This is a genomic window from Vibrio sp. HA2012 (assembly GCF_002812955.1).
Taxonomy (GTDB): Bacteria; Pseudomonadota; Gammaproteobacteria; order Enterobacterales; family Vibrionaceae; genus Vibrio.
Window position 1 is genome coordinate 690,635 of record NZ_PFXK01000001.1, and the last position, 115,343, is coordinate 805,977.

Annotated in this window: 99 protein-coding genes and 2 tRNA genes (1 of these 101 cut by a window edge); 38 read left to right on the forward strand and 63 right to left on the reverse strand. The window is 45.2% G+C overall.

Translation table 11 applies throughout. The features are described from left to right. The 7 genes from CSW98_RS03100 to hinT form a co-directional block, all read right to left on the reverse strand. On the reverse strand, positions 1-747 hold the 5' portion of the coding sequence (locus tag CSW98_RS03100) for an NAD(P)/FAD-dependent oxidoreductase (RefSeq protein WP_100798972.1). Its footprint begins 540 nt before the window's first position; only the first 747 of its 1,287 coding nucleotides appear in the window; it begins with the start codon at positions 745-747; its stop codon lies off the left edge, out of view. A 292-nt stretch (positions 748-1,039) separates the two neighbouring features. Continuing rightward, positions 1,040-1,582 (reverse strand): alpha/beta hydrolase YcfP, encoded by a 543-nt coding sequence (gene ycfP, locus CSW98_RS03105; protein ID WP_100798973.1) that lies wholly within the window; start codon positions 1,580-1,582, stop codon positions 1,040-1,042. A gap of 74 nt (positions 1,583-1,656) precedes the next feature. Then, positions 1,657-2,508 (reverse strand): phosphotransferase, encoded by an 852-nt coding sequence (locus CSW98_RS03110; RefSeq protein WP_100799154.1) that lies wholly within the window; start codon positions 2,506-2,508, stop codon positions 1,657-1,659. A 19-nt stretch (positions 2,509-2,527) separates the two neighbouring features. Then, complete coding sequence (gene lpoB, locus CSW98_RS03115) at positions 2,528-3,118, reverse strand: penicillin-binding protein activator LpoB (RefSeq protein WP_100798974.1); 591 nt, start codon at positions 3,116-3,118, stop codon at positions 2,528-2,530. Between the two features lie 15 nt (positions 3,119-3,133). After that, complete coding sequence (locus CSW98_RS03120; RefSeq protein WP_100798975.1) at positions 3,134-3,538, reverse strand: YcfL family putative periplasmic lipoprotein; 405 nt, start codon at positions 3,536-3,538, stop codon at positions 3,134-3,136. Beyond that, a complete protein-coding gene (locus CSW98_RS03125; protein WP_100798976.1) occupies positions 3,539-4,948 on the reverse strand; it encodes a COG3014 family protein in 1,410 nt (469 codons plus the stop codon). A gap of 6 nt (positions 4,949-4,954) precedes the next feature. Beyond that, positions 4,955-5,305 carry a purine nucleoside phosphoramidase gene (hinT, locus tag CSW98_RS03130; protein ID WP_100798977.1) on the reverse strand — a complete coding sequence of 117 codons (351 nt, stop codon included), beginning with the start codon at positions 5,303-5,305 and terminating at the stop codon, positions 4,955-4,957. Between the two features lie 246 nt (positions 5,306-5,551). Between hinT and CSW98_RS03135 the strand changes: the two genes are divergently transcribed. Both CSW98_RS03135 and udp read left to right on the forward strand, forming a co-directional pair. Then, the gene (locus tag CSW98_RS03135; protein WP_100798978.1) at positions 5,552-6,724 is read left to right on the forward strand and encodes a DUF1887 family protein; all 1,173 of its coding nucleotides are present in this window, start codon (positions 5,552-5,554) and stop codon (positions 6,722-6,724) included. Positions 6,725-6,875: 151 nt separating this feature from the next. After that, a complete protein-coding gene (gene udp, locus CSW98_RS03140) occupies positions 6,876-7,634 on the forward strand; it encodes a uridine phosphorylase (protein WP_100798979.1) in 759 nt (252 codons plus the stop codon). 77 nt (positions 7,635-7,711) lie between these two features. Here udp and CSW98_RS03145 read toward each other — a convergent pair whose 3' ends face one another. The 5 genes from CSW98_RS03145 to CSW98_RS03165 form a co-directional block, all read right to left on the reverse strand. Next, complete coding sequence (locus CSW98_RS03145; protein ID WP_100798980.1) at positions 7,712-8,185, reverse strand: response regulator; 474 nt, start codon at positions 8,183-8,185, stop codon at positions 7,712-7,714. Between the two features lie 147 nt (positions 8,186-8,332). Beyond that, positions 8,333-9,751 (reverse strand): SLC13 family permease, encoded by a 1,419-nt coding sequence (locus CSW98_RS03150; protein WP_100798981.1) that lies wholly within the window; start codon positions 9,749-9,751, stop codon positions 8,333-8,335. Positions 9,752-10,026: 275 nt separating this feature from the next. Next, on the reverse strand, positions 10,027-10,443 hold the full coding sequence (locus CSW98_RS03155) for a CBS domain-containing protein (RefSeq protein WP_100798982.1): 417 nt from the start codon (positions 10,441-10,443) through the stop codon (positions 10,027-10,029). A gap of 131 nt (positions 10,444-10,574) precedes the next feature. Next, entirely contained in the window at positions 10,575-10,820 is a 246-nt protein-coding gene (locus CSW98_RS03160) for an HP1242/YdcH family protein (RefSeq protein ID WP_157810318.1), read from the reverse strand. A gap of 464 nt (positions 10,821-11,284) precedes the next feature. After that, positions 11,285-12,313, reverse strand: a complete 1,029-nt coding sequence (locus tag CSW98_RS03165) for an acyltransferase (protein ID WP_100798984.1) — start codon at positions 12,311-12,313, stop codon at positions 11,285-11,287. A 324-nt stretch (positions 12,314-12,637) separates the two neighbouring features. Between CSW98_RS03165 and CSW98_RS03170 the strand changes: the two genes are divergently transcribed. Beyond that, positions 12,638-15,238, forward strand: coding sequence for a glycoside hydrolase family 3 protein (locus tag CSW98_RS03170; RefSeq protein ID WP_100798985.1), 2,601 nt, complete (start codon positions 12,638-12,640; stop codon positions 15,236-15,238). Positions 15,239-15,379: 141 nt separating this feature from the next. Further along, positions 15,380-16,369, forward strand: a complete 990-nt coding sequence (locus CSW98_RS03175) for an SLAC1 anion channel family protein (protein ID WP_100798986.1) — start codon at positions 15,380-15,382, stop codon at positions 16,367-16,369. A gap of 80 nt (positions 16,370-16,449) precedes the next feature. Here CSW98_RS03175 and CSW98_RS03180 read toward each other — a convergent pair whose 3' ends face one another. The 10 genes from CSW98_RS03180 to sohB all read right to left on the reverse strand — a co-directional run bounded on the left by CSW98_RS03180 (position 16,450) and on the right by sohB (position 27,922). Further along, on the reverse strand, positions 16,450-17,571 hold the full coding sequence (locus CSW98_RS03180) for a YibE/F family protein (protein ID WP_100798987.1): 1,122 nt from the start codon (positions 17,569-17,571) through the stop codon (positions 16,450-16,452). A 119-nt stretch (positions 17,572-17,690) separates the two neighbouring features. Continuing rightward, on the reverse strand, positions 17,691-19,070 hold the full coding sequence (locus CSW98_RS03185) for an alkaline phosphatase (RefSeq protein WP_100798988.1): 1,380 nt from the start codon (positions 19,068-19,070) through the stop codon (positions 17,691-17,693). Positions 19,071-19,279: 209 nt separating this feature from the next. After that, complete coding sequence (locus CSW98_RS03190) at positions 19,280-21,274, reverse strand: putative bifunctional diguanylate cyclase/phosphodiesterase (protein WP_100798989.1); 1,995 nt, start codon at positions 21,272-21,274, stop codon at positions 19,280-19,282. A gap of 205 nt (positions 21,275-21,479) precedes the next feature. Next, the gene (pyrF, locus tag CSW98_RS03195) at positions 21,480-22,178 is read right to left on the reverse strand and encodes an orotidine-5'-phosphate decarboxylase (RefSeq protein WP_100798990.1); all 699 of its coding nucleotides are present in this window, start codon (positions 22,176-22,178) and stop codon (positions 21,480-21,482) included. 76 nt (positions 22,179-22,254) lie between these two features. Beyond that, complete coding sequence (gene lapB / locus CSW98_RS03200) at positions 22,255-23,424, reverse strand: lipopolysaccharide assembly protein LapB (RefSeq protein WP_100798991.1); 1,170 nt, start codon at positions 23,422-23,424, stop codon at positions 22,255-22,257. A 20-nt stretch (positions 23,425-23,444) separates the two neighbouring features. Continuing rightward, entirely contained in the window at positions 23,445-23,729 is a 285-nt protein-coding gene (locus CSW98_RS03205) for a LapA family protein (RefSeq protein ID WP_100798992.1), read from the reverse strand. Positions 23,730-23,965: 236 nt separating this feature from the next. Continuing rightward, complete coding sequence (ihfB, locus tag CSW98_RS03210) at positions 23,966-24,247, reverse strand: integration host factor subunit beta (protein ID WP_100798993.1); 282 nt, start codon at positions 24,245-24,247, stop codon at positions 23,966-23,968. Between the two features lie 87 nt (positions 24,248-24,334). After that, positions 24,335-26,005 (reverse strand): 30S ribosomal protein S1, encoded by a 1,671-nt coding sequence (rpsA, locus tag CSW98_RS03215; protein WP_100798994.1) that lies wholly within the window; start codon positions 26,003-26,005, stop codon positions 24,335-24,337. A gap of 99 nt (positions 26,006-26,104) precedes the next feature. Beyond that, positions 26,105-26,785 (reverse strand): (d)CMP kinase, encoded by a 681-nt coding sequence (gene cmk / locus CSW98_RS03220; RefSeq protein ID WP_100798995.1) that lies wholly within the window; start codon positions 26,783-26,785, stop codon positions 26,105-26,107. A gap of 78 nt (positions 26,786-26,863) precedes the next feature. Next, positions 26,864-27,922 (reverse strand): protease SohB, encoded by a 1,059-nt coding sequence (gene sohB, locus CSW98_RS03225; RefSeq protein ID WP_100798996.1) that lies wholly within the window; start codon positions 27,920-27,922, stop codon positions 26,864-26,866. 311 nt (positions 27,923-28,233) lie between these two features. Between sohB and CSW98_RS03230 the strand changes: the two genes are divergently transcribed. Continuing rightward, positions 28,234-29,001 carry a YciK family oxidoreductase gene (locus tag CSW98_RS03230; RefSeq protein ID WP_100798997.1) on the forward strand — a complete coding sequence of 256 codons (768 nt, stop codon included), beginning with the start codon at positions 28,234-28,236 and terminating at the stop codon, positions 28,999-29,001. A gap of 11 nt (positions 29,002-29,012) precedes the next feature. On the opposite strand, the gene CSW98_RS03235 is transcribed toward CSW98_RS03230, so the two are convergent. The 3 genes from CSW98_RS03235 to CSW98_RS03245 form a co-directional block, all read right to left on the reverse strand. After that, entirely contained in the window at positions 29,013-29,957 is a 945-nt protein-coding gene (locus CSW98_RS03235; RefSeq protein ID WP_100798998.1) for a chemotaxis protein CheV, read from the reverse strand. A 126-nt stretch (positions 29,958-30,083) separates the two neighbouring features. After that, positions 30,084-31,298, reverse strand: a complete 1,215-nt coding sequence (gene mlc / locus CSW98_RS03240; protein WP_100798999.1) for a sugar metabolism global transcriptional regulator Mlc — start codon at positions 31,296-31,298, stop codon at positions 30,084-30,086. Positions 31,299-31,471: 173 nt separating this feature from the next. After that, entirely contained in the window at positions 31,472-32,749 is a 1,278-nt protein-coding gene (locus tag CSW98_RS03245) for a patatin-like phospholipase family protein (RefSeq protein ID WP_100799000.1), read from the reverse strand. Between the two features lie 689 nt (positions 32,750-33,438). Between CSW98_RS03245 and CSW98_RS03250 the strand changes: the two genes are divergently transcribed. Both CSW98_RS03250 and CSW98_RS17500 read left to right on the forward strand, forming a co-directional pair. Then, positions 33,439-34,917 carry a sodium-dependent transporter gene (locus tag CSW98_RS03250; RefSeq protein WP_100799001.1) on the forward strand — a complete coding sequence of 493 codons (1,479 nt, stop codon included), beginning with the start codon at positions 33,439-33,441 and terminating at the stop codon, positions 34,915-34,917. A 3-nt stretch (positions 34,918-34,920) separates the two neighbouring features. After that, a complete protein-coding gene (locus CSW98_RS17500) occupies positions 34,921-35,013 on the forward strand; it encodes a MetS family NSS transporter small subunit (protein ID WP_157810319.1) in 93 nt (30 codons plus the stop codon). A 111-nt stretch (positions 35,014-35,124) separates the two neighbouring features. Here CSW98_RS17500 and ptsG read toward each other — a convergent pair whose 3' ends face one another. The 14 genes from ptsG to yceD all read right to left on the reverse strand — a co-directional run bounded on the left by ptsG (position 35,125) and on the right by yceD (position 47,375). Then, positions 35,125-36,561: a PTS glucose transporter subunit IIBC gene (gene ptsG, locus CSW98_RS03255; RefSeq protein ID WP_100799002.1), complete on the reverse strand. Its 1,437-nt coding sequence runs from the start codon at positions 36,559-36,561 to the stop codon at positions 35,125-35,127. 321 nt (positions 36,562-36,882) lie between these two features. Continuing rightward, on the reverse strand, positions 36,883-37,656 hold the full coding sequence (locus CSW98_RS03260) for a TatD family hydrolase (RefSeq protein WP_100799003.1): 774 nt from the start codon (positions 37,654-37,656) through the stop codon (positions 36,883-36,885). After that, entirely contained in the window at positions 37,647-38,612 is a 966-nt protein-coding gene (holB, locus tag CSW98_RS03265; RefSeq protein ID WP_100799004.1) for a DNA polymerase III subunit delta', read from the reverse strand. The genes CSW98_RS03260 and holB overlap by 10 nt, the downstream gene beginning before the upstream one ends. After that, positions 38,609-39,250: a dTMP kinase gene (gene tmk, locus CSW98_RS03270; RefSeq protein ID WP_100799005.1), complete on the reverse strand. Its 642-nt coding sequence runs from the start codon at positions 39,248-39,250 to the stop codon at positions 38,609-38,611. Before tmk ends, holB begins: the two co-directional genes overlap by 4 nt. Before the next feature lie 16 nt (positions 39,251-39,266). Beyond that, a complete protein-coding gene (gene mltG / locus CSW98_RS03275; RefSeq protein WP_100799006.1) occupies positions 39,267-40,283 on the reverse strand; it encodes an endolytic transglycosylase MltG in 1,017 nt (338 codons plus the stop codon). After that, positions 40,280-41,083, reverse strand: coding sequence for an aminodeoxychorismate lyase (gene pabC / locus CSW98_RS03280; protein WP_100799007.1), 804 nt, complete (start codon positions 41,081-41,083; stop codon positions 40,280-40,282). Before pabC ends, mltG begins: the two co-directional genes overlap by 4 nt. Positions 41,084-41,161: 78 nt before the next feature. After that, positions 41,162-42,406, reverse strand: a complete 1,245-nt coding sequence (fabF, locus tag CSW98_RS03285; RefSeq protein WP_100799008.1) for a beta-ketoacyl-ACP synthase II — start codon at positions 42,404-42,406, stop codon at positions 41,162-41,164. A gap of 90 nt (positions 42,407-42,496) precedes the next feature. Beyond that, positions 42,497-42,730, reverse strand: coding sequence for an acyl carrier protein (gene acpP / locus CSW98_RS03290; RefSeq protein WP_004406112.1), 234 nt, complete (start codon positions 42,728-42,730; stop codon positions 42,497-42,499). Between the two features lie 166 nt (positions 42,731-42,896). Next, a complete protein-coding gene (gene fabG / locus CSW98_RS03295; RefSeq protein ID WP_100799009.1) occupies positions 42,897-43,631 on the reverse strand; it encodes a 3-oxoacyl-ACP reductase FabG in 735 nt (244 codons plus the stop codon). Between the two features lie 19 nt (positions 43,632-43,650). After that, positions 43,651-44,574, reverse strand: coding sequence for an ACP S-malonyltransferase (gene fabD / locus CSW98_RS03300; protein WP_100799010.1), 924 nt, complete (start codon positions 44,572-44,574; stop codon positions 43,651-43,653). A 57-nt stretch (positions 44,575-44,631) separates the two neighbouring features. Then, a complete protein-coding gene (locus CSW98_RS03305; protein WP_100799011.1) occupies positions 44,632-45,582 on the reverse strand; it encodes a beta-ketoacyl-ACP synthase III in 951 nt (316 codons plus the stop codon). A 5-nt stretch (positions 45,583-45,587) separates the two neighbouring features. Next, complete coding sequence (gene plsX, locus CSW98_RS03310; RefSeq protein ID WP_100799012.1) at positions 45,588-46,613, reverse strand: phosphate acyltransferase PlsX; 1,026 nt, start codon at positions 46,611-46,613, stop codon at positions 45,588-45,590. 9 nt (positions 46,614-46,622) lie between these two features. Next, positions 46,623-46,793, reverse strand: a complete 171-nt coding sequence (rpmF, locus tag CSW98_RS03315; RefSeq protein WP_100799013.1) for a 50S ribosomal protein L32 — start codon at positions 46,791-46,793, stop codon at positions 46,623-46,625. A 54-nt stretch (positions 46,794-46,847) separates the two neighbouring features. Further along, positions 46,848-47,375 carry a 23S rRNA accumulation protein YceD gene (gene yceD, locus CSW98_RS03320; RefSeq protein WP_100799014.1) on the reverse strand — a complete coding sequence of 176 codons (528 nt, stop codon included), beginning with the start codon at positions 47,373-47,375 and terminating at the stop codon, positions 46,848-46,850. 116 nt (positions 47,376-47,491) lie between these two features. On the opposite strand from yceD, the gene CSW98_RS03325 reads away from it, so the two are divergent. Further along, a complete protein-coding gene (locus tag CSW98_RS03325; RefSeq protein WP_100799015.1) occupies positions 47,492-48,076 on the forward strand; it encodes a Maf family protein in 585 nt (194 codons plus the stop codon). A 20-nt stretch (positions 48,077-48,096) separates the two neighbouring features. On the opposite strand, the gene rluC is transcribed toward CSW98_RS03325, so the two are convergent. Continuing rightward, positions 48,097-49,041 carry a 23S rRNA pseudouridine(955/2504/2580) synthase RluC gene (gene rluC / locus CSW98_RS03330; protein ID WP_100799016.1) on the reverse strand — a complete coding sequence of 315 codons (945 nt, stop codon included), beginning with the start codon at positions 49,039-49,041 and terminating at the stop codon, positions 48,097-48,099. A 623-nt stretch (positions 49,042-49,664) separates the two neighbouring features. Between rluC and rne the strand changes: the two genes are divergently transcribed. Further along, positions 49,665-52,562: a ribonuclease E gene (gene rne, locus CSW98_RS03335; protein WP_232733465.1), complete on the forward strand. Its 2,898-nt coding sequence runs from the start codon at positions 49,665-49,667 to the stop codon at positions 52,560-52,562. 71 nt (positions 52,563-52,633) lie between these two features. Here the strand turns inward: rne and CSW98_RS03340 are convergent, their stop codons facing one another. Next, a complete protein-coding gene (locus CSW98_RS03340) occupies positions 52,634-54,757 on the reverse strand; it encodes a TonB-dependent hemoglobin/transferrin/lactoferrin family receptor (RefSeq protein WP_100799017.1) in 2,124 nt (707 codons plus the stop codon). A gap of 109 nt (positions 54,758-54,866) precedes the next feature. Then, positions 54,867-55,403 (reverse strand): pyridoxamine 5'-phosphate oxidase family protein, encoded by a 537-nt coding sequence (locus CSW98_RS03345; protein ID WP_232733466.1) that lies wholly within the window; start codon positions 55,401-55,403, stop codon positions 54,867-54,869. Between the two features lie 184 nt (positions 55,404-55,587). On the opposite strand from CSW98_RS03345, the gene CSW98_RS03350 reads away from it, so the two are divergent. The 4 genes from CSW98_RS03350 to CSW98_RS03365 all read left to right on the forward strand — a co-directional run bounded on the left by CSW98_RS03350 (position 55,588) and on the right by CSW98_RS03365 (position 60,045). Then, entirely contained in the window at positions 55,588-56,415 is an 828-nt protein-coding gene (locus CSW98_RS03350) for a heme/hemin ABC transporter substrate-binding protein (protein WP_157810320.1), read from the forward strand. A gap of 34 nt (positions 56,416-56,449) precedes the next feature. Then, positions 56,450-57,505, forward strand: a complete 1,056-nt coding sequence (locus tag CSW98_RS03355) for a FecCD family ABC transporter permease (RefSeq protein WP_100799019.1) — start codon at positions 56,450-56,452, stop codon at positions 57,503-57,505. Continuing rightward, positions 57,506-58,285 (forward strand): heme ABC transporter ATP-binding protein, encoded by a 780-nt coding sequence (locus CSW98_RS03360; RefSeq protein ID WP_100799020.1) that lies wholly within the window; start codon positions 57,506-57,508, stop codon positions 58,283-58,285. A 203-nt stretch (positions 58,286-58,488) separates the two neighbouring features. Continuing rightward, a complete protein-coding gene (locus CSW98_RS03365) occupies positions 58,489-60,045 on the forward strand; it encodes a SulP family inorganic anion transporter (protein ID WP_100799021.1) in 1,557 nt (518 codons plus the stop codon). Between the two features lie 52 nt (positions 60,046-60,097). On the opposite strand, the gene CSW98_RS03370 is transcribed toward CSW98_RS03365, so the two are convergent. Beyond that, complete coding sequence (locus CSW98_RS03370; protein WP_100799022.1) at positions 60,098-60,577, reverse strand: low molecular weight protein-tyrosine-phosphatase; 480 nt, start codon at positions 60,575-60,577, stop codon at positions 60,098-60,100. Positions 60,578-60,703: 126 nt separating this feature from the next. On the opposite strand from CSW98_RS03370, the gene cobO reads away from it, so the two are divergent. Continuing rightward, entirely contained in the window at positions 60,704-61,309 is a 606-nt protein-coding gene (cobO, locus tag CSW98_RS03375) for a cob(I)yrinic acid a,c-diamide adenosyltransferase (protein WP_100799023.1), read from the forward strand. Positions 61,310-61,408: 99 nt separating this feature from the next. Here cobO and CSW98_RS03380 read toward each other — a convergent pair whose 3' ends face one another. The 4 genes from CSW98_RS03380 to apbC form a co-directional block, all read right to left on the reverse strand. Next, the gene (locus CSW98_RS03380) at positions 61,409-63,376 is read right to left on the reverse strand and encodes an AsmA family protein (protein WP_100799024.1); all 1,968 of its coding nucleotides are present in this window, start codon (positions 63,374-63,376) and stop codon (positions 61,409-61,411) included. Positions 63,377-63,471: 95 nt separating this feature from the next. After that, positions 63,472-64,053 (reverse strand): dCTP deaminase, encoded by a 582-nt coding sequence (dcd, locus tag CSW98_RS03385; protein ID WP_100799025.1) that lies wholly within the window; start codon positions 64,051-64,053, stop codon positions 63,472-63,474. A 39-nt stretch (positions 64,054-64,092) separates the two neighbouring features. Then, positions 64,093-64,734 carry a uridine kinase gene (gene udk, locus CSW98_RS03390; protein WP_100799026.1) on the reverse strand — a complete coding sequence of 214 codons (642 nt, stop codon included), beginning with the start codon at positions 64,732-64,734 and terminating at the stop codon, positions 64,093-64,095. 110 nt (positions 64,735-64,844) lie between these two features. Next, positions 64,845-65,909: an iron-sulfur cluster carrier protein ApbC gene (gene apbC / locus CSW98_RS03395; RefSeq protein WP_100799027.1), complete on the reverse strand. Its 1,065-nt coding sequence runs from the start codon at positions 65,907-65,909 to the stop codon at positions 64,845-64,847. 207 nt (positions 65,910-66,116) lie between these two features. Here apbC and metG point away from each other — a divergent pair, with 207 nt between their 5' ends. Beyond that, the gene (metG, locus tag CSW98_RS03400) at positions 66,117-68,171 is read left to right on the forward strand and encodes a methionine--tRNA ligase (protein WP_100799028.1); all 2,055 of its coding nucleotides are present in this window, start codon (positions 66,117-66,119) and stop codon (positions 68,169-68,171) included. 260 nt (positions 68,172-68,431) lie between these two features. Then, positions 68,432-69,229, forward strand: coding sequence for a hypothetical protein (locus CSW98_RS03405; RefSeq protein ID WP_100799029.1), 798 nt, complete (start codon positions 68,432-68,434; stop codon positions 69,227-69,229). A gap of 144 nt (positions 69,230-69,373) precedes the next feature. Here the strand turns inward: CSW98_RS03405 and fadR are convergent, their stop codons facing one another. Beyond that, positions 69,374-70,213: a fatty acid metabolism transcriptional regulator FadR gene (gene fadR / locus CSW98_RS03410; RefSeq protein WP_100799030.1), complete on the reverse strand. Its 840-nt coding sequence runs from the start codon at positions 70,211-70,213 to the stop codon at positions 69,374-69,376. Between the two features lie 544 nt (positions 70,214-70,757). On the opposite strand from fadR, the gene nhaB reads away from it, so the two are divergent. Both nhaB and dsbB read left to right on the forward strand, forming a co-directional pair. Continuing rightward, positions 70,758-72,347, forward strand: a complete 1,590-nt coding sequence (gene nhaB / locus CSW98_RS03415) for a Na(+)/H(+) antiporter NhaB (protein WP_100799031.1) — start codon at positions 70,758-70,760, stop codon at positions 72,345-72,347. 111 nt (positions 72,348-72,458) lie between these two features. Continuing rightward, positions 72,459-72,977 carry a disulfide bond formation protein DsbB gene (gene dsbB, locus CSW98_RS03420; RefSeq protein WP_100799032.1) on the forward strand — a complete coding sequence of 173 codons (519 nt, stop codon included), beginning with the start codon at positions 72,459-72,461 and terminating at the stop codon, positions 72,975-72,977. Between the two features lie 46 nt (positions 72,978-73,023). Here dsbB and CSW98_RS03425 read toward each other — a convergent pair whose 3' ends face one another. Then, on the reverse strand, positions 73,024-73,623 hold the full coding sequence (locus CSW98_RS03425) for a YecA family protein (RefSeq protein WP_443083647.1): 600 nt from the start codon (positions 73,621-73,623) through the stop codon (positions 73,024-73,026). 217 nt (positions 73,624-73,840) lie between these two features. Between CSW98_RS03425 and dusC the strand changes: the two genes are divergently transcribed. Then, a complete protein-coding gene (gene dusC / locus CSW98_RS03430) occupies positions 73,841-74,800 on the forward strand; it encodes a tRNA dihydrouridine(16) synthase DusC (RefSeq protein ID WP_100799158.1) in 960 nt (319 codons plus the stop codon). 13 nt (positions 74,801-74,813) lie between these two features. Here dusC and malZ read toward each other — a convergent pair whose 3' ends face one another. The 6 genes from malZ to znuA form a co-directional block, all read right to left on the reverse strand. Continuing rightward, positions 74,814-76,679, reverse strand: a complete 1,866-nt coding sequence (gene malZ, locus CSW98_RS03435) for a maltodextrin glucosidase (protein ID WP_100799033.1) — start codon at positions 76,677-76,679, stop codon at positions 74,814-74,816. A gap of 121 nt (positions 76,680-76,800) precedes the next feature. Further along, positions 76,801-77,595, reverse strand: coding sequence for an ABC transporter ATP-binding protein (locus tag CSW98_RS03440; protein ID WP_100799034.1), 795 nt, complete (start codon positions 77,593-77,595; stop codon positions 76,801-76,803). After that, complete coding sequence (locus CSW98_RS03445) at positions 77,592-78,533, reverse strand: ABC transporter permease (RefSeq protein ID WP_100799035.1); 942 nt, start codon at positions 78,531-78,533, stop codon at positions 77,592-77,594. Before CSW98_RS03445 ends, CSW98_RS03440 begins: the two co-directional genes overlap by 4 nt. Before the next feature lie 152 nt (positions 78,534-78,685). Further along, entirely contained in the window at positions 78,686-79,651 is a 966-nt protein-coding gene (locus CSW98_RS03450; protein WP_100799036.1) for an ABC transporter substrate-binding protein, read from the reverse strand. A gap of 194 nt (positions 79,652-79,845) precedes the next feature. After that, entirely contained in the window at positions 79,846-82,602 is a 2,757-nt protein-coding gene (locus CSW98_RS03455; RefSeq protein ID WP_100799037.1) for a ligand-binding sensor domain-containing protein, read from the reverse strand. Between the two features lie 209 nt (positions 82,603-82,811). Continuing rightward, positions 82,812-83,810 (reverse strand): zinc ABC transporter substrate-binding protein ZnuA, encoded by a 999-nt coding sequence (gene znuA, locus CSW98_RS03460; protein ID WP_100799038.1) that lies wholly within the window; start codon positions 83,808-83,810, stop codon positions 82,812-82,814. Positions 83,811-83,828: 18 nt separating this feature from the next. Between znuA and znuC the strand changes: the two genes are divergently transcribed. From znuC to CSW98_RS03480, 4 genes are all read left to right on the forward strand, one after another. After that, positions 83,829-84,614 (forward strand): zinc ABC transporter ATP-binding protein ZnuC, encoded by a 786-nt coding sequence (znuC, locus tag CSW98_RS03465; protein ID WP_100799039.1) that lies wholly within the window; start codon positions 83,829-83,831, stop codon positions 84,612-84,614. Further along, entirely contained in the window at positions 84,607-85,392 is a 786-nt protein-coding gene (znuB, locus tag CSW98_RS03470) for a zinc ABC transporter permease subunit ZnuB (protein WP_100799040.1), read from the forward strand. The genes znuC and znuB overlap by 8 nt, the downstream gene beginning before the upstream one ends. A gap of 66 nt (positions 85,393-85,458) precedes the next feature. Next, a complete protein-coding gene (locus CSW98_RS03475) occupies positions 85,459-85,998 on the forward strand; it encodes a VC2046/SO_2500 family protein (protein ID WP_100799041.1) in 540 nt (179 codons plus the stop codon). A gap of 279 nt (positions 85,999-86,277) precedes the next feature. Beyond that, positions 86,278-86,961: an SDR family oxidoreductase gene (locus tag CSW98_RS03480; protein ID WP_100799042.1), complete on the forward strand. Its 684-nt coding sequence runs from the start codon at positions 86,278-86,280 to the stop codon at positions 86,959-86,961. Between the two features lie 90 nt (positions 86,962-87,051). Here the strand turns inward: CSW98_RS03480 and adhE are convergent, their stop codons facing one another. The 3 genes from adhE to yejK form a co-directional block, all read right to left on the reverse strand. Further along, complete coding sequence (adhE, locus tag CSW98_RS03485; RefSeq protein ID WP_100799043.1) at positions 87,052-89,721, reverse strand: bifunctional acetaldehyde-CoA/alcohol dehydrogenase; 2,670 nt, start codon at positions 89,719-89,721, stop codon at positions 87,052-87,054. Positions 89,722-90,398: 677 nt separating this feature from the next. Then, the gene (asd, locus tag CSW98_RS03490; RefSeq protein ID WP_100799159.1) at positions 90,399-91,511 is read right to left on the reverse strand and encodes an aspartate-semialdehyde dehydrogenase; all 1,113 of its coding nucleotides are present in this window, start codon (positions 91,509-91,511) and stop codon (positions 90,399-90,401) included. 181 nt (positions 91,512-91,692) lie between these two features. After that, positions 91,693-92,697 (reverse strand): nucleoid-associated protein YejK, encoded by a 1,005-nt coding sequence (gene yejK / locus CSW98_RS03495; RefSeq protein ID WP_100799044.1) that lies wholly within the window; start codon positions 92,695-92,697, stop codon positions 91,693-91,695. 84 nt (positions 92,698-92,781) lie between these two features. On the opposite strand from yejK, the gene CSW98_RS03500 reads away from it, so the two are divergent. The 7 genes from CSW98_RS03500 to CSW98_RS03530 all read left to right on the forward strand — a co-directional run bounded on the left by CSW98_RS03500 (position 92,782) and on the right by CSW98_RS03530 (position 98,839). After that, entirely contained in the window at positions 92,782-93,009 is a 228-nt protein-coding gene (locus CSW98_RS03500; protein ID WP_100799045.1) for a YejL family protein, read from the forward strand. Between the two features lie 18 nt (positions 93,010-93,027). Then, positions 93,028-94,827, forward strand: a complete 1,800-nt coding sequence (locus CSW98_RS03505) for a DUF3413 domain-containing protein (RefSeq protein WP_100799046.1) — start codon at positions 93,028-93,030, stop codon at positions 94,825-94,827. A gap of 19 nt (positions 94,828-94,846) precedes the next feature. After that, positions 94,847-94,923: transfer RNA gene (locus CSW98_RS03510), tRNA-Pro, on the forward strand. A 108-nt stretch (positions 94,924-95,031) separates the two neighbouring features. After that, positions 95,032-95,122 (forward strand) — tRNA-Ser (locus tag CSW98_RS03515). Between the two features lie 524 nt (positions 95,123-95,646). Next, the gene (locus CSW98_RS03520; protein WP_100799047.1) at positions 95,647-97,197 is read left to right on the forward strand and encodes an ArnT family glycosyltransferase; all 1,551 of its coding nucleotides are present in this window, start codon (positions 95,647-95,649) and stop codon (positions 97,195-97,197) included. Between the two features lie 2 nt (positions 97,198-97,199). Beyond that, positions 97,200-97,994 carry a phosphatase PAP2 family protein gene (locus CSW98_RS03525; protein WP_100799048.1) on the forward strand — a complete coding sequence of 265 codons (795 nt, stop codon included), beginning with the start codon at positions 97,200-97,202 and terminating at the stop codon, positions 97,992-97,994. A 158-nt stretch (positions 97,995-98,152) separates the two neighbouring features. Then, positions 98,153-98,839 (forward strand): hypothetical protein, encoded by a 687-nt coding sequence (locus CSW98_RS03530; protein WP_100799049.1) that lies wholly within the window; start codon positions 98,153-98,155, stop codon positions 98,837-98,839. Positions 98,840-98,888: 49 nt separating this feature from the next. Here CSW98_RS03530 and CSW98_RS03535 read toward each other — a convergent pair whose 3' ends face one another. Then, entirely contained in the window at positions 98,889-99,128 is a 240-nt protein-coding gene (locus tag CSW98_RS03535) for a YecH family metal-binding protein (RefSeq protein WP_100799050.1), read from the reverse strand. A 104-nt stretch (positions 99,129-99,232) separates the two neighbouring features. Next, complete coding sequence (locus CSW98_RS03540; protein WP_100799051.1) at positions 99,233-100,786, reverse strand: EAL domain-containing protein; 1,554 nt, start codon at positions 100,784-100,786, stop codon at positions 99,233-99,235. 312 nt (positions 100,787-101,098) lie between these two features. On the opposite strand from CSW98_RS03540, the gene CSW98_RS03545 reads away from it, so the two are divergent. Continuing rightward, on the forward strand, positions 101,099-103,072 hold the full coding sequence (locus tag CSW98_RS03545) for a PAS domain-containing sensor histidine kinase (RefSeq protein ID WP_100799052.1): 1,974 nt from the start codon (positions 101,099-101,101) through the stop codon (positions 103,070-103,072). 52 nt (positions 103,073-103,124) lie between these two features. Here CSW98_RS03545 and CSW98_RS03550 read toward each other — a convergent pair whose 3' ends face one another. Beyond that, the gene (locus CSW98_RS03550; RefSeq protein ID WP_100799053.1) at positions 103,125-104,666 is read right to left on the reverse strand and encodes a response regulator; all 1,542 of its coding nucleotides are present in this window, start codon (positions 104,664-104,666) and stop codon (positions 103,125-103,127) included. A 202-nt stretch (positions 104,667-104,868) separates the two neighbouring features. Then, the gene (locus tag CSW98_RS03555) at positions 104,869-106,791 is read right to left on the reverse strand and encodes a DNA topoisomerase III (RefSeq protein ID WP_100799054.1); all 1,923 of its coding nucleotides are present in this window, start codon (positions 106,789-106,791) and stop codon (positions 104,869-104,871) included. Positions 106,792-107,003: 212 nt separating this feature from the next. Here CSW98_RS03555 and sppA point away from each other — a divergent pair, with 212 nt between their 5' ends. From sppA to CSW98_RS03570, 3 genes are all read left to right on the forward strand, one after another. After that, positions 107,004-108,857, forward strand: coding sequence for a signal peptide peptidase SppA (gene sppA / locus CSW98_RS03560; protein ID WP_100799055.1), 1,854 nt, complete (start codon positions 107,004-107,006; stop codon positions 108,855-108,857). A 122-nt stretch (positions 108,858-108,979) separates the two neighbouring features. Continuing rightward, positions 108,980-109,993 carry an asparaginase gene (gene ansA, locus CSW98_RS03565; RefSeq protein ID WP_100799160.1) on the forward strand — a complete coding sequence of 338 codons (1,014 nt, stop codon included), beginning with the start codon at positions 108,980-108,982 and terminating at the stop codon, positions 109,991-109,993. A 109-nt stretch (positions 109,994-110,102) separates the two neighbouring features. Then, positions 110,103-110,927 (forward strand): DUF2989 domain-containing protein, encoded by an 825-nt coding sequence (locus tag CSW98_RS03570; protein ID WP_100799056.1) that lies wholly within the window; start codon positions 110,103-110,105, stop codon positions 110,925-110,927. Positions 110,928-110,994: 67 nt separating this feature from the next. Here CSW98_RS03570 and msrB read toward each other — a convergent pair whose 3' ends face one another. Beyond that, a complete protein-coding gene (msrB, locus tag CSW98_RS03575) occupies positions 110,995-111,426 on the reverse strand; it encodes a peptide-methionine (R)-S-oxide reductase MsrB (RefSeq protein WP_100799057.1) in 432 nt (143 codons plus the stop codon). A gap of 331 nt (positions 111,427-111,757) precedes the next feature. Here msrB and gap point away from each other — a divergent pair, with 331 nt between their 5' ends. The 4 genes from gap (at position 111,758) to CSW98_RS03595 (ending at position 115,317) form a co-directional block, all read left to right on the forward strand. Next, positions 111,758-112,753 carry a type I glyceraldehyde-3-phosphate dehydrogenase gene (gap, locus tag CSW98_RS03580; protein ID WP_100799058.1) on the forward strand — a complete coding sequence of 332 codons (996 nt, stop codon included), beginning with the start codon at positions 111,758-111,760 and terminating at the stop codon, positions 112,751-112,753. 160 nt (positions 112,754-112,913) lie between these two features. Next, a complete protein-coding gene (locus CSW98_RS03585; RefSeq protein ID WP_100799059.1) occupies positions 112,914-113,798 on the forward strand; it encodes a D-hexose-6-phosphate mutarotase in 885 nt (294 codons plus the stop codon). A gap of 121 nt (positions 113,799-113,919) precedes the next feature. Next, positions 113,920-114,738, forward strand: coding sequence for a 23S rRNA (guanine(745)-N(1))-methyltransferase (gene rlmA, locus CSW98_RS03590; protein ID WP_100799060.1), 819 nt, complete (start codon positions 113,920-113,922; stop codon positions 114,736-114,738). Between the two features lie 207 nt (positions 114,739-114,945). Then, complete coding sequence (locus CSW98_RS03595) at positions 114,946-115,317, forward strand: hypothetical protein (RefSeq protein WP_100799061.1); 372 nt, start codon at positions 114,946-114,948, stop codon at positions 115,315-115,317. Positions 115,318-115,343 lie beyond the last annotated feature (26 nt).

Genomic DNA, 115,343 nt, shown 5'->3' on the forward strand with positions numbered 1-115,343 from the left:
ATCATGTTCGGCTTTGGTGATCATGGTGGCGGTACGTACGTTCACACCTAATTTGGTCAGTTCCTGGTGAGCAGCCGAAGAGATTCGTACCGGAAGAGCCGGCAAAATCCGCTCACCGGCTTCAACCAGACTGACATTCAATTTACTGGAATCGATATCTACCCCGTAAGCATTCAGTTCTTTAACAGCATTATGCAACTCGGCTGACAACTCCACCCCTGTTGCACCGGCACCGACAATAGCGATATCAACCGAACCATTACCACTGCTTGAATGCAGTCTCAGGATCTCATTATTCAGTTCACGGCGAAAACGGTGTGCCTGCTCCGGGCTGTCCAGAAAGATGCAGTTTTCCTTAACACCTGCAGTATTAAAATCGTTGGACGTTGAGCCGATTGCCATCACAAGAATATCGTACTCCAGCTCACGCTTTGGCAGCAGAAGCTCACCTTTATCATCTTTCATTTCACTCAGAACAATCACTTGACGTTCACGGTCAATATCTTCCAGACTGCCCAGTTTAAAATCAAAATGATGGTTTTTTGCATGCGCACGATAACTTAATGCATCAATGCCTTCATCCAGAGAGCCGGTCGCTACTTCATGCAGTAAAGGTTTCCACAGATGACTGGTTTTACGGTCAACCAGTGTAATTTCTGCACTGCCTTTACGCCCCATGGTTCTGCCCAGTTTGGTGGCCAGTTCTAAACCACCGGCACCACCACCAACAATAATAATGCGAGTCATACATCGCTCCTCTTGAAGACTAAACTTTAATTTTTATGCAAATCGTTTCAATCTGAGCCATTTTGCTTCTTTTTCTCTGCCGAACTAAAGCGACAGGACTCAAATTGAGAAATTCAATTTTTTTTGATTTATATCAAATTTATTTTAATAAGCACATTATAGCGAGGGATATTCGTATAGCAAGCAGAAAAAGAAAGTATTTACTTTACATATTCAGACAGATTCACACCCTGCCAGAAACAACGCTCAGGCAGGGTGTGAAAAAATAAAACGACTTGGACAGCGGAGACGACTACTCTGCGTTTTTAAACGACTTCATAGCCTGCAGATGGTGGGAGATTTTCTTGAATTTATGGGTTTCCTTATCGTCCCAAATGATATCGTAATACGGCTCCAGCTCGGCTGCTGTTATCTTACTGTCCAGAGCTTCGTCCTGAGTCGACAATACGACCATACAGCGACCTTTATTTTTGGTGCGGAACTTTTCAACACATTTGGTTGCGATGTCTTCATATTCTTCCGGGCGATCAATCTTTCCTTCCATGTTATTTTCCGGATGGAGATTAGGATTAAATATCACCTGTTTTATTCCACATAAAAAGCCGATTCTTTCTGACCAGTACCCACCTAAGCCAACCCCGCAGATCAATGGAGACGGGTCATCTGATAGCTGAATTGCTTTGTTCACTTCTTTCAAAAGATGCTGCATATCATGCTTAGGATGGAGTGTGCTGTAATTGACAAAACGGACATCGTCATCGATAAACTCAAGCTGTAATACTTTCTCATGATTACCGGGACTGGTGGAGTCAAAACCATGCAGGTAAATTATCATGCTGCTTCCCTCATTATTGTTATCTTCTTGATCCAGATACCCTTAGCTTAAAAGCCTTACCGGTGAAACACAAACTATCTCATCGAATTAAGTATCAACTTTAGCTGTCTGGCATGTTGCAAATAACTCTCATCCTGCCATAACTGATAGCCCAGCAGATACCAGAGCATCGTCATCATCTGATTATGCGGTTTCCAGGCATTTACCCCCTGAAACCAGATACCCACGTCTTCTATATTACGAATTTTGCAATAATTGGCTACCGCCAAAGGCATATCCAGTTGCTCAGTTTCAATCGTCATGGCCAAATCCATGCGCGGGTCACCGACCCCGGCATATTCCCAGTCAATGACTTTTAACCCTTGTTCCGTAGTAATCAGATTATACCGCCCGAGGTCAAGATGGCATAAGGAAGGAGAAACCGGAGCAATGACAGGAAGTTGCCGCCATTTAAAATAGAGTTTTTCGTATTCGCTATCTTTAAACTTCGGCTGTAACTGATACCAGTAACCATCAACTTTAGATGTATAGGAAAAAAGCGGGATAGGTTTGTTACGGACATCGACGGCATGGATCCTTGCCAACATACCTATCAGCTCGAACTCATGTACAGGAGTACTAAGCAACTCACCGGAAATCCATTCCACCAGCAGACCATGCTCATTAATAAAAACCGGATCCGGAGCAAAATGGGAAGATTTCAGCGCATCCAGAAGACGATACTCACGAACCCGCGATATCCCATAGGCAGAAGAGACAGAAGACACCGGTCGCCAGACATAAGGGTGTCCATCCTGAGTGATAATTTTCCAGCAACGGTTTGTCAATCCTCCGGACAGGATTTCAGCGATACGCGGCGGTTCCGGAAAAAAGTGTTCCAGCGATGACAAGGATTCATCGAGTGACCGTGCCTCTTCCCAACTCATCTTTGCCACCAGAATATCCTCAGAAGCCAAGCAGACTCTTTGATTCCTGCTTACGAATTTCTGTTTCATCCGCCCATTCGATGATTCCGCTCTGCAGGTCCATCAGACGCATGGTCATTTTATAGTAGACATCTTTATCACTGCCGGACTGTTTTACAATACTGGCCAGATTACCATACAGCATATACTCAGCTCCGACCATCCGGCCAAACTGAATGGCACTACTGCTGTTAACCAATTCATCATTATTCTGAAAGTTCAACTGCTTACGCACCGATTCTACTCTGTCCATATCCACAAAACGGAACTTGCCTGAGTTCAGCATCTTCGTACTGACTGAATCGGTAATTGACTCAGTATCAATATGTTCACTGGTTTTATTTTTAATACGCTCCACAAAGACTATCGGTCTCTTATCGTGTGTAATTGCACCGACGGCACCGGACATCAGCATACTGTCGACCATCTCTGCCGCAATCGTCTGTAGATCACTGGAACCAAAATCAATGGTTGTCGTTTCAATTTCCTGCGCATCGCCATAAGTAACCCGATTCGAACATCCGCCCAGCATCAAAGCCAGACCAATCAAAATAAGCATACTATTTTTCATTACAATTCCTTCCATCTATTCGTCTATCTGACGGATTTGCACCCGAAACTGTGTGCCTCTCGGGTTAACGGATACTTCAGAAACCGAAATTACGTCATAACCGTGAACAACGGCACCTTTCCACGCAGCCTGTTTTGAATTGACTTCCAGTCCGTCATCGTCATACCAGTAAAAACGATACTGTATATGTTGGTCACTGCCATATTGACTGCTTAAAGTCACAATACCCCGGGAGTGCCCCTCAGACTCGATAATGGCAATATCCCCCACTTCCAGACGGTTGCCCAAAACCCTGTCAGCAAATACGACTTTTTGTGTCTGGCTGTCAACCCGCAGACCCGCCGTTATGCTTGTACAGCCAGCCATAAAAAATACAGCAGATAAGCAACAGGCCAGACTTTTTTTCAGAATTATATCCATTTACAAACCTCCCAGCTGTTTGTGCCAGACAGTACAATGACTTCCCTGACGCGAAAGCCAGACAAATACGGTTTCTCCGGCCTTTATCTTTACATTGTAGCTCCGGTTTTCCGCAGTGAAACCACCAAGCTCAAGTGAATACTCTCCGGGTAAGAGGTAATGACTGGAACTGTACACCTTTGCCGGAAGCGTCTGCCAGCTACGGGTATCCGGCTGCTCTGTCAACATGTTCCAGACATTCAACAATACATTACCTGTGCTATCACTTTCCTGAGCAGCTCCTCGCCGCAGCTGTTCTTTAGCGATAACCCGCAACACCAGTCTTGTCACCATCATAGGAATTCGTTCCGTCAAATCTTGCTGTGCCATCAGATTGACATCAGTAAGCAGCGATTGTGTCAGGGCTGTGCCATTTAAGCGCAACAATGGAAACTTTTCCTCGGCACGGAACGGATAATACGGCAATGACAGTGAATGCAGCGCAACACCACCACCGGAAAAAAACGGCAATGAAAGCGTCCACCCCTGACGGGTAGCCACAATACTTTGCTCATCCAGCACGATAATCTGGCCTTTCTTATCGTTTTCTGCATGTTGATGACCATAGCGCAGATACAAGCGTGCCAGATCGTCTCCCACATCCAGCTTTTCTGCAACGCGGATTGTACCCTGAATAACTTGCCGGTTATCCGGTACAACTGCCAGAGCCCTCCGATAATCGACATAAGCACTATTCAGTTCACCGGCCGCCTCATACAAAAGTGCCGACAGATACAGAAGATAACCACTTTGTACTGCCTGAAGAGATTGTCCCGCATCGGGATATTGTGCCAGTACCGCCCCCAGATTCGGGCTGATACCACGTTTTTTTAATGCAGATTCAGCCTGACTAAGCTGTTCTTCACGTTTTTTTCTGGCCTGCTCCTGAACCTGATTGGCTTTTTTTATTTCAACCAAAGCACCTTCCAGATCATTGCCTTTCAGATAGCTGAGAGCAAGGTAAAGATGCAGAAAACCCAACTCATAATCACCTGGAGTATAGGAAGTCAGATTATCGTTGATGGCCAGCGCTCCGATATCGGTTGCCGTTTCACTTATGGATATTACAGCCAGCTCCTGCTGCTCCCGGACAGCCCGTTCGCTTTGCTCCAGATATTCCCGGCTGCGAGCATCATGAGCATTAAGAAAACTAACCCGCCCTTTTTCCATATTAGCCAGAATATCACCGCCGACAGCATCCGGCAGGAATGCTTCGGCCCCCGGGTAATCCCCCGCTCGCACAGACTGATAAAGAGCCTTATTTTGCAACGAATAATGACTGAAAAGATTCCCTGCCGTAAAAGATGAACAGGCAGTAATCAGGCAGGAAAAAAACAGAAAAGGGAACCGGCTCCCTTTTCCGACAATCATTCCGTGTTAGTCCAGCAGAAGGGGACCAAGTGGCCGTCCACCAAGAAGATGCATATGAATATGGTATACTTCCTGACCACCATGCGCATTACAGTTCATGATCAGACGATATCCGTCTTCATCAATACCTTCTTCTTTGGCCAGTTTTTTAGCTACTGTAAACATGCGCCCCAGCATAAGTTCATCTTCTTCTCCGATATCATTCAGAGTCGGAATGAACTTGTTCGGAATAATAAGAACATGGCTTGGAGCTCTCGGACTGATGTCTCTGAATGCCGTAACCAGATCATCCTGATACACGATATCTGCCGGGATCTCTTTACGAATAATTTTGCTGAATATAGTTTCTTCGGCCATTGAAAACTCCGTTGTTTTTGATTTTTTTCAGTATGCGTGATGACTTAGTAAAGCTCAATATAAATGCCCGGTTAAGCAACATTTTTTATATTACATAACATTTACATTCAAAAGTCTTGCTTATGTAGACAATTCACCCTTGATTTTTATATGGTTAGTACCATATCTATTATGTGGTCGGCTTCTCGTTTTATTCTACCTTTTTGCCTGCCATCTTATTTTCATAATAATAATTGAGGAAATGATATGGCTATTCATGTAGGCATCATTGATCAAGACCCGATTCGGTTGGTAACTCCCTTGCTGGATAAACGAGTGCTGTGTAAGCACATTGTGTTTATTGGTGATCAGACACAACAGACAATGTATCTGCGCCTTAAATCCGTTCTGGATCAGCATAAGATTACAACCGAGTTTTACGAAATTCCCTCAGCCATTGATACCTCTCTGATAAAAAAATCCATTCAGGCGCTCGGGGAAGACCTTATGGCCCGGGGCAGAGCAATAAAACTGAACGCCAGTTGTGGTGTCCGTCACCGCCTTCTGACTGTCTATGAAATGTTTCGCAAATATTGCTGGGAAATTTTTGTCGTCGAACCGAACAGTGACAAAATCTGCTGGCTTTATCCGGAGGAGCTTCCGGACATTCAGGTTGATGACAGAATTACCATTTCGGATTATCTCACCATCTTCGGAGCCAGAGCTGAATTTAACGCGCCGGATATTCCGGAACAACTGGATCAAAAACTGTATCAGATCGGACAAAAATGGGCTGGTAATGCACTGGAACTGGGACCTGGGCTGGCAACCCTGAACTATCTGGCCACTACGTGCCGTAAAGAACAGAAGCTGGATGTCGAGCTGACAGAAAAGCAACAGGGCTACCGGGAATTGAATATGCTGCTTTCCGATCTGGCAGAAGCCGGACTGGCAACATATCAGAACGGGACTCTTACCTTCTACAGTGAAGATACCCGCCGCTTCTCCAACGGAGAGTGGCTGGAAACCCTAGTACACAGTACAGTAAAACAGATACAGGATCAGTTGCCCACCATTCAGGATCGATCACTAAACGTACAGGTTTACCGTCAGCTCGGAGACAAAGAAGTTCGCAATGAGCTGGATGTCGCCACTGTGGTAAATAACAAGCTGCATATTATTGAGTGTAAGACAAAAGGTATGCGGGATGACGGGGATGATACCCTGTACAAACTAGAATCCCTGCGGGATCTTTTAGGAGGCATTCAGGCCAGAGCCATGCTGGTCAGTTTTCGTCCTCTGCGGCATAATGATATTACCCGAGCGGAGGATCTCGGTCTGGCACTTATCGGTCCGGACGAGCTGAAAGATCTAAAACTTCACCTGACCACCTGGTTTACTGAAGCTGGCGGATATGAAGATTTGCAGCGCAAAATGTGATGCAAACCGTTTTTATGTGTAACGCAAACATATATTACACGACAAGCAGTGACACAGATCACTCCTTGTTGTGTCATTCTCCGCTAGAGTTAGTTTTTGTATTCTACCGACCAACGATTTATCCAATGATAAATCTGAACAGGAGCTAACTATGTCTCAAGCTGTTTTTCACCTTGGCATCACAACAGAAGAACTTAAAGGTGCCACTCTCGCGATCATTCCCGGAGACCCTGCGCGGGTACAGAAAATTGCCGAAGAGATGGAAAATCCCGAATTTCTTGCCAGCCATAGAGAATACACCCTTTACCGGGCTACTCTGGACGGAAAACCAGTCGTGGTCTGCTCTACCGGGATTGGTGGCCCTTCCACCTCTATTGCCGTAGAAGAACTTGCACAGTTGGGTGTGCGTACCTTTCTCCGCGTAGGAACAACTGGAGCTATCCAACCTGATGTCCATGTCGGAGACATGATAGTCACAACCGCCTCAGTCCGACTGGATGGTGCCAGCCTCCATTTTGCTCCAATGGAATTTCCTGCCGTAGCTGATTTTGATGTGGCAACAGCAATGAAAGCTGCCGTAGAAGAAAGTGGAGCCAAAGTTCACATGGGCATAACCGCTTCCAGTGATACTTTTTATCCGGGTCAGGAACGCTATGACACATTCTCAGGACGGGTTGTAAGGCGTTTCAAAGGTTCAATGAAAGAGTGGCAGGACATGGGAGTTCTGAACTTTGAAATGGAATCCGCCACACTACTGACCATGTGTGCCAGCTCCGGCCTGAGAGCCGGTTGTGTTGCTGGCGTTATCATCAATCGGACACACAAAGAAATCCCTGACCATTCCACACTAAAAGAAGCAGAAACCCGTTCTATCAAAGTCGTGGTTGAAGCAGCCCGAAAACTGCTGTAATTCCGGACAGAAAGTCACTAAAGCAGAATAACGCCCTGATATTACATCAGGGCGTTATTTTAAAGAACCAACCAATATCAGCGCAGACGCCGGAGGAGAACATTCTGGTCTAATTCCTCCTGAACCTTCGAATAGTCCAGTCCCCGGTCAAAAATATATTCCGTCACTAATGTCTGAACCCGACTCAGAAGTTCCTCTGCATTCCACGGCTTCTCAAAATAACTTTCAATCCGGGCCTGATTAATCGCTGTAATTGTATCGCTATGAGTCGCCTGACCGGTCAGCAGAATTTTCTTCGTATCCATAAAACGTGAATCCATAGATATTTCCGTCAATAGCTCAACCCCGGTTTTACCCGGCATCACATGGTCGGAAATAACGACTGCAATAAACTCGCCTTCAGCATCCAGTTCATCCATCAATTCCAGTGCTTCATCGGCAGATTCACAATCCTCAATATTAAGCCAGCCACTTAATGGCTCCATATCCTGCAATACTGCACTCAGCACTTCCCGTTGATCGTCAACACAGATCAGATTTAATTTATCCATACTCGTCCTCGACTGGCTGTTCAAGCCTAGACATTGCATCCCCCATATTACTTGCTAACGTAATACGTCCTTGGTTCCCATTTGACATCAATTTTCACTGCATACTTTTCTATATACCCGAATGATCTCAAGATACCTGAGTATAAATCACCCGATAAAGCCCACCATCTTCAGCAGCCACACCAGCACAAAACTGCCCAGCACCCCCACGACACCCAGCAAGGCTCCCACTTTAGCCATCTGACTGCTCTGTACATTTCCGGTTGCATGTGCCAAAGCATTAGGCGGAGTACTAATGGGTAAAGACATCCCCAGCGATGCGGCAAAAGTAACAACCAGAATTAATGTCATTTCCCCACCCAGCGGAGCCAGTGAGGTCATTGATGCCCCCAGAGCCGCCATAATCGGCATCAACAGGTTTGCAGTCGCCGTATGTGACATAAAATTAGCCATAAGCAGACAAAGGAAAGCCGCTCCGAATAGCACAACATAAGGAGAGTAAGCATCAAAAGGAATGCTGTGTACCATTAGTTTTGCCAGACCGGTTTTATCCAGAGCGTAACCCAGTGCAATACCGCCGGAAACCAGCCAGAGCACATCCCAGGAAATTTTCTTCAGATCTTCTTTGTTAATAATGCCGGTGACAGAAAATACGGCGACCGGGATCATTGCAACAGTGTAAGAGTTCATACCATGCACTGAACCCATCAGCCACAATATAATCGTCAGTCCAAACGTAATATATACAGTGATGGCCTTCGGCGTTTTCAGGAACTTGCCTTTGATATTGAGTTCCATCTTTTCCTGTTCCGCCGTATACAGGTAATTGATCAGAAACCAGGCTAATGCCATCATGATGACAACAAACGGAACACCAAAACCCATCCACTCACCGAAAGTAATGTGAAAATCACCGACCAGATATTTTAGTGCAATCGCATTCGGAGGCGTCCCTATTGGTGTGCCAATTCCCCCGATATTAGCGGCAACCGGAATGCAGAGAGCAAAGGCAACCCGTCCGGGATCTTTGGGTCCAAACAAAGCAATCACAGGCGTCAGTATGGAGAGCATCATCGCTGTTGTAGCCGTATTCGACATAAACATAGAGAAGATCCCGGTGATCAACATCAGCCCCAGCATAACGAACTTAGGATTACTGCCAAATGGCTTCAGCAAGACACGCGCCAGATTAACATCCAGCCGATATTTAGTTGCCGCCATAGCAAGAAAAAAACCACCAAGAAATAACATGATAATAGGACTGGCAAAGGTTGCCATAACTTCATTATATTGAAGCAATGCACCAAAATGCGGCTGTCCTTCGGAAAAACGGAAAAAAACCAGCCCCTTATTTGAAAGCAAAAGCAACTCCAGCACAATAATCACTACTGATGTTGCATAGATAGGAATCGGCTCGAAAACCCAGCAAAGTGCTGCCAACAGAAAAATGGCGATCAGTCGTTGCTGAATAATCGTTATTCCTTCAAATGGAAAAGCCGAAAGAGGCAATATAAGGATAAAACATGGGATCACTAACGGAATTAGGTACTTAAGGTACTGACGCATAATGATTCAAAGCTTCCAGATAATAGTTTTAATAAAACCGGGTAATGCAGTACCGGTTCACATGGAAACATTATGTTGCTATTTAGTTACTTTTTTTGGTCTCAGATCAAATTTCAATCATCTGATGAATAGAAAAAGACTTTTATATGAGCCCTATCACTTGGTAATCAGATTCACTCTGTCTCTGACGTCGTATTCTTCACAAAAATATGCCACGAACCTCATATAGATAAAAGGCGTCATAGACGTCTTTTATCTGCCTACAGATATCTGCCTCATACCGGATGTTTAAAACAAGTCTGTATATTTTTCTCGATCGCCTGCAAAACATCACGCCGGGTAATAATGCCAAGTAATTTCCCCTCTTCAATAACAGGATAGACCTTAGGTTTACCTACCTTCATCATCTCAGCCAACTCAATAATTCCCAGTTCAGGAGAAACCGAAAGTACTTCTTTGTGCATACAGTCTCCCACAAGATATGTGTCCTGGCAGTCGTAGCTCACTTTAATCAACTTTTCCAGCAGATCCTGTTCAGAGATAAAACCGACCACTGCGCCTTTTGTGTCCAGCACCGGACCACCCAGATGTTCAGAATTGATCACTTTTTCCAGCGCCGCAGTCAGCGACATTTCCGGAGTAAACGTCACGGGTTGTCGCACCATATAATCTCTTACTTTTATTGGATTCATACAGATATCCTTCTACTCTGCGTCATTTATATTTATACCGAAATAACTTAAAGATGCTTCTGTATAAGTGTTGCTCAAATTCAGGGTTTTACTAAATAATACGTCGATTTTATTTGGTAAAACCCAGATAGCTATTTACTGCCAAACTGAAGCAGCCGCTGATACAGCCAGTCTTTCATTTCAGCTCTTTTTGCTTTGAGAGACATAAATTCAATGTCAGAGGTAGGAATTCCATTTTGTTCCAAATTATATAATTCCCTATCCAGTTGATTATACTCATCATTCCTACTACGAAACTGTTCATCACAGCCCATGCACTGACGTACGGTTTCAGCCAGCTCAGGAAAATCTTTATCCAGACTATGGTGCTCTATCATTGGTCTTCTCCTATAACAGGGGTTAATCATTCAGCTAAAGCTTAGTACAGGATAACCAGTCTCTGTTTTCTGAATGGCTATCAACTCATGTCAACCTCACAGTTTCGCTAATTGTTCATAAAACAGACGCATCAGGAAGAAAAATCCCTCTTGTCTCAGGATAGAAACAAATATGAATTTTCTATTAATTCGTGCTTCCGCTCACTTTACAAATGAAAAGCAGTTGTTAGGATGAACTAATAACGTGACAGAACAATTGTTTTTAAGTTATATCAAATAGAACCAAAAAGAGCATTAATATGGTTAGAAAAATCAGAAAAGCGCAGCTGCAACGCTGCCGGAATCAGTTCTGGAAGGACTATAACAAAGAAGTGACTGCCAGAAAGAAATAGAAAATCGATAGAAAAAGTAAAAAGGAATCAGGGCTGTAATTGATACAGCCCTTTTAGTATCTGATTTATCGCTCAACGCAACAAAATACCCCTTAGTGGCGTTTTCTCCACACCCCACATAAGCAGCATAGTGCCGAAAACTGTCCCGGAGATCAAAACCAGATCACGAACATAGGTTTCCAGACCAAACATACCAACAAGATTATAAAAGACAATAGCAACAGGTAAATGAGCCACATAAATACCCAATACCCTTCCCCCCAGCTTATAGATAAGCGGATGATCGCCCCAGTGAGGTTTCTGCAGTAACATCATAAATACACCAATCCCCCACAATGGCGTTCCGGCCAGAAAATCGTGCACATTAAACAGCACCTCATGCCCAGCCAGCCAGGTAGCTTCCGAAAAATGGATCAGTAGCCCCAGCGTTGCCATTCCCAATGCAGTGTTAAAAGAACAGGTAATGCCTCTTCGACGAATTTCAAACCCAATCCAGACCATCAGGGTACTAAAAAATGGTCCATTACGAGTAAAGAACGGCGTCCAGATTTCGGTCAGCGATCCATAACTTCCCCCCAGCAATCCGTACACATACAAGATGACCGCCACAAAAGGGAAAAATACCGTAATATTAAAAGCGATAAACACAGCAAGAAGAGCAACGGCACAGATTAATCCGGGAATAAACCACAGATGTACAAGTCCGCCTTCCAAAAAACTGTTCAGCGGATTCTGCAGTAACCACCCCCAGTAGCCAGAGCGATCGGCCATATACCCGTCCGTCATCAGCACCTGCCAGTTGAACGGCATAAGAAGACTGATAATACTCCAAACGATCCAGAGCTTAATCAATGGCAGACTGTAATCTTTGAATGTCCGAAAAGGATCCTGCGTCAACTTAGGCTGAAGCAAAAAACCGGACAAAATGAAGAAAAACGGTACCGCAAACCTTGCTAACTGGTTAATAACATAACCCACCCATGGTGCTCCATTAATCATAGGAGCATGTGTAAGCACCTGATTATGTAAAAGAATAATTGCAAACATTGCAATAAGTCGTCCCAGTTCCATACTGGCGATTTTTTGAGAGTGACCCGACATCACTACTGTCTCCCCTGAAAAAAATAGCATTGTCCATAAGCATAAAGTTCACAGGGTTAAGGTCAACGGCAGATAGGGTGAAGAATTTCTAATTTGAGAGCCAGCTCCGTATCAAATTGTAACCGGTACCCAAAACCTGTTACACAGAGGTTACAGGTGATCTTCTGTAATAAAAAAAGAATAAAAACAGACTGTTCTAAGAAAAAAAGAAATAAGATCATTTTCAAATTATTCGCCTGCCTCTGTCTTTTTAACGTCAATTAGTCTCTATACTCTATGATCAGAAATCGATATCAGTATTGACTAAAAATTCTGAGGGATACCATGACGACAGACAACACACACATACCCTACTTCTCCGAATGGCCAAAAATTAATTCCGCCATTCCCTCCGATCCCACGATTGAAAAAAGAATAGCCCGGATCGTCAGTCTGATGACCATAAAAGAGAAAGTAGGACAAATGATTCAGCCTAACCTGCGTGATGTAACACCTCAGGAGCTCAGAGAATACAAACTGGGTTCCATCCTGAACGGAGGCGGAACCTGGCCGAATGAAAATAAACATGCCGGAGCCCGGGAATGGGCAGAAAAAGCAGATGAATTCTGGTACGCAACCGAACAGGCATTTGAGCACAGACCTTTTCGGATCCCGTTTATCTGGGCAACCGATGCTGTTCACGGCCACAATAACGTATTTGGTGCCACTATATTTCCCCACAATATCGGCTTAGGGGCTGCGCGGGATCCGGAATTGATTCGGCGCATCGGTGAAGTTACGGCGCGGGAAGTTTGTGCAACCGGACTGGACTGGACTTTTGCACCAACAGTCGCGACACCGAGAAATCTTCGCTGGGGACGAACCTATGAAGGATATTCAGAGGATCCGGAAATTACTTACTTGTATGCTTCCGCTATGGTAGAAGGACTACAGGGAGATGCAGCAACACTAAAATCCGATCAAAAAGTTATCTCCAATGTAAAACACTGGGTTGGTGACGGTGGCACCGGACAAGGTACCGACAGAGGAAATAATACATACAGTGAGGATCTGCTGCGAAACATTCATGCCATGGGATATTTTAGTGGCCTAACCGCCGGAGCGCAGGTGGTTATGTCCTCTTTTAACCGCTGGGAAAACCCGTCTAATTATGATCACAGTCCGGAATATGGGACAACGGTTTATAACGAAAAGCTCCACGGTAGTCGCTACCTGTTGAACGATGTTCTGAAACAACAAATGGGCTTTGATGGTGTTGTAGTAACCGACTGGCACGGACATTCAGAAGTCAGCAAATGCAGCGATGGTAATGCGACCTATGCTATCAATGCCGGTAATGATATTTTAATGGTACCCGTTCGTCAGCACTGGAAAGCCGTCTACGAGCAAACCCTCCGGGATATTGAAAACGGACATATCTCAATAGCGCGTATTGATGATGCCGTTACCCGTATTCTGCGTATAAAAATGCGGGCTGGACTCTGGGATAAACCCACACCGTCCAAACGTCTTCTCGGAGGAAACAACGCGATTGTCGGTGCAGATAAACACCGAATGATTGCCAGAGAAGCGGTACGAAAATCTCTGGTACTGCTGAAAAATAATCATAACCTTCTGCCTCTGGCCAATACGACAAAAATACTACTGACCGGTAGTGGTGCCGATAATATTCAAAAACAATGTGGCGGCTGGAATCTGACCTGGCAGGGAGACGAAAACACCCGGAAAGATTTCCCCGGTTCATGCACAGTAAAAGATGCCCTGACACAGGAAATTGGCAGCCAGAGGCTACTTTTTGATCCGGAATTAACCTCTGATTTGTCTGTTGCTGCTGATGTAATTGATGTGGCTATTGTCGTATTTGGAGAAGACCCATACGCAGAGATGATGGGTGATATTAAGGAGTGGCAAACGCTTGAATTTTCCGCCCTGAAACGCAGTTACCGCAGAGATGTCGCTAAAATAAACCGTCTTCGGGAAATGGGCATAAAAGTTGTTTCCGTCTTCTTTTCCGGCCGTCCTTTGTTCCTGAATCAGGAAATATCCGCTTCTGACGCTTTTGTTGCTGCTTTTCTTCCGGGCTCAGAAGGCCGGGGGATCACAGATGTGCTGATCGGAGATGAAAATGCGCAGCCGCGTTATGACTTTAACGGCAGACTTTCCTACAGCTGGCCAAACAAAAAAATGTCCGCAGCGGTTAACCGAATCCCGCCACATATTCCCGGATATCAGGTTCCAGACTCGGAGCAAGATCCAAATAGTGAACACGCCCCATTATTCCCCTATGGTTATGGACTCTGCTACCGGACGGCAGAAGCAACCCATATGGATTTAGATCATCTTCCACTGGACTTATCATCGGCTCAGGAAGGAAGTACCATTCTTGAATTATACGGTGTTCGTGCAACTATTGGTGACTATCTGCTTTCCGCCCGAAGTCCCGCCAGAGAAGAAGGCTTTGAAATATCACGTAACAATCCGATACAAACTCCCTGGCTTAAAACCATTCCATACAACTACCAGCTACAGCAGGATGCCGTTGAACTGGAATGCTATGGTGAAGATAGCGTGCTATATCTGCAGACCAGCGACAAAGAAGATGATGATCTTAACTTTTTTGTTGATAATCATGGCGTTATCACATTTTCCGTACAGGTGTTACAGATTCCGGATGGTAAAGTGCTTCTCAGCACCGGTCCTGACTGTATTGTGCAGCAACATATTTCCGATAGTTGCGGAGCGTTCGATATCACCCGGCAACTGCAGGAGGCATCTCCGGGAGAATGGACAGAAATAACCGTCTCATTTGCTGAGCTGGAAAAAGCCGGCGCTGAATGCAGACATACCGATATCCCGTTTGTTTTCCGTATTTCAGGCCGCTTACATATGGTGTTGGGTAATGTCCGGCTAACCACGGTATCCTGATAAAAACGCGAACAAAACAGAAATAAGCCAGCATCATGCTGGCTTAGTACAAAGTTGCCAAAGTTGTTCTACACTTGCATTGTTATATTATAACCCTTAACATAAGCAAATTCTAATATTGTTCCGTTTTCGTGAGGATATATGTCATCAACAAATAACCGTGCAGATCAACATGACAACAACTCTGTCAATGAATCCCGGCTGATTCACTTCCATATTTCATTTTTTGCAACCGTTATGGGATTGAGCGGCCTGACGCTGGCATGGAAAGCTGCCGGACAAAGTATTCTTCCCGGGGCTTATCTTGTGCTGGGCGGCTTTTCTTCTCTGGTAATGCTGATCATCACTGCCATTTACCTGCTAAAAGCTATCCGGTATCCGGATGCCGTTCTGAGTGAAGCCCGTCATCCTATCCGACTAAACTTTTTTCCGGCATTCTCCATCAGCTTACTTCTGTTATCTGTCGTCTGGGAACATTTTACCCCCGTGTCTCAGGGGCTATGGGTCACCGGTTCTGTTATCCAGTTATGCCTGACTATCTATGTGATGAGTAGCTGGATCCACCATACACACTATACTCTGGCTCATGCAAACCCAAGTTGGTTTATACCTGTGGTCGGTAATATCATCGTACCAATCACCGGTTCCCATCTCGGTTATACAGAAATCAGCTGGTTCTTTTTCAGTATCGGTATCGTATTCTGGATCATACTGCTGACGATCGTCATGTATCGTCTGTTTTTCCATGAACCACTACCGGCTCGCTTAACCCCCATGCTGTTTATTCTTCTGGCGCCACCTTCTGTCGGACTTGTGTCTTATACCAGCCTGGTTGGTGAAATTGATATCTTTGCCCGGGTGCTGTACTACATCGCCTTATTTTTAGGTATCCTGCTGTTTTCTAACATCATTCGTTTTATGAAGGTTCCATTCTTTATTTCATCATGGGCCTACTCATTCCCGGTCGCTTCACTGACGATAGCCACCACCAAAATGTCCGGTTTTATACCCGGAACCTTTTTCTCTGTGTTGAAATACCTGCTGCTTGCACTTGTTTCAGTTCTGTTGTTCTGGCTGATCATCAGAACAGCAAATGCCATCGTTAAGAAGCAAATATGCCTTCCTGAATAACTATATAACTGAGTAAGTGACTGAGCCGACTTCTCCCTTTTTATCTATAAAGATATCCTTCGGGGGGAGAAGTCTTCCCACTAAGCCAGCCTACTATCTTCTGTACCACCGGTATGCACTTTTGTTTCTTGTAAAGTTATAGGTGACCGGGAAAGCATCAGGCTGGCTATCCAGGCGGTTGTTGGTGCAACAATAATAAGAGCCATACTGCCAATAAGAGTTCGGCAGATTTCTGACGCAACCAGCTTCATATTCAGGATCTGCATTAAATTGTTTCCCCGCGTAGCAAATAACATTAGCAGTGTCAGAAACCCTCCCGCATATGCTAAAAGCAACGTGGTAGTCATAGTCCCGATAACAGCATTACCAACACGTAACCCCGATTTCAACAAATTGCTACGGCTGATATCTGGACAGTTAAATTTAATCTCTTCCATGGTTGCGGCCATTTCCATCGCCACATCCATGGCAGCCCCACTGGCGCCCACAAGTATGGCGGCATAGAGGATCCCGACCATATCCAGTTGCATCGAGTTTTCAAACCACAATGGCTGAGCCAGTGGCTGAGTCATCCCGTCAAGATGTAACAAGTCACCAACAACCATACATAATAATGTAGTGATAATCAGACCTATCACTGTTCCTGACAGTGCGGCTTTACCTTTATAAGTCCACCCGGCAACAGACAGAATGATCATACTGCTGAGTACCATCACAGTAATGCAAGTGATCAAAATAGGAGAAAGTCCAGCCAATAACCCCGGAATTAAAATACCAAAGATAATGGCTACAGAACCAACAAATGAGAGCAGCGAGTATAATCCCACTTTTCGGGCATATCCCAGCAGACCCGCTGCAAACAGAAGAACCAACCCAATGAGTACCGGTAAGCGAAACAAGGCAACAAGGTGATACCGGTTATCCTGCTCGGCAACCACCACTCTGTCACCAACCTGATAGAATTCATCATATTCAAGCGCGCCAGTCAGCAGATTCTCCATTTTCGCCAGTTGGCCATTGCCCAGCTCAACCGTGATTTTTTGATCACCCAGCCTTGCTGTTCCGACAATCGTAACTCGCTCGTTATTTACCGATATTATCTGACCAATATGGTGTGAAACCGATTTATCTTCTACACCGAAAAATACACTGTAAAGAGCCCCGGCAATCAGTACTGCACAAGCCAGAATCACACCACGCATAATTTTATCCTTCCAAGCAATCCATACCGACAATATCGGTTCAACGTATTCACGACATAGATATAAACAACAAAGGTAAAGGTATACATACCCTTACCTCTGAACAGAAATGTCACAAATTAAAGACCGATTTTTACGTCCATAACTTTAGCCAGTTTTTTTGCAACATCCGTGTTGTCACCAAAACCACCAAATGTAGCTGAATGAACTCCGACAGAAGAGACAGGTAACTGAACGGCAGTATGAGCATATGATGTCCAGTAAACACCGGCACGCTTAGACGTAATATGAGCAACCGACATTGCCACCGGATCATAGCCGCCCCAGATACCATCAAAATCTTTCTTACCAGCGTCAACAAAGTCCATTGCGGATTCAATGGTTGCTTTTTCATCCTCAGTCAAATCATTCAGTGCATATTTTTCTTCAATATGTTGATAGAATGCCGCTCGATCGCCGGTATAGACTTTCTGCAGTTTATCTTCAATAGATTCTCGGAAGTTAACTACACGGTCCAGATTCATAAAATATTGTTTACCCAGACCAAGTCCCATACCACCGGTTTCATGGTCGCCAACAACCACTATCAGTGTCTCTTTCGGATGCTTGTTATAAAAATCCACAGCACTCTTAACTGCATTATCAAAAGCGATAGTGTCACCGATAACACCAGCAATATCGTTCGCATGTGCGGCATGGTCGATACGACCGCCTTCAACCATCAGGAAAAAGCCGTCTTTATCTTTAGAAAGCAGTTCAATACCTTTATCGGTCAGTTGTGCCAATGAAGGGGTTACCTGACGATCCAAATCATACGGAAGATGAGATTTAGTCAGCAGTGCCAGTACATGATCGCCCGATTTTGGCTGATAATTCATAAGTGATTCGGAAGAATCCTTACCAATAAATGTGGTGTAACCCAGCTTTTTAAATTCAGTGACCAAATTTCGATCATCTTTACGCTTTGAACCTTCGCCGGTAATAAAGTTACGGAAACCACCTCCAGCAAGAAAATCAATATTAGCGTTCACATAGTCTTCCGCTATTTCATTTTCTGCATTACGGTTTTTATTTTTGGCAGCAAAAGTGGCCGGCGTTGCGTGGGTAAGCCGTGTTGTAGTAATCAGCCCAGTCGCTTTACCCTGCTTTTGTGCGCCTTCCAGAAGAGTTTCCAGTTTCTGTCCATCAGGAGTCAGTGCAATAACACCATTATCGGTTTTAACACCTGTCGCCAGAGCGGTACCCGCAGCAGCAGAATCCGTTACCAAAGAACTTGCAGATTGCGTAGTAATAATTCCGGTAACGGGCATGGAGTTTATTGTCAGATGATAATTTGTATCCTTCTTCTGTTCCTGAAGATAATATTCGGTGATCTGACGCTGAGCAGAACTCAGCCCGTCACCAATCATATAGAATACATATTTTGGCTCGTCAGCAGCTTGTGCCGCAATACTAACCAGTAGAGATGATGCCAGTAAAATTTTATTTAACTTAAACATGAGATTCCTTGCTCTGTGTAATTTAGAAAGCAGGGAATTTATATTCTTTTAATATGACAAATTTATTTTAGTGATATTGTATCAATCCGTTATTCTGCTATTGTTTGATTAATATCAAACAATATTAATATCCGCCCTCACACAAACATTAATAACAACAGTTTTCATTTTCATAACCCGGTTGTGGTGATTTGTACAAATCGCTAAAATTAAGCTCTGTCGAAGGTCACTATATTTCCGTCTCTACGCTGCATAAAATGCTCCAGAGAATCTGCATCCAGTGGTCCACTTAACAAATAACCTTGTCCTGTCCGGCACCCCATCGACTGTAGCTGCTTCTCCTGCTCTTTAGTCTCAACACCTTCAGCAACGACATTCAGCCCCAGCTCACGCCCGAGAGCCAGTATGTTTTTCAATACAATTGTAGAGATCTCATTCCCGGCGTAATCGGCTACAAAACTACTGTCAATTTTCAACGTATCAAAACGGAAATCCTTCAGATAGGCAACCGACGAATACCCTGTACCAAAATCATCCAGCGCAATACGCACACCAAGCCCTTTCAGATCTGAGAATAACTTCTGAGCACAAGTGTCATTTTCTACTAGTAACGATTCTGTTATTTCCAGCTCGATCAGTGCAGGATCAACCTCTGACTGAGAAATGATCTGCCGGATGTCACTAAAAAAGTTGCATCTCCGGAAACAAACCGGAGAAATATTGATACCAAGGACGCCGAAATTTTTCCCTTTAGCCTGCCACTCTTTCTGTTGTTTCAATGCTTTTTTTATTACCAGTGTATCCAGCCGCTGGATCAATCCACAACTCTCTGCGGTAGGAATAAATTCGTCAGGAAAGATTACCCCATAGTTAGGATGCTTCCAGCGAACCAATGCTTCCACCCCTTTTACTTTTCCACTTTCCAGATCCCACTGTGGTTGAAAATGAAGAATAAACTGATCATATCTGACTGCATCTTTCAGATCCCGCTCCATTTCCATCTGTTTCATTGACTGCTGATGCAGTTCCCGTGAATAGAACTGGAAGTTATTTTTACCCAGAGTCTTCGCATGATACATCGCACTGTCTGCATAACGGATGAGCTCATCGCAGTTAGTGCTGTCATCAGGATAAACAGAAACCCCGATACTGGCAGAAATATCAACAATGACATCTCCCAATTGATAAGATTCTTTAAGGCTGTCAATCAGTGCTTCTGCTACCTTATTCGCAGCTTTCATCGCCAGCCGGGTATTATGCAGATCACTGAGTACCACCATAAATTCATCGCCACTTATTCTGGCTGCCGTATCAGACTCCCTGATGCACTGACAAATCCTGTTTGCAACAGTCTGCAGCAATAAGTCTCCTTTATGATGCCCGTAATTATCATTCACTGATTTAAAATGGTCTAAATCGATAAACAGAACGGCAACCGACTGATCGGTTCGCATCGCATGAATAACAACCTGCTCCAGACGATCCATAAAAAGTATCCGGTTAGGAAGTCCGGTAAGAACATCATAGTGAGCCCGCTTTTGCAGTTCTCTGTTTTTTTCCTCAATAGAATACTTAGCAAGGTTCAGGGAAGTAACCAGATGTGTCCGGCTTTTTTCTCTCCGAAATAAGAAATGGCTGACAAACAGAGCCAACAGAACAATACCTGAGATAAGACTTATCTTAGCGTAACGATACTGCTCCGATTCAGCCACAAACCGGTTTCTCAGATTGGTTTCCAGCATATCTGCTTTTTGCATCAGTACGTGAAAAGACTGGTCAAACTCTTTATCCGCCGTTGAACCCGGCTTAGAGCGACGTTGTTGCTCATAGCGAGTGGTTGCTTGCTTTTTTAATATCTGCAGTAGTTCCCGGATATCCTTTGCAGACTGCTTCATCTGTTCGTTCTTTAGCGGATAAAAAGTCCCGTCCTCATTTTCACCGCCATACAACAAAGCCAGACAGTACCAGTCTGCCCGGGTAAGAGCCTGCCATACATTTTCCACCGATTCGGAACTGTCGCCACTGACAATTTCTTCAACCCACAGATGCGCCAGTGTCGTGTTGAACTTCACTTTTTCAATCGCATGCAGCATTGGCGGCTGTTCTGTCAGCAACCGATTCCCCTGATAAAACAAAGTCACCATTACCACGGTCAGTAGCAACGTAATAATTACAGAAACAATATAAAGTCGCCGGGCTGCCAACTACTTATCCTCTCGCATGGCGGATCTCTCTCTGATAGTTAGAGTATAGTTTTTTTTTAAATAGATGCTGAGGCTTAATTTTAGCCACTTTTTTAGTATAAAGTGTAAGAATTTGGTCAAATAATGGATAAGAAATGCAACCAGACACTTATACGGTATGATCCAGATAAGTGCCTGGTTTGTCGATAAGGCTTGCTATCGGGAGTTAACTGCGTAAAGAAAGATTTATCTGCTCAAGCACAGCTGACGGATTATCAGCCTGAGTGATCGGCCGCCCAATAACCAGATAATCCGAACCGGCATTGATCGCTTCTACCGGTGTCATAATACGCTTTTGATCCCCAACCGCACTGCCAGCCGGACGAATCCCCGGAGTAACCAGCTTAAACGACGGACCAAGCTCGGACTTTAACATAGAAGCCTCTTGTGCCGAACAAACGACCCCATCAAGACCGCTATTTTTTGTCAGATGAGCCAGACGCATCACCTGCTGCTGTGGTGGCAGATCCAGCCCAATTCCGGCTAAATCAGACTGTTCCATACTGGTTAACACCGTGACACCAATAAGCAATGGACGGTCTGCTCCATATGGTTCCAGTATCTCACGTGATGCCGTCATCATTCGCTCACCACCACTGGCGTGTACGTTCACCATCCACACCCCTAATTCTGCCGCTGCACGTACAGCTTTAGAGCAGGTATTGGGGATATCATGAAATTTAAGATCAAGAAAAACAGAAAAACCGCGTTTATGCAGTTCACGGACAAAATCCGGACCAAACAGTGTGAACATTTCTTTGCCCACTTTCAGGCGACAGGATGCCGGGTCGATCCTATCAACAAAAGCCAACGCATCCTGCTGTTTATCATAATCTAATGCCACGATCACTTTCTGGTCGTTCATTGTGTCTCCTACTTAATCCACACGCAAAAAAACATATATACGCAAAAAACGCCTCTGAACGGAGGCGCTATTTAATTTATTCTCCATCCAACCCCCGGATGGGCTTGACGGTACCCCATCCTTTGCAGGAAGGGCAGTGCCAATAAAGGGAATGGCTTGAAAAACCACACTTGCGGCAACGGTAATGGGGCTTTACTTTAAGCTGTTCACCAACCATGGCTCTGAGAGTATTCAGGCTATCTTTTGCCCGTCCATCTTCTGCTTCCGCTAAATGGTAATCCATCAACCGGTAAAAACCTTTCATTGTCGGATTTTTCAGCAACTGACGAGTCAGCAGCGTCTGAGCCGTTGCGATGCCATCATGTTTGGCGACCAGCTGAGCCAGCATCAGTTCAGCAGATGCGCCTGCATTCTTATTAATGCACTTCCGCAGAAACTCCAGCAGCTGATCTTCCTGCCCAAGATGATAATAACAATCGGCTAAATCAGGTAAGGCTTCGCTGATAAAATCAACATCCTGCTCCAGAATTGGCTCCATGTATTTTATCGTATTCTGATACTCTTCATTATCTAGGTACACTCTTCCCAGCGCCAGACTGGCACGCACACACTTAGGATCCTCCGTCAGAGCGCGCTTCAAATACGCAATAGCTTTGCTGGTATTTCCATCCGCAGACTCCTGAGTAGCCAGCTCACACAAAAAATGACTGATACTGGTGCGCATCTGCTTACGCCCTTTCCTGACCAGCATTGAGGCATAGCTTATTGCTTTATTCCATTCTTTAGTCTGCTGATAAATAGCAACCAGTTGATTTAAAGCAGCTTCCTGATGCTCAGGCTCATCAACCAGTTGCTCAAAGATCTTTTCTGCCCGATCCAGAAAACCGGACACCATGTAGTCTTTAGCCAACTGTTGCAGTGCAATATTTTTTTGGTCTATAGTCAGACCCGAACGTGATATAAGGTTCTGATGAATACGAATAGCGCGATCGACTTCTCCCCGGGAACGGAAAAGGTTTCCCAAAGCAAAATGGGTATCAATCGTTTCATCGTCAACCTGAAGCAGTTCAATAAACAGATCCACCGCTTTATCTGCCTGGTCTGACAACAGCAGGTTTAAACCGGTTACATATTGACGGGAAATCTGGTGTGACTGTTCCTGTTTACTTTCCCGGGCACTCCGGTTCCCCATGTACCAGCCATAGGCAGCAGCAATAGGTAATAACAGGAAGAGTAATTCAAGCATCAAAAAGCCTACTTACTTCTCTATGCTTTTGTTTCAGTCGGCAAGGCGTTTTCTGCCTGTTTTTTGAGCTTAGTAACATCCTTATTCAAACGACGAATAGTTAGCCTTGATTTCAGGTGCATACTACCAAAAATCAGCCAGGCGAGAACAAATCCGGAGACAAACACGCCGCCCAGTAGAGTCGATAAGTGAAATTCGCCCTTTGCTACCAGGTAATTAAAAGAAACGACTTCCTGATTCTGAGCACCCAGTGCCAGTGCAACCAGAAAGAGTGCAATAATTAGAATCGTTTTTATAATTTTCACCGACCACACTCCTGAATAATCCCATGCTTAGGACATATTTATCTGTTATTGATATCCCCGATAAATATGACTCAGAGATTATGCAGGAATTTAGCCCGACACACCATGCTCAATATACAGATTCCTGTCATAAAAAAACGGTATCCTGTCAGACACCGTCTTTTTATGCGCAAAAGCCTCCGGCCAAAACCATTGGCCGGAGCTACTGTAGCTAATATCCGGTAATTACAAATCCGTTACTGAATATTAACCCGTTCGCGTAATTCTTTACCTGGTTTAAAGTGAGGAACATATTTACCTTCCAGCTCCACTTTGTCACCAGTTTTAGGATTACGTCCCACTCTTGGTTCACGATAATGTAATGAGAAACTGCCAAAACCACGAATCTCTATACGATCACCACTTTCCAGAGTTGACGCCATATGCTCTAAGATATCCTTGACTGCATCTTCAATTTCTTTTGCAGAAAGGTGTGTTTGTTCAGCACAGAGTCTTTCAATCAATTCAGACTTAGTCATAGTTTGCCTCGTTATTTGTTCTTATTAATGTCAGCATAGCAAAAAAAAAGGAGCCGTGCGGCTCCTTTTTAGCGATTTTTCTAACAATTACTCGCCTTTAGCAGCCTTGAATGCGTCAGCCATAGCATTACCAAACGCACCTTCGTCTTGCTTGTTGATAGAAGCCATAGCTTCTTGCTCATCAGCTTCATCTTTAGCTTTGATAGACAGGTTAATTACGCGGTTCTTACGGTCAACACCAGTAAATTTCGCTTCAACACTGTCACCAGCACTCAGGATCAGAGACGCGTCTTCGATGCGGTCACGTGATACTTCAGATGCACGAATGTAACCTTCTACACCCTCAGCAATCTCAATTGTAGCACCTTTTGCATCTACTGCTGTTACTGTACCGTTTACAAGAGTACCTTTCTTGTTATCCGCTACGAATGCATTGAACGGGTCGTTTTCCATTTGCTTAACGCCAAGAGAAATACGCTCACGCTCAGCATCTACTGCAAGAACAACAGCTGAGATTTCGTCGCCTTTCTTGTATTCACGAACAGCTTCTTCGCCAGGAACGTTCCAAGAGATATCAGACAAGTGAACAAGACCGTCGATGCCGCCGTCAAGACCGATGAAGATACCGAAGTCAGTGATAGACTTGATCTTACCAGTTACTTTATCGCCTTTAGCCTGAGCTTCAGCGAATGACTGCCATGGGTTAGCTTTACATTGCTTCAGACCCAGAGAAATACGACGACGTTCTTCGTCGATTTCAAGAACCATAACTTCAGCTTCATCGCCAACGTTAACCACTTTAGATGGGTGGATGTTCTTGTTAGTCCAGTCCATTTCTGAAACGTGTACCAGACCTTCAACGCCTTCTTCGATTTCAACGAAACAACCGTAATCAGTCAGGTTGGTTACACGACCAGTCAGTTTGTGACCTTCTGGGTAACGCTTAGCGATTGCTACCCATGGATCTTCACCCAGTTGCTTAAGACCTAGTGATACGCGAGTACGATCACGGTCAAACTTAAGAACTTTAACCAGGATCTCGTCACCTACATTTACGATCTCAGATGGGTGTTTAACACGTTTCCAAGCCATATCAGTGATGTGCAGCAGACCGTCTACACCACCCAGGTCAACGAATGCACCGTAGTCAGTAAGGTTCTTAACGATACCTTTAACTTCGCTGCCTTCCTGCAGAGTTTCAAGAAGCTCATCACGTTCAACACTGTTTTCAGATTCAATAACAGCACGACGAGAAACAACAACGTTGTTACGCTTCTGATCCAGCTTAATTACTTTGAACTCCAGCTCTTTGTTTTCCAGATGAGCCGTGTCACGGATTGGACGTACGTCAACCAGAGAACCAGGAAGGAATGCACGGATACCGTTTAGTTCAACAGTGAAACCGCCTTTAACTTTACCGTTGATGATACCAACAACAGTTTCAGCTTCTTCGTATGCTTTCTCCAGTACGATCCACGCTTCGTGACGCTTAGCTTTCTCACGAGAAAGTTGAGTTTCACCGAAACCATCTTCAACCGCATCAAGAGCTACATCGATTTCTGTACCTACTTCTACTTCAAGCTCGCCAGCAGCGTTCTTGAACTGTTCTGCCGGAATAGCAGATTCAGATTTAAGGCCAGCATCAACAAGAACGAAACCGTTCTCGATAGCTACAACAGTACCTTTAACAATGGTACCTTGGCGGAATTCTAGTTCGTTTAGAGACTCTTCAAAGAGTTGAGCAAAAGATTCAGTCATTAATTTAATCTTCAATAATTAAACGTCCACGGGCATCCTACCGCGTGGGGTTGATAAAATAGCCAGTCATCATCCATGCAACCGACTTCCTATTGCCCCTTAGCGGGACAATTTAGATTCAATATATTCCAGTGCTTTTTGCACTACTCCATCAATAGAAAGTGAAGTAGAATCAAGCACTAAAGCATCATCCGCAGGGCGTAAAGGAGCAACAGCACGGTTGCGATCTCGATCATCACGCTCTTGGATCTCGCTTAAAAGGTGGTCAAATCTAACATCTAACCCTTTATCTTGCAACTGCTTAAGGCGTCTATTTGCCCTTTCTTCCGCGCTGGCATCCAAGAATATTTTGGCCTGCGCACCCGGGAAGACAATCGTGCCCATATCACGCCCATCGGCCACCAGACCCGGCTCTGCACTGAATGCCCGTTGACGGCGCAATAACGCTTCACGAACCCGGGGAAACGCCGCTACTTTTGAGGCTGCATTACCCGTTTCTTCTTTGCGCAGCTCCCCGGAAACATCTTCACCTTCCAGAATAACTTTGACCAGATCGCCCTCGGCAATAAACTGAACATCCAGATGAGTCGCCAGAGGGACCAGTGCATCTTCTGATTCAGTATCTACTCCATGATGAATAGCTGCCAGTGCAAGTACCCGATAAATCGCTCCAGAATCCAACAGGTGGAACCCCAGTTTTTCAGCCAACAGCATGCACAGAGTGCCTTTGCCTGCACCACTTGGGCCGTCGACGGTAATCACAGGTATTTGAGAATTCATTGATTACTCCAGATTATCATTTACGGCAGGGAAAAAGCCTGCTTTTGTCGGCGGCGTATTATAGGAGGAAACATGCCATTAGACAATCGGACGTTGTCCCCGGGAAAGCCACTTCATCAGCACATTATCAGCGGCATCACCTGCCACGCCGGATAAACGTTCTGCCAGTTTTTTCTTCTGCACATAACGAACGGACAGAACAGCCTTACCCTTGCAGGCTTCAGCAACAAGATCATCTGATGTTGTTATGTCATCAACCAGACCAAGATCTTTTGCCTGAGTACCAAACCAGTGCTCCCCGGTTGCAACCTTATCCAGATCCAGTTCAGGACGATGAACACGGATAAAGTCCTTAAACAAATCGTGAGTTTCATCCAGTTCCTGTCTGAATTTATCTCTGGCTTTGTCCGTATTTTCACCAAACATGGTCAGGGTGCGCTTATATTCTCCAGCCGTAAGCTGCTCAAATTCGATATCATGTTTTTTAAGTAGCTTGTTAAAATTTGGCAACTGAGCAATAACACCGATAGAACCGACAATCGCAAATGGAGCCGATACCAGTTTGTCGGCAATGCAAGCCATCATATATCCGCCACTGGCAGCTACTTTATCTACGGCGATTGTAAGCGGAATTCCAGCATGTTTAATACGGTCCAGTTGTGATGAAGCCAGACCATATCCGTGAACCATACCGCCACCTGACTCAAGACGCAGTAGTACTTCATCACCATCCCGGGCAACAGCCAGAATCGCAGTCACTTCCTCACGCAGTGACGAGACTTCTTTCGCATCAATACTGCCATGAAAATCCAGCACAAACAGATGAGGTTCCCTACTTTCTTCCAAAGCCCCTTCTTTAATGGCTTTTTTTACCGTTTTTTCACGTGCTTTCGACTTCTCTTTTTCTGCCTTTTTTTCAGCCTTATCCCGTGCTTTGATATAGGTTTCATCGTGCAGATGATGTTCCATCAGTTCGATATTGTCTCTGTGTTTTTCCGTTAAGTTAATCACTTCCAGCTCACCTTTTGAGCCGGTTCTGCCACCAACAGATTTGACCATAAGCAGAATAGCGATCACTGCGACAGCAAAAGTCGCAATTTTGGCTAGAAACAAGCCATATTCATATAAAAATTCCAATACCTTATCCCCGGTAGTGTTGATTCAGATACATTGTAACTATCCTGTCACAAAAATCATCCCATCATTAAAAATCCTGGCAACTTATACTCGAAAGAAATGATCAATCCTTTATTTACCTTCATCTGAAAGCTTATTTTTTTTAAGCTGAACAGCGACCAGAACGCTAAATCCAGCGTCGTGAAACTATTTCGGCATATATGATTTTTTTGCTTTTTTTCGCCAAAATAAGAACTGCATTTGAATACAGATAAACAAACACAGTATGCTGTCAGGCTATATTCAAAAGATAAGTCATCAGGAATAGCACAATGGCGATAGATCAACTAGCGCAGGATCCTCTTTATCCGGTTCCGGCACATGCACTGAAGGACAAAGTTATTTTAATAACAGGAGCTGGAGATGGTATCGGAAGGCAGGCAGCAATTACTTACGCAGAATACGGCGCAACCCTTGTACTACTGGGAAGAACAAAATCAAAACTGGAACAGACTGCTGAAGAAATAGAGCAAGCTGGCTATATCAAACCCATGCTGTGTACTGTTGACTTGCAGGAAGCCACGCGTCGTGATTACCACAATGTTGCCCGCAAAATAGAAGAAGAATATAACCGACTTGACGGCTTACTGCACAATGCCGGACAGCTAGGTAGTATTGAACCATTCGAAGAAATGACCGAAGCGGTCTTTGATGAGCTAATGCAAGTTAATGTAAAAGCCCAAGTGATGCTGACTCAGGCTCTGTTGCCTCTACTGCATAACTCCGATAACGGCAGAATTATATTCACATCGTCAACTGTCGGGCATATAGGGCGAGCTTTATGGGGAGGTTATGCCATTTCTAAATTTGCAACAGAAGGAATGATGCAGGTACTGGCTGATGAGCTAAAACAGAGCCGGATACGGGTCAATGCAATTAATCCCGGCGCAACACGAACCAGTATGCGGGCAAAAGCCAGACCAGAAGAAGATCCGGAAACACTGAAAACACCGCTGGAAATTATGCCGCTGTATCTTTATCTGATGTCTGAACAAAGTGGTGCGATAAACGGCCAGTGCCTCGATGCCCAGCCGCGTTAGTAATAACAGGCTCAGTGATTTAATACCTGTTTCAGGCGTTCCTGAGCCACTTCGACCAAAACATCCGGCTGGAATTTAGAAATAAACCGGTCACAACCCACTTTCTTTACCATCGCCTCGTTGAAGCTACCACTCAGTGAAGTATTCAGTATGATATAAAGCTTATCCATCCGGGGATCATTTCGGACTTCATGGGTCAGACGATAGCCATCCATTTCCGGCATTTCAGCATCCGTAACCATCATCAGCAACTCACTGCTGACTTCTTTTCCTTCATTCGTCCATTGCTTTAGAAGGTTAAGAGCCTGAAGACCGTCACTGCACTGAATAATCTGAATTCCCAACTGCTCCAGCGTACCTTTTACCTGCCCTCTGGCCGTTGCAGAATCATCCACGATCAGAACCTTACGTCCGGTAAACTCATTGATAATATCTTCTTCCAGAATACCGTCTGATATACTGGTATCGTAATCAACAATTTCAGCCAGCACTTTTTCCACATCAATGATTTCCACGATCTGCTTCTGCCCGTGCTCTTCACACTGAGTAATAGCTGTCAGATAATTACTGCGCCCGGCTGTCAGTGGCGGAGGCATAATTTCCGTCCAGGTCGTATTGATGATATTCATTACCTGACCAACCAGAAAACCCTGCACTGTACGGTTATATTCAGTGATAATCAGGTTTTGCTCTGTTCCCTCTCTGGCCGGAGGAAAACCGATTGCCGCCCGCAGATCAATGACAGGCACAGATTCTCCACGCAGAGAAGCCACACCACACACGGTATAATGAGAGCCCGGCATTTTAGTCAGTGCAGGAACTTTAAGCACTTCTTTAACTTTAAAGACATTGATGGCAAAGAGTTGTCTGCTGTTCAGTTTAAATAACAGCAGCTCAAGCCGGTTTTCACCCACCAGATTGGTTCTTTGGTCAACAGTACTTAATACTCCGGACATACAGCTTCTCGCAATAACGTAAAAAATAGAATAACAATTCTAATTGACAGATATAACAGTCACTATGACTGAATTTACATCTACCTGCAAAAAATAATTATAGTAAATCTGGGCTAGTGTCTAACTTTAGCCTTCAACAACTTTCATCAGAAGTTCGCCATCATACAACGCTTGCTTAATCAGGGCTGCTCCCGGCATTGTCGCTTGTTTGTAAAAACGGCTCTCTACAATTTCCAGCCCCTGATAATAAACATCCAGACTCTGCTCTTCTACACAAGCTTTAATTGCCGGATAAAGTATCGATTTGGCCTGGTTGATCACACCACCAATCAAGATCTTCTCCGGATTAAATAAATTGACAACAATAGCAATTGCCGCACCTAAGTAATGACCGAGTTTTTCAATCACATCCACCGCCAGCGGATCGCCGGATGCCGCAGCAGAGCAGATATTTTCTATGGTCACCTGATCTAAGGAAATTGAAGACTCTTCTCCCTGTTGAATACGTCGGGTCACTTCTTCCCTGATAGCCTGAGAGCTGGCGACAGTTTCCAGGCAACCACGATTACCACACTGACAACGCTTTCCCTGCGGATCAATCTGAATATGCCCTAATTCACCAATATTACCGTGCCGCCCCTGAAGAACCCGTCCATCAAGGATGATTCCCGCTCCGACTCCATGGTGAATCGAGATAAGTGCCGAATTATCGTTTTGCTGAGAATTACCAAAAAGTTTCTCAGCTAAAGCCCATGCCCGGGTATCATTTGCAATAAAGACCGGCAATCCGGTGGCTTTATAGATTTCAGGTCCCAGTGGAAGATTTTTAACATTATAGTGTGGCATCTGCAGCACGATACCCTGCTCAGAATTCACCAATCCGGGAACAGTGATAGCAATACTGGTGACCCTATCCAGTTGCTCGGCATATGTCTGAAAAAATTCATCGATTTCGTGGAGCAGCCTTGCCAGAACATCGTCCTGTTCAATTTCGTGAATATCAATTTTGGTGTCGATAATAACCTCACCACCCAATTCATGAAGCGCCAGAGCCAGATATCCCCGCCCCATACGCATAGACAGAAACTGCCAGCCCTCATTATTAGTCTGCAATCCAACCGCCGGACGTCCACGACTGGTCGCTTCCTGAACAACCGTTTCATGTACCAGGTGGGCTTCAATTAATTCACGGGTGATCTTGGTAATACTCGCAGGGGCAAGCTCACTCAGTTTTGAAAGATCGATACGCGAAACAGGTCCGAACTGATCAATCAACTTATACACGCGACCGGCATTGACCTGTTTGATATGGTCAATATGGCCTGGTTGAGCCATGTACATCTTTTACCCCCTAAAGAAAATCATCAGTTAATTTTTTTACTTTGCGAACTAATTGTGAAGCGATTTGATGATTTGCCGTGACCATGGTCACGCATAAAGGTGCATTACACCTGATTTATCTCAAAACAATCTATTTACAGCTCGTGAGTGTCCGTCAAAGAAATGTTATTTTTTTAAGAAAAATATCCGGATTTATCCGACCGGGTAAGCACTCCGGATCCGCTATAACCGGCAATATTGCTCTTATCCTCCCTTTTCGTAAGGGATGAAGTGACAGGATACTCTTCCTTCGCTGTCATATATTCCCTGATAAAGCGATATCCGGCTTCCAGCCCAAGCTCATAGTCAAACTGAAGTTCTTCTTTTCTGCTCATTAATGCATTCGAACGTAAAGGCTCTGAAGGACAGATAATCACCATAAAACAGTCATCAGGCGGTCTGGCCATAAACTCTTCCGTCAAAGCATACGTCTGATAATGCATCATCAGCAAATCAGCCAGTCCGGAATCAAATTTATCACCCAGCAAGTGACTTAACCGGTATACGTCTCCGGCTCCGAATAACCAGCGTCCGCCATTGATAGTATTCAGATATTCCTCGGAATGTCCTTTCCTGCCTTTATAAACCTCACGATTGTTTATCCGCATTGTCTGAGCTTCCCAAAACTGATTCCAGTCTGTTCGCCAGTTTCCTATTGTCTGCTCCCAATGATGCTGAATAGCACTGATCGGTTTGCTGAACCATGTAGAGTCCGTTTGGGAAATCATTCCTGAGAAAATATCTTTTACTTCATCTTTTGCTTTCTGCGGTTCAGGGATTTCCGTCATAATGACAACCAGATTTCTGGCCCCCTGCCGCCATGCTTCCTGAACAGGAATCGCAGCAGATACACCACCGTCCACGTATTCGTCTTCCCCTATTGCTACCGGATGATAATAAAGGCCGGGAATAGCACAGGTAGCACGAAGTGTATCAAACCATTGTTCCGTCATAATCGGTAAATATTCATCATGTAAGGTTGCAGAATTTGTTACTGCTGCGTAAGCACTCCGCCCATTCAGAATATGCTTTCCCATTGCCAGATCCAATTGGTACGGAGGATGGGTAATCCGTTCTAGTGCCCAATCCAGATTCATCTGCTGTTTGCGCCGTATATAACTAAACAGATGAAAAAATTCCGGACTGGTTGTCAGCTCCATGATAAATGCCTTCGCCAATCCCGGCTGCCGACACAGAAACGGACAAAGGTTGAGGGCTCCGGCAGATGTACCGTAGAACAGATTGAAGGGATCAAAAGAAGAAAACAGGAAAGCATCCAGTACTCCGGCTGTAAAGATACCTCTTTGTCCCCCTCCTTGAGCAACCAGTGCACTCCTCCCTTCCAGATATCGTGCATATCTGGAATGTTCAATAACAACCTGAGTCCCGCTGATTATCCCTCTGTTGGGCACAGCATCCAGATTAGTTAGCAACAACAATAAAGCAACAAGCCAGTATCACAGCAAAAGAAAAAACCACGATGCCAAAAGTCAATTTCATATCAGTGCTCATAATGTGTTATCTCCATCAGATAAAAGAAGTGTTGTTATTATACTAGACAAACTTTCTGCCAGTCTGAATCCTTTACAGAAGAAAAAGCCACTTACATCTCATTAACAGGTTATCAGCTTCTTCTACCACAAATACCCACATAAAAAACATTTTCACCTGACAAATGATAATTTTTTTGCGCAGCAAAAAACACCAGCCATTCATACAACAACAGGAATTTAGCCTGCATTTATTAAAATATTCGCATTTAATATCCAACAAGATCAAAATATATGCTTATTTACTCCGTACCAAGATCACATTTCACTCATTGTTTTGTATTGATCTTGACCCTAATACTCGGTAGTCTCACCCTTAACGCGTAGCTGATTATTTCAGTTTTCGCAGACACACATCGCACAGAGCAGAAGAATATTCTGAGATTTATCCAGCCAGACGGAACAAATAACTAAATACGAAGAAACAACAGGGTAAGCCTCTGAGAAGAGACAACTCAGACCGATAAAGCTCCCTGCTGATTATATTCATCCGATTCAGGCTCCGGATAATAGCTTCATTACTCAGAAATTCATTACATAAAGGAGAAAATATGAAGCGAGAACAATGGGGATCCCGTGCCGGATTTATTCTGGCAGCCGTGGGATCAGCAGTCGGCCTTGGAAACATCTGGCGTTTCCCTTATATGGCTTATGAAAACGGCGGCGGCGCATTTTTAATTCCTTACCTTTTTGCCATGATCACAGCCGGTATTCCTTTTATGATCCTGGAATTCAGCATGGGTCAGAAAAACCGCGGTTCCGCCCCAATCACCCTGAGCAAAATCCATGCTAAATTTGAGTGGTTGGGCTGGTTCCAGATCGGTATAGCCTCTGTTATCGCTGTTTATTACGTAGCTGTTATCGGTTGGGCTATCTCATACTTCGGTATGTCTTTCGATCAAAGCTGGGGCACAGATACTAACGCCTATTTCTTCGGTGAATATCTGGGACTCGGTGATAATTCTCCGACTAATTTGGGTGGTATGCAGTGGAAGATTGCCGGTGCAATGCTTATTGCATGGGGCATTACTTATGCGGCTATCGCCGGTGGTGTAAAAGCAGGCATCGAGCGTGCAGCAAAAATCATGATGCCGGTTCTGTTCTTGATGGTTGTTGCTTTAATTGCCCGTATGATTTTCCTTCCGGGAGCCATTGACGGAGTAAACTACCTGTTCCAACCTGATTTCAGCAAGATCATGGATATGAAAGTATGGGCGGCAGCTTATGGTCAGATCTTCTTCACTCTGAGTATCGGTTTTGCCATCATGCTGGCTTATTCCAGTTATCTGCCAGAAAAATCAGATATCAACAATAATGCCTTTATGACCGTACTGCTGAACTGTGGTTTCTCTATCATTGCCGGTATTATGATCTTCTCTGTACTGGGTTATATGGCTCAGGAACAAGGCAAACCGCTGACTGACGTTGTAAGTGCTGGTGTGGGTCTGGCATTTGTTACTCTGCCAGCTGCAATTAACCTTTTACCTGCGCCTTACATTCTTGGTCCGCTATTCTTCCTGGCCTTGGTCGTTGCAGGTCTGAGTTCACAGATTTCAATTATTGAAGCCGTGGTTTCAGCAGTTATCGACAAACTAAACTGGTCACGTAAGAAAGCAGCAACTCTGGTATGTGGTATCGGCTTTATTATTTCTATGGCATTTGCTACCGATGGCGGTCTGCTGTTGCTGGATCTTGTTGACCACTTTGTGAACAACGTAGGTATCCTGACCAGTTGTCTGATCGAAATCGTTCTGATGGCATGGCTGGTGAAACTGGCCGATATCCGTGAATACGTGAACAAGTATTCTGATTTCTCTATCGGTAGCTGGTTTGAACTTTGCCTGCGTTTCATCACACCGATTATGCTGGCGATCATTGTTTCAACAAACTTTATGAACCTGATCAATGACGGTTACGGTGGCTATGCCAAGTTTGAACTGATGACTTTGGGCTGGGGCTTAATCGCACTACTGGCAATCGTTGGTATTGTTATCAACCTTAAAAGTGAACCACAGAAAGCGGAGGCATAAGCCATGACAACTGGTGCAATTATTATGATGGTATTCGGCCTTTGTGTTACCTGGGGCGGAGCTGCTATCTGTATCAGAAAAGCGATGAATAAATAATTCGACACTTCTGATAAAAATGAAAAAGGTCTGGCTAAGTGCCAGACCTTTTGTTTTTATAGTGTTATTTATTTTTCAGATTGGCTGCTGTGTAAGCAAAATATTTATGAATCAGCTATTGTGGCGAATCCATTCGTCCATTTCCGTTTTCAGGTTATCTGATTTGGTCCCGAAAATAGCCTGAACACCACCAGCAACCACCACCACTCCGGCTGCACCCAGTTTCTTCAGTTTTGCCTGATCAACAAGCTCTGTATCAGCAACGGATACACGCAAACGAGTGATACAAGCATCCAGGCTGGTGATATTTTCTTTACCGCCAAATGCAGCAACCAGATGACCTGCTATTTCAGAACCCGATTCCATTTCCAGATCATCTGCTGTTTCTTCTTCACGTCCCGGTGTTTTCAGATCCAGAGCTTTAATCACTGTACGGAAAATAACATAATAAATAGCGGCATATACCAGACCACATACTACAAACATGATCATCTTCTGCGAATGTCCGGACAGAACGATAAAGTCGATCAGGCCATGTGAGAAGGATGTGCCATGCACCATACCCAAACTATTAGTCAGAACAAAAGCTGAACCAGCCAGCAGAGCATGAATACCATAAAGTACCGGAGCCACAAACAAGAAGGAGAATTCGATTGGCTCAGTAATTCCGGTCAGGAAGGATGTCAGTGCGGCAGAAACCATGATACCCATAATTTTGGTGCGATTTTCAGGTCTTGCGGAGTGCGCAATAGCAATTGCGGCTGCTGGCAGACCATACATTTTGAACATATAAGCACCTGCCAACTGACCAAAATATCCATTGGCAGCAGTACGGGAAGCTTCACTGGCTTCCAGATAACAAGTCAGAATACCGGTACGGGCTTCCCCGGCAGCATTCACACAGTTACCTGCTTCAAAGAAGAATGGGACGTTCCAGATGTGGTGCAGACCAAACGGGATAAGAGAACGTTCTACAATACCATAAATACCGAATGCGACGGTTGGGTTTTGTTCTGCCGCCCAGTGAGAAAAGCTACCGATACCAGCTCCGATAGGAGGCCAGACGATAGACAGAACCAGACCAAGAACAATAGCACCAAAGCCTGTCACAATAGGAACAAACCGTTTACCTGCAAAGAAACCCAGGTAATCCGGAAGCTCAATGCGATAGAAACGGTTAAATGCCCATGCAGCAATACCACCGGCTAAAATACCACCCAGCACACCAGTCTCAATTTTCTCAACCCCCATTACGTCGGCCATAACGCCCAGTGTCCCGATCATAATTCCGTAACCGACTATCGCAGCCAGCCCGGCAACACCATCGTTATGGGTAAAGCCAAGTGCAACACCAACCGCAAACAAAAGCGCCATCTGGCCGAATACCGACCCGCCTGCCTGCGCCATAATGTTAGATACCACATCCGGCAACCAGCTGAAGTTAGCGGCACCAACCCCAAGCAGAATACCGGCAACCGGCAGAACGGATACAGGCAACATCAAGGCCTTACCGACTTTCTGCAAGTTAGCAAATAAATTACTAGACATAATTATGCTCCTAATTATTAGGTTATTAGTGTATGGGCTCTAACAGCGTCCCCCTGTTGCTATCAAAGTGAGTTCCCAATAGCGAATGTAACCAATTAACAAACTAGGAAAATTGTTCAGGGTCAGGTGTGATACTTGTCACTTATTAAGATAAGTGTCCGACTAACGTCTCAAAACTGACGCAAAACCTGGTTATATATCAGCCACATCAGAACAGCATCGCAATAGCAGGAGGAAAGATTACTATCCAAATATTGCAGTAATGATTCAGATAATAATAAAAACAGAGAAAAGCCTTAGGAGACACCTAAGGCATTTTGCCTAACGGGCAGAGAGAAAAAGTGTTCTGAAATTTTCAGTTGTTCTGGTAGCCACTTCCGTTAATGACAGTCCTTTCAGATGCGCAATATAGCTCGCGATTTCAACCACATAGGCAGGTTGGTTCTGTTTTCCCCGGTGAGGAACCGGTGCCAGATAAGGAGAGTCCGTTTCGATCAGCAACCTATCCAGTGGTAACTGTTTTACGACTTCTTTCAGCTCACAAGCCTGGCGAAAAGTCACGATCCCGGACACAGAAATATAGAAACCGAGCTCCATAGCATGTTGAGCAAATTCCATGTCTTCAGTAAAACAGTGGATCACTCCACCACACTTTTCCGCATGACCATTTTTCAGGATGGCAAGTGTATCTTCCCGAGCATGTCGGGTATGAATAATCAGCGGTTTATTCAACTCGACCGCCATCTCCACCTGCTGCTGAAAACGAAGCTTCTGCAATTCAGCCGTTTCCGGCTGATAATGGTAATCCAGACCGGTTTCACCTATCGCTACAACTTTGGGATGCTGGGCAAATCGGTGCATTTCATCCAGAGCAAAAGGGCTTTCGACATCCAGAGGATGAACCCCACAGGAAGCAAATACATTATCATAAGGCAAAATCATTTCGATCATACGGGGAAAGGCTTCGAGCGTCACTCCGACTGAAAGCATCTCAGTCACTTTTGCGTCTTTCGCCTTACGGATAACATCCCCGATACCTTCATGAAGTTCGGTATAGTCGAGCTTATCCAGATGGCAATGCGAATCTATAAACATATGTCCTCATGTAATTCTGTCAGCCAGTTGATTATTAAGAGTTCTGCATTTAATCCAGGAAAATGAACTAACTGATCTTGTATCTGATGCAGCTTACCTGCATACAGGAATGCGGAGGCATACGGGACAAACTCAGCCAGTGTGTCACTGATATCACAGCGTCCCGTTTCCTTTATACCAAAATGAACTTTCTGCACATCTGCCAGTAAAATAGCCAGCCAATCCAGGGAGGCATAGACATCATTATTCATCAGTTTCCAGCACTCCGAAAATACAGGGATAGGTGCCTTTAACTGGGTCATCAACTCATATTGAATATCAAGAAAACGCTGCCGGCTGCCATTATCAAAAAAAGCCAGAGCCTTAAGCGGAGCCCCTTTAGAGAGATGAATACCGTTGTAATCCACCGGACTTTGTGTCTGAGACTGCAGCCAGCGATATGTTACCTCAGGCTCCGGTTCAGCGAGATGCCAACACTGACACCGGCTGATAATCGTCGGTAACAAACGGTTTTTCTTCCGGGACAACAGTATAAAAATACAGTTATCCGCCGGGGATTCCAGAGTCTTCAGTAACGCATTCGAAGCTGATTCGTTCATGGCCTCAGCCGGTGCAATAATAATGACTCGCCGACCACCAAGCTGAGATGACTCCTGCGCCCAGCGATTACCGAGACGGATCTGATCTACGATAATGGCTTTCCCTTCTTTCTCTGGCGTTATCCAGTGAATATCAGGATGGTTTCCCGATGCCACCAGTGAGCAGGAATGACAAAAACCACAGGGCTCTGAATCAGAATGAGTACAAACTAATGTATTTGAAAAGGTATCAACCAACTGGCGGATCCCCATCCCCTCAGCAGCACAACACAGCATCGCCCCCGGAACCCGGTTACCTTCAGACAGACTCTGCCACTGCCGCCATAACGGCTGTAGCCAGGGGTAAATGGTATTCATCCGTTCTCCTGCAGGCTGAGCCAATGTGAAAGCTTATGCCGGATATCGGCAGCCACGGCATCGATAGTGTTTCCTGCATCCACAACTATCACCGTATCATCCACAGCGGCAAGTTCAAGGTAACGAGCACGAGTTCGTTCAAAGAAGCTAATATCCATCTTTTCAATCCGATCCAGATCTCCCCGCCCTCGGGCTCTTTCCAGTCCGAGTTTAGGGTCAATATCCAGATACAAGGTGAGATCCGGTTTAAAGCACCCGAGGGTGATCTCTTTCAGACTGGCCATTGTTTGCCCCTCAATCTGCCGGCCTCCTCCCTGATAAGCCTGAGAAGACATATCATGCCGATCACCCAGAACCCATTCTCCACGATTCAGCGCTGGTTTAATGACATTCTCTACCAGCTGAACTCTGGCAGCATACATCAACAGCAACTCCGTCATATCTTGCAGTTGCTCACCATCGTGTTCCTCTTTAACCAGACTGCGCAGCTTTTCCGCCAGTCCGGTTCCGCCCGGCTCTCGGGTTCTAATCACCCCCGTAATGCCATGCTCAGCGAGTTCCTCAAGAATGGCATTCATTGCCGTACTTTTACCCGCACCTTCCAGCCCTTCTACCACGATAAATTTAGCTTTTGTCATACTTATCACTTTGCTGTTATTTGTTCTTTCTCAATTCTTTCAGATAATCACGCACGGCTCTGTTATGCTCAGTCAGTGTATTAGTAAAGACATGTCCTCCTTTACCACTGGCAACAAAATAGAGATAACGACTTTTCTCCGGATGCAGAGCAGCAATGATAGACGCCTTCCCTGCCATAGCAATGGGTGTCGGTGGGAGACCATTGATCATATAGGTATTGTATGGGGTTCGGGTTTGCAGATCTTTCTTACGGATATTCCCCGCATACGCATCACCCATACCATAAATGACTGTGGGGTCAGTCTGCAGACGCATATTGCGCTTTAAACGATTAACAAAAACGGAGGCCACTTTCTCTCGCTCAGAATCAAGAGCGGTTTCTTTTTCAATAATGGACGCTAATATCAGTGCTTCATAAGCCGTTTTAATCGGTAAATCTTCCTGACGTTCATCCCAGTGTGCATCCAAAATTCGGGTCAGGTTCTGATTCGCTCGTTTTAACAACTGCAGATCCGTCATTCCTGCCGTGTAATGGTATGTTTCTGCTAAAAATAAACCTTCCAGCTTATCCTGCTCAATACCCAACCGCTGGGCTATTTCTTTTTCAGACAGCTGATTGATTCGATGCTCCAGCATCTCGGCATCATTGAGAATCGTTCGCCAATCGCTGAAGCGGCTGCCTTCAACAAAGGTAATAGAGAACTGGTGTTCTTTACCACGGGTAAGAAATTGCAGGGCATCTGCCAGAGTCATGCCCGGCTGAATCTGAAATGTTCCTGCTTTGACTCCCGTCAGTTCCGGCTTGACCCGGCTAACAAACCGGGCATATTCTGATGCGTTTACCCAGCCTTTTTCACTGAACCGGACCAGAATCTTAGGAAAACTGGTTCCGCTTTTAATCGTGATCAGTTCAGGTTCAGATAGCTGTAATGGCTGATTGAGGTAAGCATCTACCTGTTGCCACACATACGTAACCGCTCCGGCAGTCATCACTGCAAAAAAAACAATACCTAAAAAAAGCTTTTTAATCACAGATTATGATTCTCCTGAAAGTATCGGGTAACCGAGCCAACAGAAAAGGCCGAGAGTCCAATACGCACTACGGGTGCAACCCCCAACACTGAATTAGTCATAAACACTTCATCGGCGTTATGAATATGCTCAGGCAAAAAGTCACCGACCATAACGGTCAGACCACGTTTCGGAGCCTCCTGCAGAACAATACGCCGTATAACCCCCGAGACCCCACACAATTTCAAATCCGGTGTATATAGTGTCTGTCCTTTAAGCCAGAACAAATTTGCCATCGTAGTCTCGATAACGTTACCACGGATATCACACACAATACCGTCCTGCTCCCCTGAAGATTCCAGTTCAGCACGACACAATATCTGCTCCAGACGGTTATTGTGTTTATGTCCGGCCAATAATGGGGTCAACCCCATTTTATGCTGGCACACGCCGAGTTCAACACCCTTATTTCTCCAGCAATGATACTGGTCAGGAAAAGGGAAGTGGCTAATTGTCACCAACGGCTCTTCAGCCCCGACAGGGTTATATCCCCGGCCACCAGCTCCCCGACTGATATGCAGTTTCAGCCCGGCCAGTTCTTCATCTGATGCGGCCTGTTTTAACCAGGTGTTGATCTGTTCCCAGTCCGGCAATCGGATCCCCAGCAACACCAGACAATCCTGCATTCTTTCCACATGCAGCGACCAGTTCTGTACCTCTCCTCTCCGGGTCAGCATCGTTGTAAAACAACCATCTCCATACTGGAATGAACGGTCAGACAGCGCCACCACTTTTGCTGGTTTTCCGTTAACCCAAAACATAACTCTATCCCTGTAATAAGAATAAAAAACGGCTTAATGCTATGACATTAAGCCGTTTTAAAACAGATCAAATAACGATTAAATCTTCTTAAAGATAAGTGATCCATTGGTGCCACCAAAACCGAATGAGTTACATAATGCATACTCAATGTCGACTTTACGTGCAATATGAGGAACCAAATCGATATCCTGACAGCCTTCATCCGGATTATCCAGATTGATGGTTGGCGGTACAATCTGGTCAACCAGAGTCATGGCTGTAATAATAGCTTCAACAGAGCCGGCAGCACCGAGCAGGTGTCCTGTCATTGATTTTGTTGAGGACACCAGTACTTTTTTCGCGGCATCGTCACCCAAAGCACGCTTAACGCCTCTCAACTCAGCCACATCACCCGCCGGAGTAGATGTGCCATGTGCGTTGATATAGCCGATTTGCTCACCGGAAATGCCTGCATCACGCATTGCAGCTTCCATAGCTAACGCACCGCCAGAACCGTCCGTACTCGGAGCCGTCATATGGTACGCATCACCGCTCATACCAAAGCCAACCAGCTCACAATAGATCTTTGCTCCGCGGGCTTTCGCATGCTCATACTCTTCCAGAACCATGATACCGGCACCATCTCCCAGAACAAAACCGTCACGGTCTTTATCCCATGGGCGAGAAGCTTTCTGTGGCTCATCATTGCGGGTAGACAATGCCTTAGACGCACCAAATCCCCCCATACCGAGTGGAGTCGATGCTTTTTCTGCGCCACCGGCGACCATGGCATCCGCATCGCCATAGGCGATCATACGTGCCGCATGACCAATATTATGCAGACCTGTAGTACAAGCCGTAGAAATGGCAATATTTGGACCGCGCAATTTTTTCATAATAGAAAGCTGCCCGGCAATCATATTTACGATGGTTGAAGGCACAAAAAACGGGCTTATTTTACGCGGGCCTTTTTCTGTCAGGGCACTATGCCCTGCTTCAATCAGCCCCAGACCACCAATGCCTGAGCCGATAGCTGCACCTATACGGTGACAGTTTTCGTCCGTAATCTCCAGGCCAGAGTCGTTCAAAGCCTGAATACCAGCTGCAATACCGTACTGGATAAATAAATCCATCTTACGGGCATCTTTTTTGGACATATAATCTTCGCAGTTAAAGTCTTTCACTAAACCTGCAAAACGGGTTGAAAATTCGGTTGTGTCAAAATGTTCGATATTAACAATACCACTTTGACCTTCCAGCAGAGCTTTCCAGGCCGATTCAACGGTATTGCCCACCGGTGACAACATACCCATACCAGTAACAACGACGCGACGCTTGGACACGATATTATTCTCCGGGATTGAAATTTTATGAGGGTAAATGAGTTTAGATAAAACTCAGGCGGTCAGAGATGACCGCCTGGAAGAGAACTATTACTGAGCGCTGTTCACGTAGTCGATTGCAGCTTGAACAGTAGTGATTTTCTCAGCTTCTTCATCTGGGATTTCAGTGTCGAATTCTTCTTCTAGAGCCATTACCAGCTCAACAGTATCTAGAGAATCAGCACCTAGGTCATCAACAAAAGAAGCTTCGTTTTTAACTTCTGCTTCGTCTACACCCAGCTGTTCAACAATGATCTTCTTTACACGTTCTTCGATGTTGCTCATTTTTTCTTTTCCTATACAGACTTCGCTTTATGCGATGTTTTCCGTAGTTTATTCAAACTTTTGAAAGTTGCAAGACTGACCTTGCTGGTCAAACCACAAAATTTGCGAAATTAACCGAAATTACACACATTTTTGACTTAAATCATGCACAATTTTTGCGCACAGCTTAAACCATGTACATGCCACCATTTACATGAAGTGTTTCACCTGTGATATAAGCAGCCTCCGGAGAAGCCAAAAATGCCACGGCTGAAGCAATTTCACGTGGGTCACCCAAACGACCAGCGGGCACCTGTGCTAGTGTAGCAGCTCGCTGTTCATCATTCAGTGCTTTAGTCATGTCAGTTTCAATAAAGCCCGGTGCAACCGTATTAACAGTTACTCCGCGTGAAGCAACTTCACGAGCCATTGACTTAGTAAAACCAATCACACCCGCTTTTGCCGCTGCATAATTGGTCTGACCGGCATTACCCATAGTTCCAACAACCGAACCTACATTAATGATACGACCGTTGCGTTTTTTCATCATACCGCGAAGTACCGCCTTTGACAGACGGAAGATAGAGGTCAGGTTGGTATCCATGATATCCGTCCACTCATCATCTTTCATACGCATCAACAGGTTATCGCGGGTGATTCCTGCATTATTAACCAAAATGTCCAAACCACCAAATTCATCGCTAATAGTTTTTATGACAGTTTCAATAGATTCCGGTTGAGTCACATTTAATGCCATACCTTTGCCGTTTTCGCCAAGATATTCACTGATAGCCGCTGCACCATTTTCACTGGTTGCCGTACCGATAACAGTTGCACCACGTTCAACCAGCAATTCTGCGATTGCCCGGCCAATACCACGGCTGGCACCTGTTACTAAAGCAATTTTGCCTTCTAGATTCATCTTTTTTTCTCTTAACGTATTACTTAGCGGCTTCAAGAGAAGCTACATCATTTACAGCTGCTGCACTAAGCGTTTTTACAATTCGTTTTGTCAGACCGGTCAAAACCTTACCCGGACCGAACTCAAGCAGCGTATCCACGCCATCTTCACTCATCTTCTGCACACCACCGGTCCAGCGCACAGGACTGTACAATTGACGTACCAGTGCATCCTTGATCTTGGCGGGATCCGTTTCTGCCATAACATCCACATTATTGATAACCGGAATGACAGGAGTATTAAATTCTATATCCTGCAGTGCAACGGCAAGTTTATCCGCAGCAGGCTTCATCAGTGCACAGTGTGAAGGCACAGAAACCGGAAGAGGAAGTGCACGTTTGGCACCGGCTTCTTTACACAAAGCACCGGCACGTTCTACCGCAGCTTTGTTACCGGCAATAACAACCTGTCCCGGAGAGTTAAAGTTTACAGGAGAGACAACTTCCCCCTGAGCAGCTTCTTCACATGCTTTAGCAATAACATCGTCATCCAGACCGATAATTGCATACATAGCACCCACACCGGCAGGTACCGCTTCCTGCATCAACTGACCCCGCAGTTCAACCAGCTTAATCGCTTGTTTAAAGTCAATAACACCAGCACAAACCAACGCAGAATATTCACCAAGACTGTGACCCGCCAGAACCGCTGGCTGTTCTTGTCCCTGCTCTTGCCATACCCGCCAAACAGCCACTGAAGAGGCAAGAAGAGCGGGCTGAGTACGGAATGTCTGGTTCAAATCTTCCACCGGACCATTTTGGATCAGAGCCCACAGATCATAACCCAGAGCTTCTGAAGCTTCTGCAAATGTATTTCTTACCACATCGAATTGTTCGCCAAGCTCAGCAAGCATTCCAACTGCTTGTGATCCCTGGCCCGGAAATACGATAGCAAACTTGCTCATTATTCGTTTCCTTTAAGCAATAAATAAGTAAAAGCAGGCACCAGCCTGCTTTATTAGTTAGAATTTGACCAGTGCAGAACCCCAGGTAAAACCGCCACCAAAGGCTTCCAGAAGCATAGTCTGACCACGCTTAATCCTACCGTCACGAACGGCCTCATCGAGGGCTGTAGGAACGGTTGCTGCAGAAGTATTACCATGTCTGTCCAGCGTTACAACCACCTGCTCCATAGGCAGCGCCAGTTTTTTTGCCGTTGCGGTAATAATGCGCATATTCGCCTGATGCGGAACCAACCAATCTAGTTCACTGCGATCCATATCATTCAGAGCGAGTGTATCTTTCACCAGTTTAGCTAACTGAGTCACAGCAACTTTAAATACTTCGTTACCGGCCATATACATCCATTTATTCACATCACCGCCACGTTCCGGAACGCCCAGACTCAGCAGGTCACCAAACTGACCGTCAGCATAGATATGTGTGGACAGAATACCTGGCTCTTCACTGGCTCCCAGAACCACGGCTCCGGCACCATCGCCAAACAGTATGATAGTAGAACGGTCTGTCGGTTCACAGGCCTTCGACAGAGCATCTGCCCCTATTACCAGTATATGCTTATACATACCGGATTTAATATATTGGTCTGCGACAGAAAGCGCATAAACAAAACCGGTACAGGCAGCAGCCATATCAAAAGCTCCGCAACCTTTGATCCCCAGTTTGTGTTGTACCTGACAGGCAGAAGACGGAAATGAATTTTCGCTGCTTGTGGTTGCCACAATGATCAGCTCAATTTCGTCTTTATTGATTCCGGCCATTTCAATGGCTCTTTCAGCAGCGAGATGTCCCATATCAGCTATGGTTTCGTTCTCTGCTGCAATACGGCGTTCTTTGATACCGGTACGAACGGTAATCCATTCGTCACTGGTATCGACCATTTTTTCCAGGTCTGCGTTTGTACGCACCTGCTCCGGCAAATAACTGCCTGTACCTAAAATTCTGCTATACATGAAGACTAATAATGCCTCTCGAGTAAAACTGCTTCCAAACGGTCACTAATACGGCTGGGGACTTGTCGTTTGACTTCGTGTACCGCCTCACCAATGGCATTGATAATAGCCGACACATCAGCGCTTCCATGACTTTTTATGACAATGCCGCGCAATCCTAGCAAACTTGCACCATTATACTGGTCGGGGTTCAGTGTTTTTAGTTCATTAAATAGCCCTGAAAACAATCTTCTTGCTATCCAGCCCCTTATACCTGATGCTGCCATATGAGACTTAATTCTTGCAATAAAAAGATGCGCGACACCTTCACAAGTCTTCAAACAAACATTTCCTACAAATCCATCACATACCACAACATCGGCAACATCATTAAGGATCTGATTCCCTTCGACGTAACCAATATAATTCACCTCGTCAGTCTGATTCAGCATTTCTGCACAGCGTTTCACCAGATCATTCCCTTTTATCTCTTCTTCTCCGATATTAAGAATACCCACCTTTGCAGAGCGCCCAAGGTGCTGTTCTGCCAGAGCACTGCCCATAACAGCAAACTGAAACAGAGTATCGGCGTCACAAGAAACATTCGCCCCCAGATCCAACAACCAGATTTTGTTATTTTTTGCTGTAGGCAGGGCTGATACCAGTGCTGGTCGGTCGATCCCCGGCAAGAGTTTAAGACGAAAACGGGATAACGCCATCAGGGCTCCCGTGTTCCCGCCACTGACACAAGCGTGAGCCTCTCCCCGCGCAACACTATCGATAGCCATACGCATGGAACTACCATCGCTGTGACGAAGAGCAAACGAAGGTTTTTCGGTATTAGAAATGACCCGCTCACTATGCTGAACCAACAAGCGTCCGTCCGGCTTATAGTCAAGTAGGGATAATTGAGATGTGATCAAATTCTGATCACCTGTGATGATCACTTTCAGCTCTGGGAAAAGCGACAGTGCCTGCACAACGGCAGGCACTGTAACGCGAGGACCAAAATCCCCGCCCATTGCATCAAGTGCAACGGTAATACTTTGCAAAGGTCAACCTTACTTGTTGATAACCTTTTTGCCACGGTAGTAACCGTCAGCAGTCACGTTGTGACGCAGGTGAGTTTCACCTGAAGTTGCGTCTACAGATAGTGCAACTGTAGTCAATGCATCGTGAGAGCGACGCATGCCACGCTTAGAACGTGTTTTACGGTTTTGTTGTACGGCCATGGACCCTACTCCTTAGTAGTTTAGCTTAAAGACTGTTTGGCCAGACTGTAAAGACTAGCGCTTTAAGTTTTTTAACACTTCAAATGGATTCGGTTTATCTTCCTTTACTACTTCTTCCGGAAGTTCCCCAAACACCATATTGGTCGAATCAACGCTGCAATCCGCATCGTCATGCATTGCTACCTGAGGCAATCCAAGGATAAACTCGTCTTCAACCAGTTGTATGAGATCGACTTCACCGTACTCGTTCAGATCTACCAAATCGTACTCTTCCGGTGCATCCTCTTCACTTTTCTCACTATAATATGGAGTATAAGTAAATTGAACTTCACACTGATGTGTGAAAACCTCATTACAACGCTGACACTCTAAATCGACTTCGACGTTAGCTTTACCAGAGATAACGACTAATCGCTGTTCATCCAGCCCAAAGGACAATGTGACTTCTGCGTCGCGTTTTACGCCTGCGACCGATTCAGCTAAGCGCTTGAGTAGACTGGTCTGAATAACTCCAGAATAATCCAATCTTTTCTGAGCAGCTTTGGCCGGATCAACCGTGCGCGGAATTTTTACCTTTTGCATAGGGCGCGAATATTAGCTTTCTAATCAGAGATAGTCAAAGGAAATGGTAAAAAAGTTCCGCATTTTTATCAGTTCATTTATCATAGTCACCTTTCTCTGCCAGCAAACATTTTTCTATGTCTGATTTTACTATTCTTCTTGCATCAACATCCCCTTATCGTCGGACCATGTTATCCAAACTGATGTTACCGTTTAATGTAGCAGTACCGGATTGTGATGAAACACCTCTGCCCGGTGAACAACCGCAGGATCTGGTCCTCCGGCTGGCAAAAAATAAAGCAGAAACCAGCCCGCATACGGATACCCCAACGCTTATTATCGGTTCAGACCAGGTCTGTGTTATCAACGGTAATATTATGGGTAAGCCCCACACAGAAGAAAATGCCATCCAGCAATTGATGAAAGCCAGCGGAAAAAGCGTCATCTTCTATACTGGTATTGCCCTGCACAATACACAGAACGGTAAAACCGAGACCCGTCTGGATACCTTTATCGTGCATTTCCGAGAGTTGACTGAACAACAAATAAGAAATTATGTGGAAAAAGAACAACCATTAGATTGCGCCGGCAGCTTTAAAAGTGAAGGGCTGGGTATTGCCTTGTTTGAGCGACTGGAAGGCAAAGACCCGAATGCACTGATCGGGCTGCCTTTGATCACGCTGATTGATATGCTGAAAAAACAAGGAATTGACGTACTTTAAGATAAGAACGTCTTGGTACCTTACTCTTGCCTTAATTTCTCCAGCACTCTTTCCAGTTTTGCTTCCATCGGTGCAGAGATCTCCATAACGTTATCTGTAGCCGGATGAATAAATTTAATGTACGCCGCATGCAGAAATAGTCGATCCAGTCCCAGTTTGCCGGTGTAAGCATCAAATCGTCTGTCTCCATAACGGTCGTCCCATGCAATCGGATGCCCAGAATACTGAACATGAACCCGAATCTGGTGCGTACGACCGGTAATCGGACTTGCCTGAATTAAAGTGGCACTCTTGAATGTTTCCATTACTTTAAACCGTGTTTCCGACGGCTTACCGTTTGGATTTACCCGCACAATACTGTTTACTTCATTTTTCAGCAATGGGGCATCAACCCTACGGCAACTGTTTTTCCACGTCCCCATCACCAGAGCAACATAATATTTCTGCACGGTTTTTTCCCGGAACTGTGCCTGCAAATGACGCAGAGCAGAGCGCTTTTTCGCAACCAGAAGAATGCCTGACGTATCCCTGTCAATCCGGTGAACAAGTTCAAGAAATCTTGCTTCAGGACGCAATGCTCTCAGAGCCTCTATTGCACCGAATTTAAGACCACTGCCTCCATGCACTGCCGTTCCCGATGGCTTGTTCAGAATCAGCACATGCTCATCTTCGTAGATGATACAGCTTTCAAGTTCTGCGACTTTATTCAGCCGGGTACTTGGCACCTCCTGCTCCGGAGCCGTTTCCATGGTTACCGGCGGAACACGAACCAGATCACCGGCCTGCAACTTATATTCGGCTTTTATGCGTTTTTTATTTACTCGGACCTCACCTTTACGAATAATTCGGTAAATCATGCTCTTAGGCACGTTTTTTAGCTGATTACGCAAAAAATTATCGATACGCTGACCAGCCATGTCCGCATCGATATCCACAAACTGGACTTTGGTTTTTATCTCATTCATGCTGACATTCTATCACTGGTTCAGGATCCAAAGCACAAATTTTCTGCGCTAAAATCTCCGCTTCAGGCTAAAATTAATCTGAACAGAGTAAGCTGTGAATAAAGATCGGGACGAAAATTGGACAAAACCACACCAAAGGATAAAAAAACACTATTTATCATTAGGTTAAATTTATAAAATTTTCGGGTTAAATGAATTTTTCACCTGTTTATAACAAAGCAGATTGCCGTGTTTTCTCTGCACTGCTATAGTTCACAGCTGGAACGGATAGTTTGGTGAGATTTTATACTTTTCCCAGTTATCCTGAAGCAATAAGCAATATTTAATTAGTAAGATATCGAGTAGGCCGCTTTATACCGGAATGCAGCAATCGGCGTGAGACATTATCGGATAAAGTATTTGTTTGTCGTGCTACTCATCGCATATCAATGTTGAGTTATAACTACCTGAGTGGTGGATCAGACACGGCCATAAGCCATGTTTGATGACTGAAGTGTCCCCGCGCATCCCTTCCAGCCGAGATGGCTGCACGTTAATAAACCACGGGATCTGACACCATTGACAGCGACGCTAAGCGACAGACGCAGATGAAAATATAAAGAAAGATAAACGAGAATTTCTAAATGAAAAGAATGTTAATTAACGCAACTCAAAAAGAGGAGTTGCGTGTTGCTTTGGTTGATGGCCAGAAGCTTTTTGATCTGGATATCGAAAGCCCGGGACATGAATCAAAGAAGGCTAATATTTACAAAGGCCGTATTACCCGCATTGAACCAAGTCTGGAAGCTGCATTTGTTGATTATGGCGCCGAAAGACACGGTTTCCTTCCTCTAAAAGAAGTAGCACGTGACTATTTCCCCGATGGCTATACCTATCAGGGACGTCCAAGTATCAAAGAAGTACTGAACGAAGGACAAGAAGTTATTGTGCAGGTAGAAAAAGAAGAGCGTGGCAGTAAAGGTGCTGCACTGACGACCTTCATTTCCCTTGCTGGTAGCTATCTGGTACTGATGCCTAACAACCCTCGCGCCGGTGGTATTTCCCGTCGAATCGAAGGCGACGAGCGCACTCAGTTAAAAGCTGCACTCAGTACGCTGGAACTCCCTCAGGGAATGGGACTGATTGTTCGTACTGCTGGTGTAGGAAAAAGTTCTGAAGAGCTGGAATGGGATCTAAACGTACTCCTTAACCACTGGAGTGCGATAAAAGAAGCAGCAGATTCAACCCCGGCACCTTTCCTGATCCATCAGGAAAGTAACGTGATCGTACGGGCAATCCGTGACTATCTGCGCCGTGATATTGGTGAGATCCTGATCGACAGCAATACCATTTTTGAACGCGCCAAGCAGCATATTCAACTGGTTCGTCCGGACTTTATCCACCGCGTCAAAAAATACGATGGTGAAGTGCCGCTATTCAGCCACTATCAGATTGAAAGCCAGATTGAATCTGCGTTTCAGCGGGAGGTTCGCCTTCCATCCGGTGGTTCTATTGTTATCGACCCCACTGAAGCACTGACGTCTATTGATATTAACTCCTCCCGGGCAACGAAAGGCGGTGATATCGAAGAAACAGCTCTGAATACCAACCTTGAAGCTGCCGATGAAATTGCCCGCCAGCTACGTTTGCGAGATTTGGGTGGTCTGGTTGTTATCGACTTTATCGATATGACACCGGTTCGCCACCAGCGTGAGGTAGAGAACCGTCTTCGTGAAGCGGTTCGTATGGACCGTGCCCGCGTACAGATCGGTCGAATTTCCCGTTTTGGTCTGCTGGAAATGTCTCGCCAACGCCTGAGCCCGTCTCTGGCGGAAGCCAGCCACCATATCTGTCCGCGTTGTTCAGGTACCGGTGTGGTACGTGATAACGAATCACTGGCACTGTCAGTACTACGTTTAATCGAAGAAGAAGCACTGAAAGACAACACTTCTCAGGTCCTAGCTGTTGTTCCTGTGCCAATTGCTTCCTATCTGCTGAATGAGAAGCGTCGCTCAGTAAATCACATCGAAAAATCTCAGGATGTGAAGATCACCATAGTACCAAACTCAGATATGGAAACGCCGCATTTTGAAGTGATCCGTATCCGTGATGGTGAAGAACAGGATCTGCTCTCTTATCTGGTTCCGAAAAAACTAGAAGCAATGAAAGAAGCAGAATCGAAAGATGTTTCCGAAACAGAAAGTAAGCCAAGAAAAGCCGAAGAACCCGTTCTGAAAGGCTTTGCCGCTCCATCTTCTGCGCCGGCTCCGGCACCGAAACCACAGCCGGTTGTGCAGGAAGCACCACTACAGGAACAGAAACCGGGTCTCGTCTCACGCTTCTTTAAGGCACTGGCGAATCTATTCTCATCCACTGAAGAAACTCAGGCGGAAGAGAAGAAAGAGACTCAGGCGAAAACGGAAGAGCGTGACAACCGCAATAATCGCAATACCCGTAATCGGCGTGACCGCGACGACAACCGTCGCCGTAACAACAAGCGCGACCAAAATAAACGTAAGCGCCCAGCAAACCGTGATGATCAGGAAGAGCTGTCTGACAACAAAGATAAGAGCAACAGCCGTCAGGAACAGAACCGTAAGCCTAAGCAGGACAGAAAACCTCGTTCTCAGTCTAAAGTTGCGGAACAGGGTAAAAAACTGGCCGAAGAGGCTCAGGTAGAAGCTCCGGTTAAGACTGAAGAAAAGACTGCTCAGGTAAAACAGCGTCGTCAACGCCGCCAACTGCAAAAACAAGTTCGCGTCAAAGATCAGAATGCTGCAGAACAAAATACACAGGTTCCGACAGCAGAAACACCAGTACCGTCAAAACCGGAGACGGAAGTGAAATCTGACGTCAAAGAGGACAACAAAGAAACCAAGCAACGCCGTAATCGCCGTACACCTCGCCATCTGCGGGCAAACGGTCAGCGTCGTCGCCGTGGTCGTGATCGTCGTCCAAATCCGTACCGTCTGCGCGCTGGTGGGGTTGCATCTCCGGAAATGGCAATGGGCAAGGTCTGGCCAAAATATGATCTTCCTCAGCCAAAACAGACAGTTAAAGAAGAACAAGCTACTGGAGCAGATAACGTCGCGGTTGATATGCTTGGTGGATTTGCCTGTCCGGAAATGGCAATGGGTAAAGTGATCGTATACCGGGATATCGTAACAGAACCTGCAGCCGTTGTTTTACCTGAAACCGTTGAAACCGATACAACTCCAGTAGTTGAAACAACGGTGGTTCATACAGATGCACCGATTGAACCAGCAGTAGAAACGGAAATCCCTGCTGCAGCGGAGACTCAGGCAGAAAGTAAGCCGGAGAAATCTTCTGCTCCGGACGCAAAAACTCCGATTAAGGCTAAACCGATCTGTAAAGGACACGCTGTATCAGCAATGACCAGCGCTCCCGGTTCAGATGAAATCAGAGAAGTCGAGGTGAAATCGGCACCATTCCGTACCGAGCGTTACCAGCCGAAAGGGGCTGGCAGTCAAGCTGCCAGTAGTCAGGCATCCTCTGCAATGGCTAAACCGCAGAGCTTCTGATACCACTGAGCTTTAACATACTAATAAAAAGGGCTGCATTAGCAGCCCTTGTGTTTATGTGTTAAACAATCTTAGAACTCATATTTTGCAGTTACAGAAAAGTTTCTTCGTGGCTGTGAATAGAATTCATCTTCTTCTGAAAGAGAAAGGCTATGTAACTCGCCCCAATCATAGTATTTCTCATCAGTCAGATTAAATACACCTGCCCGCAGAGTCAGGTTATTAACAGGCACATAGTAAGCCGTTAGATCCACCACCGTTGAACTCTCCGGCGCAAAACCATCATAAGACATATCACTTTCATCCTTCGCAGACGTATATACCGCTTTAATGGATGTCCCCCATGTACCAGTTGGTGCGTCATAAGACAAACCTAATGTAGCACTCCATGGGCTGATTTCATCTAAAGGTTCACCATCTCCATCTTCACCTTCTGTGTAGGCGGCAGCTAAACGGGAGCTAAGCCCTTCAGGTGCTGAAATAAGCTCATTCCAGAATAGAGTGTTAGTGAACTCAACTCCTTTGATAGTCGCTTTGTCCAAATTTTTATAGGTATATTCCATTGACGGATATGATCCCGTCGTTTCACTAGTGATGAAGTTGTCATAATCACTGTAGAACACAGACAACTCTGTAGATGAAGCAGTGGTCGTGTTGCGCCATCCCAACTCATAAGAAATACTTTCTTCCGCCTCTAGATCCGGATTTGGAACAGAAGTCAGATAGTTAGAAGAATAAGAATAATATAACTCTTCAAAAACCGGAGCTCTGAAGCCTTGGCTGACCTGTGCAAATAATTTATTTTCAGCATTAACGGTATAGAGAATGCCTAAGCGCCCAGTCAATGCTGAGTCTGAATACTCATCATAAGAATCTGAGGTATAGCCACCACTAGTACCAGATGGAATATCATTGCCAGAATCCGTCTTATAAGCATCGTAACGAATGCCCGGGGTGATTACCCAGTTACCCGTTGAGATTTCATCCTGGAGAAACAATCCATAACGGAACTCCGATGCATCTGGTACATAGTAATTAGTTGCATATAGTGCGGAATCCCGATAAGTCCTGTTAATGTTTTCAACCTCACGAGTCTGAAGTGATAAACCGTAAGCAAAGAAATGTTCTGTCTGACCCAGCACAAAGTTTTTATCTATCTGAACATCAGCCTGATAACCACTTTCTTCATACACATAATCTTTAACTTCATCATAGCCACTGCTAGTAGAAGTACGATTGGTTATATTGTTTTGCTTCTTAGTAAGATAATCCAGCTGCCAGACGAGGGTATCGGCAAAGGCGGAGTCAGCAAGCCAGATATGTTTAATTCCTATCTGATATTTTTCAGAGGTATCATCCGAAACATATGGACTATAGCCTGATGTAACATTTGTCCCACCATAGCCATTCGGGAAATTAAGCAAATCCAGATCTGCTTCTCTTCTATTATACTGCCCGTTAAATTCAATTCTGTGCACAGGATTTATTTGATACTGAAGTTTAAACAACACACTGTCTGCGGTGTGATCTTGTTCATCCAGATCTGCAAAATTATCCTTCTCTTCACTGTCTTTGCGAGTATAAGCCAGCAAAGTTTCCAGATCTCCACTACGATTTGCCACAGCAACAGATTCGGTAAAAGCCTGGTTCGCTGAGGAATATCCTAGTTTAATATGACCTCCGGTATCGTCACCTTCACCCAAGAAATCTGCTGGATCTTTCGTCTGGAATGCGACAATACCACCTATCGCATCACTACCATAAGTAGAGGAAGCAGCTCCTTTAACTATTTCCAGTGATTTTAACATATCAACATCTATATCAAGCCGGGTAGTATTGATAAAACTGCCACCACCTTCGAATTGGTTGGCCTGTGATACATTATCAATCAAGATCTTAACCCTGTTTCCTTCCATACCCCGAATATTAATACTCTGGGCACCCTGCCGGCTGTCTCCCTGGACAGAAACTCCTGGGATATATTTAAAAACATCTTCAATGTCATCAGCCAGGCTGACTTCTAACTCTTCATCAGTCATAACAGAAACTGACGCAGCTGTATTTTCAATATTCTGACTGGAACGGGTAGCGGTTACGACAATAACCTCATCCGCCTGACTGTCAGCTGCATTAACTGCTGTTGGAAATGCGAGAATGGCACTAATAGCCATTGTCAGTTGGGATTTTTTAAACATAACGATTCCATTTTTCTGGCACGCAAAAAACCTGAACAAAAACTCAGTTTTTATCAGTGCGTATTAATTGGTGAATTATTTATTTCTTATTAAAGGTGGCGGCAAAGATCTAATTTCTTGTCTTTTTATGCCCTTTCTTCAGATGAACGAGATCAACCGTATCACTGCCAAAGATATCAAAGGCCTGACCAAACCCTTTGACAAATCGACCTTTCTCAGGAACTAACTGATACAGTTTAAAATCCTCCATTTTGCTCAGATTACTAATGATATCGCCAAAGCGAATCTCCAGTTCAGAAATAGCCAGACACCATAGCTCTGAGCTTTTCTCTACATAAAATACTTCAGTGGTATAACTTAGCCTTTTACGGGCATAGATTGATTTCGCCTCCTGCTCATCTTCAATGAGCATGATCGAGACCTTATGATTCCGTTTCAGATTTTCTCCATGCTGGGCAACATCACTAACCAGGATGTAAAAACTATCGTTAAGATAGACAAAAGGACTGTAACTCACATGCGGTAATCCTTCTGGGGTAATGCTTGCGAGTTGTAATGTCCTTTGCTGTCGTCGGAACACAGCAATTTCCTGTTCAATACCATTGTGCAATTTTTCCTGTTTGAGTCCCATTTCATCAGAAAGCATTACGTTTCTCCTTATCACTGTTTATTGTTTTTATTTTGGTAAAGGCCAATCCGGCCTGTAGCACATCAGATGGTGTTTATACTATTCATTAAACCATCAATTGTAAATGATAATCCAAATCATTCGTGTTAGCATAATGAAATCTAATTGCTTTCTAAACTGTAATAAAGGAAACCGTATGGTTATGAAAAAAATACTTTTACTTCTTTGCATAATTGCTGTATCTGCTTGTGCTCATGCCGCTGACCGTATCATCAGTGCCGGCTCTGGTATTACTGAAATTATCTATGCACTAGGAGCCCAGAAAAAACTGATCGCGGTAGATTCCACCAGTCGACAATACACAACCAAAGACACACTTACCGTTCTCGGCTACCATCGTCAGCTAGCAACCGAACCTTTACTTGCCCTAAATCCAGATACTCTGGTTGGTAGTCAGGAGATGGGGCCACAAAGTACACTGCAACAGTTAGCTGCTGCAGGAGTTAATGTGGTTATTGCTCCTTCTGGCAACAATATTGACGCTCTGTATGCCCGTATTGATACTATCGCTAAAATAACCGGCTCACAGAAACAAGCCGAAGTTTTAAAAAATAATATTCATCAATCTGTCGAAGAACTTAAAAACCAGTCTTTGGATAAAAGCCCGAAAGTACTGTTTATGCTAGCCCACGGTGGACGAGTCATGTTCGGCGGTGCAGGCACTTCTGTTGATGAGATAATCCGGTTAGCTGGTGCCATTAATCCGGCAGCAGACCACTTTGACTCTTATAAGACAATTTCAATGGAAAAAATTGTTGAGTTACAGCCAGATTACCTTTTGATTACCCAACAAACAGTCAATACTCATGGCGGTATTGATGAATTTCTGAAAGCTTATCCGCTACTGAATGAGACACCTGCCGGCAAAAATAAAGCAATCATTTTGGTTCCTGAAACAGCCCTGATCGGAGAGTTGGGTATAGAAAGTATTAAGCTTTCTCATCAACTTAATGATACATTCTCCGGATAGTTCAGAAACATCACAGGTAACATGACATAAGATAATGAAAATCAGAACTAACGGACGACTGTCTGTCCGCTTCCTTATCCCGATTACTCTGGTTGCCCTCTGCCTGACAATTCTGCTATCTGTCACTGTCGGACCAATGGCGATCTCCGTAACAGACAGTTTTCTTGCCGTTATTCCCGATTGGCTATATGCACAAACTGATCAACCCTCTCACATTGTGCTGATTATTCAACAAGTTCGACTACCAAGATCATTACTGGCAGTTGCTGTCGGCGGAATACTTGCTCTGTGCGGAACAGTGATGCAGGGGCTATTCCGTAACCCCCTTGCCGAACCGGGTACGATAGGAGTATCAGCCGGAGCCGCATTAGGGGCTGCGGTTGCTATTGTTCTGTTCGGATCTCTTCTGTCTGAGTTTCCAGCCCTGCTGCTATTTGGAACCGTACCTGTATTTTCCTTTCTGGGAGGGACTCTCTCTACATTGCTGGTTTATCAGATAGGAACAAACCGAAGCGGAACATCTGTCACGACAATGCTGCTGGCAGGTATTGCAATTAGTGCTCTATCCGGTGCAGGACTTGGGCTGATGAACTATTATGCCGATGATCAGGCACTGCGGGATCTTTCTCTCTGGACTCTGGGGTCTCTTTCCGGAAACAGTTGGGGGGGGATTACACTGGCATTCGCCTGTCTGACTTTCCTGTTCATACTGTTTTATCGTGATGCCGATAAGCTGAATGTATTATTACTTGGAGAACCTGAAGCTCGTCATATGGGTATACCGCTGCAGCCTCTGAAGAAGCGTCTGATCGTGCTGGCGGCTGCCGGGGTCGGTATTACTGTATCATTAGCCGGGATCATCGGTTTTATTGGTCTGATCGTCCCCCATTTGTGTCGAATGCTGTCCGGTCCGAACCATAAATCTCTGCTCCCCTTGTCTATGCTGACAGGCGCACTGATACTGCTAATCGCAGATATTCTGGCCAGAACTCTGGTCGCTCCTTTGGATATGCCGGTAGGTATTATCACCGCCCTGTTCGGTGCACCTTTCTTTATCTGGTTGCTGCTCCTGCAAAAAGGAAAAATGTAGATGACAATGGAAAGTATCCGTGTGCATAACCTGAATCTATCACTGGGGAAACACACAATCTTGCATGCGATGACAGTCGCGTTCAATACCGGTGAACTGACTATTCTTCTGGGCCCTAACGGGGCCGGAAAAAGTAGCTTATTTAAAGCCATTACCCGGGAGTGGCCTTCTGAAGGCTCCATCCGCTACTTTGGAAAAGCGGCTTCAGAATGGGAAACCACTGAGCTGGCTAAACACATGGCAGTACTGCCTCAAAGCAGTTCATTGACATTTAATTTCACCACGAGAGAAGTGGTTGAACTGGGAGCTTTACCATTAGATGCCAGCCAGTCAATGATTGGGGCGATTGCTGAAAAAGCCATGCATCAAACGGATGTTCTGCATCTGGCCGAACGCCTCTATCCGAGCCTGTCCGGCGGTGAAAAACAGCGGGTACATCTGGCCCGTGTACTGACTCAGTTGGAACAGAGCGGTGATAATACTATTCTGTTACTGGATGAGCCTACATCAGCACTGGATCTGTCCCATCAGCATAGTACCCTGCAACTGGCCAAAAAATTCACCCGAAAAGGCGCTTCTGTGATTGCCGTAATCCATGACCTGAACCTTGCTGCTCAGTACGCCGACCGGATCCTGATTATGCATCAGGGGACGATTGTTGCAGACGGAACACCATGGGAAGTACTCACTGAACATACGATCCAGAAGGTATACCACTGGAACGTGCTGGTCATGCCTCATCCGTCGGCATCCTACCCGGTCATTCTGAGTAGAGAATAACTGTATACCAGTCGGTAACCGTTTAAACCTTGAACTTAGTCACGCATTTCTGTAGCATCCGCCGGCTCATAGTACGTTCGATCACACAGGTTCTGTAAAGCGGCTGACGGTTTATTCTACACTTTTTAGCTTTATGGATACGCAAGATGATTGATATCTGTCCATATACTCTGCTTATTCAGAGTTAAATAAAAAGAGTCACCATGTTTGAATTTCCAAAGCTTTCTCAGCATTCAGTGAAAAATGATGTACTGTCCGGTCTGACCGTTGCTCTCGCTCTGGTTCCCGAAGCAGTGGCCTTTGCGTTTGTTGCCGGAGTTGACCCTATAGTCGGCTTATATGCGGCTTTCATCGTCGGTTTGATAACGTCAGTGTTCGGTGGCCGCCCCGGTATGATCTCCGGAGCCACGGGGGCAATGGCTGTCGTAATGGTGTCTCTGGTCGCAAGTCACGGTATACAATATCTGTTTGCCACTATGATGCTAGCAGGCCTACTGCAGATCACAGCAGGTATATGTCGCTTGGGTAAATTTATCCGAATGGTGCCACATCCGGTAATGATTGGCTTTGTAAACGGCCTGGCGATTGTGATCTTTCTGGCTCAGCTTGGTCAGTTTAAAGCGCCAAATCTTAGCGGAGTTCTAAGCTGGCTGCCGGCTGATCAGATGATACTGATGCTGGGGCTGGTACTGATAACCATGCTGATTATTCACTTTTTGCCTAAAGTAACCACAGCCATTCCGTCTTCCCTTGCTGCCATTGTGTCTATCACACTAGTGGTTCAGCTACTTGGACTGGAGACCCGGACTGTCGTTGACTTCCTGCGAACCATGTCCGGTGATCCGGCAGCAACGCTGGCAGGTTCTCTGCCTTCATTTGCTTTCCCTGCAGTGCCGTTTAACCTGGAAACACTAATGGTTATCGTCCCTTACGCCGTTATTCTGGCAGCTATTGGGCTTATCGAGTCGCTGCTAACATTAACCGTACTGGATGAAATGACTAATACCCGGGGTAAAAGTAACCGGGAATGTATTGGCCAGGGTCTGGCAAACGTGACCTGTTCCGTATTCGGTGCTATGGGTGGCTGTGCCATGATTGGGCAATCGATGATAAACGTAAACTCCGGCGGACGTGGACGCTTGTCAGGTATTGTTGCAGCAACTGCTCTGCTGTTCTTTATTCTCTTTGCTTCTTCTTTGATCGAAATGATCCCGCTGGCAGCTTTGGTCGGTGTTATGTTTATGGTTGTGATTGGTACGTTTGAATGGGCAACATTCAGACTGGCTCGCCGGGTACCGAAACAAGACTTCTTTGTGATTATTCTGGTTACTGTTGTAACTGTACTGACTGACCTTGCGATTGCAGTTGCTGTCGGAGTAATTACTTCTGCACTGATGTTTGCATGGCAGCATGCAAAACATATTTATGCCTCCAGCCAGATCCATCCGGACGGATCTAAAGAATACAGGATCAATGGTCCAGTTTTCTTCGGTTCAGCAGCAAATTTTCTGGAACTGTTTAACGCCTATGGAGACCCTGATACCGTGATTGTCGATTTCGCCTTTTCCCGTGTCGCGGATCATTCAGCGATTGAAGCCATTGAAACACTGGCAGAACGCTACTCTGCGCTGGGCAAAACCCTGCATCTGCGTCATTTAAGTCCAGATTGCCGGGCACTTCTGGTTAAGGCCGGAAGTCTGGTGGAGATTAATGTGAAAGATGACCCAAGCTATAAAGTTGCAACCGATGTACTGGGTTAATCTTAAATAAGATGCACAAACTACTGAGGCTATATACCTAAATAGCCTCAGATTACTTCTGACGACCCTGCAATGTTTTCAGAAGCTCTTCACACCCAGCTTCAATCAGGTCGAGAACCAGTTCAAATCCCTTATCCCCTCCGTAATAAGGATCCGGAATTTCATCATATTCCAGATCGGCATGGCTCAGAAAAAGTGACAGCTTATGGGTAAATTCTACCGGGCAAATTGCCAGCAACTCGGTAAGATTATCCCTGTCAGCAACCAGAATATGGTCAAAATAGTGGAAATCATCTACCGTTATCTGACGAGCGCGCATACCTTCAAAAGAATAACCTCTTTTTTCCCCTGCGGTACGGGCCCTGTAATCCGGTGTATCTCCCTCGTGATAACTGATAGTACCCGCAGAGTCTACTTCTATATCTATGTTCATCCGTTGCGCTGTTGCGCGAAGCACAGCCTCCCCGGTAGGTGAACGGCAAATGTTACCCATACAGACGATCAGAATTCTGGGTTTCTCTCTAATGTTCATCATCTTAACCTACAGCATTCAGGCTACTCCATTCCCGCCAGGAACAGATAAATTTGTGACTTTTCTCTACTATAAGTATAGTTTTCTGCAGCAGGTTTTAACAGATGCAGTAAAAAAGGAAACAGTATGCCATCTCAGAGTAATAAAAAAGACCGGTATCAGACCCGGCAGGAAAAACTCAAACAGGCCGTAGATGCCCGTATTGAAGCCGCTCAGGAGGAAAAAGGACTTCTGCTGGTCATAACCGGTAACGGTAAGGGAAAATCAACCTCAGGATTTGGCACGATTACCCGGGCTGTGGGACACGGCCTTAATTGTGCAGTCGCTCAGTTTATTAAAGGAACCTGGGATAACGGCGAAAAAAATCTTCTGGAAAAACTGGGTGTAGAATTTCAGGTGATGGCCACAGGTTTTACCTGGGAAACACAGGATAAAGAAGCCGATACTCTGGCGGCACAAAAGGTCTGGCACGAATGCAAACGCATGCTTCAGGATCCGTCTGTTGACGTTATTCTTCTGGATGAACTGACCTACATGATTACTTACGGATACATTGAACTGGAAGAGGTACTGCTCGCACTGCAAAACCGTCCGTTTATGCAATCCGTGGTGATCACCGGGCGAGCGGCACACCGTACCCTGATCGAACTCGCCGATACCGTCTCTGAAGTGCGTAATATCAAGCATGCATTTGAATCTGGAGTAAAAGCAATGAAAGGCATTGATTATTAACCGACTCAGGAGTCTTCAGACCGCCAGTGTCTGCACAGATTTATTTACACTCTCCGGGGACAGTAAAACCTCTGACTCTTCCCGGAGAATAATGTGTTATTATTTAAATAGCTGATTAAATAATTTGTCCGTTAACTCTTTCGCCTGCCCCTCTTTGACCTTATCACCGAACAATTTTTTCAGTCCCTTCTCAGCTTCTTTCTCCGCCTTTTGCTTCAGGCGCTGAACTTCCTGGTCCTTTAGTACTTCCGCCAATTGAATACTGAACTTAGGCGATGCCCATGCCCCCTTGATACGCAGCGGAATGGTTACATTTTTTAGCTCATCCAGCTCTTTTCCGCCCTGACCTTCCAGAGTTCCTACCAATGAGGTCTTTACCAGAAAATCCGTCGTCTGTGCAATATAGTCCGCTTCTCCGGCTCCATTGATACGCAGCAGTGGAGACTGCATGCTTAAATCACTGGTTCTGGCAATGCCTTTATTCAACTGAATCGTCGCAGTCAATGCCGTAAAATCCGTTTTCTGCTGCTCCCCGGTTTCTTCAGCTTTCTGCCCTTTCAACTGCGCATAACTGGTTCGGATCAGACGAGCAATATTTACGCCATTCACTGCTCCATCAGCCAAATTCACTTCTACCGTTCCCGTCAGATTCTGCTTAATAGCGGCTGGGGTCAGACCTGTTCCTTTAATCTGTGCCTCGATATTACCAGTGCCTTCCAGCAGCTTATTACCGGACACATCAGTCAATAGGGGCAGGATCTGGATGCCCTGAGCCTGCTGAGTCAGAGTATAATGTACCGGTACCTGACGAGCATCAAGACGTGCTTTTGCCTGTATGCTGCCGGCATACAGCTCAGCCGTCAATGAACTCAGTTCAGCAATCCCCCGATTGATACTGATCTGCAGTGCGACATCCTGCATCCGGGCATTTCCGGCCTTAAGCTTATCAAGCTGAATATCACCCTGAATATCCAGAACCTGCAACACGCTCAAATCCGGCTCTTGCTCCTGCTGTGTAGAAACCGTTGTCAGAGAAGAAGCATTGGTTCTGGCAGTTACCGGAGAAGCAGACGCTATCGCCGGCGCTGCAGACGGTTGGCCCGCCCCCAGAAACGCATCTGCATCAATGTCAGAGCTATGCAGTGAAAAACGGATCTCAGGGATATCCTGAATAATCACATCCGTTTTGCCATCCAGAGTAAGTTGGTTCAGAGACAATTTATCCAGAATAACAGTCAGACGCTGTGCTGATGTATCAAATGTCAGTGACGAAGCTATATCCAGCACCATCGGAGACTGTGGTAATGCATCTCCTGTAGCTATCGACGTCAGAACCAGATTATTTACAGCCGCATGGGTCAGCATGTTATCAACGACAAGATCTCCGCTGCCTTGCAGACTGATACTGGTATCAGCTGTATTACCCTGAGCAGTAAACGTAACCAGAGTCGGCTGGTTAAACTGGAATTCAGAAACTGACAAGCCCACATCATAAAGCCGGGTATGACTTCCCGTCTGTGCATTACTGATATCCAGTAGAGCATCTGTAATGGAGACTCCCGCCAGACTAACTTTCCATTTCCGGATAGCGGGCTGTTCCGCAACTAAGTCTCCGGTTTGAACCTCTTCTGTCTGAATGGCAACGGCAGCAGTATCTGTCACGGTTTCCGTCTGTTTACCCTTCAGTGAATCCAGATTACTGCGCCCGTCTTTCAGAGTTTCCAACCGGATTTCTGCTCCGTCCATCACCAGATCACCGATAATCAATTCCTTGCTGAGCAAGGGAAGCAGAGATACATCAACCCCTATATGGTCTATTTTAAGCAGGTTTTCATGGCTGAAGCCCTGAGGATTCTTCAGTTCTGTTTTGCCCAGAGAGAGGCCGATAGAAGGAAATATACTCCATTTCAAATCACCATCGATAACCAAGTCCAGTCCCGTCTGCTGCTTGGTCTGATCCACGATGACTGGTTTAAACTGGTTGGGATCGATAAGCAGTAACACTGCCGAAACCGCCACAATGACAGTCAGGATCATCGCTCCCAGAATGAGAAACACTTTTTTCATTTGTCTCTTCCCTGTTACTTTCCATCAAAGTTACTAAACGAAAAAGATGGCCTGTCTGTGCCATCTTTTCACATTATTTATTCAATTGTTTACGGTCAGTCTTCATTAATCCGGCTTGCCACCGCACCCTGCTGATTTTTATATTTGGCATTGTCCCGTTTGTTATACGGTTTCTCAGCCTCTCCAGACAAGACTTCAAAACTCAGTGCCCCGATAGGCATCATAGGTTTCAGTGCCAAAGGCAGTCTGCCTGAATTATAGAACTCCAGCACAATTTTTCCCGACCAGCCCGGATCAATACGATGCGCGGTAACATGCACCATCAATCCCAACCGAGCCAAAGAAGAACGTCCGTCCAGCCAGCCTACGATATCCGCAGGCAAAGTGACCGATTCATGGGTAACCGCCAGAGCAAGTTGCCCCGGGTGCAGATAAAATGATTCATCTTCACCTACCAGAATTTCGTCACTCATTACTTTGTCTAATTGGGCAGAGACCTCACTTTTCGGGCCAGACAGGTCAATATAAGGTGCACTATGGTCATTAAATACCCGAAATTTATCCCCCAGCCGCACATCAACAGTCAGGCCACTGATCGCCGACTCAGCCGGTTCCGGGGAAATAGCGATACGTCCGGACGCTAATGCCTTTTTAATATCCTTATCACATAATCTCACAGTGTTTCTCTCTTAATTCTAAATGGCAAACAGAAATCATCATGATCTCAGTAACTTGGCAATATGAGCTTTTAGCACATCAATAGCAATACGGTTTTTTCCACCGCGGGGAACAATAATATCCGCATATTGCTTCGACGGTTCAATAAACTGCATAAACATTGGCCGCACGGTTTTTTTATACTGTTTCAATACCGAATCCAGCGTACGTCCGCGCTCTTCAACGTCACGTTTAACCCGGCGCAACAAGCAGATATCTAAAGGTGTGTCCATAAAAATAGTAGCATGCATCAACTCACGCAGCCGAGGATCCGTCAATAACAGGATCCCCTCAAGAATAATGACTTTTTTAGCTGTCATTGTCGTACTATTGTCTGTCCGCGTATGTTCTACATAACTGTATTCCGGAACATCAACCGTATTTCCCCGGCTCAGCTGTTCCAGATGCTGACACAATAAATCATGATCAAGTGCATTCGGATGATCGTAATTGGTTTTTACCCGCTCATCCATACTCAGGTGACTCTGGTCTTTGTAGTAGGAATCTTCAGTGATAACCCCAATCTGATGATCACCGACTTTCGCTTTCAATTCGTTATAAATCGTAGTTGCGATTAAACTCTTTCCTGAAGCAGAAGCGCCAGCAATCCCTATAATGACGCACTTGTTGTTTTCAGACATGATATTGCACTTGGTAGTAGTAAAATAAACCGCGAGATTATAAGGGGTTCAGAGCACAGTTGCCAGTTTTACCGTGCCCTTTTAACAGGCAAATGCCATAACCTTGTCACTTACGACAACGAAGCAAGCGGAATAGTTTCCGGTTTTACCTTTCCCGACCAGTAAAGTTTGCTGGCAATACGCTCCGCCAGAGCAAGATAGAGCTGCGCATGCTCACTCTCCGGACGCGCAACCACCGTTGGCCGGCCTGCATCAATATCTTCCCGCATGCTGATATGCAAAGGTAATTGTGCCAGCAGCGATGTCCCAAATTCTCTGGCCATCTTTTCCGCACCGTTTGTCCCAAAAATATGTTCTTTTTCACCACAGTGACTGCAAATGTGATAACTCATATTTTCAATAATGCCCAGAACAGGAACCTTTACTTTTTCAAACATAGCAATTCCCTTGCGCACATCAGCCAATGCAAGATCTTGCGGGGTAGTCACAATCAAAGCACCTGTGACCGGGATCTGCTGAGCAAGAGTAAGCTGTACATCCCCCGTCCCCGGTGGCATGTCGATAACCAGATAATCCAGATCAGGCCAGGCCGTTTCTCCAAGAAGCTGACCGAGCGCCTTCGATGCCATCGGTCCCCGCCAGATAGCCGCTTCTGATTTATCCACCAAATAACCGATGGAATTGGTGTACAGGCCATAGGCTTCTATCGGCAACATATGCCGATCACCTTTGACATCCGGCGAACTGTCGGTTTTTCCAAGCATAACAGGAACCGATGGGCCATAGATATCAGCGTCCAGTAATCCGACCTTCGCTCCCTGAGCGTTTAATGCCAGAGCCAGGTTAACTGCCGTGGTTGATTTGCCCACACCACCTTTACCTGAAGTCACAGCAATGATGTTTTTTACCTGACTCAGCTCCGAAGCCACTTCAGTTTCCAACGCTCGTACATTTGTGCTGATAGTAATGTCGGTACTGCCGGTGTCTTGTCTGTTAACCCAGGCCTGTAATTCCGTGGCCAGTGATGATGATGCAAATGGCAGTTCAACTTTAATGGTACCGTTTCTCAGTAACTTAACGATGCCAGCAGAATAACTCCACTCTTCGATGAGTAAGGGGTTCCGGAACTGATTCAGCCATTGGCAGACAGATTCCCGATTATCAAACACGGTCATTGGGTATTTTCCTTATTATTATGAGAATAACATTGATTTATGGCGGATTTCCGCTTATCAGAATGTCCTCATCCTACCACCCATGTTCAACAGACTAAACCCTAAAAACATTAAGGAATACAGATTGTCGTCTTGGAGTATAAGAGCAGTTAAGGTACTATTGACGCCTTGTTTTTATTAGTTCTTAGCAAAAAGCGAATATAAAGTATGGCAAACGATCCAAGAAACCTTACTCCAAGGAAACTGCTGGTAACTTGCGCCCTTCCGTATGCTAACGGTTCGATCCATCTGGGTCATATGCTTGAGCACATTCAGGCAGATATCTGGGTCCGTTACCAACGCCTGCGTGGCAATGTTGTAAACTTCATCTGTGCCGACGATGCACACGGCACACCTATTATGCTGAAAGCTCAACAGATGGGGATGTCACCGGAAGAAATGATCGCTGCCGTCAGTGAAGAACATCAAAAAGATTTCGCTGGCTTTGATATCAGCTTCGATAATTATCACAGCACTCACAGTGAAGAAAACCGTGAACTGGCTTCTCTTATTTATACCCGTCTGAAAGAAAACGGTTTTATCTCCAGCCGGACAATTTCTCAGCTGTTCGATCCGGAAAAAGAGATGTTCCTGCCGGATCGTTTCGTAAAAGGTACCTGTCCCAAGTGTAAATCGCCGGATCAATACGGTGATAACTGTGATAACTGCGGTGAAACTTACAGTCCGACCGATCTGATTGACCCGAAATCTGCGGTATCGGGTGCGACACCTGTGATGAAAGATTCTGAGCACTTCTTCTTCGATCTGCCTCAGTTTGAGAGCATGCTGAAAGAGTGGACCCGATCCGGTTCTCTTCAAACAGAAACAGCCAATAAAATGCAGGAATGGTTTGAATCCGGTCTGCAGCAATGGGATATCTCCCGCGACGCCCCGTACTTTGGTTTTGAAATTCCGGGAGAAACCGGAAAATTCTTCTATGTATGGCTGGATGCGCCAATCGGCTACATGGGTTCATTTAAAAATCTGTGCAGCAAGCGTAACGACTTAGATTTCAATGAATACTGGGACAAAAACAGCTCTGCAGAATTGTACCACTTCATCGGTAAAGATATCGTTTACTTCCACAGTCTGTTCTGGCCAGCAATGCTCGAAGGTTCCGGCTTCCGCAAACCAAACAATGTATTTGTGCATGGCTATGTCACGGTCAACGGGGCGAAGATGTCAAAGTCAAAAGGAACTTTCATCAAAGCCAGTACTTATCTTGACCATCTGGATCCTGAGTGTCTGCGCTATTATTACGCCGCCAAACTCAATAGCCGTATTGATGATCTGGATCTGAACCTTGAAGATTTCACGCAACGGGTAAATGCCGATGTGGTGAATAAAATCGTTAACCTTGCATCACGTAATGCTGGCTTTATTAGCAAACGCTTTGCTGGAAAGCTGTCAGAAAATATTGCAGAACCGGATCTGTATGCAGAATTTTCCGCAGCCGCGATTAAAATCGCTGACTACTACGAAGCACGTGAATATGGCCGGGCTATCCGTGAAATCACAGCATTAGCTGACAAGGCAAACCAGTATGTGGACGAAAAAGCCCCATGGGTTATTGCTAAAGAAGACAGTAAGGATCAGGAATTACAGGATATCTGCTCTATGGGGCTAAACCTGTTCCGTACATTGATGGTTTATCTTAAGCCCGTCATGCCAGCACTGGCAGCGCGTACCGAAGCTTTCCTAAATGAAGAACTGACCTGGGAAAGTGCCTCAGCACCACTGATCAGCCACGAGGTCAGTAAGTTCAAGACACTGTTCAATCGAATTGATACAAAGAACATTGACGCTATGATCGATGCCTCAAGAGAAGATGCCGTAGCAGAACAGGCAGCTAAAGAACCGATTTCTGAAACAGAACTGAGCAAGGATCCTATTGCAGATGAAATCGAATTCGATGATTTTGCTAAAGTGGATCTTCGTGTCGCAAAAATTATTTCCTGTGAATCGGTTCCTAAAGCCAATAAGCTTCTGAAATTCCAGCTGGATATCGGTGGTGAAACACGTCAGGTATTTGCAGGCATTAAGTCGGCCTACAATCCGGAAGATCTGATTGGTAAATACACAGTCATAGTCGCCAACCTGAAACCACGAAAAATGAAATTCGGTATGTCGGAAGGTATGGTTCTGGCAGCGGGTCCTGGGGGGAAAGACCTGTGGATACTTGAACCTCATGCCGGTGCCCTGCCGGGTATGCGTATTATGTAAGCATACGGGGGCTTCTCTTCAGCAGGCCGATGGTACCAACCATCGGCCTTTTTGCTTCATTCTGGTGCGATTTTGCACCAATATACACATAATATTTAACCTTAAATAAAATAACCTATTGATAATACATAAATAAAATACTGGCACTTATTCTGCTTATGTACCTATATCTCCTGTAATCCATACCACTCACCGGCAAGGAATGCCGAATGATTACCGGGACAAATATTAAGGTCTAAAGCAATAACAAGGAGCCTGTTATGTTTATTATCGTTTCATTTCTCCTCTCAGCTGCAATCCTTGCTACTTTTTATTATTGTGCACAAACAAGGAAAGTCAGCTATCAGAGTAAACACACTGCCGTCAGTTATCTGCGCCAGATCCTACATTTGTGCCGCCAGCACAGAGCCACAACACATGAGGCGCTGGTTAAGGGGCATCACAGTAATATAGATATCATTGCCAGCCAGTTAAATGACACCATGCAGCAGCTTCTGAACCATGCATCACTAGCAGACAAACCTGTTTACCGGATCTTACAGACTAAAATCCATAAAATGACCACTGGCTGGCAAACAGCCAGTATCAGCCAGAATCAGATCTGTCACGGAAAAGTTATCCGACACTGCCTGCTGCTGATCGATGAAATTATGATTACCTGGGTACTTGAGGCTCAGCGTCAGGAACTCAGCGATGAATACCATCAAAGCTGGCATCAGATTATTGACAGCCTGGACTCACTGACACAATTCAGGATCGCGATACAGGATATGGAAAATGACACCGGTAATACTCGTCTCGGATACTTGAGTAAAACCTTGCATCGCCGGCTAACCAGACTCTCTCTGGTAAATCCGATCATGGTCTCCTCTCCGGCATTTCAGACAATATGTACACATCTTGAAGCTATTAGTGAAGATGACCAGTTTTCCAGCGAATCTCTGTATCAGTTGTCATCGGACATTTCACTGATGATTTTTAATGTCTACGATTACATACTGACCGATGTCGCTGAGCATGTTTATGTTCCACTACCAACGTTGGCTATTCCGGCATGAAAGCAATCTGAACCGGAAGAAAATACCGGCAACCATAAGTATGAAGAATAATATAATTCGTTGTCGTATCAGGCAAAAAGCCAGAAGCTTACACATAAGTCTCTGGCTTTTTTTATAAAATGCTTATATCTGTCTGATGGGCTGTCAATGATCGTCTTCAGTAAAGTTACTCGGAAGTGTCTCTTTCATCTGGTTCCAGATATGAGCACTTTCCATACCATAGCTACGGATCAACGGAAGCAGTTGGTCCCGATCCCCTTTCTGGCACAAGGCAAGCAAATTACGGTAAAAACCCAGAGCCAGTTCACGAGCTTCGGTATTGGAAAAATAATAACTGCCAATCCGGTCATAAAGCTTTCTAACCCCGTTAAAAATAAGACCGTATACCTGATTTCCGGAATGGAAAGCCAAACGCTGGAATAACATAAAATCGTAAAAGTTAAATGTTTTGGCAATCAGAGCAATTTCCCTTTTTACTTTATCTTTTTCGCCATCATCTTTGACACTCTGGCGGATTTTTTCAGCAAAAGGAGACGATTCAATAAAGGTATCCCAGTTTTTTGCAGCTAACAGACTCTCACAGGACTCAATGACTGCCTGCAAGGTGCGCTCTGAAGCATCTTTATTCACCTTAAAGGCATAACGCATAAAGATAGGACTGATATTAGTACGGGCTGCCAGCAGATCTTCCACAATACTGGTTGCATTTTCTTCATCCAGAGTCATCAGTGTATCCAGAATATGCAAACCGGATGTTTCCATAAACTGATTAACCTTTGTCGGCTTACCGTGCTGAATTGTCAACCAGCCGTCCCTTGCCAGACGCTGCAGTACTTCACGCAAAGTAGTACGGGTAACTCCGATAAGCTCCGATAATTCTCGTTCAGCGGGTAAAATGGAACCTGGTGGAAACCGGCCGTTCCAGATGCTCTCTATAATATATTTTTCAGCGAATCCCGCTGGGCTTTTTGCCTTAATAACCATTAGGTTTAATATCCGATTTTCTCAAAGGTAGAAACGACTCATCATACCACCAGTTAACTGCGCCGAAAACCTCGGGATAGTTTAAGTGCACGAATGTCACTATCTCCGTTTCGCACAGAACCGAGGAAAATATTGATCCATATCAAATTACATACCTAATTTCGATCCCCGAAAAATTAAAAATCTTTATTTCGCGAACGAAAAGGGATATTTCATTAACAGCATCATAAATTAGTAAAAACGATGTTTTTTCATGCTATGATGATTTTGCTTAGAGAGGCGTATGATTCTAAGTATATAAACAAAATGGAGTTTTTTAGGATTTAATTATTTTAATATTTTTGTCATTAACGAGTGTTTTCCACCTAATGGATTGACCAGGCTACCGTGAAGGAACATCTCGCCTGACACATCATAAAGGTATCTTAGGGAACAACAACTTATCAGGCCGATTTTACCTGTCAGTAAAACGAATGCCTGTAGTCTGCTTCAGACACTCGGATGATGACAATCTGAACCAATAACACATAAGGGTATAAACGACATGCCGATTACTCTCGGAAGCGCGTTTATCAGGAATTTCCTTGGTAAAGCGCCAGACTGGTATAAGTTAGCGATTATCGCTTTTCTCATCATTAATCCTGTTATTTTCGCCTTCGATCCTTTCACCGCAGGATGGGTTCTTGTTGCTGAGTTTATTTTCACTCTGGCAATGGCTCTGAAATGTTATCCTCTCCAGCCAGGAGGTCTGCTAACCATTGAAGCTATTGCTATCGGTATGACCAGTCCGGATCAGGTTATGCACGAATTAGAGGCCAATCTGGAAGTGATTTTGCTTCTGGTCTTTATGGTGGCAGGTATCTACTTTATGAAACAGTTATTGCTGTTCATTTTTACCAAGATCCTGCTGGGAGTGCGCTCTAAGATAACCCTGTCGGTAGCTTTCTGCTTTACTGCTGCATTTCTTTCCGCATTCTTGGATGCCCTGACGGTTATTGCCGTCATCATCAGCGTTGCTGTAGGTTTTTATGCCATTTATCATAGAGTTGTCTCAGGAAAAGGCAGTTCCGGAGCCCATGACCACACCACAGATGAACACCTGAATGAACTGACCCGTCAGGACTTAGATGACTATCGGGCATTTCTGCGTTCACTGCTTATGCACGCCGGAATCGGTACTGCTCTGGGTGGTGTAACCACCATGGTAGGTGAACCACAGAATTTGATTATCGCAGATCAGGCTGGCTGGCAGTTTGGCGAGTTTATCGTACGGATGGTTCCTGTTACCCTACCTGTATTTATCTGCGGTATTTTAACCTGTATTCTGGTTGAGAAATTCAAAGTCTTTGGCTATGGTGCGGCATTGCCGGAACATGTACGCAATATTCTGGTGGATTACGAAAATGAACAACAGCTAAAACGTACCAATCTAGATACTGCCAAGATTTGGGTTCAGGGTGCGATTGCTGTTTGGCTTATCCTTGGTCTGGCTTTCCATATGGCAGCGGTCGGGCTTATCGGACTTTCTGTTATTGTTCTGGCCACTGCATTTACCGGCGTCATCGAAGAACACTCCGTTGGTAAAGCCTTTGAAGAGGCTCTGCCTTTTACTGCATTACTGGCCGTATTCTTCTCAGTCGTTGCCGTAATCGTGGATCAGCACCTGTTTGCCCCAATTATCGAATGGGTACTGCACATGGAAGGCAGCAAACAGCTGAGCATGTTCTATATTGCTAACGGCCTGCTTTCCATGGTCTCAGACAATGTGTTTGTAGGAACGGTATATATTAATGAAGTAAAAACCGCCCTGATGCACGGAATTATTACCCGTGATCAGTTCGATCTGCTGGCGGTGGCTATTAATACAGGAACCAACCTGCCTTCCGTTGCGACACCAAACGGTCAGGCAGCATTCCTGTTCCTGCTAACCTCTGCACTGGCACCGCTTATTCGTCTTTCCTACGGACGCATGGTCATTATGGCTTTCCCTTATACTATCGTACTGGCTGTTGTCGGCCTGCTGTGCATTACCTTCCTGCTGGATCCGATGACTGCCTCTTTATACGATATCGGGTTACTGAATCACCATACTGCAACAGAAGCTGTCAAACATGTCGCCAGTACCGGCCACTGATAAAATTTATTGCTTCTGTCATTGAACTCATTCAGTATTAAGAGCTCTGAGTAATCAGAGCTTTTTTATTTCTCCCGGCCAGATGCCGTCGTCGTTAATCAGGACATACCCGTGACGTTTTTTTCTTTTCTTAAAACATTCTCTTATTCCAGACTGTCGTGGTCGCTATTGTTTGGTTTTACCCTTTTCTTTAACCTATGCTCAGTCTCTTTCCAGCATATTATGAAGCTGGATCCATGTACCATGTGTATCTATGAACGTATCTCTATGATGCTGTTATGTATAGCCGCATTAATTGGACTAAAAAATCCACAGAATAGTATCCTGCGCTGGATCGGCATCCTGGGATGGGGGGCAGCAGCGTATAAGGGACTGGTTCTGGCACTGGAACATGTACATTACCAAACATCTCTGTTTGCCATCTGTGAGCCGCTTTACTTTCCGTCTTGGCTACCGCTGGATCAATGGCTACCAGCCATATTCTCGGCTCCGGGTAATTGCAGCGAGATAGTATGGTCACTGTTCGATATCTCTATGCCACAATGGCTGGTATATATCTTCAGTGCCTATCTGGTGGTATGGGCGCTGGTTGTTATTGCCCAGTTTGTGCCTGCAGACAAAAATCACTAAGCTGTTCTGCCCCCCTCTGTGGGGCGGAACAACCAACAGTCTTTATCTAACTACCACAGCATTGCTTGTACTTTTTGCCACTCTTACAGGGGCAAGGGTCGTTACGACCGACATGTTTATACGGATTGACACTCTGAGATTTTGCTCCCTGCATAACCTCATCGGCCGCCATAGCGACTTCATTAATCATCAAATCCAGATTCGGATACATCTCCTCCGCAGTAGGCAGATGCTCTACTCCAGCGGCACGCATCTGTTCCTGTGTCTGTTCTTCATTAATAAGTAGCATAAAGGTTGTCAGAAGAGCCTGTAACATTCGGAGACTACCATCCGTCACTGCCACATCCTGCCACTGCTCTTCTATCACAGGCCAGATACTCATAAACCCTTCAGCTAAATCAGCCAAATCCTCTGAACCCAGTTCGTTCAGTGAGTATTCACTACGCAGTAACAGACCATGCTGAGCATGAATTTGCTCTACCAGTATGGTCTGAATATCCTTATCATCAAGTCCGATCCGGTGACACCACTGCTGTGGATCCAGCGGCTTTACCGCCATATTCGCCGCCAATACAGCACCTTCAATAAAATAAGCAGTTTCGCCCTGCCACGCTTCCGGTAAGGAGATAAGTTTCATCGTATTCATACTGTCCGGCTGATAGTAAAAAAATGAATTATATACCCAACGAACCTCAAGAAGCTTGTTCCACGAGAATTTATTTGTTTTCGGAAGGCGATGACCGTTACTTCGGGTATAGCGAAAGACCCGCCTGCCGAAAAGTACATAAACAAAAGATGACTTTTCTTTCATCAGCTCCTACAATCTCGCCTCCTGAAAAACAATAATGAAGGTACTGCTGTTAATGCGAGTTGTTCTGGGCCCGATGGAAGGCGTACTTGATCACCTGATGCGCGAAATGCTGACAGAGATCAATGCCTATGATCTCTGTGTTACGGAATTCGTCCGGGTCAGTGACCGCCTACTGCCTGACCATGTATTCACCCGGATCTGTCCGGAGCTGGAATATGGTTCGCAAACCCGAAATGGTACCCCGGTCTATATCCAGTTACTGGGAAATAGGCCGGATTCGATGGCAGAAAACGCTTTTCGTGCTGCCGAACTGGGAGCAAAAGGGATCGATCTCAACTTTGGCTGCCCGGCAAGAATGGTCAATAAAAATCGTGGCGGCGCATTCCTTCTTCAGGATCCGGGACAGATACACGATATCGTCAAGGCATGCCGCAAAGCCGTGCCACAAGCTATCCCTGTAAGTGCTAAGATTCGTCTGGGCTGGGATAATCCTGACGACTGTTTTGAAATAGCGGATGCCATTGTTCAGGCCGGAGCAGCCGAGATCACCGTGCACGCTAGAACCAAAACCGATGGCTATAAAGCCAGCGAGATCAAATGGGACTATATTCGCCGGTTACAGGAAAAAATTTCCGTTCCACTGATTGCTAACGGGGAAATATGGAATTATCAGGACGGTCAGGACTGTATTAAAACAACCGGTATTGACTCCGTTATGGTCTGTCGAGGTGCTTTTAATATTCCTAATCTGGGCAATGTGGTGAAATACAACCACTCTATGATGTCATGGCATGAAGTCAGTCACCTTCTGGTACGATATTCTCAACATGAGATAAAAGGTGATAAAGGGAAATACTTCCCTAACCGGATCAAACAGTGGCTGGCCTACCTGCGTCATGAGTACAGTGAGGCTGAATCTCTGTTCCGGGATATCCGAACCTATCAGCAGGCAGCACCGATTGTAGAACATCTGCAGCGCTACCGTGAAGCGCTGCTGATGAATCTGACCTGATACCGGGAAAAGACTAGTACAGCGTCAGTATATCTGCGCTGTTAGCAGCCAGAACCAGACAGGCTTCCCCATGCTTGATACTGACATTGCTGCATTGGGTCAGTTGTGAAACCAGGTAACCAGACTCTATTCCGAGTTTCCATACCGGGACTGTGGCCTGTTGCTCCGAAAAACTCATTACCAGTAACGAAACCTTTTCCCCCAGTTTACGACCGAACACCAGTACTTCATCACTACACAAAAGCAGATCAAAGCTGCCCTTTTGCAGTTCGGGGCGGCTCTTTCTGAGAGCTATCAGCTGGCGATAAAACGGCAACCAATCGGAATCGTCTACCCTTTCCCACGGAAAGCAACGTCGGTTATCCGGGTCATGTCCGCCTTCCAGCCCGACTTCTGTACCATAATAGAGGCATGGTGTCCCGACATAGGCAAATAACAGAACTGACGCCATCCGCATACGGGCTCTATCACCCTGTAACAGCGTGAAAAAACGGTGAGTATCATGACTGTCCAGCTGATTAAGCTGGGTAAGCTGGTTATGCCATGGAATTTTGGCTCTTGATTCCAGCAGCCAATCCGCAAATTCAGGAAGTGAAAGGCTGATTGGATCATGAGCAATATCCAGACCGGCCAACAAAGCGCGAACCGGATGAGCAAATCCGTAATAATTCATGGCTCCGTCTTCCTGTTCTCCCTGAAGCCACTGAGATGCTTCAAAAAAATGTTCACCCAATACATAGGCCTGAGGGTTTTCTTCCTTCACAGCCTGACGAAATGCTTTTACATAAGCTGCATTATTTCTGGCTCCTTTCCCGTCCCCAAGCATATGGATAACATCAAACCGCCAGCCATCGATTGCGTAAGGTGGCTTCAGCCAGTATCTCAATACCGCATTCTCTCCCTGGTAGATCTGCTCCCGCACTTGCTCACTTTTAAAATTAAGCACCGGAAGACTGGAAATACCTTTCCAGCCAATATATTCCTGACTGTTACCATCAAAAAAGTAGTCTCCCCGGAAAGATGAATCCGGATGGTGGTAGGCTCCTTTTCCGCCAGTATCATTAATATCAAACCAGGGATGTTCAACGGATGTATGGTTTACTACCGCATCCAAAACGATTTTCATTCCCCGCTGATGAATATCCGCACTGAGTCGGGAAAATTCTTCATTCGTTCCAAAATGAGGATCAATACTGAAGTAATCCGCTGTATCGTATTTATGGTTGCTCGGAGACTGAAATATCGGATTCAGATACAGAGAAGTCACCCCGAGCGCCTGCAGATAATCCAGCTTACTGCTTATCCCGGCCAGATCACCACCAAAGAATTCTGAAGATCCACTTCCCGGATATCCCCCGACGGCTTCACCCCATGCCTTAGCCAGCGTTTCTCTCTGCCCGGTGTATAACGTATATTCCCCGGTCTTTACACTGATTTCAGGGCTACCATTACAGAAACGGTCAGGAAAGATCTGATAGAAAATTTGTTCAGATACCCATTTCGGCGGCTGGTGCTGCGCATTATATTTAAAATGAAATTCCCGTCCCGGCATACGCATCTGTACACCTCTGGCATCCAGCCACCACTGACGCTGTCCTTTAACCAGCTTAAATACATAATGTGTCAGTGCACGGTCTTCATTTAGAGGAATTCTGGCTGTCCACAGTTTCAAACGACCTTCATCACCAGCTATCGTCATAGGAATCAGAGACTCTTCATTATCCGGTTCATGGCGAACAGAAATCTTATCGAAGGAAAAAGACTCCGTCTTCAGAGTGAGGACTAGCACATCCCCTTCCCGGCTCAGACCATCCTGAGTTTGACTGTGTGAAATAAAAGGCACGGGACTTGGTTCCCTGATAACACCATCTTCTTGCATAAGTGTCTGTCCATTGGTTAATCGTTTAAATACTATAAAACAGGGACCATAATAAGAAATCCCCCTCGGAATCAGAGGGGGATCACGTTAAGTAGTATGAGGCAGGGGGCGTAGTTTACACTTAGTTTAACAACAGACTGTCGTCGCTCAGCTCTTCACCACGAACTTTAGAAAACATATCCAGCAGATCCGGAACCCCCATCTTCGCCCTTTGCTCCCCGGCGACATCCAGCACGATTTCACCCTGATGCAGCATCACCGTTCTGTCTCCACAAGCCAGAGCATCTTTCATAGAGTGAGTGACCATCATGACTGTCAGGTTAAATTCATTCACGACTTTTTTCGTTAAATCAATGATAAATGCAGCCATTCTCGGATCCAGTGCTGCTGTATGTTCATCCAGAAGCAAGAGCTTACTGTCAGCCAAAGTCGCCATCACCAGACTCACCGCCTGCCGCTGACCACCGGAAAGTAGCCCGATATTATCTCCGAGGCGATCTTCCAGACCCAGTCCCAGAATGCTAATTCGTTCCTGAAACAGTTTTCTACGTTTTGAAGACAGTGACAGGTGCCAGCCGCGACGTTTACCACGCATATAGGCAAGAGCCATATTCTCTTCTATAGTCAGGTCAGCGCACGTTCCGGCCAAAGGATCCTGAAATACCCGGGCACACTGACAGGCACGTTGATCAACACTTTGTCGTGTCACATCAATATCATCAATCAGAACCCGTCCTCCGACCATAGGGGTTTCACCCGTTACAGCCCCGAGTAAAGTGGATTTACCCGCACCATTTGAGCCGATAACAGTAAGAAACTGATGTTCGGGAACTTGCAGAGAAACACTGCGTAGTGCCCGGTTTTCCAGAATCGTGCCGGGATTAAACGTTACCTGAATATCTTCTAAATGTATCATGCCAGTTCCTCTGTCTTGCCCTTTTTAGATACAACCTGATTCTTCAAAGGCTTACCACCCTTTTTTGCATTGAGGTTTCCTTTCAGCTTCGGAGCGATAAGAGCAACAGCAACCAGAACCGCAGTAACCAGATTCAGATCAGAGGCCTGCAGACCAAACATGCCAGAACTCAGAGCAAACGCGACAGCCAGACGATACAGTACTGACCCGACAATAACGGCAACAATCGCTGTCCAGATCCGACGCCCCGGGATCAGGGTCTGGCCTAAGATAACCGCCGCCAGACCAACCACTATAGTTCCCACACCGGAGGTCACATCTGCAAAGCTGTTTGTCTGAGCAAACAGGGCTCCGGCAAAGCCGACAAAACCATTAGAAAGAGCCAGACAAAAATAGGTATAGAAAGCCGTGCTTGCTCCCTGAGCTCTCACCATGCGGGCATTGACTCCGGTGGCTCGCAGACCCAGTCCAAAATCACTATTGAGCAAACGAACAATAAACCAAGCGGAAAACAGCACAAGAATACCAACCACCAGTGGCCGGATATACATTGCATTTCCCATCGCTTCAAAAGGAGTCAGAATGGTATCCTGCCCCAGCAAGGCCATATTAGGCCTGCCCATAATGCGGATATTGACAGAAAATGCAGCGATCATGGTCAGAATCGAAGCCAGCAGATGTAAAATTCCACATCTTACAGTTAAAAATGCCGTAACCCAGCCGGCCAACGCACTGGCAATAATAGCCATCGCTGTTGCCAGCCACGGATTAACACCGGCAACAATCGCCGTTGCAGCAACGGCAGCCCCCATAGGAAAGCTGCCATCAACCGTCAGATCTGGAAAATCCAGGACCCGGAAAGTCAGATAAACCCCCAGAGCCACCAAACCATAAATCAGGCCAATCTCCAGAGCACCAAAAAAAGCAAAAGCAGACATAACAACTCCTCTTTCTGCATTCACTAACCAGTTCACTATTCAACTAGTACATCCATGTCACACCGCTGCATGACTCTGCATCAGAAACAGGATAGTTCTTCCGGTTATATAGATACCGGCCAGCCTCTCCGCCAGCCGATAATATCAATGTATTATTTTATACTGGTTGCACGATCCAATACGGACTGTGGAATAGTAATACCCAGCTTATCAGCTGCTGTTTTGTTGATCACGATATCAGAACCTTTCGCAACCCGGACAGGCAGCTCACCCGGATCCTTACCCGCAAGAATATCAGCAACATAATCAGCCGTCTGAACACCAATCTGATAATAATCAAAACCAAGAGCAGCAATAGAACCAGCATCGATATAAGAAGTTGTGGCTGCAAATACCGGCGTTTTCGCCTGATTAGCAGAAACCACCATGCCTTCAATCGCACTGGCAACCGTGTTATCGATCATGGCATAAATAACATCCGACTGAGCTGCAATGACCTGAGTAGCCGTCTGAATATCCGATGTCTTCAGAGCCGTGGCTTCCACAAGTTTCAATCCCTGTTTCTCCGTACTCTCTTTCAGCCATTTCATCAGACTGACAGAGTTTGCTTCACCCGGGTTATACACCACGCCGATGGTTTTCACGTCAGGAAGCAGCTCTTTGATCAGTTCAACATGCTGGGCAACAGGAGAAAGATCTGACAGGCCAGTAACATTACCTCCTGGTTTTTCCATATTGGTAACCAGCTTCGCGCCAACCGGATCTGTGATTGCAGTGAATACAATCGGAATATCTTTTGTTGCAGCCACCAGAGCCTGAGCGGTTGGAGTCGCGATACCAACCAGAACATCCGGACGTTCACCAACAAACTGACGGGCAATCTGTACACCAATTGCCGGATTTCCCTGTGCGGTGCGATATTCGAATTTCAGGTTTTTACCTTCTTCATAACCTTTAGCTTTTAACCCATCCAGTAGCCCCTGGCGGGTAGCATCCAGTGCAGGATGTTCCACAATCTGTGAAACAGCGACAGTCACTGTTTTTGCTATAACACCCGTTGAGGCTAATAGCGCTGCTCCTGTCAAAGCAGCAGTTGCAATAATCCGGCTTGCCTTCATTGTGACTCCTTGTTTACAAGTATTCTTGTTGCAATATTGTGTTTGAATTTTTTTATTTTTCGTTGTGTACGGTTTTTTTTACGCACTAAACGCATTTGTACCAGCATATGAACAGGAATGGAAGCAGATTTTTCAGCCAGAAATACTGAAAAACAGATGAAGTCCGGAATGATATGACACGACTATCACTCCGGTTATTCAGAACGGGTTTCGACAAACGTCGATGGGGAAATACCGTAGTAATTTTTGAATCTCAGACTAAAATATGAAGCATCATTAAAACCCGTGTCAAAAGCTACATCAGAGATCTTTCTCCCCGCTAGTAGCAGCTCACAGGCTTTTTCCAGTCGAGTCTGATTCAACTGTTCTGTAAATGTCTTTCCACTCAGAGACTTAAATTTACGCTGTAGGCTACGCTCTGAGACATACAGGCTCTTCGATGCCAACGATGTACCAAACTCAGCATTCATGTACTCGTTCTCAATTAATTCGAATACTTTTTCCAGCCACTGCTCTTCGGTACAAACATTTTTAGCATGAGTCCGTTGCCCTGCACTGACTGTCCGGCCAACTCCCGAACAGGCTCTCAACTGCTGTTTCAAATTATCGTTCACCGTCAAAAGTGACTGACTTTGCTGTTCAAGCTGGTAAGTTTTCAGCCTTACCAGTTCCTGCAAATAACGGTTGAGGCGGAGAACTCTGACAGAACGCCAATAGATCAGCGACATAACACTGCTAACAGCCAGAACAGAAAACAGACTCAGAGCCCATGATGTCAAATACCACGGACTCTGCACCCTAAATGTCAGTATGCTTCCCGTCTCCCCTCTGGTCGCCTGAGCTTCAGTCCGGACATACAATTTATACTCCCCCGGAGCCAGATAACCAAATCCAAGTTCATTGCCCTGTAACGGCATCCAGTTCACCGCCCCCGTGCCCAAAAGACGGTACTGCAGATAACCTTGGTCAAAATCAGGCAATACTCCCAACATAAATGTCAGTTGACTTTCATAGGGAAAACTTAAAGAAGTACCGGTTCCAGCTCCAATCGCATAGGGTTGATTATTCAGCAATATCTGACTAAAAAGAACCCGGCTATCAGGAAGCTCGGCGTCAAGCAGTTGTCCCTGTTTAGCAGAAACCAGCCCGAAACGACTGCCGAACATCAACTCATCCTGAATAGGATCATAAGAACAACTGTCTGGAGTAAATTCATTATTCATCAGACCGAAAGGGGCACTGAAATGTTTAAGCAACTCGCCACTGTATCCATAAAAACTCAGCCCTTTTGATGAGGAAGACCATACACCTCTGGCCGTGCTTAATACACACAGAACCCGGATATTGGGTTCATTCAGTTTCACTGGTCCAATAAGCAGAGGCGATGGTGTAAAACGATACAGGCCATAGCCATAAACAGACCAGATACCCGAAGACGGTGTTTCCGTCATGCTCAAATTCTGTCCCAGCACAGCAGAACTCTTGATGTACTGAATGCGCTCATCACTATAAAGGTAGGTTCCATGCTCTGTACCAATAAAAACCCGCCCTTGAGTATCCGCATGCAGATGGGTAATAGCCTGAGGGCTGTGGCTTGTCAGCCATTCATACCCAAGATTTTCGCCTCGGTTCTCATCAATTCGGTAACGGATAATTCCCTTGTCGGAATCAAACCACAACGTACCTTTCCGATCGACCGTCACATGCCGGACGCCATGAGCAGAAAAAATATCCGGCTCGGGATTAACATGTACGCGATAATATTTCCTGTTATAAGCGACAATCCCATGATCCACTGCCAGCCAAAGGACATCATCATAGAGGGCGGCTCCATACACTGGCTCACTCAGGCGACGTACCGGCTTGTGATCCTTTCCGGAATAATACGAATATAATCCCTGTTCGGTTGCTATCCAATGTACGCCATCATTATCCGTTACTATGGTATTAATTACGCCGTCACCTATAGTATGCCCGTCCATACTCAGAGTCGCTCGTCTGAACAACTCACTGGCCTGAGAATAGTAATAAATTTCCTGGCTGGTAGCGATCCAAAGCCCCCCTTGACGATCATACACCAGCGAACGGATAAATTTCCCCCGGCTCTGGTGACCGGTTTCTATCATTCTGGCCTGTTGTCCGGAAAATGAATAAAAATAAAGTCCGAGCTCCGTCCCGATCCAGTAACCATCTCCGGATTCAGTAACCGCCTGTACCGCTGAATGCCCGATACGGGCTTTAATTCTGCCCGGATGACGACTATCAATTAACACGGCTCCCTGACGACCGCCAACCAGTAATTCTCCTCGAGCTTCAGAATAATGCAGCACTTGAACATGTTTACTTCCTGATAAGCGTGCATGCAGCATATGATTATCACGGTAAATATAAACACCAGACGTAGTACCAAGGATCCAAGCATCGTTGACCTGAACCGCTGCAGTGATCTCCAGATTCGCGTACATTCTCGCAGAGAGCTGCTGTAAAGGCAGGATCTGCATGACGGATGTTACAATATGATAAAGATAGAGGTGCTTATTATCCGTCATCCAGATGCGTTCCCCCGCCAAACCGATATTGGTCAGTTCAACACCAATATCCAAAATAGCAGCCACTTCTGAGCGTCCAGCTGGCGGACACCGGTAGAGTCGGTTATTTTCTACGTACCAGAATATCTGCCCGGCAAAAACAACATTATCAACCGGTTTATCCAGAGCAGAACCAGAACGAGGTAACACATGCTTACCATCAAAAAAGCGGATATTTCCGTGGATATCATGTAGCCAGAAACCACCAGACTCTGCAGGGAACATTGCTTTAGCCGTAAAAAACAACCCCTGCTCCTGAAGCGGCAGAGGATAATACAAGGAATGGCTCTCATTATGTGCCGTTGCACCGGAAGCAATCAGCAAAAGCCAGACAGTCCGCAAATAACGAAATAATAAATTCATGCCTGAGTGACGGGTAAATTGACCACGGCGTAAACTATATCAAACCAAAACGGATGAGAAGCAGGAAGAAAAGAATAGATACATTTACATAGGTAACAACGAGTCTGATCACAGTTTTTAACCGGCAATACAACGCTCCTCCCGCCATATTGCCAGTACTCCTTACATAGCTGTTGCTGTTTACATAGTTGTTATTGTTTACATGGTTGTCATTGTCCCAGACATTGACTGTAGCCATCGGCTATTGAACGAAGGAACGCAAAGTAACTGCCTTTTGCTACCGCGATATCCGTTCCTAACGGATCCAATTTTCCTGAGCCAACGTTACTGCCACGGACAACCGTTTCGATAACCGCAGGCTTAAACTGAGGTTCAGAAAAAACGCATTTTGCTTTACCTTCTTCCAGTTCTGACCGAATATGTAGCAGGGTTTTTGCACCCGGCTTTCTGTCCGGACTAACAGTGAAATGACCCTGTTTATTCATACCGAAGTAATCTTCAAAATAACCATAGGCATCATGGAACACATAGTAGCCATACTGCTTAACAGGTTCCAACTGTTTACGGATATCAGCAACCGTCAGGTCCAGTTCACTGATGAAGTTCTGGTAATTAGTACGATAAATAGCCGCATGTTCAGGATCGACTTCCGCCAGTCTTTCTGCAATAATCCCTGCCGCTTGTCTGGCTTGCTCCGGCCCTAACCATATGTGTGGGTCATGTGTTCCATGATGATGGTGCTCATGTTCTTCATGCTCATGTTCTTCAGATTCATGAGTGGCATGGTGAGATTCCTCTTCGTGAGAATCGTGTTCATCTCCAAACTCTCTTAATGATAGTTTTTCTGATGCACCCAATTCCAAATCAGTGGCACTTTTCTTCACAGCGCTACTGAGAAAAGATTCCAGCTCCGGACCAAACCATATCATTAAATCTGCTTCTGCTATCTTTTTAATATCAGACGGTTTTAAAGCATATGTGTGAGGCGATACATTTGCGTTCAGTAACAATTCAGGCTCACTAACGCCATATGTAATATCATAAGTAATAAAATGTAACGGTTTTATACTGGTTACAATATTAGCCGCCTGCACAGGAAGAGCGACAACACTGGCCAGCAGTGAAGCAGATAAGTAACGTAGCATTAATGATTCCTTTGTAAGTAGTATCAGGATTGACTTTGATGTTATATTATAACACACATACATTGCAAATGAGATTTATTAATGTTTCCTTTAGTCAAGATGACTGATATCTGTGTTGAGTTTTCCGGAAGGAAAGTCCTCGACACCATCAATATGGAACTGCATAAGGGTAAGATCACCACGATCATCGGTCCTAACGGTGCCGGAAAATCCACCCTAATCAAAGTCCTTCTTGGCCTGCAACCGAATTATTCCGGTCACATTGAAAAGCCAAAACAACTGCGCATCGGTTATGTTCCACAGAAGTTGCATCTCAATGATACATTTCCTTTAAATGTAGAGCGTTTCCTCCAACTTGCAGGAAAATACAGCCATCAGGAACGCATTGATGCCCTCCGGCTGGTTGGTGCTGAGTACCTGCTCAAAAATAATATGCACAATTTATCCGGAGGTGAAAGTCAGAGGGTTCTGTTGGCCCGGGCTCTGCTGCAAAGACCGGACTTACTGGTTTTGGACGAACCAGCTCAGGGTGTCGATGTTCAGGGACAGATTGATCTTTATAACCTTATAGATGCCATTCGCAGACGTTTTAACTGTGCTATTCTGATGGTCTCCCATGATCTGCATCTGGTTATGGCTAAGACCGATACTGTCATCTGCATTCATCACCATGTCTGCTGCTCCGGTGAGCCGGAAACCATTTCCAGACACCCGTCTTATATCGCCCTATTCGGTGCTCATAAAGGGGGGTCTCTGGCATTCTACCGTCACCATCACAATGGCCATCATGATTTGTCTGGATATCCGGTTGATGGCGAAGCCGCTACCTGTCATCAGCATAACCACGGACATTGTCAGCATGATTGAGTTTCTTCTTCCTTCGATCCTGGCCGGACTGGGTATCGCTGTTATCGCAGGTCCTCTGGGATCTTTTGTTGTCTGGCGGAGAATGGCTTATTTTGGTGATACTCTCGCACATGCCTCTTTACTGGGGCTAGCTATGGGTTTTCTGCTGGATATTAATCTGTATCTGGCTCTGGTACTGTGTACCATCTCTATTGCTGTTATTCTGGTTGCACTACAGAAAAGGCAGATGGTAGGAACCGATACATTGCTGGGTATTCTTGCCCACAGTGCTCTGTCCCTTGGCCTTGTTGCCGTCAGTTTTCTGGACAATGTCCGCATTGATCTGATGAGTTATCTGTTCGGTGACCTGCTTTCCGTCACTCCCGGTGACCTTTGGTTCATCTATGGTGGAGTGATTGTCATAGGGGTTATTCTGCGCCTCTTCTGGCAGCCTCTTCTGGCAACCACTGCCAGTGAAGAACTGGCAGCAGTAGAAGGTGTCAATATCCAGTTAATGCGACTGATACTGATGCTTCTGGTCGGAATTGTTATTGCAGTAGGGATGAAATTTGTTGGCGCTCTGATCATCACATCACTACTGATCATTCCTTCTGCTACAGCAAGAAAATACGCTTCCACACCAGAGCAGATGATAAGTATTGCCTCCTGCCTTGGTATGATCTCGGTATTGGCTGGAATTACGCTATCATGGCAATATGATACACCTGCGGGGCCGTCAGTCGTTATTTGTTCTGCCGGCTTGTTTGTACTAAGCCAGCTGAAACCGGCGAAAAGTTAATCCTCTTAATTTCACTAAAGTTTTCTGAGTCGGTGACGATACATAAACATCGACTCAGGAGTCTTTATGCTGTTTCAGGACCTAGAAATCAAGGTTTCCATCCCGGAAACCACCCCGGTTAAAACACCTCCGGCCATTAATGAGCTGCTGTTTGGTGAGCAGGTAAACCGTGCGGTTGAAAATGGTCAACGAGCTGATTTTGCACTACTTCTGGCCATGTTTTCCAACGATGTCCGGGAAATAACACCGGTCTCCATCCTGACGGAAACCGATTCATCAGATCAGATTCTACGCCAGCAATTTTGCGTTCCAGCCGCCCGGAAACTACGCTCGGATGCAGGCTCTTACGCAAAAGCATCTGCCATTGCTGATAGTTTTCACAAAGGTGGTCTGTCTCAGGCTCAACTACAAAGTGACTTATGTCCTGATGCTCTGGCTTACATGCCTGAACATACCTATGACCTTGGTGAAGAAGTTTTCCGCAACTTATCCCTACACGAACAACGTTGTCTTTCCGTGCCCAAAAAAAACTCCATTCCTGATAATGAGTTATATCATAAACTTATTGTTGCCAGACGCTCTCAACAGATACAGGCTTATGCCTGATGACTCAGCCTCCACTAATAGCTATCTGCTTCTCTCTTTAGCTGTGCATGTAAAATTCATTTCCTTACTAAACGTGAGGTATCGCAAAGTATTGTATATTTCCTGATCTATCCGTCCTGTTTTACCGTTTTCTTCACACTTAAGTAACGTTTTATTTACCATGCTAACTATTAACTAAGCGATAAAACATCAGCCAGGCAGTAAAGTATCAGGCAAACCATGACCTATTCGTCAGTAAGTAAAAACATAAGAAGAAAGCTCACTCGGAGTGTTAACAATATGAATATACAGGATTCCGTTGTTCTTATAACATCTGCAGGCTCATTACTCGGCCGCACACTTGCTCATCACTTTGCTTCGTTAGGAGCAAAGGTTGTCATTACCGATGCAGACACGATTCTTTTGCAGCAAACCGCTCTCAGCTGTTGCCCCGTCTCTGATTCTGTTTCTGTCTATCCTCTGGCGGATTACACGCCTCAAAGCATTCAGGGACTGCTGGATTTTGTCGAAACACGCTGTGGCAGTAGTGCTGATGTGCTGATTAACTATTGGCCCAGCTACCCCTTTCCCTCACTCACCAGCGATACCAGCACGGAAGATTTTTCCAGAGCCATCTCTATGCTCGCCTCATCGCTGTTCAGCTTTGGTCAGGCAAGTGCACAACGCATGCGAACTCACGCTAAGAACGGGGTGATCATTAATATGCTGTCACAAATGGAGCTGGATGACCTTACCGGCTATGAGCACGCGACATCCATTGTGGCCGGACTAACCCAAAGCTGGGCACGGGAACTGACTCCGTTTAATATTCGGGTAGGCGGTGTTGTGCCTGCTCCATTCTACTCCGCCAGTAATGATGAAAATTATCACTGGGCAGAAATGAGAGATGAACTGATCCGAAGTACTGAATATATTGTTTCGAACGAATATTTCAGTGGCAGGGTAATGGCTGCAGAAGTCTGATTTATTACAAATCGTAAAAAGCCCGCCATTCTGGCGGGCTTTATGTTCTTAGTAAGAACTATTGACTAACGAATGCTTCGTCAGCAAATTTTACTTCTTCTCAGCAGGCTTCTGATCCGCTTTTTTCTTAATCACAGTTGTACCTTCGAAAGTTTCACCTTCAACGTACGCTTTACCGTGGTAAGAAGTCAGAAGAACTTCTTTCAGTTCAGAGATTAGAGGATAGCGAGGGTTCGCACCAGTACACTGGTCATCGAACGCATCCACAGAAATCTCATCAACCTGAGCCAGGAAGTCAGCTTCAGCTACGCCAGCTTCTTTGATTGACTTAGGAATATCCAGATTGTCTTTCAGTTCATCCAACCAACCCAACAGACGTTCGATCTTCTGAGCAGTACGGTCACCAGCCTGAGACAGACCCAAGTGGTCAGCGACTTCAGCGTAACGACGACGAGCTTGCGGACGGTCATACTGAGAGAATGCAGTTTGCTTAGTTGGGTTGTCGTTTGCGTTATAACGAACAACGTTAGCAATCAGCAGTGCGTTCGCCAGACCGTGAGGCAGGTGGAATGCGTTACCGATTTTGTGAGCCATTGAGTGACACACACCCAGGAATGCGTTCGCAAATGCAACACCAGCAATAGTTGCTGCGTTGTGTACTTTCTCACGAGCGATTGGATCGTTAGCACCATTCGCATAGCTTGAAGGCAGATATTCTTTCAGCAGTTTCAGCGCTTGCAGAGCCTGACCGTCAGAGTATTCATTCGCCAGTACAGAAACGTAAGCTTCCAGAGCGTGAGTTACTGCATCGTAACCACCGAATGCTGTCAGAGACTTAGGCATGTTCATAACAAGGTTAGCATCGATGATAGCCATGTTAGGAGTCAGCTCGTAGTCAGCCAGTGGGTACTTAGCACCAGTTTTGTCGTCTGTAACAACTGCAAATGGAGTAACTTCAGAACCTGTACCAGAAGTTGTAGTGATACATACCAGCTCAGCTTTTGCACCCATTTTAGGGAACTTATAGATACGCTTACGGATGTCCATAAAGCGCATAGCCAGTTCTTCAAATGCAGTTTCTGGGTGCTCGTACATTACCCACATGATTTTCGCAGCATCCATTGGTGAACCACCACCAAGAGCCAGGATCACGTCAGGCTGGTAGCTACGCATCATTTCAGCGCCTTTCTCAACAACAGATAGAGTCGGATCTGCTTCTACGTCGAAGAAAGTCTGAACTTCCATACCTTGTGCTTTTAGCAGGCTAACGATTTCATCAGCATAACCGTTGTTAAATAAGAAACGGTCAGTTACAAGGAATGCGCGTTTTTTACCTTCCAGATCGCCAAGAGCGATTGGCAGGCTGCCACGACGGAAGTAGATTGATTTAGGTAGTTTATGCCACAACATGTTTTCAGCTCGCTTAGCAACAGTTTTCTTGTTGATTAGGTGCTTAGGACCTACGTTCTCAGAAATAGAGTTACCACCCCAAGAACCACAACCAAGAGTCAGAGAAGGTGCAACGTTAAAGTTGTAAAGGTCACCGATACCACCGTGAGTAGTCGGGATGTTTACAAGAATACGTGCAGTCTTCAGCTTGTCACCGAAGTATTTGATACGGTCAGCGTTTACGTCCTGGTCAGTATACAGACCAGATGTGTGACCGATACCACCGATTTCAACCATGTCTACCGCTTGCTTAACAGCATCTTCGAAAGAAGAAGCACGGAACATACCCAAAACAGGAGACAGTTTTTCGTGAGCGAATTCGTCTTCACCTTTAACCTGTGTACCTTCACCGATAAGTACTTTAGTATCAGCCGGAACCTTCACACCCGCCATTTCAGCAATTGCAGTTGCAGGCTGACCAACGATAGCAGCGTTCAGAGCACCTTCTTTAAACATAGTCTTACGAACTTTGTCTGCTTCAGATTTGCTCAGAACATAACCTTTGTGAGAAGCAAAACGTTCTTTAACTTCATCATAAACTGCATCGTGAACGATGACAGCCTGCTCAGAAGCACATACCACACCATTATCGAAAGTCTTAGACATCAGTACAGAAGCAACTGCACGCTTAACATCTGCTGTTTCATCGATAACAACAGGAACGTTACCCGCACCTACACCGATTGCTGGTTTACCTGAAGAGTACGCAGCTTTAACCATGCCTGGACCACCAGTTGCAAGGATAAGAGCAATATCATCATGCTTCATCAGAGCATTAGACAACTCAACAGAAGGCTGGTCGATCCAACCAATGATGTCTTTTGGAGCACCCGCTGCGATAGCTGCATCAAGAACCAGCTTAGCTGCGTCATTAGTAGAGTTTTTCGCACGTGGGTGTGGAGAGAAGATGATACCGTTACGAGTCTTCAGAGAGATCAGAGATTTAAAGATCGCAGTAGAAGTCGGGTTAGTTGTAGGAACGATACCACAGATGATACCTACAGGTTCAGCGATGGTCATAGTACCAAGGCTGTCATTCTCTTCAAGAATGCCACAAGTTTTTTCATCTTTGTACTTGTTGTAGATGTACTCTGATGCAAAGTGGTTCTTGATTACTTTGTCTTCAACAATACCCATGCCGGATTCTGCTACCGCTTGTTGCGCCAGAGGAATACGAGCTTGGTTAGCTGCCAGAGATGCTGCACGGAAAATTTTATCTACTTGCTCCTGAGAGTAAGTAGAAAATTCTGCTTGTGCCGCTTTAACGCGAGCAACCAGAGCATCAAGTTCAGCCAAATTTGTTACAGGCATAATGAATCTCCAATAAATATAAAAACATTAAAAATATAAAAACTTCCAAGTAAGCCTGCTAAGCCGTAACCATGAGCCAATGATTACATTCAGCCTACATTTTGTTCACATCAATCAACAATCCTGACACGTTGAACCGTTCTGTAACGGGATATGAAAAAACACTACATTCTTAGTAAAAAGCTTTCAGCCGGGAGTATAGTATTTCAGGACTCATAAAGAATTGACTCAGATCAGTTATAAAAAATTAATCTGGCAGAACTTATGTCTAGCCCTTACTGCTTATCCTAACTCCTTCGGACGCCAATCTAACATATTATTTTGAACCAGGAAATAAATATGAATCCGTTCGCTCAAAAAAGAATCTGCTCAGGTTTACAACAGACAACACACAAACAATCATGTAATGAAATTACATAATTTACAGAAAAATGTAGTATTGAAACACTTTTTTTTCGTGCCACTTGCAGTGAGTAGTATAGACAACATCAACACGCTAACAACAGGTATCCGGATTTTTTGTTAAATTTTTTAGCTACACTATTTAGAACAGCGTAAAAAGCTGGTAGTCCCAGACGCAGAGACAAAAAACAGAAGCCGACAGCATAGAACACGTCTGTCAGAAGAAAAGGGTTATTCCCGCACGAATAGCGGGAATAACGATATGAACAATAAACTTATTTTTCATTCAGGAGAATACGCAGCGTACGACGCAGAGGCTCAGCGGCTCCCCACAAAAGCTGGTCACCAACAGTGAAAGCATTCAGGAAATCATCCCCCATGGCTAGCTTACGCAGCCGACCAACAGGAACAGAAAGCGTACCGGTTACTTTTGCCGGGCTCAGTTCCTGAGCTGTGATATCACGTTCATTCGGAATAACCTTAACCCAGTCGTTATGCGATGCAATGATATCTTCAATCTCATCCATTGGTACATTCTGCTTAAGTTTAATAGTCAGAGCCTGAGAGTGACAACGCATTGCACCGATACGCACACAAGTACCATCAATGGCTATCGGATTATCCTGACGACCCAGAATTTTGTTGGTTTCAGCAATAGCCTTCCATTCTTCTTTGCTCTGACCATTCTCACGTTTCACATCAATCCATGGAATCAAAGAACCTGCCAGAGGAGCTCCAAACTGCTCCGTAGGGAAAGAAGAAGAACGAATGGTTTCAGCAACTTTTCTGTCAATATCAAGAATGGAGCTGGACGGATCCGCCAGTTCGGTGCTGACAGAGTCATTGATAGCACCCATCTGAGAAATAAGCTCTCGCATATTCTTAGCACCTGCACCAGAGGCTGCCTGATACGTCATTGCACTCATCCATTCAACCAGTCCTTTTTCATAAAGACCGCCAAGCCCCATGAGCATAAGACTGACTGTGCAGTTACCGCCAACGTATGTCTTGATACCGGAGTGGATGCCCTGTTGGATCTGAGTAAGGTTAACCGGATCCAGAGTAATGATTGCATCCTTCTCCATACGCAGAGTCGATGCCGCATCGATCCAGTAGCCTTTCCAGCCAGCCTGACGCAGAGCTGGGTAAACTTTCTCGGTATACCCCCCCCCCTGGCAGGTGATCACAGCGTCAAGCTTCTTCAGGCTTTCAATATCAAATGCATCTTGCAGAAGGCCAGCATCTTTGCCAAGGCTAGGCGCAGGAATACCGATCTGAGATGTGCTGTAAAAAACAGGCTCAATATGATCGAAATCTCTCTCTTCCACCATACGCTGCATCAGTACAGAACCCACCATACCACGCCAACCGACTAAACCCACTCTCATCATTTGATACACTCCGTGTTGAAATTAGAATTAAACTCACTCATCTTGAATGATTTCTCCACCGAAAAACAAGCATTTTTTGCATTATTATGCAAAAAAGTATTTAACCGCTTGTTTTCGCCGGTTTCAGCAAATAGATCATTGCCATCTAATGCCTGCCAGCCCTTATTATCCCTATATTTCAGTCGTTATGTCGCGTAAGCTGATCACGAAGATTAGGCGGAGTCCCCTTGATAGTTAGAGTGTCTGTCTCAGGATCATAAAATATCCGCTCACCCAACAGCATGCTGTCAAAATTAATACTTACACCGCCACCGGCTCCCACATACTTAGTCAACTTTCTCACCGTAGTACGATCCGCCGGAAAACTCTCTTCCAGCTCGTATCCCTGAGCCTGAGTATATTCAAAGAAACTGGCTCCGGTTTCACTGGCCGGTAATTCGGCTGAAAGCTCACGAATTTCAACTTCTTCATTTGATTTCAGTTGCTCATTACAGTACTCAAATACCTGCTTACGGTATTGGTTAGTCTCTTCTTTATCCAGTTTGGCATCATGACAAAAATCGTCCACCGCCTGTACCAGCACCAGATTCTGTTGTTTGGTATCCAGCCCGATTTCAGCCTGCAGAAAATCGAGGAAAAAATCCGCAACTTTTCGCCCTACCCGGCCTTTTATGTAAGTAAGATAGCGGTTAGATTCCACATCCGTCTCATAAGAAGAGAGATCGATTCTCGCTGCGATATCCATCTTGCTGATATCTAAATAGTCCGTTGCACTGATATCCAGACCTTCTGTAACTTTCAGGCTCTGATTCGACGGTAACAGAGCGATAAATAGATAATTAGTTGCCAGTGACTGATAGTCAGCAAGAACAAGTATACCTTCATCAGCAAACGGATACTTTGCCAGTTCATTTTTCAGTCTTTCAGCACAGTTTTGGGAGAAATCATAAAAATTCACCTCTCCTTTGCGAAGATCCTGCAACCAGTTCTGAAAATCACTGTCAGACTGAAAGGAGCCAAAACCTTTACCAGCTTTGGCATTAAAGACCCGATGTAGCTCAGCCACCAGATTTTCCGTAGAAACATTATGTGAAAGGGCTTCGGAACGGTAATTTACAACCAGTTCATCCTGATCGTTTTTGATTAATTGATGTAAAATGACATTAGAAAGAATCAGACTCATAGCGAATAAATTATTGTTCAGGTTTCAGTTATGAAGCATTGTAGGTTATCATAAGCCGCTTTCACTATCATTATCAGAGTTTTTATGCCAGTTACATCAAAATACAGCGACGAACAGATTGAACTTATCCTTGCAGAAATTTCTGCCGTGCTGGATAAGCACAATGCCAACGCAGAACTTTCACTGATGATTGCCGGAAATATCGCAACCAATATTATTAACGGAAACGTACCTGCATCGCAGCGGAAGAGCATCGCTGAAAAATTTGCTCATGCATTACAGTCTTCGATTGAAGACAGTAAGACTCATTAGTCGGACAAGATAGAACAGATGGTAGACAGCGGAAACACATATGGTGAGCGCGTTTCGCGTTTAGTTGGTTGGGGGCACTGGTTTGCTTTTTTCAACATTATCGCCACCATGCTTATCGGCACAAGGTATATTTCTCAATCTCCCTGGCCAGAAACGCTTTTAGGACAGACTTATCTGGTCTTATCCTGGGTAGGACATTTCGGTTTTTTGGTTTTTGCTCTGTATATTCTTGTCCTGTTTCCGCTGACATTCGTTCTCCCCTTTAAGCAACTGTTTCGGATCATTGCGGCCTGTTTTGCAACGATAGGCCTTACTGCTCTTTTACTTGATACTCAGGCCTATCCTCAGGTTTATCAGCATTTAAATCCAGTAACCTGGGAGCTATTACTTAATCGGGAGCAAAGTAAAATAGCAACTGACCTGCAACAGCTGTTTATTGTGATTCCGATTATTTTCCTGCTGGAACTGGGTCTGTCCGGATGGATCTGGCGTAAGCAAAGAAGACTATCTCACAAACATATCGGCCGTCCAATTACTGCCGTATTTTTCCTTTGTTTTATCAGTAGCCATTTGATCTATATCTGGTCTGATGCCTATTTTTACCGCCCGGTTACCAGCCAGAAAGCAAACTTTCCTTTGTCATATCCGATGACGGCAAAAACATTTATGGAAAAACATGGTTTACTGGATCGGGAAGAATATCTGAAACGCAGAAAACAGAATGAAAATGCCACCGATTTGGTGAATTATCCGCTGGAACAGCTGCAATTCGGCAGTCGCAGTAAAAAATACAATGTTCTTATGCTATTGGTTGACAATCTGCGCTCTGATATGCTGAAGGATAGTATCATGCCGGCCACTACAGCGTTTGCCAGAAACAACCAGAACTATACCAATCACTTTAGCGCAAGTAATGACAGTTATGGTGTATTCGGCCTTTTTTACGGCATTCCCAACAGCTATGCCGATAGCATCAAAGCTCAGGGGACATCCCCGTTGTTACTTACCATGCTGGAAGAAGAAGGTTATAAATTCGGACTCTTTAGTGGGGATAATTTTAAAGACCCTATCTATTATGAGACCATTTTCAATACCTCCGAAGTCGCGCAGGAAGATTCCATCAATACCAGTGATTCAAAAGCGATTGAAGACTGGACAAGCTGGCTTGACAATACATCCAGCTCTCCGTGGTTCAGTTTTATTCAGCTTTCTACGATGGATGAATTTGAAAGTTTCAGTAAAAACAAAACAACTCGCACAGCGAAAAACAGCCTGATATCGGCCTATACTGAGGCAGCAGGCGTATCGGATCAGTATATCAGCTCGGTTTTGAGCCTCCTGAAAGACAAAGGGCTCATGGATAATACAGTCGTTATCATTACTTCAAATCATGGTACAGAATTCAATGAGACTGAGAACGGAAACTGGGGTTCAAATACCAATTACAGCCGTTATCAGCTACAAGTACCATTCGTTATGCACTGGCCAGAGAAAAATGCTCAGGAATACACTCAGGAATCCAGCCATTTTGACCTTTCAGCAACCCTACTGCCAGATCTGCTAGGGGTAGTATCCGAACCTTATGAATACAGCAGTGGTATCAACCTGTTTGCTTTGCATAAACGTCCGTGGATATTAGCCGGTGATGCCAGGGAAATGGCACTGATTACGGATCAAAGTACAACCGTGGTTGATAAGTTTGGTAACTACAAAGAATATGATACCCACTACCAGCGGAAAAAATACGCAAGCCCCAAATTATCTGTATTAATGCAAGGACTTGCTGAACTTAAACGTTTCTATAATCGGGAACATTAAGTTATAATAGAACCACTTACGGTCTGTAGCGCAGTTTGGTAGCGCACTGCTCTGGGGGAGCAGTGGTCGCTGGTTCGAATCCAGTCAGACCGACCATTATTCAGATATAGATGTGTTTTTGCACCTAAATGCACATTTATTCATCAAACAGTTACTTCAGGGCTTTACAAGGCGATCATTGCCTTATATCATCCCTGCAATTATGGAGAGATGGCTGAGTGGTTGAAAGCACCGGTCTTGAAAACCGGCGTACGTTAATAGCGTACCTAGGGTTCAAATCCCTATCTCTCCGCCACTTTCAAGTAAACCCCTGATTCGTCAGGGGTTTACTTGTTTATATGACTAAGAAACTTCAAAATGAGGTACATCACTGTTCTACATAGGGCGGAAATAATAATAGTCACGGGCGTTTCCCTGTCCGGAATCCTGAACCGAAAAAATTCAGATTAAATATTAAGTCACTCACACTTCCATTGACCATTTTCTGTGTGCGTCAATAAAGCTTCTGCTAACTGCTATTATTTAATTCGATTTGCTGTCTTTTATAAGGGTTCCTATATGATTCAAGTCGCCCCATCTCCCGTAGAGCAGACTTTTTCTTTAGATGAATTAATCGTCAGTAAAACAGATTTGAAAGGCTATTATCGCCCACCGACCTTACCCCAATAAGACCTGACATATATTTATATACCTCATAATCATCCGACAACTATGTCCGACCAACTCATTTAGTGCATTTAACATTTCATAATAACAACTTTGTGTTTTATTATATTAGGTTCTGTTACTGTCCGCGGAATGAGTGCATAGGAATCAAGCGTGCAAGATAATCCTCTTAAATTATACCCATATTTCCTGCTGGTTTTTACGGTATTTATTGCCTTCTTCTTTCAGCTTGGGCTCTTTCCACTTTTTGATCTGGATGAAGGCGCATTTTCATCAGCAACCATGGATATGCAGCTCAGAGGTGACTGGATTACTCCTTATCTGAACGGAAACCTCAGAGGGGACAAACCCATATTTATTTACTGGTGTCAGCTTATCAGTATTAAAATCTTCGGCCTGAATGAATGGGGACTGCGCTTCCCGTCCGCGCTGGCTGCCAGCATCTGGATTATTGCGATCTATCGTTTCGCTAAGGATTTTATCCGCACAAATAACCAGACAATCGCTCTGTTTGGTGCTTTTTCTCTGTTCTCTATGGTCATCGGCCGGGCTGCAACCGCTGATGCCCTGTTGAACATGTTTATGACACTGACTTATCTGTCCATCTGGCGTTATCTTGATACCCCGTCCACCAAAAGAGCCTATCTGACCTACTTATGGATGGGGCTAGGCTTTTTAACCAAAGGGCCGGTTGCAGCCGCTATTCCTTTCCTTCTGCTGACGCTTTTCTGTATAAAAAGCAGACAGTGGACAAAGTGGAAACAAGCTGTATTCTTCTTTCCCGGTTGGGGGGTCTTTCTAACCATTGCTCTACCTTGGTATATTGCTATTACAGCCACACAGGGCTGGGATTTTCTGCAGTCATTCATACTGAAACACAATGTTGGCCGTTTTAGCAGTACGATGGAAAGCCATGGCGGCAGTCCGTTCTTTTATATCCCTGTACTTCTGTTTATCTGTCTTCCTTTCAGTGGCGTGTTACTGCGGGCACTATTTAAGGTTAAAACACACTGGAGTACACCGGTAAACCAATTTATGTACCTGTGGTTTGCTATTACCTTTGTTATCTTCTCATTTTCACAGACCCAGCTTCCTCATTATCTGATGTATGGGATCCCGCCGCTGTGGTTTCTAATGGGACAAAGTATTGAAGATAACAGACAGCATCGTACCCTGCTTCTGCCACTGATTATTTTTGCCGGAATATTATTGGTTCTGCCTGCCATACTGGCCTTCTCGAGCGTAAAAGCAGGCAGTGATAACGAATTTATTTTTGCTCTGGTTCGTCCTCACTTCGACTGGAGCTACTATTTGTCCATCGTAGTCATCCTTCTTGTCTGTACTGCTTTATGGTATTTCCGAGAACATTTAGCAACAGTAAGCCGAACCTTTATTATCGGTATCAGTTCCGCTTATCTGATACTGAATGTCGTTGTTCCCATCATTTCTGATGCTCAGCAGGCACCGGTAAAAGAAGCCGCTCTGATAGCAAAAGCCGCCGGTAAAGATGTCACTATGCTTAACGTAAATATGCCCTCTTTTTCCGTATATCTCGGTCAGCCAACCCCGACAAAAGTACCGGAACCTGACGACTGGGTTTTCACCCGTACTAGTCGCCTACACAATTTTTCAGATTATAACGTCGTTTATCAACGCGGAAACGTATCATTGATCGAGATACAGACTGCTTCAGAGGAAAATTGATCTTGCATACCTTCGAATTTGACAAAAAGAAGTTTTGGTTCCTTATTCAGGCAGCCGGTTTAATTGCTTTACTTAAACTGGATCAACGGATATTTATCGGATTAAACCATTTATTTTCAAATCTTCCGGACACCTTGTGGAGTTTTTTCACCATACTGGGTGACGGCGTTATCATTTTCGCAATATTTCCATTCTTGTTCCGTCGTTATCATAAGGTCATGCTGCAGGGATTACTTTTAACAGTCATTGCACTCCTTGTTATTCAGGGACTGAAAGGACTGTTTTCTTTCCCGAGGCCACCAGCAGTACTGACTCTGGAAGACTTTCACCTGATCGGACACGCAAATAAACAGAATTCTTTTCCTTCCGGTCACAGTGCCACTGCCGTATCGGCAGCGGTACTCTGGTGTTCTGCTCTGGCCAAAAGATGGCATAAATGGCTATTAGGTCTCGCAGCTCTGGTTTGTCTGTCCCGGATTGCCGTCGGAGTTCACTGGCCAACAGATATTCTGGTCGGTGCGGCACTTGGACTCTTGATTGGCTGGATTACCGTAGTATTAAGCCGGAACTGGACACTGAGTAATAATTTTTACTGTAAGCTGATTATGTTAATCATGCTACTGGTTAATGCTGTTATGCTTTACGACTTTAATCACGGCTATATGCTGGTTACCAATATCACCTACCTGATCGCAACACTGTCACTTATCGCAACGGTGCTGCAAATTATCCTGTTATTTGCAGAACGTTTGCACTGGATTCGGGTCATCAGACTGGCAGATAAAATGCACCTGTAAGATCATTTAATGGCAGACAATCGGCAGGAATACTATCATCGGCTGATTGTCTGTTAATTTTGTGAGCCTATCTCTCCCATCCACAGAAATATACGTATAAACTGGCATATAACAACTATAGTTTCCGAACTTAGATTAAAAGACCGGGAGATCAGGCCTTGAAATTCTTTAAGTTTTTAATTGTTGGGTTTACCCTCGCTATTGGAATCATTGTCGCTATTTTCGGCATCAAGACAGAAGATGACACACCAGCCACAGGTAAATCAGAAACCATTGATGCTATAAATATCTCCCCGGAAACAGAGCAGAATGAAATGCAGCGGGAGCCAGAAGTGGTCGCCAAAGTTCATATCCCTATTTTGTCTGAAAGAGAAAGAGCCGCTATGCCCCCGTTTATTCAGGCTATGCCGGTTAAACCATTCAACCGTGACTCTAACCACAACTGGTTTCGCGATGATCTGGAACTTTATATTGCTTACAAATTCCCCTATTCACCAAAATCACGTGCCGCATATACTCAAATGGCCAAAATTCTGGACCGAATGGGAACCGACTCAGGTCAAACCCAAACACCCAGACAAGTAACACTGTGGAAAGAAGAACAACTGGCGCTGAAATGCTTTTACGATACCGGATTTACTGATGACGAATTAGAAGAGCTGAAGCGCATCGTCTTCGACAGTGAGCATATGCGGGAAGGCTATCAGATGGTGATAGATAAAAGACAGGAAATACCGGCCAATCTGGCAAAATCTATTGTGATCCCCGAAGATGCCTGTGATCCGATTCTCTGGGAGAATGAGGTCACACTTCAGGAATGGAAGCCTGAGAAGACCATAAAATAAAAGTAACGCCAGAGCCGTAAGCTGAAAACGTTACTCCGGGTATTGTGATTTAATGACAACGATTATCGGCAGGCATTGTCAGCCCGGTATCCGATTCTATAAACTTACCTTTATTAAGTAGAAAATCAATCAAGTCTTCTGCAGACAACCCTTCAGCCGAACAGGTATGGTAAACGGCATCGTAACCAAAAGTACGCCTGATTTCTTCAAGTAACTCTGACTTACTTAACACCTTATCTGCTGCTGCCAGCAGATTCATTACCTTATGCCCATGGATTGATTTACTCATATACAGCAACCTCATTACGATTTATAGCAACAGAGCATACCTGAATTCGGCAGTTTTGCCTCTCCCCCTAAAGGGGTATAAAAGGTATAACCCTATCAGACCAGCTAAAAAAGTTGACTGAATTCATCGCCAGGAAGAGGTCGGGAAAAATAAAAACCCTGAATGTAGGTAAAGCCGAGCGAATTCAGAATCTTCAGTTGTTCACTCTCTTCAACTCCTTCAACAATAACTGCAATATTGAGATCCTCTGCTAGCCTTTGCATTGATTTCAGAACCGGAATAAGATTGGATTCCTCATACAGGTTTTTCACAAATACCCGGTCTATTTTAAGAAAATCGAATTCACACTGACGGATAAAATTCAGGCCCGAATAACCGGTTCCGAAATCATCCACAGCCAGACGTATACCCAACCCGGTAACAACTGCCAGTTGCCTGCGCAGCACATCTAAATCCTGCTCCGTAAAATCATTGTTTTCAGTTATTTCAAAAACAATACGACTGGCCAGTTCAGGTCGGGAACGAAACACAGATACAACATTATTGATAAATGAATCCCGGAGGATAACAGAGCGGCTAATATTGACACTGATATATCTGTCAGAAAAACATTCCCGATGAGAATCCAGATACAGACAGACCTGCTCGATAACATAATGAGTTATCTCTTCTATTAATCCGACTTTTTCTGCCAGAGGAATAAAAATTTCAGGAGAGATCATACCCTGAACAGGATCATTCCAGCGTAGAAGGGCTTCACCTCCGACGATATGTCCTTCTTTTTGATTAATAATCGGCTGATAGTACGGCTCAAGATGTCCACATTGCAACGCACTTTCCAGTGAAATCGGCAACGCATTGCTGGACAACTTTTTATTCCGCTGTAAAGCAAACAACGCGCAAACCAACCCCGCAATCAATAAGCCTATCCAGCTATTGGAAAGCATATAATAAAGAAGGTAATGATCTTGCTTATACAGCTCGATAACCAGAGGATATTCAGCCGAGGAGCTGACTGCGATACGAGTACTGCCTGGCAGACTCTGCTCCTGCAGTGAGCGCGTAATCACTTTGATATCATAATCCAGATGATGCCGGGAAAGAAATTCATCGATCAGCAGTAACACATAGCGCGGAGGGATTAGCACACTGATGCCATTTCCCTGCCCACCATCTCTAAACATCAGGATGATACTTTTTTCTTTAGCCAGTTTGGTCGTCGTATAGGACAATGTTCTGTGGTAGGGACTATTTTTGATCCTCTCCAGCATTGTCCGGTACAGATAAAAAGATATGGTTCCGTTATTACTTGTGCAGAATATCCGCCCTTTATCATTAAATACTCCAATCTCTTTAACCCGATCAGACTGAAAAACGCCCCTGCGTAGGGGAACCAATAACTCTTCACATGATAAATTCTGGTTTTCATCCAGCAGCAGATAATCCAGATCATTAATAATCTGATCGAAGTACTGGTCAACTCTGGTTAGTGCCTGCTGAGAAACAGATTGTGCATGCTGTCTGGAAAAAGGAACCGAAAGGATTGAAATAAAGATAAAGACTATCAAATAAATCAAAACAAGCTGCACCCCCATATGCCTGAAAATACGAGGGATATAAGGTTTGATCAGAGATTCTTTCTGAACCGGTTTTAGCATAAAAGATCTTCTGTTAACCGAACGTAGTACGACTTAATCTTACTATATACATCCAGGGATCGGTTCACAATGCATCTGCCTTATAATCCACGTCAAGTTCTTCATTTCAGGAGTTTTCTCACACTCTTCCGACTCTCTAAATGGCTTATCCGGCACATTCACGCATCTCCCGGAAACCATTAGCATAAATCGAGGTCTATACTCCATCGCTATTCTTACACCGGACAGTGCTCGTATTATCGTGAGAATGCACAATCTTTCATGGAGTAATAGAGCTATACTAAAATTTAGCTCGGATAAACAGGAATAATAATGAATAAAAGTAAGCGATTCGAAGACAGTGAGATGAGTCCCTTATTCAGTCGTATCGGCCGACGGATCATTATCATTATGGTTCTGTTAAGTAGTGTCGTTACACTGACAGCGACACTATTGCAGTTATCCTGGGATTACAACCGAGAATACAGTGGAGTGGAACGGCGGCATCATGAAGTAGAAACCATTCATATGCCTCTTCTGGCCTCCTCTCTATGGAATTTTGACCTGGTCATGCTTCAGCAGAGGCTGGACGGGCTGGTGAATCTCCCCCGAGTTAATTACTTAGAAATTAATACATTACATGAAAAATTCACATCAGGAAAAAAGCTGGAAGACTATGCTATATCGCATGAATACCCTATTTATTATTCCGTAGAGGGCGTCGATCCTGAATTTCTGGGAACCCTGTATGTTGAATCAGATGCTCAGGCTATCTATAACTATCTTCTGCAGCAATTTCTGACCACACTTATTATTAATGGCATTAAAACGGCTATTGTCTGTTACCTGATCCTGCTGGTTGTACACGCCAGTATCAACCAAAGAATCTTTAGCGTTGCTCAATATCTGAGAAACTACAATCCCCGCCATCCCAGCGAACCTCTGGTACTCCCCCACAAACGCTGGATTATGGATAAAGAAGATGAAATCGTCTGGCTGGGAGACGAAACCAACCGTATCACATCCAGGCTGACCACATTTTATAAAAACATTCGCTATGAACAGGGAAGATTCTCTGATTTTGCTAATGTCTCATCAGACTGGCTGTGGGAATTAGACCATACCGGAGCCCTTGTTTACGCATCGGATGAAATGCAGAGCGGCATTGGAGTCAATACACTAAACCGTCCTGTCTTTGCCGAAATCCCTCTGTTTAAACATGCTGAAAAATTGCTGAATAAGCTGCACAGCAGGCAAAGTTTTAATTTCTGTCAGGAACAACTGATTATAAATGGTGATACCCGCTATCTACTGTTTCAGGCTATCGCTAACTATGAAAATGAACAGTTCCTCGGTTTCCGCGGTACAGCCATTGATATTACTGTTCTGAAGCAGGCTTTGGTCGATCTGGAAAACCTAAACAACAGTCTTGAGCTAAAAGTAGCCGAACGAACCGAAGATTTAAAAGCCAGTGTGCAACGACTGAAAGACACACAAAGTCAGTTGATTGAATCAGAGAAACTGGCTGCGTTAGGTGGTCTGGTTGCCGGTGTTGCTCATGAGGTCAATACCCCCCTTGGTATTTCCGTTACAGCCGCATCCGTTATCAATGATATTAAAGACGAACTTAATCGTGCCTTTGCCGAACAGACCCTGACCAGTACCCAGTTTTCCGAACTGATGCAGCGGATGGATGACAGTACCATTATGCTGGAAAGTAACCTGAACCGGGCTGCCGGGCTGATACGGGACTTTAAACAAACTGCGGTTGATCAGGTTTCCGAAAGCCGCAGTGAATTCACGATACATCAAGTATTACAAGCTCTAATCGCCAGTGTTCATCCGGAAACCCGTAAAGTCCCTGTCGAGCCCAGATTGTATGGTGATAAAACACTGACGATGAACAGCCTTCCCGGTGTTCTGACACAGGTTATTTCCAACCTGATCCTGAACAGTGTAAATCATGCCTTTACCCAGCAATCTGAGCCAAGCATTGAGATCCAGTTCAAAAAAGAAGATGACAATATTATTTTCGAATATTTGGATAACGGCTCCGGAGTCGATAAATCCCTGCACCAGAAAATATTTGAACCTTTCTTTACCAGCAAAAGGGGGAAAGGCGGATCAGGACTGGGACTGAATCTGGTATTTAACCTGATTCATCAAAAGCTAAAGGGCTCATTGCAATTTGAGTCGGAAATCAATAAAGGGGTTCACTTTACCTTTACCGTACCGGAAAAACTGCCGATGACCATCGAAGAAAATACGACTTTATCTGAGGGTTCCGAAGGAGAAAAGGCCGGATAAACCGGCCTTTTTTGAGAAAAAAATTTGAGAAAGTAATGCAGAATACCACCTGCTAATCGGGATGAAGATCTCTGATTAGCAGAAAGTCATTCCAGTTTTCAATCATTAAATCCACCAGCTTAGGCTCAAAATGTTTTCCGCGTTGGGCCATTATTTCTTGCCGGATCTCATCTTCTGTCCAAGGATCTTTATAACAACGTTTTGAACCTAAAGCATCAAAGACATCAGCCAGGGCCGTAATACGTCCGACCACAGGGATCTCTTCTGCGCTGATGCCGTTAGGGTATCCGCTTCCATCCCATTTTTCATGATGGGTTCCGGCAATTTCTTTCGCTACAGAGATCAGCCTCCGTTTGGAACGGCTCAGAATATCGACACCGTAATCCACATGCCGTTTCATCTCTCCCCACTCCTCTGCATCCAGTTTACCCGGCTTATGCAGTACGCGATCAGGGATAGCAACTTTACCCACATCATGCAGAGGTGATGCATGCTTTATCAGGTTTACCTCTTTTTCTGACAGACCATACAGCTCTGCCAGTTTTGCACTGACCAGTGAAACCCGCTGGACGTGTGCTCCGGTTTCCCGGCTCCTGGCCTCTACCGCATTGGCCAGGTTGTAAACCAGTTCTTTAGAAGTATCAGCTAAGTCAACTAACAAATTAATATTCTCAAACGTTAGCCCGATATTCTGCATATAAATTTCAAGCAACTGCTTATCCAGCTCAGCAAGCTCACGCTCAAGATTAATATAGAGAATACTGGTGACAGCATGTTCATCTGTCATGTAAAAGACATAAGCATCGGAATAGCTTTTGGTTGCTTTACTTTCGATGGCTTCCAGACACCTCCCCGCTACGACCTCCGGTAACAGCTCAAATGAACAGGTAGGATAGAAATCGATATAATCACCGGTTGCAGCCAGAGTAAGGGCTCGGGATTCTTCCCCGCTTGGGTCTGGCTGAACGATACAGTAAAAAGCAGAAGCGTTCAGTTTCAGCAAAGAAGTAAGCTGACTTAGCACTGAAGCCGCATAGGTTTTTAGTGTAGTGGTATTTTGCACATTGGCAGAAGCACGGATAACCTTACTTAATCCCTGTTTCTGATCCTCTATCAGGCAGAGATCACGATAAGCCCTCAGCATTGAATAGAGTAAAGTTCTTAATTTTTGAGTGGTCAGCTCTGTCTTTTCCTTGTAGTCATCAATTTCATACTCCTTTATGACTACATCTTCCGGAGCCTGACCCGCCTGACCAGTACGTAACACCAACCGGATAAGGCGGTTATTACACTCTGTCCGGATATACCGAACCAGATCCAACCCCGCATGTTCTGTTTCCATGACCACATCAATCAAAGCGATGGCAATATCATTATGTTCACTCAGCAGTTCTCTTGCCATTACTCCGGAGTAAGCAGAAATAAGATGCAGGCCACGATCCTGAAAAGTAAATCCACTCAATGCCAGACGGGTAACCTGATGCATCTGTTCATCATCATCAACAAGCAATACTTTCCATGGCTGGAGTGGTTTCAGCCCGGACTCTGTCGGAGCATCTTTGCTCTGTGTCCGATGATCAGCAAACAGTTCCATCAAACCCTCTCAATCAGCGTTTTCTCTGTATTTATGATATGTTTATCAAATGATATTTTAGTGTTAAATTCAAGTAATTCTTTAGTGAGATAATAATGAAATACTAAAAATGAGATCTCTAATGTAAGCATTGCCGTATGCCGGAATAACTTACTGATATAAGTATTAGCTGAAGCATAAAATAAGTTCAAGTTAATCTCAGTCAGCCTCGTTTTGACTTTCTACGCTTATTTGATCCGATATAAGCCACGTTCGATAATCCTCTCAGCGAATCCGGAACCACGCCCTGCCTGACTTGTTGCATCAACATGGTTATTTGCTGTTCCAAAGACTGTATAAAAGGCTGATAAGCCTGATTCTTCTCTGCAATTTCCTGCAACTGATGCTCCCAGCGTGCCGTCATATCCGGGTAAGTAGATTCCCCAGGTAAGGCATGAATTAATGCTCTTCCAGCCTCACTACTCACAATACTCTTTCCCTGCCTCTTTAACAGTTGCCTCTTAAACAGTGTGTCTAAAATACCCGCTCGGGTCGCTTCTGTTCCCAGCCCGTCCGTTTCGCGCAAAATTTTTTTCAGTTCTCTGTCTTCAACAAAGCGTGCTATTCCTGTCATCGCCTGTAATAACGTCGCCTCTGTAAAGTGTCTGGGGGGTTCTGTTTTTCTGTCTTTAATTTCTCCCTCCCGACAGATTAGCTGTGTACCTTTATCCAGCGGAGGAACCGTTTCAACACCATCATCTTCATCGGTGACCTTTCCCAGCAGACATTTCCAGCCTTTTTCGACCAGTTGCCTTCCTTTTGCAATAAAACAACCACCAGCAATATCAAAAATCAGTTTAGCTTCGGCATATACGGCTGCTGGATAGAATTGCATCAGATATTGTCGGGCTATTTGCTGATAAATTTTCAGCTCACTTCCGGACAATACATGCAAAGACATCTGCTTCGGCGTTGGGATAATAGCGTGGTGAGCATCGACTTTTTTATCATTCCATGCTTTGGACTGTAACGACAGATCCGCTTCCGTAGCCTGTTCCTCCAGTGACTTATCATTATGACGGATAGCCTCCAGTATGATAGCGGCCTGAGCATAATGTTCCTGTGGGAGGTACCGGCAATCGGAACGAGGATAAGTGATCAGCTTATGTTTTTCATACAAAGACTGACAGGCTGCTAATACTTCCTGCGCACTCATCCCATAACGTCTGGCCGCATCAATCTGCAGAGCAGACAGCGAATAAGGCAACGGTGGAGTCTGCTGGGTTCGTTTCTGTTCAGACTCAGTGACTGTAGCCGTCTGCCCGGAAATCCTACCAGCAACATTCTCAATCAGTTTACGGTTCAATACCCGGCCTTCTTCATCCTGCCACGGGCGACAAGCTTCACTCGGTTTCCAGCGGGCACGAATATCAAAACTCTGCTCAGCATTCTGATACGGAATCAAAGCATACAGAGTACAATAATCTTTAGGGACAAAATGCTCTATTTCTTCATCACGCCGAACCACCAGCCCTAATACCGGAGTCTGTACCCGACCGACAGAAAGTACCCCCTGGTACCCGGCCTTTTGCCCCAGGAGCGTATAAGCCCGGGACATATTCATACCATACAGCCAGTCGGCTCTGGAACGAGCCAGAGCCGATACTGACAATGGAATGAAATCGCGGTTACAGCGCATCTGACTCAATGCTCTTTTCACTGCCGGTAAATTTAAATCATTGATAAGCAACCGCTGGATCTGAGCTTTTTTTGTCTGACTGACTTTCAGATAATCGATAACCTCATCCACCAACAATTGCCCTTCCCTGTCCGGATCTCCGGCATGAACAATCTCTTCGGCATCTTTTATCAGCCGCCGGATCACCCCTAACTGTTTCGCCGCGCTTTTACGTGCCCTGAGCTGCCATTGCCGGGGAATAATCGGCAGATCCGCCATGATCCATTTCTTATACTTTTCATCATAAGCATCTGGTTCGGCCTGCTCCAATAAGTGTCCGATACACCAAGTCACTACATCGTTGTTTCCGCAACGAATGCAGCCCGGTTCACGCTTCTTGGTTCCGGGCAGAGCATCCGCAATGGCACGGCCAAGGCTGGGTTTTTCGGCAATAAAGAGTCGGGACATAGTGATGATAATTTTTTGTGGTAAAGTTGCCTATTATTCGAAACCTGATAACGAAATCAAGAAAAACTGGATATTCATACAGTTATTTACAAAAATAAATACTGAAAAGAAAGCCGGTGTTCCACAACCTTGTCCGCGCTATAGGGAATCTTCGTTGTTTTTCGCAGTCATAATCGCGTACGATCAGGCAAACGCCCCTGTAAGAGGAAAACATGAGAAAAATATTTCGATTCATTGGCTTAATATTCAAAAGCATCTGGAAGACCATCAACTTCCTTCGCCTTGCTGTTATTAACCTGTTTTTTATTATTATCATTGCCCTTATCTATCTGGGCTATACCCAGACCACCGAAACACCGGAGCCAAAAATCACACAAGCCTCTCCACTGATGCTGAATCTCTCCGGCCCTATTGTTGAGCAGAAAAAATATATCGCACCGATGGAGTCGCTGACCGGTTCACTGCTTAACGAAGAAATGCCCAAAGAGAACCTGCTGTTTGACATCGTTGATACACTTCGTTATGCCAAAACCGATGCCAATATATCAGGTCTGATCCTCAATCTGCAGAATATGCCTGAAACGGGACTGACCAAGCTGCGCTATATTGCTAAAGCGATCAATGAGTTCAAAACATCAGGCAAACCGGTCTATGCTGTTGGCGGATACTACTCTCAGAGCCAGTATTATCTGGCCAGCTATGCCGATAAGATTTATATGGCTCCGGATGGCGGTGTCATGCTGCAGGGTTATGGTACCTATACGCTCTACTATAAAAGCCTGCTGGAAAAACTGGATATCAATACGCATGTATTTCGGGTAGGTACTTACAAATCTGCTATAGAGCCTTTTATTCGCGACAACATGTCCGAAGCAGCGAAGGAATCTGCATCCGTCTGGCTAACCCAGCTTTGGGGAGCCTATGTCGATGACGTCGCGAAAAACCGGCATATTGACGCTAAAGTCATCACACCATCGATGGATGAACTCCTCAGGCAACTGAAAAGCGTTAATGGTAATCTGGCCGCTCTGACCCAAAAGCAAGGACTCATTGATGAGCTGGTAACACGTCAGCAATTCCGGGCAGCCATGGCTGACGCTTTTGGAACACAAGGAAAAGACAGCTACCGTGCAATCAGCTATTACGATTACCTGCCAATGATAAAACCAACACCGGCAAACAGTGATGACGACATCGCTGTAATTGTAGCCAGCGGAACCATTCGGGATGGAGAACAGCCACGCGGCACAATCGGCAGTGAAACACTCTCTGCGCTGATCCGGCAGGCTAAAAATGATGAGCATGTAAAAGCCGTTGTTCTCAGGCTGAATACTCCGGGTGGGAGCTCTTTTGCATCAGAAGTGATCAGGAATGAAATTGAAGCACTGCAGGCTAGCGGAAAACCCGTTGTCGTATCCATGTCAGGTGTAACAGCATCCGGCGGATACTGGATTTCAGCCGGTGCTGATAAGATTGTTGCTCAGCCAACGACTCTGACCGGTTCTATTGGCATCTTCGGCGTATTCGCCACCGTAGAAAAAGGACTGAGCAAATTAGGGATCCACAGTGATGGGGTAGGTACCACACCGTTCGCAGGACTAAGCCCGACCCGCAATCTCTCGGATAAGGCTGGACAAGCCATTCAAATGAATATTGAGTATGGATACCAGCGCTTTATCCGTCTGGTCGGAGAGGGAAGAGATATGTCGCCGGATGCCGTCAATCGTGTCGCTCAGGGGCGGGTCTGGACCGGATATGATGCCATGAAGGCCGGGCTGGTTGATCAGATGGGAGATTTTGATGACGCTGTCGCTCTGGCCGCTGAACTGGCACAACTGGATTCCTATAATCTGTTGTGGGTAGAAGAGCCACTATCAGCATCTGAGCAGTTGTTACTGGAACTTGCAGATCAAATCCACGCTTCGCTTGGTCTGAATGTTCAGGCTTTGCTACCGGAATCATTACGTTCTGTCAGTCAGCAACTGGTACAGGGTACTGAAATACTCTCTGATTTCAATGATCCCAAAGGCATATATGCTCTGTGTCTGACCTGTCAGACGGAGTGATCTTCTGGCTGACACCCACATTGAAGCGTACTAACGGTAAAACAGGCGTTCTTCGCCTGTTTTTCTTTTTTGTGAGCCCGTATAATCCTCTCTCAGTGAATCAACTCAACCAATCGGTCATCATGCCAAGAAAACATATTTATATCGCATACACAGGCGGCACCATCGGAATGCAAAAGTCAGACAACGGCTATGTACCGGTTGCCGGATTTATGGAACAACAACTGGCAGATATGCCGGAATTCCATCGCCCGGAAATGCCGGCTTATACATTCCATGAATATGAGCCGCTGATCGACTCCTCTGATATGTCCCCGGCAGACTGGCAGCAGATCGCCAATGACATTAGAGACCATTATGATGAGTATGATGCGTTTGTTATTCTGCACGGTACTGACACTATGGCCTATACAGCCTCAGCCCTCTCATTTATGCTGGAAAATCTGGGTAAACCAGTTATTGTTACCGGTTCACAAATCCCACTGGCAGAACTGCGCTCTGATGGTCAGGCAAACCTGCTGAATGCTCTGCATATCGCGGCAAACTATCCGATCAATGAAGTCACACTCTTCTTCAACAATCAGCTTATGCGTGGTAACCGCAGCACAAAATCTCATGCAGACGGTTTTAACGCTTTTACCTCACCGAATCTGCCACCTTTGCTGGAGGCCGGAATCAATATTCAGATCAGCAGTAATGTGACGGTCGGTAAGATGCCGGAAGGTAAATTTAAGGTTCACACCATTACTCCCCAGCCTATCGGGGTAGTCACCATGTATCCGGGCATTTCCCATGAAGTGATCCGTAATACACTGAGACAGCCGGTCAATGCTATGATCCTGCTGACATTTGGTGTAGGAAATGCACCTCAGAATCCTCAGCTTCTGGCACATCTTAAAGAAGCGTCTGAACGGGGAGTCATTGTCGTTAACCTGACCCAATGTCTGGCAGGTAAAGTTAACATGGGAGGGTATGCGACCGGATGTGCTTTGGCTGATGCAGGTGTGATCAGCGGGTATGATATGACCCCGGAAGCTGCACTGGCTAAGCTGCATTTTCTGTTAAGCCAGAATCTCAGCTATGACGAAATAAAAATTCAGATGCAAAAAGTATTAAGAGATGAGATGAGCCTCTAATAATTACTTTTTTCAAAAAAACAGCCGCCCTATATACTGACTGAGTACAAAGAATCAACCTGTCCCTGAAGAATTACCCTACAGGGACAGAACATCCGAGCAGGACACAATGATCAATCTGAAAAATTCACTTGTTATACTGAGCTCTCTGACACTGCTCTCCGGCTGTTTTGAAGGCCGAATCAATACAAAAAAACTGTGTGAAGAGAATCCGGCACTCAGATGCGAGCAACTCAATATGAACGACGGCCAGTGCCGGCATCCCCGAACCAACCTCATATGGCACCGGCATGTCACGCAGCAGGAACCCACCATTGCTAACAAAATTCAGGAGTTCCACTTTGTCGACGAGTATCAGAAGTGCCTCGAACTGGCGGCTCAGATCGAACCAACCAAGCCCGGCAATAAAAAAGAAAATCGCTTCAATGCCCTGATGAGCACCTACAAAGAACAGGAACGTCTGCTTGAAGAAATCGGCCATTCCGACTCACCTTCAGCACTCTACTTTATGTGGACCAAAGGCGATAACCGGGCCAAGGTAAAATTTCTCAGTCTGGAAGGCTCCGGTAAGCTGCAGACTGCTGAATTACAGTATGCACTGGCAACTTATTACATTACCCGAGATAAAGAGAAGACAGTAGTATTGCTGGAAAATGCCCTGACACTGACTAAAGCGGATCAGCTCAACAGTGCGGTCATTGAATCATTAGCCAGCGTTAACCAATCGCTGGGACATAAGCGACACGCCTATATCTGGGTAATGGTTGCCCGGGAGCTGGAACTGCCGATCGCCTCAGATCGTCACCTAGCAGTGCTCTACCCCTTCAGTGAAAAAGAAGCCGAACGGTTACAGGAAATCGCAACCAATATTACCGATGCGTTGAAAGACGGACAGTACAAGAAGAATATGTTGCCCGCCTATGCTGAAAAGTGATCACGATAATGTATATCTGATATTAAGCAACAAAACTGTAATTCGATAACAAATGTAGGTCGGTGCATTACCCGACCTCCTTACCAGCAGTGCTAAAAATCAGTGCAACCGAGTTCACACAATAGCGTTCTCCCGTAGTGACCGGCCCATCGGGAAAAACATGCCCCAGATGACTGTCACACGCCGCACAGCGTATCTCTGTCCTTCTCATTCCATGACTAAGATCCTCCACATACCGCAATGCCGTGTCGCTGACAGGAGCATCAAAACTCGGCCAGCCACATCCTGAGTCGTACTTATGCGCTGAGTGAAACAACGGTGTACGACAACAGGTGCACAGATACTCGCCAGTGTCACGATTGTGCAGCAGAATTCCAGAAAAAGGAGCCTCCGTTTCACCCTGTCTGCATATTTTATATTCCTTTTCTGTCAAAAGGTTACGCCATTCAGTATCGGACTTAATCACAGTTTTAGTGGTATCTGAAACTTTCTCACTCATTGTCACTCACCATAGCCTTGTCTTCTTGTTTCTTCTTAATTATGCCATCAGGCTCGTTAAAAACTTGCATCTCAGGGATGTTGTAGCACATACTTTCATCCTAATGATCTTTTTGGGGATAAAAAAGATCAAAAGTTGGCTGGTGAATAACGGCACACAGTAGATAAAGAGCAAAATTTAATCATTCGCTATTAAATGTTAAAAAAATGCCGTAGTTTTTTTTGACTTTAAACAAGTTAAGTCCGATTATCTGTTGCAGACACTTACTGGGTTCTGTAATTTTACTACCAGTTTTTCTTTCATCAGAAATTTAAGTTGTGGAGCAACTATAATGACTATCAAAGTAGGTATTAACGGTTTTGGCCGTATCGGTCGTTTCGTATTTCGTGCATCTGTAGAGCGTGACGATATCCAAGTAGTCGGTATCAACGACCTGATCGACGTAGATTACATGGCATACATGCTGAAGTACGACTCAACTCACGGTCGTTTTAACGGTACTGTTGAAGTTAAAGACGGTAACCTAATCGTTAACGGTAACACTGTACGTGTAACTGCAGAGCGTAACCCAGCTGACCTTAAGTGGGATGAAATCGGTGTTGACGTTGTTGCTGAAGCAACTGGTATCTTCCTGACTGACGAAACTGCTCGTCAGCACATCACTGCTGGTGCTAAGAAAGTTGTTCTGACTGGTCCTTCTAAAGACGCAACTCCAATGTTCGTTAACGGCGTAAACTTCGATACTTACGCTGGTCAGGATATCGTTTCTAACGCTTCTTGTACTACTAACTGTCTGGCTCCTATCGCTAAAGTTCTTAACGATAACTTCGGTATCGAGTCTGGTCTTATGACTACAGTTCACGCAACAACTGCTACTCAGAAGACTGTTGACGGTCCTTCTGCTAAAGACTGGCGCGGTGGTCGTGGTGCTTCTCAGAACATCATCCCATCTTCAACTGGTGCTGCTAAAGCTGTAGGCGTTGTACTTCCAGAAGTAAAAGGTCTTCTGACTGGTATGGCGTTCCGTGTACCAACTGCTAACGTTTCTGTAGTTGACCTGACTGTTAACCTGAAAACAGCGGCTTCTTACGAAGCTATCTGTGCAGCTATGAAAGCGGCTTCTGAAGGTGAAATGGCTGGCGTTCTGGGTTACACAGAAGATGCTGTAGTATCTCAAGACTTCATCGGTGAAACTTGCACATCTGTATTCGATGCAGCTGCTGGTATCGCTCTGACTGACAAATTCGTTAAAGTTGTATCTTGGTACGACAACGAAATCGGTTACTCAAACAAAGTTCTTGACCTAATCGCTCACATCTCTAAGTAAGCATTAGATAAAGACTTTCTTTGAAGAAAGATTAAAAAAGGCGGCCACTGGTCGCCTTTTTGTGTTTTATACCGAGTAAAATGATTTATACCGATGCCGGTAATCAATTATTACCGGATAGCATCCTAATCCACAAACTACAACCAAGGATCCCTTACCTATGGAACTAAGAAAGCTCCCTGCAATTGCTGTATTGTCAGACAACGTCACTATTATTGAAAAAAACGGCATTCAGATTGTACGTGTCATACACGACAAAGCTGAAGCGGGTATTGCTCTGCACGGCGGCCACGTCCTGTGGTTTAAGCCTGCCGGTCAGGAAGACCTTATCTGGCTGAGCGAAAAGGCTGAATTTAACCCGGAAAAAGCATTACGGGGTGGCATACCTGTCTGTTGGCCATGGTTTGGTACTGTTGCCGCACCATCACACGGCTTTGTCCGTACCAGCCCATGGCATATCGTAGAACACAGGGAAACAGAAGATGGCGTACTTATCTGCCTGGGACTGGAAGAAAGTGAAGAATCACTAACTGTCTGGCCAAATACTTTCCAGGCTCGTCTGTACGTTGAAATAGCAGAAACACTCAAAGTAACACTGGATGTGACCAACACCGATGATAAAGCATGGAAATTCTCCGGTGCATTACACACTTACCTGAACATCGCAGATATTCGTGAGTCGGTTACAACCGGCATGGGAGGTGAGTTCATCGACAAATTACAAAATGGTCAACGCACGCAAGGCGGAGCAGAACTGCAGCTGACCGATACGGTTGACCGTGTGTATACTCAGCCAGAAGATACTCTGGAAATCACTGACCCTAAATATAATCGCACTATTACTGTGACCAACTGTGGCCACAACAGTGCCGTTATCTGGAACCCATGGGAAACAGGCTCTAAGAATATGGCTGATATGGCTGATGATGGTTATAACACTATGCTGTGTGTAGAATCAGTCTGGAACGCTGCCAGCCTTGAAGAAGGTAAAACCCTTCAACCAGGTGAAAGCCATCAGCTTATCACTGAGATTGCGGCGAAGTAATTCATACTAACCAGCCCAGACTCAAAACAGATAAAGGGGATAAGATGTTCTCATCGGTTCCCCTTTTCTTTTTCGTTTCTGCTAAACTCCGCTAAAAATAAACAAAACAGAGAAATAAATAATGGCCTATCAGTGCCCTATTTGTCAGTCCGAACTCAGTGAGACGGATAACCGCTATCAATGCAAGCATAATCACCAGTTTGACCTGGCTAAAGAAGGCTATGTGAATCTGATGCCAGCCAATCAGAAGCGCTCAAAAAATCCTGGTGATAATAAAGATATGATGCAGGCGCGCCGCCGCTTTCTGGAATCAGGCAATTACGCCCCTCTGGCAATAAAAGTGGCAGAAATTTGCCAGCAATTTCTGAACGGCAGTCAGTATCGTCTTCTGGATATCGGCTGTGGGGAAGGCTATTACACACATCAGGTACAGCAAGGACTATCGGCAACGGAACCAAAATCCATCGTATATGGACTGGATATATCAAAAGTTGCTGTTCGTTATGCTGCCAAGCGCTACCCTGCCTGCCTCTTCTCCGTCGCCTCCAGCCACCGCCTACCATTCACCAACCATAGTTTAGATGCCATTCTGCGCATCTATGCCCCATGCCGAGCCGAAGAGCTCTACCGTTGTACGGCTGAACAAGGCATAGTGGTTACCGTAACACCAGCAGCGAGACATCTTTATCAGCTACGTGAGAAGATCTATACCCAAGTCAGAGCACATGATGAAACAACAGAAGAGATGACCGGGTTCGAGTTGACGCATCAGGAAAAACTTCACTACCCCATGCAGTTATCTGGCAGCCAGACACTGGATCTGCTGCAAATGACACCTTTTGCCTGGAAAGCAAGCGAAGAGCTTAAACAATCCCTGCAGGCTGCCGATATATTTCATTGTGAGGCTGATTTTATGCTTCGGGTATACAAAAAAGTATAAAGTTTGTTTTATTTGGTCTGTTTTTTGCTTAGTACTAAGCCAATCACTATGAATAAAGTAAAACATCATGGTCACTGCCTGTTTTCATATCTAACCTCTTGATAAGCAGACAGAATAAAAACACGGTAAAAAACGGCAAAAATGACTTAAGTTTTTGCCGATTACGCCGATAGGTTTATTAGTAAACGAAGATCATTGAGGCCCGGTATGACGCCAGTAGGAATAAATAACGCTGCACAGGCTTATGCGACACAAGCCAAAAACGCTCCGTCAACTCCTCAGCCATCCGCTGATGCAACCAAAGAAGCCGCTAAGGCACTGAAAGTGGAACAAAATAAAGTCACTCTTTCAGATGAAGGCAAAGCACTTCTGGCCGCACTTTCTGAAATAGAAAAAGAAAGTGATAAAGCAGTAGAAAAAGACAAAGATTTTACCGATAAGGTAGAATCGTTTACTCATGGAGCACTGGGCATGAGCAGCCCGGATAAGATTGAAGAAGCAGAAGACAGCTCTTATTCAGCAGGCCAGTATCTTTCTGGTGCCCTTACGGCTGGAGCGCTACTGTTAGCGGTTATTTAACCAACGTCGGTATAACCGCTTTTTTG

Coding starts and splice junctions, on each gene's coding strand:
- rlmA (WP_100799060.1), top strand. CDS start 113,920: ATGGCCTATCAGTGCCCTATTTGTCAGTCCGAACTCAGTGAGACGGAT.
- CSW98_RS03500 (WP_100799045.1), top strand. CDS start 92,782: ATGCCAGTTACATCAAAATACAGCGACGAACAGATTGAACTTATCCTT.
- CSW98_RS03365 (WP_100799021.1), top strand. CDS start 58,489: ATGTTTGAATTTCCAAAGCTTTCTCAGCATTCAGTGAAAAATGATGTA.
- CSW98_RS03125 (WP_100798976.1), bottom strand. CDS start 4,948: ATGATTGTCGGAAAAGGGAGCCGGTTCCCTTTTCTGTTTTTTTCCTGC.
- CSW98_RS03180 (WP_100798987.1), bottom strand. CDS start 17,571: ATGCGTGGTGTGATTCTGGCTTGTGCAGTACTGATTGCCGGGGCTCTT.
- sppA (WP_100799055.1), top strand. CDS start 107,004: ATGAGAAAAATATTTCGATTCATTGGCTTAATATTCAAAAGCATCTGG.
- nhaB (WP_100799031.1), top strand. CDS start 70,758: ATGCCGATTACTCTCGGAAGCGCGTTTATCAGGAATTTCCTTGGTAAA.
- CSW98_RS03475 (WP_100799041.1), top strand. CDS start 85,459: ATGCTGTTTCAGGACCTAGAAATCAAGGTTTCCATCCCGGAAACCACC.
- lpoB (WP_100798974.1), bottom strand. CDS start 3,118: ATGAAAAATAGTATGCTTATTTTGATTGGTCTGGCTTTGATGCTGGGC.
- CSW98_RS03505 (WP_100799046.1), top strand. CDS start 93,028: ATGGTAGACAGCGGAAACACATATGGTGAGCGCGTTTCGCGTTTAGTT.
- fabG (WP_100799009.1), bottom strand. CDS start 43,631: ATGAATCTAGAAGGCAAAATTGCTTTAGTAACAGGTGCCAGCCGTGGT.
- CSW98_RS03175 (WP_100798986.1), top strand. CDS start 15,380: ATGTCATCAACAAATAACCGTGCAGATCAACATGACAACAACTCTGTC.
- CSW98_RS03160 (WP_157810318.1), bottom strand. CDS start 10,820: ATGATAGAGCACCATAGTCTGGATAAAGATTTTCCTGAGCTGGCTGAA.
- CSW98_RS03230 (WP_100798997.1), top strand. CDS start 28,234: ATGGCGATAGATCAACTAGCGCAGGATCCTCTTTATCCGGTTCCGGCA.
- udp (WP_100798979.1), top strand. CDS start 6,876: ATGTCTCAAGCTGTTTTTCACCTTGGCATCACAACAGAAGAACTTAAA.
- CSW98_RS03260 (WP_100799003.1), bottom strand. CDS start 37,656: ATGTTTATAGATTCGCATTGCCATCTGGATAAGCTCGACTATACCGAA.
- CSW98_RS03450 (WP_100799036.1), bottom strand. CDS start 79,651: ATGAAGGCAAGCCGGATTATTGCAACTGCTGCTTTGACAGGAGCAGCG.
- CSW98_RS03540 (WP_100799051.1), bottom strand. CDS start 100,786: ATGCTAAAACCGGTTCAGAAAGAATCTCTGATCAAACCTTATATCCCT.
- CSW98_RS03345 (WP_232733466.1), bottom strand. CDS start 55,403: ATGCTTTCTGATGAAATGGGACTCAAACAGGAAAAATTGCACAATGGT.
- tmk (WP_100799005.1), bottom strand. CDS start 39,250: ATGACAAAAGCTAAATTTATCGTGGTAGAAGGGCTGGAAGGTGCGGGT.
- CSW98_RS03545 (WP_100799052.1), top strand. CDS start 101,099: ATGAATAAAAGTAAGCGATTCGAAGACAGTGAGATGAGTCCCTTATTC.
- fadR (WP_100799030.1), bottom strand. CDS start 70,213: ATGGTTATTAAGGCAAAAAGCCCAGCGGGATTCGCTGAAAAATATATT.
- hinT (WP_100798977.1), bottom strand. CDS start 5,305: ATGGCCGAAGAAACTATATTCAGCAAAATTATTCGTAAAGAGATCCCG.
- malZ (WP_100799033.1), bottom strand. CDS start 76,679: ATGCAAGAAGATGGTGTTATCAGGGAACCAAGTCCCGTGCCTTTTATT.
- gap (WP_100799058.1), top strand. CDS start 111,758: ATGACTATCAAAGTAGGTATTAACGGTTTTGGCCGTATCGGTCGTTTC.
- yejK (WP_100799044.1), bottom strand. CDS start 92,697: ATGAGTCTGATTCTTTCTAATGTCATTTTACATCAATTAATCAAAAAC.
- rne (WP_232733465.1), top strand. CDS start 49,665: ATGAAAAGAATGTTAATTAACGCAACTCAAAAAGAGGAGTTGCGTGTT.
- ptsG (WP_100799002.1), bottom strand. CDS start 36,561: ATGTCTAGTAATTTATTTGCTAACTTGCAGAAAGTCGGTAAGGCCTTG.
- CSW98_RS03235 (WP_100798998.1), bottom strand. CDS start 29,957: ATGTCCGGAGTATTAAGTACTGTTGACCAAAGAACCAATCTGGTGGGT.
- CSW98_RS03120 (WP_100798975.1), bottom strand. CDS start 3,538: ATGGATATAATTCTGAAAAAAAGTCTGGCCTGTTGCTTATCTGCTGTA.
- CSW98_RS03110 (WP_100799154.1), bottom strand. CDS start 2,508: ATGAGTTGGGAAGAGGCACGGTCACTCGATGAATCCTTGTCATCGCTG.
- udk (WP_100799026.1), bottom strand. CDS start 64,734: ATGTCTGAAAACAACAAGTGCGTCATTATAGGGATTGCTGGCGCTTCT.
- CSW98_RS03585 (WP_100799059.1), top strand. CDS start 112,914: ATGGAACTAAGAAAGCTCCCTGCAATTGCTGTATTGTCAGACAACGTC.
- rpmF (WP_100799013.1), bottom strand. CDS start 46,793: ATGGCCGTACAACAAAACCGTAAAACACGTTCTAAGCGTGGCATGCGT.
- dusC (WP_100799158.1), top strand. CDS start 73,841: ATGCGAGTTGTTCTGGGCCCGATGGAAGGCGTACTTGATCACCTGATG.
- CSW98_RS03355 (WP_100799019.1), top strand. CDS start 56,450: ATGAAAATCAGAACTAACGGACGACTGTCTGTCCGCTTCCTTATCCCG.
- CSW98_RS03185 (WP_100798988.1), bottom strand. CDS start 19,070: ATGTTTAAGTTAAATAAAATTTTACTGGCATCATCTCTACTGGTTAGT.
- CSW98_RS03405 (WP_100799029.1), top strand. CDS start 68,432: ATGTTTATTATCGTTTCATTTCTCCTCTCAGCTGCAATCCTTGCTACT.
- fabD (WP_100799010.1), bottom strand. CDS start 44,574: ATGAGCAAGTTTGCTATCGTATTTCCGGGCCAGGGATCACAAGCAGTT.
- CSW98_RS03555 (WP_100799054.1), bottom strand. CDS start 106,791: ATGTCCCGACTCTTTATTGCCGAAAAACCCAGCCTTGGCCGTGCCATT.
- lapB (WP_100798991.1), bottom strand. CDS start 23,424: ATGCTTGAATTACTCTTCCTGTTATTACCTATTGCTGCTGCCTATGGC.
- CSW98_RS03150 (WP_100798981.1), bottom strand. CDS start 9,751: ATGCGTCAGTACCTTAAGTACCTAATTCCGTTAGTGATCCCATGTTTT.
- holB (WP_100799004.1), bottom strand. CDS start 38,612: ATGAATACCATTTACCCCTGGCTACAGCCGTTATGGCGGCAGTGGCAG.
- CSW98_RS03360 (WP_100799020.1), top strand. CDS start 57,506: ATGACAATGGAAAGTATCCGTGTGCATAACCTGAATCTATCACTGGGG.
- CSW98_RS03135 (WP_100798978.1), top strand. CDS start 5,552: ATGGCTATTCATGTAGGCATCATTGATCAAGACCCGATTCGGTTGGTA.
- CSW98_RS03425 (WP_443083647.1), bottom strand. CDS start 73,623: ATGAATACGATGAAACTTATCTCCTTACCGGAAGCGTGGCAGGGCGAA.
- znuC (WP_100799039.1), top strand. CDS start 83,829: ATGTTTCCTTTAGTCAAGATGACTGATATCTGTGTTGAGTTTTCCGGA.
- asd (WP_100799159.1), bottom strand. CDS start 91,511: ATGAGAGTGGGTTTAGTCGGTTGGCGTGGTATGGTGGGTTCTGTACTG.
- CSW98_RS03165 (WP_100798984.1), bottom strand. CDS start 12,313: ATGTCGGGTCACTCTCAAAAAATCGCCAGTATGGAACTGGGACGACTT.
- CSW98_RS03340 (WP_100799017.1), bottom strand. CDS start 54,757: ATGTTTAAAAAATCCCAACTGACAATGGCTATTAGTGCCATTCTCGCA.
- ansA (WP_100799160.1), top strand. CDS start 108,980: ATGCCAAGAAAACATATTTATATCGCATACACAGGCGGCACCATCGGA.
- znuA (WP_100799038.1), bottom strand. CDS start 83,810: ATGTATGTGTGTTATAATATAACATCAAAGTCAATCCTGATACTACTT.
- pyrF (WP_100798990.1), bottom strand. CDS start 22,178: ATGAACGACCAGAAAGTGATCGTGGCATTAGATTATGATAAACAGCAG.
- rluC (WP_100799016.1), bottom strand. CDS start 49,041: ATGAATGAGATAAAAACCAAAGTCCAGTTTGTGGATATCGATGCGGAC.
- CSW98_RS03550 (WP_100799053.1), bottom strand. CDS start 104,666: ATGGAACTGTTTGCTGATCATCGGACACAGAGCAAAGATGCTCCGACA.
- CSW98_RS03440 (WP_100799034.1), bottom strand. CDS start 77,595: ATGATACATTTAGAAGATATTCAGGTAACGTTTAATCCCGGCACGATT.
- CSW98_RS03170 (WP_100798985.1), top strand. CDS start 12,638: ATGACGACAGACAACACACACATACCCTACTTCTCCGAATGGCCAAAA.
- acpP (WP_004406112.1), bottom strand. CDS start 42,730: ATGAGCAACATCGAAGAACGTGTAAAGAAGATCATTGTTGAACAGCTG.
- CSW98_RS03480 (WP_100799042.1), top strand. CDS start 86,278: ATGAATATACAGGATTCCGTTGTTCTTATAACATCTGCAGGCTCATTA.
- znuB (WP_100799040.1), top strand. CDS start 84,607: ATGATTGAGTTTCTTCTTCCTTCGATCCTGGCCGGACTGGGTATCGCT.
- CSW98_RS17500 (WP_157810319.1), top strand. CDS start 34,921: ATGACAACTGGTGCAATTATTATGATGGTATTCGGCCTTTGTGTTACC.
- cobO (WP_100799023.1), top strand. CDS start 60,704: ATGCCATCTCAGAGTAATAAAAAAGACCGGTATCAGACCCGGCAGGAA.
- rpsA (WP_100798994.1), bottom strand. CDS start 26,005: ATGACTGAATCTTTTGCTCAACTCTTTGAAGAGTCTCTAAACGAACTA.
- mlc (WP_100798999.1), bottom strand. CDS start 31,298: ATGTACATGGCTCAACCAGGCCATATTGACCATATCAAACAGGTCAAT.
- CSW98_RS03535 (WP_100799050.1), bottom strand. CDS start 99,128: ATGAGTAAATCAATCCATGGGCATAAGGTAATGAATCTGCTGGCAGCA.
- CSW98_RS03250 (WP_100799001.1), top strand. CDS start 33,439: ATGAAGCGAGAACAATGGGGATCCCGTGCCGGATTTATTCTGGCAGCC.
- CSW98_RS03445 (WP_100799035.1), bottom strand. CDS start 78,533: ATGTCTGCTTTTGCTTTTTTTGGTGCTCTGGAGATTGGCCTGATTTAT.
- metG (WP_100799028.1), top strand. CDS start 66,117: ATGGCAAACGATCCAAGAAACCTTACTCCAAGGAAACTGCTGGTAACT.
- CSW98_RS03155 (WP_100798982.1), bottom strand. CDS start 10,443: ATGAATCCAATAAAAGTAAGAGATTATATGGTGCGACAACCCGTGACG.
- CSW98_RS03350 (WP_157810320.1), top strand. CDS start 55,588: ATGAAAAAAATACTTTTACTTCTTTGCATAATTGCTGTATCTGCTTGT.
- CSW98_RS03570 (WP_100799056.1), top strand. CDS start 110,103: ATGATCAATCTGAAAAATTCACTTGTTATACTGAGCTCTCTGACACTG.
- adhE (WP_100799043.1), bottom strand. CDS start 89,721: ATGCCTGTAACAAATTTGGCTGAACTTGATGCTCTGGTTGCTCGCGTT.
- CSW98_RS03305 (WP_100799011.1), bottom strand. CDS start 45,582: ATGTATAGCAGAATTTTAGGTACAGGCAGTTATTTGCCGGAGCAGGTG.
- CSW98_RS03595 (WP_100799061.1), top strand. CDS start 114,946: ATGACGCCAGTAGGAATAAATAACGCTGCACAGGCTTATGCGACACAA.
- CSW98_RS03380 (WP_100799024.1), bottom strand. CDS start 63,376: ATGAAAAAAGTGTTTCTCATTCTGGGAGCGATGATCCTGACTGTCATT.
- cmk (WP_100798995.1), bottom strand. CDS start 26,785: ATGAATTCTCAAATACCTGTGATTACCGTCGACGGCCCAAGTGGTGCA.
- CSW98_RS03325 (WP_100799015.1), top strand. CDS start 47,492: ATGTCTGATTTTACTATTCTTCTTGCATCAACATCCCCTTATCGTCGG.
- CSW98_RS03145 (WP_100798980.1), bottom strand. CDS start 8,185: ATGGATAAATTAAATCTGATCTGTGTTGACGATCAACGGGAAGTGCTG.
- msrB (WP_100799057.1), bottom strand. CDS start 111,426: ATGAGTGAGAAAGTTTCAGATACCACTAAAACTGTGATTAAGTCCGAT.
- CSW98_RS03370 (WP_100799022.1), bottom strand. CDS start 60,577: ATGAACATTAGAGAGAAACCCAGAATTCTGATCGTCTGTATGGGTAAC.
- ihfB (WP_100798993.1), bottom strand. CDS start 24,247: ATGACTAAGTCTGAATTGATTGAAAGACTCTGTGCTGAACAAACACAC.
- pabC (WP_100799007.1), bottom strand. CDS start 41,083: ATGTTTTGGGTTAACGGAAAACCAGCAAAAGTGGTGGCGCTGTCTGAC.
- apbC (WP_100799027.1), bottom strand. CDS start 65,909: ATGACCGTGTTTGATAATCGGGAATCTGTCTGCCAATGGCTGAATCAG.
- CSW98_RS03455 (WP_100799037.1), bottom strand. CDS start 82,602: ATGAATTTATTATTTCGTTATTTGCGGACTGTCTGGCTTTTGCTGATT.
- ycfP (WP_100798973.1), bottom strand. CDS start 1,582: ATGATAATTTACCTGCATGGTTTTGACTCCACCAGTCCCGGTAATCAT.
- yceD (WP_100799014.1), bottom strand. CDS start 47,375: ATGCAAAAGGTAAAAATTCCGCGCACGGTTGATCCGGCCAAAGCTGCT.